This is a genomic window from Chryseobacterium binzhouense, assembly GCF_007474545.1.
In the GTDB taxonomy this organism is placed as follows: Bacteria; Bacteroidota; Bacteroidia; order Flavobacteriales; family Weeksellaceae; genus Chryseobacterium; species Chryseobacterium binzhouense.
Genome location: NZ_VKOG01000005.1, coordinates 57672 through 173014 on the forward strand (window position 1 = coordinate 57672; position 115343 = coordinate 173014).

108 protein-coding genes and 1 tRNA gene (2 of these 109 cut by a window edge) are annotated in these 115343 nt (G+C 33.8%); 59 read left to right on the plus strand and 50 right to left on the minus strand.

Features of this window, described 5'->3' with window-relative positions; translation table 11 throughout:
• The 6 genes from FNE73_RS13030 to FNE73_RS13055 form a co-directional block, all read left to right on the plus strand.
• Positions 1-1335, plus strand: the end of a protein-coding gene (locus FNE73_RS13030) for a glycosyltransferase family 117 protein (RefSeq protein WP_143885018.1). The gene continues 2151 nt to the left of window position 1, outside the view; 1335 of the gene's 3486 nt are visible here — the last part of the coding sequence; the start codon falls outside the window, past its left edge; the stop codon is at positions 1333-1335.
• Positions 1336-1424: 89 nt separating this feature from the next.
• On the plus strand, positions 1425-2915 hold the full coding sequence (locus FNE73_RS13035) for a hypothetical protein (RefSeq protein WP_143885019.1): 1491 nt from the start codon (positions 1425-1427) through the stop codon (positions 2913-2915).
• 123 nt (positions 2916-3038) lie between these two features.
• Positions 3039-3563, plus strand: coding sequence for a DUF1697 domain-containing protein (locus FNE73_RS13040; RefSeq protein ID WP_143885020.1), 525 nt, complete (start codon positions 3039-3041; stop codon positions 3561-3563).
• A gap of 10 nt (positions 3564-3573) precedes the next feature.
• Entirely contained in the window at positions 3574-4446 is an 873-nt protein-coding gene (locus tag FNE73_RS13045; RefSeq protein WP_143885021.1) for a tetratricopeptide repeat protein, read from the plus strand.
• A complete protein-coding gene (gene kdsA / locus FNE73_RS13050) occupies positions 4443-5252 on the plus strand; it encodes a 3-deoxy-8-phosphooctulonate synthase (RefSeq protein ID WP_143885022.1) in 810 nt (269 codons plus the stop codon). Before FNE73_RS13045 ends, kdsA begins: the two co-directional genes overlap by 4 nt.
• Positions 5253-5295: 43 nt before the next feature.
• Positions 5296-7521 (plus strand): TonB-dependent receptor plug domain-containing protein, encoded by a 2226-nt coding sequence (locus FNE73_RS13055; protein WP_143885023.1) that lies wholly within the window; start codon positions 5296-5298, stop codon positions 7519-7521.
• Positions 7522-7721: 200 nt separating this feature from the next.
• Here FNE73_RS13055 and FNE73_RS13060 read toward each other — a convergent pair whose 3' ends face one another.
• The gene (locus FNE73_RS13060; protein ID WP_027385416.1) at positions 7722-8588 is read right to left on the minus strand and encodes a sigma-70 family RNA polymerase sigma factor; all 867 of its coding nucleotides are present in this window, start codon (positions 8586-8588) and stop codon (positions 7722-7724) included.
• A gap of 560 nt (positions 8589-9148) precedes the next feature.
• The gene (locus tag FNE73_RS13065; protein WP_143885024.1) at positions 9149-9940 is read right to left on the minus strand and encodes a S1/P1 nuclease; all 792 of its coding nucleotides are present in this window, start codon (positions 9938-9940) and stop codon (positions 9149-9151) included.
• Between the two features lie 178 nt (positions 9941-10118).
• On the opposite strand from FNE73_RS13065, the gene FNE73_RS13070 reads away from it, so the two are divergent.
• The 3 genes from FNE73_RS13070 (at position 10119) to FNE73_RS13080 (ending at position 15813) form a co-directional block, all read left to right on the plus strand.
• A complete protein-coding gene (locus tag FNE73_RS13070; protein ID WP_143885025.1) occupies positions 10119-12521 on the plus strand; it encodes an alpha/beta hydrolase family protein in 2403 nt (800 codons plus the stop codon).
• A gap of 151 nt (positions 12522-12672) precedes the next feature.
• A complete protein-coding gene (locus FNE73_RS13075; RefSeq protein WP_143885026.1) occupies positions 12673-14322 on the plus strand; it encodes an ABC1 kinase family protein in 1650 nt (549 codons plus the stop codon).
• 138 nt (positions 14323-14460) lie between these two features.
• Complete coding sequence (locus FNE73_RS13080) at positions 14461-15813, plus strand: DEAD/DEAH box helicase (RefSeq protein WP_143885027.1); 1353 nt, start codon at positions 14461-14463, stop codon at positions 15811-15813.
• An 80-nt stretch (positions 15814-15893) separates the two neighbouring features.
• Here the strand turns inward: FNE73_RS13080 and FNE73_RS13085 are convergent, their stop codons facing one another.
• The 5 genes from FNE73_RS13085 to FNE73_RS13105 all read right to left on the minus strand — a co-directional run bounded on the left by FNE73_RS13085 (position 15894) and on the right by FNE73_RS13105 (position 19491).
• Entirely contained in the window at positions 15894-16550 is a 657-nt protein-coding gene (locus FNE73_RS13085; RefSeq protein WP_143885028.1) for a GDSL-type esterase/lipase family protein, read from the minus strand.
• A gap of 58 nt (positions 16551-16608) precedes the next feature.
• Positions 16609-17064 carry a lipocalin-like domain-containing protein gene (locus FNE73_RS13090; RefSeq protein ID WP_143885029.1) on the minus strand — a complete coding sequence of 152 codons (456 nt, stop codon included), beginning with the start codon at positions 17062-17064 and terminating at the stop codon, positions 16609-16611.
• A 189-nt stretch (positions 17065-17253) separates the two neighbouring features.
• Positions 17254-18417 carry an iron-containing alcohol dehydrogenase gene (locus FNE73_RS13095; protein WP_143885030.1) on the minus strand — a complete coding sequence of 388 codons (1164 nt, stop codon included), beginning with the start codon at positions 18415-18417 and terminating at the stop codon, positions 17254-17256.
• A gap of 141 nt (positions 18418-18558) precedes the next feature.
• Positions 18559-19002, minus strand: a complete 444-nt coding sequence (locus tag FNE73_RS13100; RefSeq protein ID WP_143885031.1) for a WG repeat-containing protein — start codon at positions 19000-19002, stop codon at positions 18559-18561.
• Positions 19003-19086: 84 nt separating this feature from the next.
• Positions 19087-19491, minus strand: coding sequence for a hypothetical protein (locus FNE73_RS13105; RefSeq protein ID WP_143885032.1), 405 nt, complete (start codon positions 19489-19491; stop codon positions 19087-19089).
• Between the two features lie 176 nt (positions 19492-19667).
• Here FNE73_RS13105 and FNE73_RS13110 point away from each other — a divergent pair, with 176 nt between their 5' ends.
• Positions 19668-22202 carry a phosphoenolpyruvate carboxylase gene (locus FNE73_RS13110; RefSeq protein ID WP_143885033.1) on the plus strand — a complete coding sequence of 845 codons (2535 nt, stop codon included), beginning with the start codon at positions 19668-19670 and terminating at the stop codon, positions 22200-22202.
• 85 nt (positions 22203-22287) lie between these two features.
• On the opposite strand, the gene FNE73_RS13115 is transcribed toward FNE73_RS13110, so the two are convergent.
• The 3 genes from FNE73_RS13115 to aroB all read right to left on the minus strand — a co-directional run bounded on the left by FNE73_RS13115 (position 22288) and on the right by aroB (position 24938).
• Positions 22288-22866, minus strand: a complete 579-nt coding sequence (locus tag FNE73_RS13115; protein ID WP_143885034.1) for a porin family protein — start codon at positions 22864-22866, stop codon at positions 22288-22290.
• A gap of 126 nt (positions 22867-22992) precedes the next feature.
• Positions 22993-23646 carry a porin family protein gene (locus tag FNE73_RS13120; RefSeq protein WP_143885035.1) on the minus strand — a complete coding sequence of 218 codons (654 nt, stop codon included), beginning with the start codon at positions 23644-23646 and terminating at the stop codon, positions 22993-22995.
• 245 nt (positions 23647-23891) lie between these two features.
• A complete protein-coding gene (gene aroB, locus FNE73_RS13125) occupies positions 23892-24938 on the minus strand; it encodes a 3-dehydroquinate synthase (RefSeq protein ID WP_143885036.1) in 1047 nt (348 codons plus the stop codon).
• Between the two features lie 100 nt (positions 24939-25038).
• Here aroB and FNE73_RS13130 point away from each other — a divergent pair, with 100 nt between their 5' ends.
• Positions 25039-26172, plus strand: a complete 1134-nt coding sequence (locus FNE73_RS13130) for a pseudouridine synthase (protein ID WP_228430093.1) — start codon at positions 25039-25041, stop codon at positions 26170-26172.
• A gap of 28 nt (positions 26173-26200) precedes the next feature.
• On the opposite strand, the gene FNE73_RS13135 is transcribed toward FNE73_RS13130, so the two are convergent.
• Both FNE73_RS13135 and pncA read right to left on the minus strand, forming a co-directional pair.
• The gene (locus tag FNE73_RS13135; protein WP_143885037.1) at positions 26201-26881 is read right to left on the minus strand and encodes a hypothetical protein; all 681 of its coding nucleotides are present in this window, start codon (positions 26879-26881) and stop codon (positions 26201-26203) included.
• Between the two features lie 8 nt (positions 26882-26889).
• Positions 26890-27495: a bifunctional nicotinamidase/pyrazinamidase gene (gene pncA, locus FNE73_RS13140; RefSeq protein WP_143885038.1), complete on the minus strand. Its 606-nt coding sequence runs from the start codon at positions 27493-27495 to the stop codon at positions 26890-26892.
• Between the two features lie 256 nt (positions 27496-27751).
• Here pncA and FNE73_RS13145 point away from each other — a divergent pair, with 256 nt between their 5' ends.
• From FNE73_RS13145 to FNE73_RS13155, 3 genes are read left to right on the plus strand one after another with little or no spacing between them, the layout of a single operon-like run.
• On the plus strand, positions 27752-28213 hold the full coding sequence (locus FNE73_RS13145) for a DUF1569 domain-containing protein (protein ID WP_143885039.1): 462 nt from the start codon (positions 27752-27754) through the stop codon (positions 28211-28213).
• Positions 28210-28599 carry a bacillithiol system redox-active protein YtxJ gene (gene ytxJ / locus FNE73_RS13150; protein WP_143885040.1) on the plus strand — a complete coding sequence of 130 codons (390 nt, stop codon included), beginning with the start codon at positions 28210-28212 and terminating at the stop codon, positions 28597-28599. The genes FNE73_RS13145 and ytxJ overlap by 4 nt, the downstream gene beginning before the upstream one ends.
• Positions 28596-29186, plus strand: a complete 591-nt coding sequence (locus FNE73_RS13155; RefSeq protein ID WP_143885041.1) for a Crp/Fnr family transcriptional regulator — start codon at positions 28596-28598, stop codon at positions 29184-29186. The genes ytxJ and FNE73_RS13155 overlap by 4 nt, the downstream gene beginning before the upstream one ends.
• A gap of 26 nt (positions 29187-29212) precedes the next feature.
• On the opposite strand, the gene FNE73_RS13160 is transcribed toward FNE73_RS13155, so the two are convergent.
• Positions 29213-29566 carry a hypothetical protein gene (locus tag FNE73_RS13160; protein ID WP_143885042.1) on the minus strand — a complete coding sequence of 118 codons (354 nt, stop codon included), beginning with the start codon at positions 29564-29566 and terminating at the stop codon, positions 29213-29215.
• A gap of 41 nt (positions 29567-29607) precedes the next feature.
• Positions 29608-30114 carry a pyridoxamine 5'-phosphate oxidase family protein gene (locus tag FNE73_RS13165; RefSeq protein WP_143885043.1) on the minus strand — a complete coding sequence of 169 codons (507 nt, stop codon included), beginning with the start codon at positions 30112-30114 and terminating at the stop codon, positions 29608-29610.
• A gap of 264 nt (positions 30115-30378) precedes the next feature.
• Between FNE73_RS13165 and FNE73_RS13170 the strand changes: the two genes are divergently transcribed.
• The 4 genes from FNE73_RS13170 to FNE73_RS13185 all read left to right on the plus strand — a co-directional run bounded on the left by FNE73_RS13170 (position 30379) and on the right by FNE73_RS13185 (position 32536).
• Positions 30379-30582 carry a hypothetical protein gene (locus tag FNE73_RS13170; RefSeq protein WP_143885044.1) on the plus strand — a complete coding sequence of 68 codons (204 nt, stop codon included), beginning with the start codon at positions 30379-30381 and terminating at the stop codon, positions 30580-30582.
• Positions 30583-30672: 90 nt separating this feature from the next.
• Complete coding sequence (locus tag FNE73_RS13175; RefSeq protein ID WP_228430096.1) at positions 30673-31362, plus strand: Crp/Fnr family transcriptional regulator; 690 nt, start codon at positions 30673-30675, stop codon at positions 31360-31362.
• 13 nt (positions 31363-31375) lie between these two features.
• Positions 31376-31990 (plus strand): Crp/Fnr family transcriptional regulator, encoded by a 615-nt coding sequence (locus FNE73_RS13180; RefSeq protein ID WP_185147345.1) that lies wholly within the window; start codon positions 31376-31378, stop codon positions 31988-31990.
• Between the two features lie 45 nt (positions 31991-32035).
• Complete coding sequence (locus FNE73_RS13185; RefSeq protein ID WP_143885045.1) at positions 32036-32536, plus strand: CinA family protein; 501 nt, start codon at positions 32036-32038, stop codon at positions 32534-32536.
• A gap of 156 nt (positions 32537-32692) precedes the next feature.
• On the opposite strand, the gene FNE73_RS13190 is transcribed toward FNE73_RS13185, so the two are convergent.
• Positions 32693-33286 carry a Crp/Fnr family transcriptional regulator gene (locus tag FNE73_RS13190; RefSeq protein ID WP_143885046.1) on the minus strand — a complete coding sequence of 198 codons (594 nt, stop codon included), beginning with the start codon at positions 33284-33286 and terminating at the stop codon, positions 32693-32695.
• A 390-nt stretch (positions 33287-33676) separates the two neighbouring features.
• Here FNE73_RS13190 and FNE73_RS13195 point away from each other — a divergent pair, with 390 nt between their 5' ends.
• Entirely contained in the window at positions 33677-34030 is a 354-nt protein-coding gene (locus FNE73_RS13195) for a helix-turn-helix domain-containing protein (RefSeq protein WP_143885047.1), read from the plus strand.
• Between the two features lie 4 nt (positions 34031-34034).
• Here FNE73_RS13195 and pdeM read toward each other — a convergent pair whose 3' ends face one another.
• The 4 genes from pdeM to FNE73_RS13215 form a co-directional block, all read right to left on the minus strand.
• Entirely contained in the window at positions 34035-34679 is a 645-nt protein-coding gene (gene pdeM, locus FNE73_RS13200; RefSeq protein WP_143885048.1) for a ligase-associated DNA damage response endonuclease PdeM, read from the minus strand.
• A gap of 135 nt (positions 34680-34814) precedes the next feature.
• The gene (locus FNE73_RS13205) at positions 34815-37262 is read right to left on the minus strand and encodes a ligase-associated DNA damage response DEXH box helicase (protein WP_143885049.1); all 2448 of its coding nucleotides are present in this window, start codon (positions 37260-37262) and stop codon (positions 34815-34817) included.
• A gap of 191 nt (positions 37263-37453) precedes the next feature.
• Positions 37454-39034 (minus strand): ATP-dependent DNA ligase, encoded by a 1581-nt coding sequence (locus tag FNE73_RS13210; RefSeq protein WP_143885050.1) that lies wholly within the window; start codon positions 39032-39034, stop codon positions 37454-37456.
• A 262-nt stretch (positions 39035-39296) separates the two neighbouring features.
• Positions 39297-40319, minus strand: coding sequence for a ligase-associated DNA damage response exonuclease (locus FNE73_RS13215; protein WP_143885051.1), 1023 nt, complete (start codon positions 40317-40319; stop codon positions 39297-39299).
• A 160-nt stretch (positions 40320-40479) separates the two neighbouring features.
• Here FNE73_RS13215 and FNE73_RS13220 point away from each other — a divergent pair, with 160 nt between their 5' ends.
• The 5 genes from FNE73_RS13220 to FNE73_RS13240 all read left to right on the plus strand — a co-directional run bounded on the left by FNE73_RS13220 (position 40480) and on the right by FNE73_RS13240 (position 45526).
• Positions 40480-41106: a chloramphenicol acetyltransferase gene (locus FNE73_RS13220; RefSeq protein WP_143885052.1), complete on the plus strand. Its 627-nt coding sequence runs from the start codon at positions 40480-40482 to the stop codon at positions 41104-41106.
• A gap of 93 nt (positions 41107-41199) precedes the next feature.
• A complete protein-coding gene (gene rsmG, locus FNE73_RS13225; RefSeq protein WP_143885053.1) occupies positions 41200-41835 on the plus strand; it encodes a 16S rRNA (guanine(527)-N(7))-methyltransferase RsmG in 636 nt (211 codons plus the stop codon).
• Positions 41836-41895: 60 nt separating this feature from the next.
• On the plus strand, positions 41896-42303 hold the full coding sequence (locus tag FNE73_RS13230) for a hypothetical protein (protein WP_143885054.1): 408 nt from the start codon (positions 41896-41898) through the stop codon (positions 42301-42303).
• Complete coding sequence (locus FNE73_RS13235) at positions 42303-42839, plus strand: DUF922 domain-containing protein (RefSeq protein WP_143885055.1); 537 nt, start codon at positions 42303-42305, stop codon at positions 42837-42839. Before FNE73_RS13230 ends, FNE73_RS13235 begins: the two co-directional genes overlap by 1 nt.
• On the plus strand, positions 42836-45526 hold the full coding sequence (locus FNE73_RS13240; RefSeq protein WP_143885056.1) for a PD-(D/E)XK nuclease family protein: 2691 nt from the start codon (positions 42836-42838) through the stop codon (positions 45524-45526). Before FNE73_RS13235 ends, FNE73_RS13240 begins: the two co-directional genes overlap by 4 nt.
• Before the next feature lie 65 nt (positions 45527-45591).
• Here the strand turns inward: FNE73_RS13240 and FNE73_RS13245 are convergent, their stop codons facing one another.
• From FNE73_RS13245 to FNE73_RS13255, 3 genes are read right to left on the minus strand one after another with little or no spacing between them, the layout of a single operon-like run.
• Positions 45592-46770, minus strand: a complete 1179-nt coding sequence (locus FNE73_RS13245; RefSeq protein ID WP_143885057.1) for an acyl-CoA dehydrogenase family protein — start codon at positions 46768-46770, stop codon at positions 45592-45594.
• Positions 46771-46827: 57 nt separating this feature from the next.
• Positions 46828-47568: an NUDIX hydrolase gene (locus FNE73_RS13250; protein WP_143885058.1), complete on the minus strand. Its 741-nt coding sequence runs from the start codon at positions 47566-47568 to the stop codon at positions 46828-46830.
• A gap of 22 nt (positions 47569-47590) precedes the next feature.
• Entirely contained in the window at positions 47591-48775 is a 1185-nt protein-coding gene (locus tag FNE73_RS13255) for an MFS transporter (RefSeq protein ID WP_228430098.1), read from the minus strand.
• A 177-nt stretch (positions 48776-48952) separates the two neighbouring features.
• Here FNE73_RS13255 and FNE73_RS16925 point away from each other — a divergent pair, with 177 nt between their 5' ends.
• The 10 genes from FNE73_RS16925 (at position 48953) to FNE73_RS13300 (ending at position 60335) form a co-directional block, all read left to right on the plus strand.
• A complete protein-coding gene (locus tag FNE73_RS16925) occupies positions 48953-49729 on the plus strand; it encodes a TonB-dependent receptor plug domain-containing protein (RefSeq protein ID WP_228430101.1) in 777 nt (258 codons plus the stop codon).
• A gap of 9 nt (positions 49730-49738) precedes the next feature.
• On the plus strand, positions 49739-51853 hold the full coding sequence (locus tag FNE73_RS13260; RefSeq protein WP_228430104.1) for a SusC/RagA family TonB-linked outer membrane protein: 2115 nt from the start codon (positions 49739-49741) through the stop codon (positions 51851-51853).
• 10 nt (positions 51854-51863) lie between these two features.
• Positions 51864-53378, plus strand: coding sequence for a RagB/SusD family nutrient uptake outer membrane protein (locus tag FNE73_RS13265; protein WP_143885059.1), 1515 nt, complete (start codon positions 51864-51866; stop codon positions 53376-53378).
• A 17-nt stretch (positions 53379-53395) separates the two neighbouring features.
• On the plus strand, positions 53396-54244 hold the full coding sequence (locus tag FNE73_RS13270; RefSeq protein ID WP_143885060.1) for a hypothetical protein: 849 nt from the start codon (positions 53396-53398) through the stop codon (positions 54242-54244).
• Positions 54245-54269: 25 nt separating this feature from the next.
• On the plus strand, positions 54270-55733 hold the full coding sequence (locus FNE73_RS13275; RefSeq protein ID WP_143885061.1) for a glycoside hydrolase family 30 protein: 1464 nt from the start codon (positions 54270-54272) through the stop codon (positions 55731-55733).
• A gap of 136 nt (positions 55734-55869) precedes the next feature.
• Positions 55870-58092, plus strand: coding sequence for a beta-glucosidase BglX (gene bglX, locus FNE73_RS13280; protein ID WP_143885062.1), 2223 nt, complete (start codon positions 55870-55872; stop codon positions 58090-58092).
• Between the two features lie 628 nt (positions 58093-58720).
• On the plus strand, positions 58721-59125 hold the full coding sequence (locus FNE73_RS13285) for a hypothetical protein (protein WP_143885063.1): 405 nt from the start codon (positions 58721-58723) through the stop codon (positions 59123-59125).
• A 133-nt stretch (positions 59126-59258) separates the two neighbouring features.
• The gene (locus FNE73_RS13290) at positions 59259-59756 is read left to right on the plus strand and encodes a GNAT family N-acetyltransferase (RefSeq protein WP_143885064.1); all 498 of its coding nucleotides are present in this window, start codon (positions 59259-59261) and stop codon (positions 59754-59756) included.
• 96 nt (positions 59757-59852) lie between these two features.
• Positions 59853-60044, plus strand: coding sequence for a hypothetical protein (locus FNE73_RS13295; protein ID WP_143885065.1), 192 nt, complete (start codon positions 59853-59855; stop codon positions 60042-60044).
• A gap of 108 nt (positions 60045-60152) precedes the next feature.
• Positions 60153-60335 carry a hypothetical protein gene (locus FNE73_RS13300; RefSeq protein ID WP_143885066.1) on the plus strand — a complete coding sequence of 61 codons (183 nt, stop codon included), beginning with the start codon at positions 60153-60155 and terminating at the stop codon, positions 60333-60335.
• A gap of 34 nt (positions 60336-60369) precedes the next feature.
• On the opposite strand, the gene FNE73_RS13305 is transcribed toward FNE73_RS13300, so the two are convergent.
• Complete coding sequence (locus FNE73_RS13305) at positions 60370-60684, minus strand: DUF4286 family protein (RefSeq protein ID WP_143885067.1); 315 nt, start codon at positions 60682-60684, stop codon at positions 60370-60372.
• Positions 60685-60832: 148 nt separating this feature from the next.
• Here FNE73_RS13305 and gyrA point away from each other — a divergent pair, with 148 nt between their 5' ends.
• Together gyrA and FNE73_RS13315 are read left to right on the plus strand one after the other, a co-directional pair.
• Positions 60833-63415: a DNA gyrase subunit A gene (gene gyrA / locus FNE73_RS13310; RefSeq protein WP_143885068.1), complete on the plus strand. Its 2583-nt coding sequence runs from the start codon at positions 60833-60835 to the stop codon at positions 63413-63415.
• 26 nt (positions 63416-63441) lie between these two features.
• A complete protein-coding gene (locus tag FNE73_RS13315; RefSeq protein ID WP_143885069.1) occupies positions 63442-64476 on the plus strand; it encodes a tetratricopeptide repeat protein in 1035 nt (344 codons plus the stop codon).
• Positions 64477-64546: 70 nt separating this feature from the next.
• Here the strand turns inward: FNE73_RS13315 and FNE73_RS13320 are convergent, their stop codons facing one another.
• Positions 64547-65200 carry an NAD(P)H-binding protein gene (locus FNE73_RS13320; RefSeq protein ID WP_143885070.1) on the minus strand — a complete coding sequence of 218 codons (654 nt, stop codon included), beginning with the start codon at positions 65198-65200 and terminating at the stop codon, positions 64547-64549.
• A 187-nt stretch (positions 65201-65387) separates the two neighbouring features.
• Between FNE73_RS13320 and FNE73_RS13325 the strand changes: the two genes are divergently transcribed.
• Entirely contained in the window at positions 65388-65747 is a 360-nt protein-coding gene (locus FNE73_RS13325; protein ID WP_143885071.1) for an MmcQ/YjbR family DNA-binding protein, read from the plus strand.
• On the opposite strand, the gene FNE73_RS13330 is transcribed toward FNE73_RS13325, so the two are convergent.
• A complete protein-coding gene (locus FNE73_RS13330) occupies positions 65737-66657 on the minus strand; it encodes a bifunctional riboflavin kinase/FAD synthetase (RefSeq protein ID WP_143885072.1) in 921 nt (306 codons plus the stop codon). The genes FNE73_RS13325 and FNE73_RS13330 overlap by 11 nt on opposite strands.
• Positions 66658-66862: 205 nt before the next feature.
• Between FNE73_RS13330 and atpD the strand changes: the two genes are divergently transcribed.
• From atpD to FNE73_RS13345, 3 genes are all read left to right on the plus strand, one after another.
• Positions 66863-68371, plus strand: coding sequence for a F0F1 ATP synthase subunit beta (gene atpD, locus FNE73_RS13335; protein ID WP_089743899.1), 1509 nt, complete (start codon positions 66863-66865; stop codon positions 68369-68371).
• An 89-nt stretch (positions 68372-68460) separates the two neighbouring features.
• Positions 68461-68742, plus strand: coding sequence for a FoF1 ATP synthase subunit delta/epsilon (locus FNE73_RS13340; protein WP_089743901.1), 282 nt, complete (start codon positions 68461-68463; stop codon positions 68740-68742).
• A gap of 76 nt (positions 68743-68818) precedes the next feature.
• Positions 68819-69640 carry a hypothetical protein gene (locus FNE73_RS13345; RefSeq protein ID WP_143885073.1) on the plus strand — a complete coding sequence of 274 codons (822 nt, stop codon included), beginning with the start codon at positions 68819-68821 and terminating at the stop codon, positions 69638-69640.
• A 133-nt stretch (positions 69641-69773) separates the two neighbouring features.
• On the opposite strand, the gene FNE73_RS13350 is transcribed toward FNE73_RS13345, so the two are convergent.
• Entirely contained in the window at positions 69774-70745 is a 972-nt protein-coding gene (locus FNE73_RS13350) for an iron ABC transporter permease (RefSeq protein ID WP_143885074.1), read from the minus strand.
• A 19-nt stretch (positions 70746-70764) separates the two neighbouring features.
• Positions 70765-71328 carry a TlpA family protein disulfide reductase gene (locus FNE73_RS13355; protein WP_143885075.1) on the minus strand — a complete coding sequence of 188 codons (564 nt, stop codon included), beginning with the start codon at positions 71326-71328 and terminating at the stop codon, positions 70765-70767.
• 173 nt (positions 71329-71501) lie between these two features.
• On the opposite strand from FNE73_RS13355, the gene FNE73_RS13360 reads away from it, so the two are divergent.
• Complete coding sequence (locus FNE73_RS13360) at positions 71502-72626, plus strand: ferredoxin--NADP reductase (RefSeq protein WP_143885076.1); 1125 nt, start codon at positions 71502-71504, stop codon at positions 72624-72626.
• A 23-nt stretch (positions 72627-72649) separates the two neighbouring features.
• Entirely contained in the window at positions 72650-73240 is a 591-nt protein-coding gene (locus FNE73_RS13365; RefSeq protein ID WP_376747121.1) for a SanA/YdcF family protein, read from the plus strand.
• Here FNE73_RS13365 and tamL read toward each other — a convergent pair.
• Positions 73237-75834, minus strand: coding sequence for a translocation and assembly module lipoprotein TamL (gene tamL, locus FNE73_RS13370; protein ID WP_143885078.1), 2598 nt, complete (start codon positions 75832-75834; stop codon positions 73237-73239). The genes FNE73_RS13365 and tamL overlap by 4 nt on opposite strands.
• Between tamL and FNE73_RS13375 the strand changes: the two genes are divergently transcribed.
• Complete coding sequence (locus FNE73_RS13375) at positions 75820-76545, plus strand: TrmH family RNA methyltransferase (protein WP_143885079.1); 726 nt, start codon at positions 75820-75822, stop codon at positions 76543-76545. The genes tamL and FNE73_RS13375 overlap by 15 nt on opposite strands.
• Before the next feature lie 61 nt (positions 76546-76606).
• Here the strand turns inward: FNE73_RS13375 and FNE73_RS13380 are convergent, their stop codons facing one another.
• The 5 genes from FNE73_RS13380 to porQ form a co-directional block, all read right to left on the minus strand.
• Positions 76607-77104: a phosphoribosyl-ATP pyrophosphatase gene (locus FNE73_RS13380; RefSeq protein ID WP_143885080.1), complete on the minus strand. Its 498-nt coding sequence runs from the start codon at positions 77102-77104 to the stop codon at positions 76607-76609.
• Between the two features lie 4 nt (positions 77105-77108).
• A complete protein-coding gene (locus FNE73_RS13385; protein ID WP_143885081.1) occupies positions 77109-77417 on the minus strand; it encodes a phage holin family protein in 309 nt (102 codons plus the stop codon).
• A 78-nt stretch (positions 77418-77495) separates the two neighbouring features.
• The gene (locus FNE73_RS13390; protein ID WP_143885082.1) at positions 77496-77843 is read right to left on the minus strand and encodes a YtxH domain-containing protein; all 348 of its coding nucleotides are present in this window, start codon (positions 77841-77843) and stop codon (positions 77496-77498) included.
• Positions 77844-77919: 76 nt separating this feature from the next.
• Positions 77920-78606 (minus strand): (d)CMP kinase, encoded by a 687-nt coding sequence (cmk, locus tag FNE73_RS13395; protein WP_143885083.1) that lies wholly within the window; start codon positions 78604-78606, stop codon positions 77920-77922.
• A 57-nt stretch (positions 78607-78663) separates the two neighbouring features.
• The gene (gene porQ, locus FNE73_RS13400) at positions 78664-79656 is read right to left on the minus strand and encodes a type IX secretion system protein PorQ (protein ID WP_143885084.1); all 993 of its coding nucleotides are present in this window, start codon (positions 79654-79656) and stop codon (positions 78664-78666) included.
• Between the two features lie 166 nt (positions 79657-79822).
• Between porQ and pyrH the strand changes: the two genes are divergently transcribed.
• Positions 79823-80530, plus strand: a complete 708-nt coding sequence (pyrH, locus tag FNE73_RS13405; protein ID WP_143885085.1) for a UMP kinase — start codon at positions 79823-79825, stop codon at positions 80528-80530.
• A gap of 134 nt (positions 80531-80664) precedes the next feature.
• Positions 80665-81219, plus strand: a complete 555-nt coding sequence (gene frr, locus FNE73_RS13410; RefSeq protein ID WP_143885086.1) for a ribosome recycling factor — start codon at positions 80665-80667, stop codon at positions 81217-81219.
• 59 nt (positions 81220-81278) lie between these two features.
• Here the strand turns inward: frr and FNE73_RS13415 are convergent, their stop codons facing one another.
• The 5 genes from FNE73_RS13415 to FNE73_RS13435 form a co-directional block, all read right to left on the minus strand.
• Positions 81279-82028: an NUDIX hydrolase gene (locus FNE73_RS13415; RefSeq protein ID WP_143885087.1), complete on the minus strand. Its 750-nt coding sequence runs from the start codon at positions 82026-82028 to the stop codon at positions 81279-81281.
• Positions 82029-82184: 156 nt separating this feature from the next.
• Positions 82185-83183 (minus strand): SDR family NAD(P)-dependent oxidoreductase, encoded by a 999-nt coding sequence (locus tag FNE73_RS13420; protein WP_143885088.1) that lies wholly within the window; start codon positions 83181-83183, stop codon positions 82185-82187.
• 122 nt (positions 83184-83305) lie between these two features.
• Positions 83306-84169: a GLPGLI family protein gene (locus tag FNE73_RS13425; protein ID WP_185147346.1), complete on the minus strand. Its 864-nt coding sequence runs from the start codon at positions 84167-84169 to the stop codon at positions 83306-83308.
• Positions 84170-84269: 100 nt separating this feature from the next.
• On the minus strand, positions 84270-84770 hold the full coding sequence (locus FNE73_RS13430; protein ID WP_143885090.1) for a M23 family metallopeptidase: 501 nt from the start codon (positions 84768-84770) through the stop codon (positions 84270-84272).
• A 334-nt stretch (positions 84771-85104) separates the two neighbouring features.
• A complete protein-coding gene (locus FNE73_RS13435) occupies positions 85105-86037 on the minus strand; it encodes a serine hydrolase domain-containing protein (protein WP_228430108.1) in 933 nt (310 codons plus the stop codon).
• Between the two features lie 279 nt (positions 86038-86316).
• Here FNE73_RS13435 and FNE73_RS13440 point away from each other — a divergent pair, with 279 nt between their 5' ends.
• The 4 genes from FNE73_RS13440 (at position 86317) to FNE73_RS13455 (ending at position 89661) form a co-directional block, all read left to right on the plus strand.
• Positions 86317-87513 carry an MFS transporter gene (locus FNE73_RS13440; protein ID WP_143885092.1) on the plus strand — a complete coding sequence of 399 codons (1197 nt, stop codon included), beginning with the start codon at positions 86317-86319 and terminating at the stop codon, positions 87511-87513.
• A gap of 3 nt (positions 87514-87516) precedes the next feature.
• Positions 87517-88212 carry a DsbA family oxidoreductase gene (locus tag FNE73_RS13445; RefSeq protein ID WP_143885093.1) on the plus strand — a complete coding sequence of 232 codons (696 nt, stop codon included), beginning with the start codon at positions 87517-87519 and terminating at the stop codon, positions 88210-88212.
• Positions 88213-88223: 11 nt separating this feature from the next.
• On the plus strand, positions 88224-88802 hold the full coding sequence (locus FNE73_RS13450; RefSeq protein WP_143885094.1) for a 5'-methylthioadenosine/S-adenosylhomocysteine nucleosidase family protein: 579 nt from the start codon (positions 88224-88226) through the stop codon (positions 88800-88802).
• A 343-nt stretch (positions 88803-89145) separates the two neighbouring features.
• Positions 89146-89661, plus strand: coding sequence for a hypothetical protein (locus tag FNE73_RS13455; protein ID WP_143885095.1), 516 nt, complete (start codon positions 89146-89148; stop codon positions 89659-89661).
• Between the two features lie 66 nt (positions 89662-89727).
• Here the strand turns inward: FNE73_RS13455 and FNE73_RS13460 are convergent, their stop codons facing one another.
• The 3 genes from FNE73_RS13460 to FNE73_RS13470 are packed head-to-tail and all read right to left on the minus strand — an operon-like array spanning position 89728 to position 91928.
• The gene (locus FNE73_RS13460) at positions 89728-90417 is read right to left on the minus strand and encodes a Bax inhibitor-1/YccA family protein (protein WP_143885096.1); all 690 of its coding nucleotides are present in this window, start codon (positions 90415-90417) and stop codon (positions 89728-89730) included.
• Between the two features lie 17 nt (positions 90418-90434).
• Complete coding sequence (locus tag FNE73_RS13465) at positions 90435-90851, minus strand: hypothetical protein (protein ID WP_143885097.1); 417 nt, start codon at positions 90849-90851, stop codon at positions 90435-90437.
• Between the two features lie 42 nt (positions 90852-90893).
• On the minus strand, positions 90894-91928 hold the full coding sequence (locus FNE73_RS13470) for an acyl-CoA reductase (protein WP_143885098.1): 1035 nt from the start codon (positions 91926-91928) through the stop codon (positions 90894-90896).
• Between the two features lie 59 nt (positions 91929-91987).
• Here FNE73_RS13470 and FNE73_RS13475 point away from each other — a divergent pair, with 59 nt between their 5' ends.
• The 8 genes from FNE73_RS13475 (at position 91988) to FNE73_RS13505 (ending at position 98946) form a co-directional block, all read left to right on the plus strand.
• On the plus strand, positions 91988-92338 hold the full coding sequence (locus FNE73_RS13475) for a 4Fe-4S binding protein (RefSeq protein WP_089743945.1): 351 nt from the start codon (positions 91988-91990) through the stop codon (positions 92336-92338).
• Between the two features lie 118 nt (positions 92339-92456).
• Complete coding sequence (gene serC, locus FNE73_RS13480; protein WP_143885099.1) at positions 92457-93521, plus strand: 3-phosphoserine/phosphohydroxythreonine transaminase; 1065 nt, start codon at positions 92457-92459, stop codon at positions 93519-93521.
• A gap of 115 nt (positions 93522-93636) precedes the next feature.
• Positions 93637-94596 (plus strand): D-2-hydroxyacid dehydrogenase, encoded by a 960-nt coding sequence (locus tag FNE73_RS13485; protein WP_143885100.1) that lies wholly within the window; start codon positions 93637-93639, stop codon positions 94594-94596.
• Positions 94597-94603: 7 nt separating this feature from the next.
• Positions 94604-95848, plus strand: coding sequence for a DUF1015 domain-containing protein (locus tag FNE73_RS13490; protein ID WP_143885101.1), 1245 nt, complete (start codon positions 94604-94606; stop codon positions 95846-95848).
• Between the two features lie 53 nt (positions 95849-95901).
• Positions 95902-97302 (plus strand): M28 family peptidase, encoded by a 1401-nt coding sequence (locus FNE73_RS13495; RefSeq protein ID WP_143885102.1) that lies wholly within the window; start codon positions 95902-95904, stop codon positions 97300-97302.
• A gap of 87 nt (positions 97303-97389) precedes the next feature.
• Positions 97390-97477 (plus strand) — tRNA-Ser (locus tag FNE73_RS13500).
• A 252-nt stretch (positions 97478-97729) separates the two neighbouring features.
• Positions 97730-97975, plus strand: coding sequence for an Arm DNA-binding domain-containing protein (locus tag FNE73_RS16990; RefSeq protein ID WP_317129887.1), 246 nt, complete (start codon positions 97730-97732; stop codon positions 97973-97975).
• Positions 97942-98946 (plus strand): site-specific integrase, encoded by a 1005-nt coding sequence (locus FNE73_RS13505; protein ID WP_317129888.1) that lies wholly within the window; start codon positions 97942-97944, stop codon positions 98944-98946. The genes FNE73_RS16990 and FNE73_RS13505 overlap by 34 nt, the downstream gene beginning before the upstream one ends.
• Positions 98947-99017: 71 nt before the next feature.
• On the opposite strand, the gene FNE73_RS13510 is transcribed toward FNE73_RS13505, so the two are convergent.
• From FNE73_RS13510 to FNE73_RS13525, 4 genes are all read right to left on the minus strand, one after another.
• Positions 99018-101120, minus strand: coding sequence for a DUF262 domain-containing protein (locus tag FNE73_RS13510; protein WP_143885103.1), 2103 nt, complete (start codon positions 101118-101120; stop codon positions 99018-99020).
• 8 nt (positions 101121-101128) lie between these two features.
• Positions 101129-102937: a DUF262 domain-containing protein gene (locus FNE73_RS13515; RefSeq protein WP_143885104.1), complete on the minus strand. Its 1809-nt coding sequence runs from the start codon at positions 102935-102937 to the stop codon at positions 101129-101131.
• Between the two features lie 114 nt (positions 102938-103051).
• The gene (locus tag FNE73_RS13520; protein ID WP_143885105.1) at positions 103052-103690 is read right to left on the minus strand and encodes an SLATT domain-containing protein; all 639 of its coding nucleotides are present in this window, start codon (positions 103688-103690) and stop codon (positions 103052-103054) included.
• Positions 103691-104234: 544 nt separating this feature from the next.
• Positions 104235-106295 carry a hypothetical protein gene (locus tag FNE73_RS13525; protein ID WP_143885106.1) on the minus strand — a complete coding sequence of 687 codons (2061 nt, stop codon included), beginning with the start codon at positions 106293-106295 and terminating at the stop codon, positions 104235-104237.
• Between the two features lie 378 nt (positions 106296-106673).
• On the opposite strand from FNE73_RS13525, the gene FNE73_RS13530 reads away from it, so the two are divergent.
• Both FNE73_RS13530 and FNE73_RS13535 read left to right on the plus strand, forming a co-directional pair.
• Complete coding sequence (locus FNE73_RS13530; protein WP_143885107.1) at positions 106674-106895, plus strand: DUF2188 domain-containing protein; 222 nt, start codon at positions 106674-106676, stop codon at positions 106893-106895.
• 157 nt (positions 106896-107052) lie between these two features.
• Entirely contained in the window at positions 107053-107958 is a 906-nt protein-coding gene (locus tag FNE73_RS13535; RefSeq protein ID WP_143885108.1) for a hypothetical protein, read from the plus strand.
• Positions 107959-108028: 70 nt separating this feature from the next.
• Here the strand turns inward: FNE73_RS13535 and FNE73_RS13540 are convergent, their stop codons facing one another.
• The 5 genes from FNE73_RS13540 to FNE73_RS13560 form a co-directional block, all read right to left on the minus strand.
• Positions 108029-109576 carry a hypothetical protein gene (locus FNE73_RS13540; protein ID WP_143885109.1) on the minus strand — a complete coding sequence of 516 codons (1548 nt, stop codon included), beginning with the start codon at positions 109574-109576 and terminating at the stop codon, positions 108029-108031.
• 14 nt (positions 109577-109590) lie between these two features.
• Positions 109591-110580 carry a kinase gene (locus FNE73_RS13545; RefSeq protein ID WP_143885110.1) on the minus strand — a complete coding sequence of 330 codons (990 nt, stop codon included), beginning with the start codon at positions 110578-110580 and terminating at the stop codon, positions 109591-109593.
• Positions 110581-110944: 364 nt separating this feature from the next.
• Entirely contained in the window at positions 110945-111847 is a 903-nt protein-coding gene (locus FNE73_RS13550; protein ID WP_143885111.1) for a hypothetical protein, read from the minus strand.
• 179 nt (positions 111848-112026) lie between these two features.
• Positions 112027-114384, minus strand: a complete 2358-nt coding sequence (locus FNE73_RS13555) for a hypothetical protein (RefSeq protein ID WP_143885112.1) — start codon at positions 114382-114384, stop codon at positions 112027-112029.
• On the minus strand, positions 114377-115343 hold the 3' portion of the coding sequence (locus FNE73_RS13560; RefSeq protein WP_143885113.1) for a cysteine desulfurase family protein. Its footprint extends 191 nt past the window's final position; only the last 967 of its 1158 coding nucleotides appear in the window; its start codon lies off the right edge, out of view; its stop codon occupies positions 114377-114379. The genes FNE73_RS13555 and FNE73_RS13560 overlap by 8 nt, the downstream gene beginning before the upstream one ends.

Sequence of the window (115343 nt, forward strand, 5' to 3'; positions counted from 1 at the left end):
CTTCTTTCCACTCCCTGGAATATTGATCAGGTGAAAAGAAAAACTTACAATGCAGAAGGAATACCGAGCCAGCTTACCCATGAAGATTACAGAGACGGAGTAAATGACCAGATTTATCTGATGAAAAAGAATGATTGGAAAAATATTCTTGAAAACCTTCAACAGTCTGGTGCTCCTGAAGAAATCATCAAACCATTCCAGAAATATCTTGTACAGGATTCTATGACGGTAAAGGAAGCGGTAGATTTTATTAAAATGAAATCGCCTGAAAAGGATGAAGTCCTGAAAATGATTTATGGTGAAGAACGTTACGAAAAATATAATTTTCTTCCGGTTAATAAATTTGTAATTCCTGTTAACAAAGCAAATGCTGTAAAAGCAGGGATCATCAGTGCTTCGGAAGCAAACAAGGCTGCAGACCAGATCATTGTTGACTACAAAGCCGGCACATTGTATAAAAACAATCTGATGATGTTTGATCTTTTAGCCAACTTCGACTGGAAAAGACCTATCAATTTCTCTTCAGGTGGAGTTTATGACAGTGAAAATATTTTCTATCTGGATGACTATCTTCAGTTTGATGGCTTCAGCTATCGTTTTATTCCGATCTATACACCAAGAAGCAGCGATGGCGAAATGGGAAGGGTAGATGTCAACTCACTTTATAATGTTGTGAAAAATTTCAGATGGGGTAATTTCAAAAATCTGAATGTACATTTTGACGAGACTGCAACATCTAATATTATGAGCTACAGAAGTTCTGCAAGCAGAGCCGCCGCAGCCTTGGCTTTAGCCGGACAAAAAGCAAAAGCAGTAGAAATTTTAGATTTGGCTTCAAGGGAAATTCCTGCCGAAAAATATAATGATCCTAGATCTTTAAGCTCTATGGTGTATGGATATATTGTTTCCGGACAGGAAGAAAAAGGATTAAAACTAGCTGAAATACTTAAAAAAGGTATCTTTTCTGAATATGATTATTATCTTTCGTTAAGCCCAAGCGAACAAAGATATATGGGAAGAGCCATGAAATCGAAGCCTATGGAATATTCTTTAGTCGTTACTTCTGTTACGGATGCTTATCAGAAAATAGGTAAAAAAGATAAAGCTTACGCTTACTTGGTGAAGTCTATTGAGCCTATTGATCAGAAATTTAATGTATTCATTAAAGATCTGCAGCAAATGGGTAAAGAAAAAGCGATAAAAGAATCTGAAAATGTACAGAAAATTACACCTTATTATCAATACTTATTTGATGTTATGGAACCGTATGATTCTACTTATGCCAAAGAAAAAGAAGATCAGATTACCACAGCAATCATTAAGGCAACACAATAAACATATTAGAAAAACGGAACTTCGGTTCCGTTTTTTTATGTTGATATTCATAAAATTTAAAATTATCTTTGTGCATCTAAAAAAGCGCAATGTCTGAAACACAATACACAAAACTCCCGATTTATGCTGTCATTTTTGCCATACTGATCAAATTTGTTTTTTTTCTTACCCACCATATTCAGGAAGATGCCTTCATCACCTGGAGAGTTGCTCAAAATTTGCTGGATTATGGCGTAATTGGTTTTAACGGTGAGACTAAAATTTCGGCATCTACAACGCATCTGTATGTTTTTGTTTCCTACATATTCAATGTGATTTTTGGCAAAGAAAACTTCATTATTCCTCTTTTGGCTTTCAACAGTATTTTGTTTTCCATAGGAAGCGTGCTGCTTTCGCATCTTTTATTCAAAAACAATTGGCATAAAGCGGTTTTCATTATTTTGTTTGGTATTTTACCACCTTCTATTAAGATTTCTATTCTTGGAATGGAGTATGGAATCCTGTTTTTTCTTGAAATGGCTTTATTATATTACGGCTTTAAAAAAGAAAAAAAGTGGGCTTTACTTGTATTTCCAAGCCTGATATTATTTACCAGAATAGATACCGTGATTTTTCTTGGAATTATTTTTTTAACAGATATTTTCTGGAACAAAAAAATAAGATGGAATTATATTCTAGGAGGAATTGTTGGCGTTGCCGTATGTATCTGTTTCAATTGGTTTTATTTTGGAGAATGGGTTAATAATACGATTGTCGCCAAAAAACTGGCATATGACCGAACGTTTACTTTTCAGCAGAATTTAGAATATTTCAGACTTAATTACGGGAATTTCTGGGGAATGCTAAAGATGCCTTCAGATTTCAATCCGGTAACCATTATTATTGCTGTTTTTGAGATTTTATGCTTTATTTATCTTATCCGTCAACAAGATAAAAGAAACTATTTTCTATGGATCATTTTCCTTTTTGCATGGACAAAACAAATCATCTTTCTTTCTCAGAAGAGCCTTTTTGACTGGTATTATTGGGTTCCGCAGCTATTACTTTTCGTTCCTGTTTTTGTTTTTGTTTTAGAACAGAAAACTAAAAAAAATCTTTGGCTTGCATCGCTTTTGATCTTTTATATTCTGCCAATGACAGCGTTTCAGAGTATACATTCTATAGCAACAGGAAATGGTGAATGGAACTACAGAAGATCTATCGGATTGTTTCTGAATCAATATGAAAAAGACAAAAACCAATGGATTTTGCTTGAACCTGCCGGCTATGTTCCATATTTTTCAGGTCTAAAAACCATTGACGAAGTAGGATTGGTGGACAAACAAATTCAGGAAGAAATCAAAAAAGACAAACCTAATTATTGGCTTAATAGCGTTAAAAACAGAAAGCCGAAATATCTTCTTTCTAATAAAGATCTTTTCGAAGGGAAAAATGCCGATTATTACAAATCAGAATATAAATTACTCAAAGAATTCAGAATTAAAAATCACATGGAAAGTGAAAATCGTGTTTTAGAAAAAATTTATAAACTAAAACCTTCGGGCACAGATTATAATTTATATGAAAGAATTAAGAAGTAATTTTGTTAGATGTTAGATGTTAGATGTTAGATGTTAGATGATTGATGATGGAAGTTTACAACTTTATATATATTTTTAACCAACACTAAAACACTAAAACCTTAAAATTCTCAAATCAACCTCATGAAATACTGTGCTTTTCTCCGCGGCGTCAATGTAAAAGGAACCAATATGAAAATGGCAGATGTCTGCAAAGTTTTTCAAGATGCCGGAACGGAAAATGTGATCTCGGTTTTGGCTTCAGGAAACATTATTTTCAGTTCTGATGAAAAAATGGAAGAACTAAAAAGGATCCTTGAAAAATCAATGTCTGAATATTTTAATTATGAAGCTTTCTTATTTCTTAAAACTGAAAAAGAAACAGAGAATATTTGGAAAGCAAATCCGTTTAGTGATAAAGTTGGTTTTCATAAATATGCATTTGTAGGAAATAAGAATATAGAAAATATTTTAATGAAAGAATTTCAGGAAGCTGTAAAAGCTGAGGGTGAAGAAGGTGAAATTGTCAACAATATATTTTACTGGCAGGTTCCAAAAGGAAATACAGTGGATTCAGGCTTTGGAAAAATTTTAGGCAAAAAAAGTTTAAAAGATCAGTTTACGAGCAGAAATTTGAATACATTTGAAAAAATTATAAAAAAGTTTTAAAAATACAATTATGAAAAAAATAATAATCAGTTCACTTATACTGTCAAACTTGATTGTATATAGCCAAAAATTTTCAGACTTAAAATTTGAAACAATAGTTCCAGATACAGAGAATCATTACATCGTATTACCTGTAAAAGAAGGAGACAAAAGCTATAATCTGGGATTCATGTATTTTGATGAAACTGCAGGTTACACGTTAGATTATATAGGAGATCTTCATGAAGAGGAAGGGATATTAAAATTTAAAGAAAGAGAAGATGCTAAGAATTCTTCTATGAAAGTAAGAATTGAAAATTTAGGTTTTAAAAGTGCAATTATTTCAAATGAAATGTTGAAACAATTTAATTTACCCATCAAGCCAGAATGGTTAAAAAATTATTTAAGCACAAAACCGGAAAACGAGAAAATTTTGAAGAGAGCCAGTATAATGAATGGCGCTAATTTCCCACAAATAGCTTTACCAAAGCTTTTAGAATTGCATAAAAATAATTTTAAAACAGAATCATTGTATTTTGAACTCGCTTTTTCTTACAATGCAATGGGTAAATTTGCAAAAGCTGAAACGGTTTGTGACGAGGCAGTTAAAAATAAAAAAACCAATGATTTTATCTTTAAAGAATACATTTATAGTTTAGTACATCAAAATAAGCTTAAAGAAGCTGATACTTTCATTGCTAAAAATAGTTCTTCTTATAAAAATGAAGCGAACAAAATTGAATCAATGATTAATCTTGTAGCTCTAAGTGCTCACAATAACAATTTTATTATTGCTGAGAAATGGCTGAAGGAATTGAAGACTCAACCAAACATAAATCGTTATCAAAGAAATATAGATCAACTCGAAAGTATAATAAAAGAAAAAAAAAGTAAGATTCAATGATTCAACATTTAGAAAACATACACCACAAAGATTCAAAAAACTTTTTTCTCATTGCCGGTCCCTGCATTATTGAAGGTGAAAATATGGCATTAAGAATTGCTGAAAAAGTAATTGAGCTGACAAATAAATATAATATTCCTTATATTTTTAAAGGAAGTTTTAAAAAAGCCAATCGAAGCAGAGTTGACTCTTTTACTACAATCGGAGAAGAAAAGTCTCTGGAAATTCTTAAGAAAGTAGGAGAGACTTTCAACATTCCTACAACTACAGATATTCATGAAAATGAACATGCAGCTTTAGCAGCTCAATATGTTGATGTATTGCAAATACCTGCGTTTTTGGTTCGTCAGACAGATCTTTTGGTAGCTGCTGCAAAAACTGGAAAGTGTGTTACCTTGAAAAAAGGACAGTTTCTTTCTCCCGAATCCATGAAATTTGCAGTAGAAAAAGTAACCGATTCAGACAATGATAAGGTTGCCATTATTGAAAGAGGAAATTCTTTCGGGTATACCGATTTAATTGTTGATTACAGAGGAATACCTACCATGAGAAACTATGCTCCGGTTATTCTGGATGTCACCCATTCTCTACAACAGCCCAATCAAAGTTCAGGAGTAACAGGAGGAAGACCGGATTTGATTGAAACAGTCGCTAAAGCAGGAATTGTTGTGGGAGCAGACGGAATCTTCATTGAAACACATCCGACTCCCGAAACTGCTCTTTCTGACGGAGCCAATATGTTAAGATTAGATTTATTGGAAGATTTATTACAAAAACTGACAAGAGTAAGAGAATCTATATTATAATTGTTAAAAAATACTTAATTTTAGAAATTCTAAAAAATTCCGCTTGAAAAAACTAGTTTTACCACTGAGCTTAATGGTTCCGATGCTGTTTTTCTCACAAAACAGAAAAAGAGATACAACAACAAGAACTACGCAAATTGAGGAAGTTGTTTTCCAGAAAAGAGGTACAGGACGCACCAATGATATTACAGCCGTAAGTATTTCAGGAAAAGATGCCAAAAATGTTTCCAGCATTTCGGGCGGAGTGGAAAGTTTGCTTAAAACACTTCCTTCGGTAAACTCAAATACAGAGCTCTCTTCCCAGTATATGGTACGTGGAGGCAATTATGACGAAAACTTAATTTACATTAATGATATTGAAATTTACAGACCTTTCCTGATCAGAAATTCACAACAGGAGGGCTTAAGTATCATCAATCCAGATATGGTTTCCACGGTCAACTTTTCAGCCGGAGGTTTTGAACCAAGATATGGTGATAAAATGTCATCTGCCTTAAATGTTTATTATCGCGAGCCGAAAAAGTTTGAGCTTTCAGGAGAAGCAAGTTTAATAGGCGGAAGACTGACGACGGGTTTTGCTTCAGGAAAAGAAAACGGAAACGGAAATAAGAAATTTACCGCTTTATTTTCGGGAAGATACAGAAACACCAATCTCGTTCTGAATACTTTAAATGAAGATACAGATTTCAATCCCACTTATTATGATTTTCAGTCTTATCTGAATTTTCACGCAACCGAAAAGCTTAACTTCTCCTTCATAGGATATTATTCTAAGAATGATTATGAAATGATTCCTAAACAGAGAAGTGTAGATTTTGGTTCTATCAATCAGCCTCTTAATCTTACTGTATTTTATAACGGTAGAGAAAATGACCAGTATAAAAACATGATGGGAACTTTTTCTGCCAATTTCAAGGCATCGGATAAATGGAGATTTACGCTGGATAATTTTGCATATCAGAATCGTGAGAGAGAATATTATACAATTGCTTCCAGCTATGTTTTACAGACCTATGATCCGGTTACAGGAAACCCTATTACTTCTTATGATGTAGGCGGACAAATTGAGCATGCTAGAAACGATTTGTTTGTACGTACATACGGAACGCAGTTCAGGACACGATTTTCACCAAATGTAAATACAGATATAGAATTAGGTTTTAAATATGAGAAGGAAAATCTTCGTGATCTTACCAACGAATACAAATTGGTAGATTCATCAGGTTACAGTATTCCAAGACCACCCGATGACCCGAGATTTCCGGATGCTTCAGATTTGGATCTGTTTTACAGCATTGCAGGAAGCAATCATATCCAGCCTACAAGATTATCAGCTTACGGGCAGTACTCTCAGAAGTTTTTCTGGGGTTCTAACCGTGTTTTGATCAATGCCGGAGCAAGAGTTGCACACTGGAGTTTTAATAATGAAACTATTTTTTCACCAAGAGCTCAGTTTGCCATTAAACCCGACTGGGATACCGAAACGTGGTTCAGACTTTCGGGAGGAATTTACTATCAGGCTCCTTTTTACCGAGAAATTAAAGACTTAAACGGTGGTTTTAATCCCAATATAAAATCTCAGCGTTCCATTCAGGCAATTCTGGCAAATGAAGTTGAATTTGAGTTTGAAGACAGACCATTCAAACTTACTACGGAGTTGTATTACAAAAAAATGGACAATCTGATTCCTTATTTTATGGATAACGTAAGAATTCGGTATTCAGGGCAAAACAACGCTTCAGGTCATGCTTACGGAATTGATACAAGATTATTCGGAGAATTTGTTCCGGGGGTAGATTCTTGGCTGTCTGCGAGTTATGCAAGAGTTTTTGAAAACATCGACGGAAGAGGAGATATATCAAGACCTACTGATCAAAGATTCAGATTTGCAATGTTTTATCAGGATTATATGCCTAAATTCCCACAAATGCGTGTCAATCTTACTTTGACATATGCTATGGGATTACCCAACGGAGCCCCGGTTTTTACAGATCCTTATCAGTATCAGAAAACTTTGCCTTCTTACAAAAGGGTAGATTTAGGACTTTCGTATGTTTTTGTAGATTCTAAAGAAAAAAAGCAATCGTATGGGTTATTAAGCAAGTTTGAAGATCTCAGTTTAGGGGTTCAGGTTTTTAATGCCTTCAATATCAACAATACAATTGCTAATCAATGGATCACCGATGCCAATACAAGTATGATGTATCCGGTTCCGGTTCGTTTGACGGGTAGATTTTTTAATGTAACGCTTAACTTCAAGCTGAAGTAGAATAAAAATAGAAAATAAAAAAGACCGGCAGATATTTATTAGCTACCGGTTTTTGTTTTCCATCTATTTGTCAAAGTATTAACTTGGTTTACTTTGTTAATTAAAAATACATTTCGCTGGTCAATTAATTCCTGAAAAAGTCGTATAAAAAAACGGAACCTGAAAAAATCAAGTTCCGTTAATAATATTTAAAACTAAAATTATTTACCTAAATAAGACTTCAAAATCTTACTTCTGGTATTGTGCTTCAGTCTTTTAATAGCTTTTTCTTTGATCTGACGAACTCTTTCTCTTGTAAGGTCAAAAGTTTCACCAATTTCTTCCAAAGTCATTGGATGTTTTCCGTTCAGTCCGAAATACAATCTTACTAGATCTGCTTCTCTCGGCGTTAAAGTATTCAACGCTCTTTCAATTTCAATCTGAAGAGATTCCAGCATCAGATCTTTGTCTGGGCTTGGAGATTCTCCCGAACGAAGTACGTCATACAAGTTAGAATCTTCACCTTCTACAAGCGGTGCGTCCATCGAAAGGTGACGACCACTGTTTTTCATTGATTCTTTGATGTCTTCTTCGCTCATATCCAAAACTTCCGCCAATTCTTCAGGAGAAGGAGGTCTTTCGTTTTCCTGCTCAAGGTGTGCGTACGCTTTATTGATTTTATTGATAGACCCAATCTTGTTCAACGGTAATCTTACAATTCTCGACTGTTCTGCCAATGCCTGTAAAATCGACTGACGAATCCACCAAACTGCGTAAGAAATAAACTTAAAACCTCTGGTTTCGTCATATCTTTTAGCAGCTTTCATCAATCCCAGATTCCCTTCGTTGATCAGATCGGGAAGAGAAAGCCCCTGATTTTGGTATTGTTTGGATACCGAAACTACGAAACGAAGGTTGGCTTTAATCAATTTTTCCAATGCGGCTCTGTCACCTGCACGGATTCTCTGTGCCAAATCTACTTCTTCGTCTGCTGTAATCAGTTCCACTTTACCAATTTCCTGCAAGTACTTGTCTAATGAAGCGGTTTCCCTGTTGGTAACCTGCTTGGTTATTTTTAATTGTCTCATTTAATTTCCTCAAAAATAGAGTTACATTATATTATACGTTGGAAGAAACAAAAAGGTTACACAATTATAAAATATTTTTTATTTAATTAAAATAAACTTCAAAAATTAGTTGTAAATTATTCCGCTTTTATAATTTATGATTATATAATCTTCAAGGTTTATATTTTTTAGGAGCTATTTCCCGCTGTCCACTATATCTTTTGCTCTTCGTTTCTCATCACAAAAGGATGCCGTTTCCATCGGGGCTAGTGACAACTCAACGAAAAAATCTCATAGGTTCAGAATAATTCCTACAAAAAAAGCGAAACCGAAGTTCCGCTCTATATTTAAAGATTAAAAGTAATCTGATTGTCACAATTTGCCATAATTAAAAGCTATTTGTTGTAACGATGACTATTTTTACCACAACGGTCACCAATATTATATATAACAAAGTTCATAAGTATTGTGTACTTGGTGAAATCTTTAGTGTGCTTAGCAGTTAAATCCATAGTATGATCAATAAAAGAATTTTAATAAAAATAAAATTAACTTTTAAAATTCACCATTAACTATTCATTCTAAAACAAATCATTTAATAATTTCGCCAGTCTCAAACCTCCGTACAAAAGCTGTCTTTCCATGGTATCATTAAACTTGTACTGATAATCATAAGATAATTTTGATCCGTCCGGAGTCTGTGCATAGATTTTATTGGCAATTTGATGAGAATCATACAGCCAGGTTTCCAAAGTCCCTGCCTGAATCTGCTTTACTTCTTCTTTGGATTTAATATCCAGAAGTTTTGCATATTCCGTATAGCTGTACTTCTGTGAATCGACTAATTTTCCGTCCCAAACGGAATGCAAATTGGTTTTATCACCAAAATAAGTAACATTAATTTTGTTTCCTCCCAAATCTTCAGCTCTTCCTGTGTGCATTGGCTGCGCCAGATCTCCCATCATGTGAATAAGGAAGATCAAAGCGATCTTTCTGTCTTTCTCAGATGTTTTTTCATCTTTAATCTGGCTGGACAATACTTTAATCTGCGAATAAAGATTGGCTCCTGCCTGAGCTTTCAGATCTTTTTTGAAAGCCACAAAATCTGCCTTTGGATCAATATTTACATAATGCCATGCTGAAGCCTGCTTCCAGACTCCGGTAGTATCAGACTTGATGAAATCGGGCCAGTTTGCCCAATATGCCATTCTTTCCTGTCCCAGCATTTTCCTGATTTCTTTTCTTGCCTTTCCGGAAAGATGATTTTCTGCAATCTCTGCAATTACTCTATGCCCCGTTAACCCCCATGCATAAGTGTAAACAGAAAAGGCAAAAGATGCCAAAAGCAGAAATTTTGAATAAATACGTTTCATTGTTAAATCAATTTTGAAGCTGCAAAGATAGTTCACAATGGTGTATTTCTGCCATTAGAATATTCTTAATTCAAATCATGGATATTAAATTATTGTAATACAATAATTCTTTGATATGGTATTGTCATAAATTTTATTAGAACTTTTCATTAAATTCGTGCAAAATCAATATCTAAAAATGACAATAAAACTTACCATCTGTTTGCTGGCTTTTCTTAACTTTTACGAAGCACAGGAAAATATTTCTTACCAGAAACCTTCTGCCGAAATTCTGAAGCTGGCAGATTACGACAGACCGCCAAGTATTTTAATGAATTCTAAAAAAGACTGGGTTGTTTTTGTATATAGACCAACTTACAAAACTTTGGATGATCTTAATCAGCAGGAAATGAAACTAGGTGGCTTAAGAATCAATCCAATGACCAATATTTCAAGTACAATTACGTATTCAAATAACCTGAAAGTTCGTAAGATGAACGATAAAACGGAATCTCAGGTAAAAGGATTGCCGGATAATCCGAAAATAACGAATACTTCATTTTCACCGGATGAGAAGAAACTATCCTTTACCAATACTACTCAAAACGGAGTTGAACTTTGGGTTGTTGATCTGGAAACAGCCACTGCAAAAAAAATTACAAAAGATAATCTTAATGCAAATCTGGGGAACCCTTACAGCTGGATGAAAGATTCTCAGAGCTTTTTGATTAAAGTACTTCCTGAAGACAGACCTAAACTGATGGATTCTTCAAAAGATCTGCCTACAGGACCGATTGTTTCTACTTCAGACGGAAAAGTTTCGCAGAACAGAACCTATCAGGATCTTCTTAAAAATCCGCAGGATGAGAAGAATTTTGAAATACTCACAAGTTCTGAATTATATCATGCAGATCTGAATGGTAATCTTAAAAAGTTTAAGGAGAAAGATATGTATGCTGGGTTAAGCTATTCTCCCGATGGAAATTTTCTGATGACAACTACGATAAAAAAGCCTTTTTCCTACATTGTTCCGTTGAGCCGTTTTCCGATGACTTCTTCGGTGTATGATGCAAAAGGTAATCTGGTAAAAATTGTAAATGAAGTACCGATTAATGAAGTGATGCCTAAAGGTTTTTCATCCGTAAGAACAGGGAAAAGAGATATGACCTGGAGATCAGATCAGCCTGCAACGTTGGTTTTTGCCGAAGCTCTGGATGGTGGAGATCAGTCTAAATCTGCAGATTTCAGAGACGAAATTTTTATGTGGGAAGCTCCGTTTACTACTCAGCCAAAATCTTTCTTTAAAACTAAACAGAGATATGAAGGAGCAAGCTGGACAAATAATCATTATGCTATTGTTTCTGAAGGTTGGTATGATACCAGAAGTACAAAATCTTATCTGATTGATCTCAATAATGGTGAATCTAAAATTATTGATGACAGGAATTATCAGGACGTTTACAGCGATCCCGGAAATTTTAACACCACAAAAAACCAGTTCGGAAGATATGTAGTAGATATGAAAGGGGATAAAGCGTACCTGATTGGCGATGGTTTTACCAAAGAAGGACAGCATCCTTTCATTGATGAAATGGATGTAAAATCTCTAAAAAAGAAAAGATTATATACTTCCAACATAAAAAATGCAAAAGAAGAAATCATTGATGTCATTAATCCTTCTAAGGGAGAGGTATTAACGATTCAGCAGTCGGCAAGCCATTATCCGAATTATTTTAAGAAAAATATCAAATCGAATAAAGCTGAAGCGGTTACACAGTTTGCCAATCCTTTTGAAAGCATCAAAGATGTCTATAAAGAAGTGATTACTTATAAAAGAAACGATGGAGTTACTTTGACAGGAACCCTTTATCTGCCTGCAAACTACGACAGAAAGGCTAAAAAAGAAAAACTTCCTTTACTGATCTGGGCATACCCTACAGAATACAAGGATAAAAATACAGCAGGACAAAGCACGCAGAATCCGAATGATTTTACCTTTCCTTATTACGGCTCTTTTGTGTATTGGACTGCAAAAGGTTATGCAGTTCTTGATGATGCTGCATTCCCGATTATCGGAGAAGGAAAAACAGAACCGAACGATACTTTTATCCCGCAATTGGTTGCCAACGGAAAAGCAGCCATTGATGCAGTGGATCAGTTAGGTTACATCGACAGAAAGAAAGTGGCAGTAGGAGGACATTCTTACGGAGCATTTATGACCGCCAATCTTTTGACTCACTCTAAGGATTATGCGTGCGGAATTGCAAGAAGCGGAGCCTACAACAGAACTTTAACGCCTTTCGGATTTCAGAGCGAACAAAGAAATTATTGGGATGTTCCGGAAATTTACAATACGATGTCCCCATTTATGAATGCAGACAAGATGAAAACTCCATTACTTTTGGTACACGGTGATGCAGACAATAATCCGGGAACATTTACCCTGCAGACCGAAAGATATTTTCAGGCGCTGAAAAATCTTGGAGCTCCGGTAAAAATGGTGCTTCTACCCAAAGAATCTCACGGATATGCCGCCAAAGAAAACATTCTGCATCTTCTCTGGGAACAGGATCAGTTTCTGGAAAAATGCCTGAAAAAATAATTTTAATGAAAGCTCGTTGTTAACGGGCTTTTTTTAATTTATAAAAATTATTTTGTATGAAGAATTAAGTTGCTACTAAATTTATCTTTTTAAACCAAATCCTCCACAAGGAACAATTTTTGACTTAAATTGCAAGACTATTTTCAAAATTATGTTTGATAAGCAGCAGCGAAAACTCAAAAGATCCGCAAAACTGATTTCCGTTTTAAGCAAATACGGTTTTAAAGATTTGATTTCCAGAATGAATGGAAACAAAAAGTCTGAAGAAAAGCTTCATGATCCAGATGAAATCGTTTCTAAAGGAACCGTTTACGAACGGATTCGTCTTGCTTTGGAAGAATTGGGTCCTACTTTCGTCAAGCTTGGACAATCTTTCAGCAACCGGGAAGATTTGCTTCCGCCGGAAATGATTCAGGAGCTGCAAAAGCTTCAGGACAGGGTAGAAGTAATAGAAATGAATGTTGAGGAAATTCTTGAAAATGAATTTAATATTTCTGTAAAAGAATATTTTAAGGAAATTAATCCTAATCCGATTGCAACCGCTTCTATTGCGCAAGTCTACAAAGGATTTTTGCTGACTGGTGAAGAAGTGATTTTAAAAATTAAAAAACCTGATATTCTTCCTGTTATTGAAGATGATCTGCTTTTGATTAAAGATCTGATAAAGCTGATTTCTACCTATTCTGAAATTGATTCTAAATTAAATCTCAAACAGGCAGTTTCAACTTTTGAAAAATCTTTACTGGAAGAGATTTCCCTTGTAAATGAGCGTAATAACATCCATCAGTTTGCGCTTAATTTTAAAAACAATAAAGAAACCTACGTTCCGAAAATTTATGATGAGTTCTGTAATAACAACATCTTGTGTATGGAATTTATAGACGGAATAAAAGTTACAGATACCGCATCACTTCAAAAACACGGGATTGACCCTGTCACCGTTTCCGAAACCGGTTTGCAGTTGTTTGTCTCACAGATTTTAGATTATGGATTCTTTCATGTAGATCCTCATGCAGGAAATATTCTGGTTAAAAAGGACGGAAAAGTTGTTTTTATTGATTTTGGCGCAGTTGGAAAAATTCAGCCTAATGATAAAGAAATCCTTGAAAATCTGATTATCAGTTTTGTGGCTAAAAATCCGAAGAAAATAGTCCGTTATCTAAAGAAAATGGCTGTAAGCTATGAGATTCCCAACGATAGAAAATTTGAGAATGATGTGGAAGAAGTACTTAATTTTGTTCACAGTACTTCATTGAAAGACATCAATCCGCAGGTTATCATGAATAAAATGAAAGATGTGCTGAAGGAAAACCGACTGTATATGCCGGATTATTTTTATCTTCTTTTCAAAGGAATTGGTCTTATTGAAGGGGTAGGAAGAACCATCAATCCTGATTTGGACGTAGTCAAAAGCCTGAATCCTTATGCCAGAAAAATTTTCACTAAAAGAATAAGTCCTGAAAAGGTTTTGAAAAAAAGTCTTGAAAAAATTCAGAATTTCACCGATAATATAGATGATATTCCCAAAGAACTGAGATCTGTTTTACAAAAACTTGATGACGATCAGTTTACGATTTCCAGCGAAATAAAAAATATTGAAAAAACTAACCAGCTCATTAAGTCAAGTGTTATCAATTTAATATTTACAATGATCTTAGGGGCGAATATTATTGCGACTGCTATTGTTTTTGTATCTGAACAAGGACCGAGGATAGGAGAGATGTCTTTGGTGGCTGTTTTAGGTTTTTGCTTTTCAATTATACTCACGGTTATTTTGTTGCTGCGAATTTTAAGAAAGTAAATTTATTTAAACATCTGAAATTAAACTACCAGCAAATTTAGTTTTATACGTAATATTAAATTTTAGCTTTTAGGATATTTAAAAAGTTTCCATCTTTTAACATCTTACACCCATTATAAAATTGCCTATCTTTGCAAAATGGAAAAAATCACTTTTGCAGATTTCGACTTACCGGAAAAAATTCTTGATGTATTGGCAGATCTCAATCTTTTTGAACCCACGCCTATTCAGGAAAAAAGTCTGAAACCTATTCTTTCAGGAAGGGATATAATGGGAATTGCCCAAACGGGAACCGGAAAAACTTTAGCGTATCTTTTGCCGATTCTCAAAACATGGAAGTACAATAAAACTGGAAATCCTACGGTTCTGGTTTTAGTTCCTACCAGAGAATTGGTCGTTCAGGTTACAGAAATTCTGGAAAAACTCACCGAAAATATTACAGCAAGAGTGATTGGTATTTACGGAGGCAAAAACATCAATACACAGAAACTGCTGTTTGATAATGGCTGTGATATTCTTGTAGGAACGCCCGGAAGAGTGATGGATCTCGCAATAGACAATGCAATCTCTCTGCGTGAGGTAACAAAATTAGTCATTGATGAGTTTGACGAAATGCTGAATCTTGGTTTCAGACCACAGCTCACCCATATTTTTGAAATGATGAAAGAGAAAAGACAGAATATTCTTTTCTCGGCAACGATGACAGAAGCTGTTGATGATATGCTGGATGAATATTTTGCAAGTCCTGTAGAAATTTCGTTGGCAAAATCAGGAACGCCACTTGAAAAAATTGAGCAGACTGCCTATAAAGTTGAAAATTTCAACACAAAAATCAATTTACTTGAACATTTGCTGAAAGCGAACGAAGATATGTCTAAAGTATTGGTATTTGCCAATAATAAAAAGCATGCTGATCTTCTTTTTACTAAAATTGATGAGCTGTTTCCTGATCAGTTTGATGTCATTCACTCCAATAAATCTCAGAACTACCGTTTGAAAGCGATGAAACTTTTTGAAAATGAGGAAATAAGAGGTCTGATTACAACTGATGTAATGGCAAGAGGTCTGGATATTTCAGATATTACTCATGTTATCAACTTCGAAACTCCCGAAGTTCCAGAGCAGTATATTCACAGAATCGGTAGAACAGGTAGAGCTGATAAAGATGGTAAAGCGGTCATTTTTGTTACTAAAAAAGAAGAATCTCTAGCTTTAGACATTGAACTTTTGATGGATAAGGAACTCAAATATATTCCGTTCCCTGAAGAAGTGAAGATTAATCCTAAAAAGATCGCATCTGAAGAAGAAAACGTGATCATGAAAAATCCTAATCAGGTTAAATTATCTGAAGGTGGTGGAGCATTTCACGAGAAAAAAGACAAAAACAAGAAAGAAAACTGGGGCGGTCCTTCAAAAAGAAAAGCTCCTAAAAAATTCGGAGCTAACAGAGCACAGCAAAAGGCTATTTCAAAATCAAAGCGAAAGAAATAAAAAAATCCCGATTCATTCGGGATTTTGTATTCATGTGTTCATTATCTTCTTAACGAAGAAAATTCAATTTATGATCGTCATTATTTCATATACAGTTTCATTACAGAAGCCCAGAGTCGATAGCCTTCAGGAGTCATGTGCAATCTGTCTTCTACAAACAAATCTTCACGCACCTTCCCATTAGAGTCATTCATTACTTTGGTAATATCAATAAAATCAGCATTTTTTTCTTTCTTCATCAATCTGGCTATTTTCATATTAGCTTCTTTCATTTGCTTCCAAAGGTGCTCTCTGCTCGGAGAATATTTTATCGAAATATAATCTACCTGAATATTCGGAAACTTTTCTCTTATTTTAGCATATAGAGTTTTAAATCTTTCCACCACGACATCAGATTTTAGCTGAGCATCATCCGCAAAATCGTTTTCTCCGCAGTAGATAATGATCTGTTTTGGCTCATAAGGCTGTAGAAGATCTTCAGCATAATAATTAAGATCAGTCAGTCTGGAACCTCCAAAACCACGGTTGATAATAACTTTGCCGGGAAAATAATCCGAAACATCCTGCCATTTAGTAAAAGATGAACTTCCTAAAAGCAAAATAGAATTATTTGGCGGAACAATCTCCTGATCAAGCTTTTTAAAATTTTGAATTTCATCCCAGAAAATTGGTTTTTTCTCCTGAGAAAAATTTAAAATAAAAATCAATAAAAGTACAACAGAAAAAATCTTCTTCATTTTAGTAGTATAAGAGTATTAATGTAATAAAAACTCCCGATAATTTCGGGAGCATTGGTTATCTTTTGTAAGTTATATAAGTGTAATCTATCTTCGTGTCACCGTCCTGATCTATATTATCAGTCAAGGTCATGAGCTGTAGTTCCGAACTGCTTAGAATAATGACTTTAAATGGTCTTTCAGAATCATTCGCAAATTTGGTGACAAGAATTTTTTCCTCGTTACTGTATGAATAGGTTCCTTCTGTCTTTACATTACTGCAATTGGCACCTGATCCTGTAAAAGCATTATAAGATGTATAATAATCTGTTCTGAACTCTAACGTGTTTTTTGTCTCACAGCCTGTAGGAACAATTGTTGAAATTATCGTTTTATTATCTGCTCCGGAGACAACTTCAGTTTTTACAGTTTTCCATTCACCCTTCAGCATATCAAGTTCATAAGCTTGATAGTCATCTTCACATGAAGTCAACGCCAATGCGGAAAAGGCAAATAAAAGTAGGTGTTTTTTCATTTTCACAAATTTTATAATATGCTAAAATATAAATAAATTTGAAATATATATAATGAAATCAAGGATTTTTGAACGAATGATTGAAGAAAAATTATTTTTAAATAAAAATTTGAGGTCAATAAGTGAATTTATTAATAAAATTCAACCTTCTCTGACCTCAATCATTCAAATTTTATAGAAATTTTAAAATTAATAACTCATTTCTACAATTTTATAAACATCCTTTGGAGTAAGATTTTTATTTTCACCTAAGCCAACCCAGTTTCTTTCTGTAAATGCTTTTTCAATCTTTTCTGCTGTTCCTTCAAAATCTGTTGTATAATCTGAAAGTTTAGTCTGTATCTCAAGACTATGAAAAAACTCCTCAAGCTTAGCAATAGCTTTTTCTGCTTTTTCTTCAGTATTTCCTTCAGAAATTCCCCAGACTCTTTCTGCATACTGTGCCAGTTTACCTTTTTTAGTTTCGAAATTATAACGATAGTGTGAAGGGGCAATTACAGCAAGTGTTCGTGCATGATCAATTCCGTAATGTGCTGTAAGCTCGTGTCCCATTGCATGAACAGCCCAGTCTGTAACCACTCCTTTCTGAATTAATCCGTTGAGTGCCATTGTGCAGCACCACATAAAATTAGCAGCCGCATCATAGTCAAAATCATCAGCCATAACTTTAGGAGCTGCATTCTGTAAGCTGATTAAAATACTTTCGGCAATTCTTTCCTGTAAATCAGCAGAAGAAGGGCTGGTCATGTACTGTTCCAGAACATGAGTATAAGCATCTGCAATTCCGTTAGCAATCTGATTTTTAGGAATCGAACGAACTACTTCCGGATCCAGAACAGAAAACTGCGGAAACAGACCAGGACCTCCTGAAGAAAGTTTTTCGTTGGTTTCTCTTCTTGAAATCACATATCCGGAATTCATTTCAGATCCGGTTGCAGGTAATGTAAGAACGGTTCCGAAAGGCATTCCTTTACCCTCCATTGTTCGTACGGGTTTTGTAAGAATTTCCCATGGTTCACCATCATAATTAGCAGCAGCAGATAGAAATTTAACCCCGTCTATAACCGATCCACCTCCTACAGCAAGCAGATAGTTGATATTGTTTTCTTTAATATACCGTAAAGCCTTAACCAGGACTTCGTATTCCGGATTAGCCGGAACCCCTCCAAACTCATGCATATCATGGTCTTTCAAAGCATCTTTTACCTGGTCGTAAATACCATTGTTTTTAATACTTCCGCCTCCGTAAATCATTAAAATTCTGGCATCTTGTGGAATTTCTTTTGAAATTTTGGTCATTTCACCTTTCCCGAAAAGTATTTTTGTTGGATTTTTAAACTCGAAATTTAGCATTGTTCTTATTTATTTTACACCAAATTTACGAATACATATAAAATAACTACCTCTCTAAAGCTTTAAATTTTTAATGAATGAATTTGATTAAAACTATCAGGCATTTTGTGATTTATATGTTGTCATTTCAACCGATACATTTTAAAGATCGTTTAGTCTGCTCTTTAATTCTTCCATACTGTAATTTGCAGGAATTGCTTCTTTACCATTTTCATTGATGAGACCATAATAATTGTTGATAGATTCTACCAGAGCGTAACCTTTTTTAAGTTCGTCAAATTTTCGTATTCTTTTGTAAATGGCCGGTACAACCAATTTTCCTTGAATGTCAATCATGCCATACGTATCTGAAATTGATTTTACCAAAGCTAAATCTTTATGTAATTTTCCAAATTTGTCAATTTTAGAATAAACAGGAGCTACAACCTGCTTGTTATCCTTATCAATAAATCCGTAAGTTCCGGACATGGTTTTTACCATTGCCCAGTTAGTCTGATATTCATTATAAGGATAAACTTTTTTATATTGCGCAAAAGATTTTATGCTTGTGATGATCATTAAACCTGCAAAGAAAGTTTTTATCATACCTTAAAATATTTGGATTTCGAAAAAATAAAATAAACATTAAGTAAGCATTAGCAAAGTTAATTATCACTTATTATTGAAAAACTATTGTAATATAATTTTGTAGTATCCATTTTCGTCAGTAACATCTATTCCAATTCCCGTAAAAGATAATTTGTTGATCTGAAAACCATTACAACCGCCTTTAAACTCCGAAGACTCTATGGAAAAATTAAAAACTCTTACTGCTGAATAAAATGTATAATTTTTTGTTCCGTTATATGCGCCTACATTTTCAAGCACAATTTTATTGTCTGACGTTTTTGTCAATTCTATTTTACCTTTATTTTCTTCCTCAATATAAAAGTTGCCCAGATTACCATTGGAGATTAAATTCTCATTATTCGAGTTCACTACCTCAAATACGACAGGAAGAGGAGCATTATAACATTCTTCGCCACACGCTGTGAAAATAAAAACTGATATGAGAACAAGAAAAATATTTTTCATTTCAGGATATTTAAATTATGAAGTAGCAACTAATTAAATTCAAACAATTTTGCTGTCAGTTATACCAACGTAAAAATATCAATATTTCATTTAAGATTTTAAAATTTTGATGAAAAAATAATATTTAATGGTATGATTCACCCCCGAAAGTTCAAAAAATCCCTAAATTTGTTATTATGATACACGACCAACGAGAAGAAAAATTCAGGCAGATTGTGGAAAATAAATTCCAGATTTATAATTCATTATTTATGAGTCTGCCGTATGATAAAATGACCAATATCGGTATGCTTCTGCCTTTTCTTTGTGAAGAAAGCAGAGACGGCTATCAGAAAGGAAAAACTCCGGTAGAAATCGTAGAAGAGTTTTTCACAAGTCATACCGATTTACAGACTGAAGATCAGAAATTGGAACTTCTTTTTAAAATCATACAGTATATTGAAAGACAAGTAGTTTTATTTGACAGTATTGAAGATGCTGCATTTCCCGGATTGCACTCCGAAAGCGATAACGGAACCATAACCAATCTTTATGAAAGAGCTTATCACGATCATAAGCTTGAAAAGGTAAGAGAAAAACTAAAAGATTTTACTGTAAAAATTGTATTTACAGCCCATCCCACACAGTTTTATCCCAGTTCCGTGCAACGCATCATTCATGATTTGAGACACGCAATCAGTTCAGATTCAATCACCAATATAGATATGCTGTTGCAGCAACTTGGCAAAACTCCTTTTGTTAATAAAGAAAAACCTACTCCGATTGATGAAGCGTTAAGCATCATTCATTATTTAAGATATGTCTATTATGATTCTATCGGTGAGTTGTTTGATAAAATCAAAAAAACATTTGGCAACAGTCACGATCATCTCCACGAAGATATCATCCAGCTTGGCTTTTGGCCGGGAGGAGACCGGGACGGCAATCCTTTTGTGACAGCAGAAGTCACCAAAAGAGTTTCTGAAGAATTACGTTCAGCGATTTTAAAATCCTATTATGCTAATTTGAAAGACGTACGAAGAAGACTGAGTTTCAGAGGAGTTTCAGAAGTTTTGGGAAAACTGAGCGCCGAATTGTATTCCGCAATTTTCCGAAATGAAAAACTGAGCACTGAAAATATTCTTAAGCACCTGAATGAAGCCGAAGAAATTTTAGTGAAAGAACACAATTCGCTCTTTCTGAAAGTGCTTATCAATTTTAAAGACCGCGTGAAAATTTTCGGGACTCATTTTGCAACATTAGACATCCGGCAGGACAGCAGAATTCATCAGCAGGTAATTGATGAGGTATTTGCAAAACTGTTTGGAAATATTGATGCAGATTATTCTGAAAAATATTACAAACTAATAGAACATTCTGGAAAAGCTGCAGCCGATGATTTTGAAGATATTGTAAGAGATACATTGATCAATGTTCAGCAAATCAGACAAATTCAGGATTTCAACGGAATCAGAGGGATGAACCGCTATATTATTTCCAATTCTGATGCGGTGAAAGATGTAATGAATGTGTATGCTTTTTTCAAAATCTCAGGCTATCAGGATGACGAAATCAATATGGATATCGTTCCTCTTTTTGAAACGATGGAAGGTCTTGCGAATGCAGAAAATGTGATGCTGGATCTGTATCAAAATCCTGTCTATAAAAAACATCTCCACAGAAGAGGAAATCAGCAGACCATCATGCTCGGTTTTTCAGACGGTACAAAAGATGGAGGCTACCTCAAAGCCAACTGGGAAATTTATAAAGCTAAAGAAATCCTCACAAAAATATCTGAAGAAAACGGAATAAAAGTGGTGTTTTTTGACGGTAGAGGCGGTCCGCCGGCAAGAGGCGGAGGCAAAACGCACGATTTTTATGCATCACAGGGAAAAACGATAGCCAATAATAAAATTGAACTTACTATTCAGGGGCAGACCATCACAAGTATTTTTGGAAATAAAGAGCAGGCTAAGTATAATTTTGAACAGCTTCTGACTGCGGGAATAGAAAATGATGTGTTTAAAAATTCAAAAAAAGATTTAACCGAACACGAAAGAAAGCTGATTATTGAGCTTGCAGAAATCAGTTATAAGAAATATTCAGACTTAAAGGCACATCCGATGTTTGTTCCATATCTTCAGGAAATGAGTACGCTGGAATATTACGGAAAGACCAATATTGGCAGCCGTCCGTCAAAACGTGGCGACGGAAATGAGCTTAAATTTGAAGATTTAAGAGCAATTCCATTCGTGGGATCATGGTCTCAGCTTAAGCAGAATGTTCCCGGTTTTTTCGGTTTTGGATTTGCGATGCAGCAACTGAAAGAACAAGGAAGGTTTGATGAGATAAAGAATTTATACAGAGGATCAGATTTTTTCAAAACATTAGTTTTAAACTCAATGATGAGTATGAATAAGTCTTATTTTCCGCTGACGTATTATATTAAAGACAATCCTAAATTTGGCGACTTTTGGCAAATTTTATTTGAAGAATTTCAACTGTCAAAAGAGATTATGCTGGAGCTTACAGGTTTCAAAATCCTTCAGCAGGAAGATCCGCTTTCAAGAAAATCTGTAAAAATCCGCGAAAAAATTGTGCTTCCGCTTTTGAGCATTCAGCAATATGCATTAATAAAAATTCAAAAAGGCGAAGGAAATATTGAAGCGTACAAAAAACTGGTTACCCGTTCTTTGTTTGGTAACATTAATGCAAGCAGAAACTCTGCCTAAAGAAATTCTTTTAAAACATTTAATAAAATTAAAAGGTCAGGCTTCATTACGAAACCTGACCTTTTTCATTGAAAAAATTCTAAATTTAGAATTTACACGCAAGACCAACCTGAAAAACCTGACTTCTTATAAATTCATTTGGATTATTATGAGAGATATCTATAACTCCCGCAGTATATCTTGCAGTAATTCCTATGTTATTTGTAAAATAATATCCTGCACCAAGTCCAACACCAAAATCAAAATTTCTAAAAAGATCTTTAACATCTGCTGAACCAGCATCCGTTTTCACCTCTTTATTGATGGCAACACTAAACTGTGGTCCGGCTTCCAGATACAATTCCGGCATGATATTATACTGAATCATTATAGGAACAGAAATATAATCAAGATTTAATTTTACATCCGACATATCTTTTACCTTTGCTCCTGCATTATTATATAAAACTTCCGGTTGTACACTTACAGAAGATCCCACCGGAATATTAGCGAAAATACCACCATAGATTCCTGCTTTTCCTTTGAATCCATCAGCATTGATTGAAGATAAATTCAGTCCCGCTTTCAGTCCGAATCGTGTTGCTGAAGCTGAAGATTCAGTTTTATCCTGAGCGAATGACAGAGAAGATGTAACAATAGCAAGTCCCAACAAAATTTTTTTCATAGTTTATTATTTAATTTTTTAAATCGGCGCAATTTAGTAAAATTCCATAGAAACTCATTGAAAAATTAAAAGGTCAGGCTTCATTACGAAACCTGACCTTTCTACTGAAATAAGATTTATTATTGATTAAAATTTGTATGCTAAACCAACTTGAAATACATTGTTCCTGATGGCGTCAGAATTTGCCGGTCTGTCTTTAGCAATATCGGTAACACCAGCAACATATCTCGCAGTGATTCCAATATTATCTGTGAAATAATATCCGGCTCCTAAACCAATTCCTACGTTGAATCCGTTCAGACTGTCTTTGTAGTTTCCAGACTCAGTAATCACATTATTATCAGTTTCATTTTTAAATTTGTTTTTTGCGCTTACTAAGAATCCGAACTCAGGACCTGCTTCTAAGTAGAAGTTTGGCACCAGATTATACTGGAACATTACCGGAACTGCAATATAATCTAAATGTCTTGCTCTTGAATAACGGTTTCCTAATACAACCTGGTCATACTTATCACCATACTGGCTGTATAAAACCTCTGGCTGAATGCTGAAAGATTCTGCCACAGGAATGTTGGCAAATACACCAGCATTGAAACCTATTTTAGAACCCTGATCTTCCAAAGCACCGTCTTTAGACAATGAAGAAACGTTCATTCCACCTTTGATACCGAATCTAACGTCTGAAGACATCGTCCTTGTGGTAGTGGTAGTTGTCGTAGTCGTCTGAGCAAATGCTAAAGATGTTGACAACACTGCGATTCCTAAAATTAATTTTTTCATAACTTAAATTTTAATATTACTAATTCTAATTTTAAATTTTACCTGCCAACTTTCTTTGTTGGACGGGTGGTATCTTTCAAATTGTTTGCCAAAAAATCATTTAACATAATAAAACACAAAATTACCACCCTTAGAAAGAATGGTAATTTTTTATAATATTGATTTTCAGAAAAATAATTTCATTAAAATATTATGCTAAAAATAATAATTTCAATACTTTCCGAAATTAAATGAATCAGAAATGACTAAAAACCGCTTAATTGTCTGTAAAAATGAAGTGATTTTTTGATATTTTCATCGCTGCACTTGTAATCGTATACACTGAAGCCAATATCTGAAAGCAATGAAAAATTAATTACCAAGTCTGAATTTTTCTTATCATTCAAAAGCAAACCGAAAATCTGCATATCATCAAAACCGCTTATATCTATTGAGCAGAAGTAACGCTGGATATTTTCAATAACTAAATCTGCTGTTTCTTTATCCATTAAACCTTCCAGAAAAGAAAGATACGTCTCGCAAATCATTCCCAAAGCTACAGCTTCACCATGCAATATTGGTTTTTCATCTGCAAGACAGAGGCTTTCAATAGCATGACCAATAGTATGACCAAAGTTTAAAGTTTTTCTTATATTTTTTTCAAAACAGTCTGCATTCACAATTTCCTGTTTTATTTCCATTGATTGCGAAATAAAAACTTCAATAGATGCCGCATCCGGATGCTGAATCTTTATCAGATCTTCCCAATGCTTTTTGTCTGCGATAAGACCATGCTTCAGCATCTCGGCAAAACCGCTTATTAATTCTTTATGGGGAAGAGTTTCCAGAAATTTAGGATAAACATAAATTTTTTCGGGAAAAGCAAATGTTCCCACCATGTTTTTGTAATTCATCAGATCAATCCCAGTTTTTCCGCCAATTGATGCATCACACATCGAAAGCAGAGTAGTAGGAATGTTGATGAACTGAATGCCTCTTTTATAGGTAGAAGCCACAAAGCCGCCAAGATCGGTAATGACACCGCCACCAAGATTGATGAGCAAAGCTTTTCTGTCGGCGTGCATTTCGGTAAGAATTTCCCAGAGCTGATTAGCTGTCTGAATGTTTTTCATTTCTTCACCCGCTTCAATTTCAAGAATTTCAAAGCTGATTTCTGTTTCCAGATTTCCCAGAAAGAGAGGAAGGCAGTATTCATGGGTATTCTCATCAACCAGAATGAAAATTTTGCTGAAAGATTTTTCTGCAATAAACTGATTGATCTGAGAAAAACTGTTATCTAATAAGGTAATCATGATCTGATTATTTTTATGGGTATTATTAAAGCATTACAAAGTTATGATTCTTAATTTTTAACTCGTTATTAAATATACTATCTTTGCAGAAATATTTAGCATGAGCAGAGACAACAATTCAGGAAAACCAAAAAGACCAAGAAGTTCAACAAGAAATAATTCTGATGGTTCTCGCGCTTCCAAATCTGGAAATTCCGGATCAAAACCTTTTAAAAAAACTTTCCCTAAAGCCGGAGAGCGAAATTCTGATTCCAGAAGAAGCAGTGACACAAGTTACGAAGCCAGAATGGAAAAGAAATATTCTAAAATTGAAAAAGAGCCTTATATTACCAATTCCGGTGAGGAGAAAAAATCTTTCAGTCCTAAAAGAGGTGGCGGCAAAAACTTCGATACCAGAGACAAATACGAAAGAGGAAGCCTGAAATATGGCAGAAGACCAGGATCGTCTGACGAAAAAGACGGCGACAAAGCCAGATCTTTTGTGCAGAAAAGAAGATTTAAAAAAGTAGAAAAAGACGTTCATAAGGATACAATCCGTCTTAATAAATATATTGCCAATTCCGGAATATGCAGCAGGAGAGAAGCCGATGAGCTTATTACGCAGGGATTGGTGGAAGTAAACGGAAAGGTAGTAACAGAAATGGGATATCAGGTTCAAAAAACCGATAAAGTTGTTTTTGACGGGCAAAACATCACTCCCGAAAAACCTGTTTATGTACTTTTAAATAAACCAAAAGGATATATTTCTACCACCAAAGATGATAAAGCAAGAAAAACTGTAATGGATCTGGTTGCGAATGCATCACCTTACAGACTTTTTCCTGTCGGCAGACTGGATCGTTCTACAACGGGTGTGATTTTGCTTACCAACGACGGACACATGACAAAAAAGCTTACACATCCTTCGTTTGATGCTAAGAAAATCTATCATGTGACTTTGGATAAAAAACTGACTCATGAAGATATGAAGCTTATCGCTGAAGGGATTCGTCTGGATGAAGGGGTAGCTGTGGTAGATCAAATTTCTTTCATTGAAGGGAAGCCTAAAAATGAAGTAGGTATTGAAATTCATATCGGCTGGAACCGGGTGATCAGAAGAATTTTCCAGAGATTAGGATATGAAGTTGAGGCTCTGGACAGAGTAATGTTTGCAGGTCTTACCAAGAAAAATATCAAGAGAGGACACTGGAGAATTTTAACAGAACTGGAAGTGAATAACTTAAAAATGTTATAAAAAAAAGAGACTTTTTAAAGTCTCTTTTTTAATTTTTTATTACAAAGATTGTCATCCAGAAAATAGTAAATATAATACTTAGCCATAAAATTCTTTGACCATGTTTTCTGTCTTTTTCATTAAAATAATAAATTCGCTCTCCATTCGGAAGCTGCTTTTTTAGTTTGATAATAGCAATTGCAATCGCAAAGCTTACAAAAATCAACATTCCCCAAACCAACGAAAGAATACATCCTATTATTGCAAAAATATAACCCAAAGTGATATAGTTTTTAACTTCTTTGGGATTTTCATAATCATTCCTTAGAGAATTTAAACGTTTTTCATCAATCACATCTATTTCTTCATCGGAAATATTTTCGCCTCTTTGCTTTAAAATTCTTTTTGCTGCTTCATAATCAAACTCATTCCATTCATCTTTTTTAAAAATAATGTCTTTGAGTTCATCATCTGAATATTCAAAAAGGTAATAATCTTCAGGAATATCTATTTCATTAGCATAATAATCCGAAAGTGCCTTATTTGCGATCATAAAATCATCATCTGCAATCAAGATCTGATATACTACTCTTAATTGATTTGTTGAAAAACTTGGGTCAAAATCTTTTTCGTTATCAACTGTTCTATAAACTATAGAATGATGATCCAGCACAGAAGCTATTTCTTCAATGATATATTTATCGCTGCTTTTTCTGAAAACACTATCCATTGCTTCCACTATCCCAAAACAGTAACGCCCTTCTGAATCATCTCATAAACAGCATCTCTGCCATTTTCAGGCTTTACATTTACCGCTTTTGTTCCGTTAAAATGAAGACAGGTGATATATCCGTTAACTACAGCATCCAGTGCGGTAAACTTCACGCAATAATCCATTGCCAGACCTACAATTTCAACCAACTGAATTTCGTGATATTTTAAAAAATCATCCAGTCCGGTTTTCATAAAATGGTTGTTATCCTGAAAGCCGCTGTAACTGTCGATTTCGGGGTTTTTACCTTTTTGCACAATATGGGTTACTTTATCACGGTTCAGATCCTGATGAAATTCTGCTCCGAAAGTTCCTTCCACGCAATGATCCGGCCACATAAACTGTGGAATGCCATTCAGAATGATACTTTCGCCAACTTTCCTGTTGTTGTTGCTTGCAAAACTTTTGTGGTGAGCGGGATGCCAATCCTGAGTGAGAATAATCTGGTCATATTCATTTTCTTCCATTAGAAGATTAATATATGGAATAATGGTATTGGCTTCGGGTACGGCAAGTGCGCCTCCTTCACAGAAGTCATTTTGCACATCGACGATAATCAGGGCTTTTTTCATAAAGAAAAGATAGAAATTATAATTAAATTTACAAAAACTAATCTCAAAAATTTGTCCATATTTTTTTTTCGGACAAATCGGCATTTATGAAAACATTTATCATTGTAAGAAGTCTTTTTGAACAGCGAAAACGTCAGCTTTTAATTCATGAATAAAAGCTTCTAATTGTCTAAAAAAGACGATAACTCAGTTTTGGTATTGGCATTGCTTACTAAAATTATCCAAAATTCAAGTTAAATAAATGCTTTTTTGCAAAATGCGTTATAAAAGTTTACATAACGAAAAAGACTTCACAGAAATAATCGAAAGAATACAGCAGCTTTCTGAAAACTCTCATAAAAAATGGGGGAAAATGAATGTTTCTCAGATGCTTCTGCATTGTGATAAAATTCTTCAGATTGCCTTACATAAGATTGAACTTCCGTCTATTGGCTTACTTTTTCGCACCGCAGGAATTTTGACAAAATATGAAATCTCCCTTTTCAATAACGGAATTCCCAGAAATATGCCTACTTTTAAAAAAGTTATTGTTAATTTTGAATGTGATTTTTTACAAACCCAAAGAAATCTCCTGATAAGACTTGAGGAATACAATGATAGGTACAGAAATCATCAATTGCCGGATAAACATGAGTTATTCGGCAAAATGAAAGAAAAAGACTGGGGCTTTTTAGAATATAAACATCTTGATCATCATTTAAAACAATTTAATGTATGAGTTTTTTTGATAAAATATTTGGCGGAAATAATGATAATAATGAAGAAAAACTTCATTGGCATATTATAAAATCTGAAGAAGATCTGAAAACAGCAATACAAAATTCTCATGCTTCCAGAATAGGAATTTTTAAGCATTCTACCAGCTGTTTTATCAGCAAAACCGTATTGAGAAATTTTGAAAAAGAGATCAAAGAATCCGGAAATTCTGACATTATCAATAATTTATATTATCTTGATCTGTTATCCTTCCGATCAATTTCAAATCAAATCGCTGAAGATCTGGGAGTACGCCATGAAAGTCCGCAGTTTTTAGTGATTGAAAATGGGGTAGTGATCAATCATGCTTCACATAATAATATTTCCTTAAGCCAATTCACCGCATGAAAAATATCCAGAATTACTTGGCTACAGTTTTTGAAGTTCCTGCAGAAAAAATGAATCTGTGTACCCTGCAGTATGAAACGAGAAAAATCAGCAAAAATGAATTTCTGCTGCAACATGGAGAAGTATGCAGAAATACTTTTTTTGTTGAAAAAGGACTGTTGAGAATGTACTCCATCGACAAAAACGGAAAAGAGCACATTATACAGTTTGCTCCGGAAAACTGGCTTATCGGTGACAGAAGCAGTTTATATTTTAATGAAAAATCAAAATATTATATTGAAGCAGTAGAAGATTCTGAAGTCTTGTTTTTGCAGCATGATTTTTTCAACAAACTTCTGGAAGAGTTTCCCAACAGTATCGAAAGAAATGATCTCATTATTCAGAAACACGTAAAAAGCCTTCAGGACAGAATTAATTCTCTTCTTGGAGAAACAGCTGAAGAGCGCTATCTTAAATTTATCAAAATGTATCCTGATCTGATGATGCGGGTTCCGCAATGGATGATTGCATCTTATTTAGGAATAACTCCCGAGAGTCTCAGCAGAGTGAGAAAGGAGCTTGCAAAGAAGAATTTTATTGCAGATTAAAATATATAAATTCACTACACCAAAGCCTATTCAGGATTTAGTGTAGTGATTATTCTATGTAGATATTCCTGTTCTCTTAAAACCTTTTCATAAGATTTTTTTGCGTATGATGATGAAACCTTCTTGCTGTCTAAATTTACATTGTAACTGTCATTTTCGGTATAACCTGTAAAATTAACGGTATATTCAGTGATGAATGTTTCTATCAGCTTTCTTTTAATATCGCACAATGTATTGTTTTTTATTCTCTGCAAAGAACTGAGAATAAAAGATTTATCTCCATTAAAATTAATTACCTGAGTAATCATCGAAATATTACTGCCCGTAGTTATAGAATTGGTTTCCTGTATTATAGGAAGCGGCTCATTATCATACATCATGACTTTTGTTTTTAAGATTTAAAGCAAGGAATTCGTATCAATCATATCTCAGCCTTACCTTCAACACCGTCTGAGTTATCTGTCTCTTTTCCGGTGATGGCTGCTGCAGCAAAAGTAATTAAGCTTACCAGTTTTCCTGCTTTCGTATCCCAATAGTAAGTATCTTTTGGAGTTACTCTGATAACAGAAACATTAGGATCATCTTTGCCGTCAAACCATGCATTTGCCATTGATGACCATTTATCTTCAATGGTTGCTCTGTCTTTATAAATGGTAGCTTCACCAAAAACTGAAAGATACTCTGAATCAGAATTATTCATAAAAATAAGCTGAACTCTATTGTCATCTTTGATCTGAAAGTTTTTGTTGCTTGCATCACTGCTTATAAACCATAGATTTCCGTCGTCATCAGTTTCCTGCAAAGACATAGGTCTTGTATTGATAGGAAGTTTTTCCAGTTCTGTGCAGAACATGCAGAATTTTGCTTTTTCAGATAATTCTTTGATTTTTTTTACCGCATCGGTACGGCTTAAATTTTCTGTTGACATATAATAATAATTTGGTGTTAATAGAAAGTGTTACTTCTAGATAATTTTGACGCTTCAAAAACCTAACCAAAAATATTGATTTTATAAAAATATATTTATTTTGATGCTCAATCAGCGTGAAATAACAGTTACAAAACAACTTATTTTACTAAAATAAGTTTATGATCGAAATCATAAGATAATATTTCACTAAGCCATAACTTCGTGAAATATTATTCGATACAGTTCGAAAAATATCTAAAATCACCAACCAAAATAATTAGTATGAAAAATTTAACCTTAATTCTAGGATTATTTGTTATATCTGTGAGTTGCAAGTCTAAAGACACAGAAATTCCTGTTAGTTCTAACGACAGTATATCAGTAGACACTACATCACTACATCAATCAGCCGACACCTCTAAAATTACAACAATTCCCGACGATACTGTACAGATTAAATCTGATACCATGAAAGCATTAAGATAAACTGCTTTAATTGAAGATATATACTCTTTGAGTAATAGATTTTTTATTATATAAAATAATCAATACTGAGAATAAGTAAAATAATTACTGTTGTATCAGTTTATTCCTGATTATAAAATAACGATTTTACAACGTCTTTATGTTAAGATTATCAATACTTTATATTTTAAATTAAGAGAGATCATGCTTATCAATCAAAAATTTTTAGAATCTGCAGGAGCTGTAAGAAGGAATTACCAACCCTCAGAAATCATATTTACAGAAGGAGAAAAACCCAAGTATTTTTATCAGATCATTTATGGTTCAGTAAAAACAAACAACTATGATGAATCTGGAAAAGAGAGCATACAAAACCTTTTGGAAGAAGGAGATTGTTTCGGTGAAACATTGTTATTCATGAATCGCTGTTATCCTATGAACGCTGTTGCACTCACAGATTGTGAGATTTTAAGCTTAAAAAAAGAAAAATTTATAGAACTGGTAAAAAACCATCCTAAACTTTCTTTCGAAATTAACAAATCTTTATCACAAAAGCTTTATTTTAAACTGATTATGGCACAAAATATGTGTGTACAAAATCCGAAAACCAAACTCATTACTTTGATGAATTATCTGAAAAGTTTTGAAAATGAGGACACCAAGTTTTCGTTTCAAATACCATTAACGAGACAGCAGATGGCAAATCTTACAGGAATGTGTGTGGAAACTGTTATCCGTACGGTAAAAAAACTAGAACGCAGCGGTGAGCTTATCATCGAAAATGGTAAAATATTGTATTAATAAACTATAAGCCATGAAAACAATCAGTTGCATGAAAATTGACGAACAGCTTCTGGGAGCCTACAGTGCAGAAGTAAGAAAGTATGAGGAAAAGGAAATCATATTTTCTGAAGGGGATTTTCCTTCATATTATTATCAGATTGCAGAAGGAGCGATCAAACTAAACAATTACAATGAAGACGGAAAAGAATTTATACATAATATTCTAGGAAAAGACCAAAGTTTTGGTGATCCGTTACTTTTTATGGATAAAACATATCCCATGAACGCTTCAGCATTAAAGCCATCAACAGTTATTCGTCTTCCTAGAAAAAATTTCATCAATCTGGTCAAAGAAAACCCTCAGATTTCACTGGATATGAATGCCTGTCTGTCCCATCGTTTATATTATAAAATGATAATGATGCAGAGTATGGCTTCTCAGAATCCTTATGCGAGAATCATTGGTCTGTTCGATTATCTGAAAAGTTATGCAGATTGTAACGATCATCATTCTTTCCAGATTCTTATGACCAGACAACAAATTGCCGACCTTACAGGATTGAGAGTAGAAACAATCATCCGAACTATTAAAAAAATGGAAAGTGAAGGATATATCAAAATAAAAGACAGAAAAATATATTACTGATTTTTATAACACCACCATAATACCAACCACCTTAAATATTACAATATGGAATTCCAACAAAAACTGCTCAATTACATCAGCGAATCACTGATTACCAACAACGAAACAATTTCTATTGCAGAAAGCGTTACATCGGGTCTTTTTCAGCTTGCATTTTCACAAATGCCTAATGCAAGTCTCTTTTATAAAGGAGGAATTACCACTTACACTCTTGATGAGAAAGTAAAACTGCTCAATGTAAACGAAAAAGAAGCAAACCTTTGTGACTGTGTTTCTGACACTATCGCAGATCAAATGGCACTAGGAGTCGCACAGTTATTTGATACGGATTGGTCTATTGCTGTTACAGGTTACGCAAATCCTATCAGAAACTCTGCTTTTAAGATTTTCTCACATTATTCTATTGCTTATAAAGGAGAAATTATTTTGTCCAGAAAGCTGGAACTCCATCCCAAAACCCAACCGCTGGAAGCACAGCAATATTTTACAGAATTCATTTTGGGATGCTTCAAATGTGAAATCAATAAATTACTGATTCTTAAGTAGAAAACATGAGAAAAACAATAGCCACAATCGGATTATGCATTTTTGTAATGACAAATATTTCCTGCAGATGCGATATTGAAGAAGATGAAGCAGAAAATAAAAGAACTGATAGTGTATACAAACCCAAAAAACAAATTTAAATTCAGTAGTGTCTTATCAGTAAAAAATTTTTCTGTTTTGAATTTTCACAACACCCTGTTTTTCAAGATTTTTAATAACTCTTATTACGGTTTCAACACTTAATCCTGTAAGAGAAGCCAGCTGTTGTCTTGTTAATGGAATCTGTAAAGAAAATGGCTCATGTTCGCTGCATTCATATTTCAGATAGTTCATCAGAGTAAGTAATTTCTGTGAAGGATTATGAAACGCCATACTCTGCATCATCATAAATTTGTAGTGAATATGCTCCGAAAGACAATGGATAATTTTAGAATAGTATTCAGGATGCTGTTCAAGTAAAGTTACAAAAGCAGTTTTCGACAGTCGAAGTATTTCGCATTTTTCGATGGCAACGGCATTTTTAGGATAAATCATATCGGTAAATAATGATGATAATCCGATGCTCTGTCCGGAAGTCACAATAGCCTGAATAAACTCTTTTCCGAGATCATTATAATTGTTTAACTTTACTTTTCCTTTGATAATCAGGTAAAAGAACATAGGCAGGTCTCCTTCCGAAAAAATAATATCATCCGCATCATAACACCTTTCTTCAGCTCCAAATAATAGCAGCAAATCTTCTTTTATCATTTTTAAGTGATTTATTAATAATATATAAATCCAAAATCATCAAGCAAAAACATGATAATGATTTTATTATTGGTAAAGAAAAGCTAATTATTTGCATAATTAAACTAAAATGATACCATTTAGATACCACACTTCTCAACATATTTTAAATTATTTAGCATAAAGAAAAACAAGTCTCTAAAAACCAATGGTGAATAATTTTCATAAAAAAATACTAAAAAACGCCCTTGCTGATTAGAATCATAAACCAGAGATTAAAAAAATAATAATTTTGAGATCGTTATAGTTTAAATACTAAAATAATTAAATCTATTTTAAGTGACTATTATTACATTAAGATTACATCAAAATTTAATAAAACTTAGCATTTAATAGAAAAAGGAACAACACATGACGAATAATAACCCAGACAAAGAAGCTGAATTAGATACATACTCAAAAAACGCTTTTAATATGCCAGACGAAGAGATTTTAAGATTAGCGAAGGAAAATTCACCAAGACTTCTCAGTAAATATAAATCGGTATATCCCGATTTTTTTTTAAAGCTTTCAGAGATCAATGCCAACCTGCAAAACTCTGAAATAATTTTTTGTATTTATCTGAAACTGAGATTAACGACCAAAGAAATAGCAATTTATACTTTTGTCACTCCAAAAGCTATACAGAATCGTAAAAACAGATTAAGAAAAAAGCTTGGAATATCATCAGACACAGACATTTATAAATGGTTTGACAATTTATAATATTCTATATCTCATAGATTTCAGCATCCGTAAAAACATAGAATCTTCCTTTTTCAGGGAGATTTTTTGTATCTAAACCTGTAAATTCACTGAAAGCGGGAAGTAATAATTGATTGTCTGTCACCACAAAACAAGGAAGTTTGATTTTTTTTACCACAGAATTAATGACAAATCCGGGATGAATATGTCCCGTAATCTGAAATTTTTCATTCTTTTTCTGAAAATCGTGAACAAATAAAAAATCATCAATATTTAGGGTTTCGGCCCTGAAATTAAGGCAGAGTTTGGCTTCGAGTTTCTTTGAAATTCTGTCGTGATTGCCTTCTACAAGATGAAATTCAAGATTCGGAAATTCATTTTTCCATTCGCAGAATTTATCTACTCCAGAATTGTCTCCTGCATGAAGCAGATCGCCGACAACAATAAATTTTTCCGGCTGAAAATATTCGATTAAAACGGATAAACGCTTCAGATCATTTTCAAAAATATGATCGGAAAGCGCAATTCCGTTTTTGCGGAAATGGGCGGTTTTTCCAATGTGAAGATCCGACAGAATCAAGGCTTTTTCTTTTTTCCAGAATAATGCTCTCTGATTGGTTAATGTAAAGACTTCGTCCTGAATATGGATATTTTTTGTTACTATTTTCATAATTGTTTTCTGATTTCCGCTAACTTTTGTTCTGATGACTAAATTCGCAGCCCGACCTGAGTGGAGCTCTTTTTGTGCAGCATCGCGGAACAAAAAAGCGGGAACGGAGGGCGGATTAAGCTGCTCAGATAAAAATTATTTCCCTTTTTTCGCCTGCTGAATCAGTTTCTGAATTCTCGCATCCAATCCTTCACTGGAAAGTGTCTGTCGCAAACTGTCCACTTTTATCGGGAAACTCAGCGGGGTAAAAGTATTGGCAAATTTCAGGATTATTTTTGATTTTTCAATCCGTTTAAAAGCTTCCACCAGTCGCTGTTCCTGCAATTGCGCATTAAAAACTTCTGTATACGCCTGTCTTACAAGGAAATGATTCGGATCGTAATCTTCGAGAACTTTGAAAATTAATCCTGCCGAACTTTGCAGAGATTTGTTGGAACGCTGTTTTCCTGCATAATTCTGGATCACCATTCCTGAAATAACCGCAATGTCACGGAATTTTCTTCTTGCCATTTCTGCTGAATTGATGCTGGAAATTACATCGTTCATCAGATTTTCCCTGCTCAGAATTTTATGGAGATTTTCATCATTAAGCGGAATTTCTTTGTCGCTGAACAGTTCAAAACCATAATCATTCATCGCCATTGAAAAGGAAATCGGAGCCAGTTTGGAGATTCTGTAGGCAATTAAAGCCGACATCACTTCGTGAACAAGCCGACCTTCAAACGGATACATAAACAGATGATATCCTTCGCGGTTTTTAATAAGTTCCACTAGAAATTCGTCATCTTTCGGGATGTGAGAACGTTCTTCCTGATTCATCAGCAAAGGATGCAGAAATTTCAGTTCTTTTTCTGAAGCTTTCGGATTAAGCGCTCCGGATAATTTTTCTCTTAAAAACTGTCCCAAATTTGAACTTAAAGGAAGTCTTCCTCCCAGATAACTCGGCGCAAAAGCTTTTCCTTTGGCAGCGCGGACAAAAACCGTCATATCTTTAATCATCGCGACTTCCAGAACTCTTCCAGCCAAAATAAATTTTTCGTCTTTTTTGAGTTTTGAAATAAAATATTCTTCCACCATTCCGATATAACCGCCGGAAATGAATTTAACTTTCAGCATCGCATCGCTTACAATAACGCCCATATTCATCCGGTGAAGCATGGCAATTTTTCGGGACGTCACTTTATATAAACCGTCTTCCTGAACCACAATTTTATGGAATTCTTCATAGCTTTTCAGTACACTTCCGCCAATGGTAAGAAAATCGAGAATGCTTTTCCATTCTTCATCCGTCATTTCCTGAAATGCATATACTTTTTTAATTCTTTCGTACAATTCCCGCGGATAAAATCCGTCACCAACCGCCAAAGTCATTAAAAACTGAACTAAAACATCAAAACATAAAACCTGCGGATCTCTCGGCTCAATCACTTTCTGTTTTACGGCTTCCTTTAGAGCGGCAACTTCAATCAGTTCCAGTGAATGAGTCGGAACACAGTAAATCTTTGAAGTTTCAAAAGGGGAGTGACCACTTCGTCCTGCACGCTGCAAAAATCTCGCAACGCCTTTTGCAGAACCAATCTGAATAACGGTATCAACCGGCTTAAAATCAATTCCCAAATCCAGAGAAGAGGTCGAAACGACCGCTTTTAACTTTCCGGAACTTAGATTTTCCTCGATCCAAATCCTCAAATGAGCATCAATCGAACTGTGATGAATGGCAATCTGCCCAGCAAAATCGGGATAGGCTTCAAGCAACAACTGATACCACATTTCGCTCTGGCTTCGGGTATTTGTAAAAACAATGGTAGATTTTGATTCTAAAATGATGGGAACAATTTTATCGGCTAATTTTGCGCCTAAATGTCCCGCCCAAGGAAGAATTTCGACTTCATCCGGAAAAACGGGAAGAATATCAATTTTCTTCTGTTCTTTGGCGGTAATTTTTGTTTTTTTAATGTCACAAGGAATTAAAACATCCATCGCTTCATCCAGATTTCCGATGGTTGCGGTAATTCCCCAGATTTTCATTTTGGGAGCATATTTTGTGAGCTGGGAAATGCCTAATTCCACCATAACCCCGCGTTTCGAACCGAGCAATTCGTGCCATTCATCGACAACGATGGTTTTCAGTTCCTTAAAAAAACGTTCGTGATTTTTCTGTCCGAGAAGAAGATGTAAACTTTCCGGTGTCACCACAAGAATTTCAGGCATATTTTTTACCTGCTGCTGCCGCACTTTCGGATCGGTATCGCCGTTTCTTACTCCAACTGCCCAATCCAGTCCGATTTCGTCAATGGCTTCCTGCATTGCTTTGGCGATGTCTTTTGACAATGATCGGAGCGGTGTGATCCAGATCATTTTTAAGCCCTTTCCATCTTTTTCAGGATGATTTAAAAAGTGGGTTAACAATGCTAAGAAAACAGAAAATGTTTTTCCGAAACCGGTTGGAGCAATGACCATTCCGCTGTAGCCGTTTTCAAATTTCTGCCACGTATCGACCTGAAATTTAAAAGGGGAATTGCCTTTGCCTGCCATCCACTGCTGAATGACTTTAAAGCCGTTGGTATTTTCGAAGTTGCTCAAATTTTAAATGATGTTTTTGTTTTAACGCAATGAGCGCAAAATATTTTAAATTCTAATTCTTTATATTTTCGTTCGCGAAGGCACTTCGTTCAGCAAGTGATAGCACAGTTCTTGGCTGAGTGAAACGCCCTTGCGAACGAAATATATTTTCAAAGTTTTAAATAAAAACCTTGCGAGCTTAGCGTTTATAATTACTGTATTAATTTTTTTATTTCTTCCAAATCATCAATTTCATCTACCGTTTTATCCTTTCGCCATCGTAAAATTCTTGGAAAACGCAATGCAACGCCGCTTTTATGACGGTTGCTGAAACCGATTCCTTCAAAAGCAATTTCAAAAACCAATTCAGCTTTTACAGTTCGAACGGGACCGAATTTTTCAATGGCATTCTTATTCACAAATTTACTGACTTCCATAATTTCTTTATCCGTTAATCCGGAATATGCTTTGGCGATGGTGACCAGTTTATCTTCGTTTTTCACGGCAAAAGTGTAATCAGTGTAGTATGCGCTTCGTCTTCCGCTTCCTTTTTGAGCATAAATCAGAACTGCATCAATGGTTAAAGGACTGATTTTCCATTTCCACCAATCGCCTTTTTTTCTTCCGGAATGATAAGGAGAGTTTTTCTGTTTCAGCATTAAACCTTCACTGTTGATGTCCCTGGAATTTTCTCTGATTTGATTCAATTCTTCCCAGTTTTCAAATTCTATTGATTCTGAAATTCTGATGTTTTCTGGATTTTCATTCAGTAATAATTCCTCCAGCATCGCACGTCTTCCGGAAATCGGTTTTTCACGCAAATCATTATTTTCCAGTTCCAATAAATCATAAGCAAAAACCTGAATCGGAATTTCGGAAAGCATTTTTTTCGTTAATGTTTTTCGGTTGAGACGCTTTTGTAATTCATTAAAATTTAAAACTTTATCATCTTTTACCGCAAGAATTTCTCCATCAATCACAAAGTTTCCTTTCATATTTTGAACAACTTCTGCGATTTCAGGAAACTGTTCAGTAACCAATTCTTCTCCTCTTGACCAGATAAAAACTTCATCATTTCGTCTGATAATTTGTCCGCGAATTCCGTCCCATTTGTATTCAATCAGCCATTCATCGGGTTTTCCAAGTTCATCTAAATCTTTTTCCAAAGCATAAGCCAAGCAAAAAGGATAAGGTTTTGAATTGTCAGGATTAATATTTTCTGCCGAAATCAATTCCTGAAAACTAACTTCTGAAGGTTGCCATTTTCCCATCAAACTGTGCATCAACGTACTCGATTCTTGTCCGGAAAATTTGGTTAATGCATTAATTAAAGTTTTATCTGAAACCCCAATTCTGAAACTTCCGCCCAATAATTTGTTGAAAATCAATCGTTCCGTGTAATCGAGACCGTTCCAAGAATTCAAAACAAATTCTTTTTTTTCAGCATCGGTTTTTGTTTTAAGATTGATGATATCATTCATCCATTCGGATAAAGTTTTCTCAATTTTTTCTGTTGGTGGCGGAAGAATTAATGAAATCGTCTCGCCCAAATCGCCGACTGAAGAATAACTTTCCTGAAACAGCCAAAACGGTAATTGCGTAATTTCCAAAGCCCATTCTTTCATATAATTGGTGTTGACATTTCGTTTCGGTCTTTTTCCGGTAAACAGAGCAATGAACCACAATTTATCATCATCCGGCGCACGTTCCAGATAATCGATAATCGCATCGATTTTTGCGTTGGTTTTGTTTGTGCTTTCGAGAGCGTTGATGAGTTCTGCGAAATGTTTCATAAATTTTAATTGACGTTTTCAAAACGTATGTTAACAATTTTTTGGGCAGCTTAATCCGTCTTCCACTCCCGCTTTTTTGCTCCGCTTTGCTCCACAAAAAGAGCTCCGTTCAAGCCGGGCTGCGTGCATTTCGGCGTTAATTATGATGGGCTATTAACAGGTCGCTCCTACGGAGCTCCGCTTTATTATGCCTTAATTTTTCTATTAACAGTAAGCTCCTACGGAGCTTTCTCACAAGTTAACATCTGAATTTAAAGTTTTTTTATACCTTATTTTCAATAAATTCTTTCTCTTTTTCTTCCTCATCATCATCGCCGTAAAGCGTTTCCACCACATCAGATTTAATTCCGATTTCATTTAAATATTTTGAAAAAACTTCGGTTTGTCCGTGTGTTGCGTGAACGATTTCGGCTTCGGTGGCTTTTATAGCCTGTAACAAACCCTTCCAATCGGCGTGGTCGCTCATCGGGAAACCTGCATCGGCACTCCGCCATCGTCTTGCACCGCGAACCTGCATCCATCCGGAACAAATTGCCGTTGCAGAATCAGGAATTTTTTTGATGACATTGGAATCCAGCAAAGCAGGCGGAACAATCACGATATCTCCAGCAACGTGCTTGATGCTTTCCCTGAAATCTGGAATTTCATAATCAGGGAGTACGATTCCGACTTCTTCAAAGGCTTTATTCAGTTTTCCGATCGAATAGTGGACGTGGATTTTTCCCATTCCTTCAACGGCCTTCATTACGCGTTGTGCTTTTCCCAAAGAATAACCGATGAAAACAGAGGTTTTTTGATTTTCCTGATTTTTGAGAACCCAGTTCTGGAGTTTTTTATTCAGATCCGGAACTTCCAGCCAGTTGTAAATAGGCAGTCCGAAAGTACTTTCGGTGACAAATTCATTGCATTTTACCAGTTCGAAAGGGGTGCTTAATCCATCATCCTGAACTTTATAATCTCCTGAAACAACGCTTACATAACCTTTGTATTCCAGCCGGATCTGCGCGGAGCCGATGATGTGACCGGCAGGATGAAGTGAAACTTTCACGCCGTTAATATTGATGACTTCGCCATATTCCACACTCTGAACTTCAAGATCTTCGCTGATCCTTTTGTGCAGAATAGGTTTGGTAAAATGATGACACAAGTATTTTTTCATTCCCCAACGTGCGTGATCGGCGTGCCCATGGGTAATGACCGCCAAATCAACCGGTCGCCACGGATCAATGTAGAATTTTCCTTGTGGACAGTAGATGCCTTTGTTTGTGAATGTGATGAGTTTCAAGACTATGAATTTATTATTTTTTTCATTCAAAAAGCTGACCAATTTATTAAAATAACATTTTAGTATAAAAAGCCCCCACATGAGATCAGTTTCATCAAATTGTCCGCTGTTTCTGATATTTATAATAAAAACTTTCAGAGATTTGCAAAAAATTAAATTAATGAAGGTAATAAATATTGAAAACTGGAACAGAAAAGAACATTTTAAATTTTTCTCTGCCATGAAAAGTCCGTATTTCGGATTTACAACAGAAGTAGATTGTACCAAAGCTTATGAAACGGCAAAAGAAAACGGATATTCTTTCTTTTCTTATTATCTGTATAAATCAATGGTTGCTATTAATGCTGTAGATGAATTAAAACTGAGAATAATTGATGACCAAGTTATTTTATTTGATGAAGTTCATGTCGGAAGCACCATTGGACGACCAGACGGAACATTCGGGTTCTCTTTTTTTCATTATTCTGAAGATTTTACAATTTTTAATGAAAGACTTCAAGATCAGATAAGTACAGTTCAAAATTCTACCGGTCTGGGAATCAGAAATGAGATTTTACCCGTTAATCATATTCGGCACACAACAATTCCGTGGAATTCATTTTCTGCAATTGTGCATCCTACCAATTTTGATCCTGAAGAGTGCATTCCTAAAATTGCTTTTGGTAAATTTAATATTCGGGAAGGCAAAAAAATGATGCCTGTATCTATCGAAGCTCATCACGGTCTTGCAGACGGTATTCATCTGGCAAAATACTTTGAAGAATTTCAGAGACAGTTAGATTTGTAACACTCAAAATTTGAACCTAATCATTTAATCTCAAAGCAATAAATTCCTCATAAAATAATAAAAACCCTTATTTTTGCTTTTCATAATTACTATATGTCATTAAAAATTATTCTTAAATATTTTCCCAATTTATCAGAAAAACAAATTGAACAGTTTGCAAAACTGGAAGATCTGTATAAGGACTGGAATGAAAAAATAAATGTTATTTCCAGAAAAGATACAGATTCACTTTACGAAAAGCACGTGCTTCATTCTTTAGGAATAGCAAAAGTAATGGAATTTGCTCCTAGAACAAAAGTTCTGGATATAGGAACAGGTGGTGGTTTTCCTGGAATTCCTTTAGCCATTCTTTTTCCTGAAACACAATTTACCCTGATTGATTCTATAGGAAAAAAAATTACAGTTGTAAACGGAGTAGCAGAAGGCATTGGTCTGGAAAACCTTACTGCAATTCACGGAAGGGCAGAAAAAGTGAAAGATAAATTTCATTTTATCGTAAGCAGAGCAGTGACGCAGATGCCAGAATTTTTGCGCTGGCTGAAAGGGAAATTTGAAAAAGACCAGTTTAATACTAAACATAATGGCGTTCTGTATTTAAAAGGCGGAGATTTGGCAGAAGAACTTGCCGGATTAAAATGTGAACTCTTTAGTCTGAAAAATTATTTTGAAGAAGATTTTTTTGAAACAAAAAAAGTGGTTTATTTATCAAAAGGTAATTTTAATTCGTAATTCAGCAATTATTAGGAATAATTTTTGCTAACTTTAATTTTCAAAACAAAATACACCATCATGAAATCTCTGCTAAAAATCTGTTTGATAACATCTTTTTTGGGACTATCTGTAATTTCCTGTAAAGAAGACGAAGATTATGAAACGATAGAATCTGTAGAAAAGATAAAAATAGACAGTGTAAAAATAGTGAGCGATACGATGTCTGTATTTTCAGTTCAAAGTATCAGAACCTATTCAAAATACCAATCAAAATGTCAGGGATTTTATGGATATGATTATATTCATTCCGAAGAAACAGAACGGGATATAACTGCATATCAATATTTTACCAACGGCACTTGTCCGCAGGTGGAATATTCAGCAGCAAATCAAATCAATTTTCGCCCTCAGAAAAAGGGAGTTTATACTTTTAGATTCTGGACTGGTGACAATACCTGGATTACAAAAAACATCGTTGTTAATTAATGAAATATTTATTTGTTCTCTTTATAATATCTTTTAATTTTTTTTCTGGTCAGAAAATTGAATGGAAAGATGACCAGAAATTGGTCTGGGAAAACTTCAGAAGCAAAAAAAACAATCTTGGAGGAACAGACGTCGTGGCTTATACCCATTGTGGATGGGAATATTCGGTAATCACATCAAGCGATCCTAAGGTTCCTGTAAAAATTGATATTCAAACTATTTTTAATGAAGATAAGTCCTGGAAAGATGACAAAAGAATCAATGAATATGTTCTGGTTCATGAACAAAAGCATTTTGATATAGCTGAAATTCACGCTAGAAAACTGAGAAAAGAAGTTGCTGCAAGAATTAAAAACACAAGCGATTTTAATAAATATTTCAAATCTATATACGCTAAAATATCTTCCGAATATAAAAATTATCAGGCTGCGTATGACAGAGATACCAGTCATGGTATGAATAAAGAAAAACAATCTGAATATAACAGCAGGATTGCCGATGATCTGGAACAATTAAAAAATTACCAAAAACTGTGAAATTTTTAAACAAAATAATTGACGAATTATTAGCTCAAAACAATGATCTGTCACAGTTTAATATCATTTTACCCGGAAAAAGACCCATAGTTTTCATACGGCAGATTCTTGAAGAACGCCAATATTCGGGATTTCTTCCTGATTTTTTTACGATTGAAGAGTTAATTGTCAAAATTGTAGACAAACAAACCATAGACGGAATATCACTGTGGCTTTTTGCATTTGAAGTGTATAAAAATTTGCATCTGATCCCCAATGATGATTTTTCAGAATTCTTAAAATGGTTTCCCACGCTACAAAAAGACTGGGATGATATTTTAAAGTTTTCCGAAAGTGATGAAGCCGTACTGCAATATATGTTTGATGAAGAGCGCATCAAAGAATGGGCGCAAGATCTGGGAGATGATGAGGTTCCCCGTAAAAAATTCCTCAATTTCTGGCGGAATATGAATATATTTTTACCTGAATTAAAAAAGAAACTACAGGAAAAAAACTGGGCTACTCCGGGAATGACTCATGAGCTGGCAAAACTTAAAATTCAGGATTTTGCCCAAAAGAATAATGATAATTTTGTTTTTTGCGGTTTTAATGCCTTTACACCTGTAGAAGAAAAACTGGTAAGAAATCTCTTGCAGTGGGATAAAGCACAATGCTTCTTTCAGGCAGACCGGTATTATTTTGATGATGAAAGACAAGAGGCAGGAAAATTCCTCAGAAATCATAAAATGTGGAAGGAATTCAATGACAGCCGTGCATTTCACTGGATAGAAGACGATTTTAATCAGCCTAAAAACATCAATGTATACGAAGTTTCGGGAAATGTCACCCAGACTAAAATCTTACCTGAAATTTTTAAAGATATTAATAATAAGACTTTCACGAATACAGCTGTGGTGTTGCTGGATGAAAACCTTCTTCCTGCAACTCTGGATGTAATGCATGAAGTGGAAAATCTCAATATTACAATGGGTTTTCCGCTTAAAAATCTTTCATTTTCCAATGCGGTGAAGCAATTATTTTATTTGCAGAAGCAGCTTGAAAAAAATAAAACCTCATACTATTACAGAGATCTATTTCCAATATTGGAAGAACTTCCGAAATCTGATGAAGATGATCAGATCATTATTCATTTTAAATCTAAAATAGAAGAAAGGAATATTGTTTACATTTCTCAGAAATTACTGAAAGAGCTGTTGGGAGACCTTTCTTACTTCAAACTTTTGCAGAAAGCCGAGTCTGAATATCAGTTTTTAGATGATCTCATCAGTTTCTGCCGACAGATTAAATGGCTTCAGCTGGACGATATACAATACGAAAACATATCGCATTTTGAAAATGCTTTCCGCCTTATTAAAAACCAGATTACTCCGTATGGTTTTGAGATAAAGATGGAAACGCTGGAGATTCTGATCAATCAGCACATCAATTCTGAAAGCATAGATTTTATCGGAGAGCCCCTAAAAGGATTACAGGTAATGGGACTTTTGGAAACAAGACTCCTTAATTTCGAAAATGTGATTCTTCTTTCTGTAAATGAAGGCAAACTACCGCTTGGAAACTCGCAAAACACCTACATTCCTTTTGATATAAGAAGACATTTTGATCTGCATACCTTTCTGGAAAATGACAGCATTTATGCCTACCATTTTTACCGCCTTCTTCAGGATGCGAAGAATATACACTTACTTTTTAATGCTTTAAGTTCGGGAGTTAATACCGGGGAAAAGAGTCGTTTTATAACCCAGATTGAGATGGAAAGCCAGCATCAGATCAACCATATTATTGTTGAAAATTCCTCTGATCCCATTATCAGCAAACCAATTGAAATTGTGAAAACTCCTATCGTGATTCAGCAGCTTTCAAAATGGAAAGAAAAAGTTTCAGCTTCACATCTTACGAGTTATCTGTACAATCCTATAGATTTTTATCTCTCAAAGGTTTTAAATACATCGGAAACTGATGAAATCGAAGAAGAATTATCCATCAGAAATTATGGTAATTTAGTACATTATACACTTCAAGAGATATATGAAAACATTAAAAGTAAAACATTAAAAAATATTGATTTACAAACATCTATTCAACGAATAGATGAATTTATAGACATTGCTATTGAAAAGTTGAAACATCAACCTGAATTTTATAACAAAGGGATGAATTTCATTCATAAAGCAATTGCCAGAAAAGTAATTTTAAATATCCTTAATCATGATCTCGAACTGATAAAATCTGGAAACACACTGGAAATTGTAGACATTGAAAAAAGATTTGAAAATATTGATTTCTATCTGGATAAAGAAAAAACTGATAAAGTTTCATTTTTTGGTTTTATTGACCGAATTGATAAGCTTAACGGAAATATTAGAATTATAGATTATAAAACAGCAAAAACAAAAAATCTCACGGTAAAGATTGATGAACTAAATCAGTCAGATTATTTTCAGAACAGTGAGAGAAAACAGGCAATGCAGCTCTGCCTTTATCAGTATGTCATTCAGAATCTGCCGGAATTTTGGGGTTATCCCGTAGAAACAGGAATATGGAGTTTTGCAGATGCCAAAAAAGGAGTGGTATCACTGGAATTTGCTCAGGGAAGCCTTGATGATGCAATGATTTCTATTCAGAATTTAATTTTAGAAATTCTGAATCCTGACATTAATTTCATTGAAAAGTCAAAATCTTTTTAAAGTGAATATCGCAAATAATTTATTAAAAAAAACCTTCAAGATTTTACTTGAAGGTTTAATTATATTTAAAAAGCATTAAAGCCTGTAATATCAAGACCTGTGATCAGCAAATGGACATCGTGAGTTCCTTCATAGGTAATGACAGATTCAAGATTGGCAGCGTGACGCATCATCGGAAATTCACCCATAATTCCCATTCCGCCTAAAATCTGACGGGATTCTCTGGCTATATCAATTGCCATTTTCACATTATTTCTTTTTGCCATTGAAATCTGAGCGGGTGAAGCTTTGTGATCATTTTTCAGATTCCCCAATTGCAGACAAAGCAACTGTGCTTTAGTAATTTCCGTTAAAAACTCAGCAAGTTTTTTCTGTTGCAACTGAAAAGAGCCAATAGGTTTTCCAAATTGTTTTCTTTCTTTAGAATATTGCACAGCAGTACAATAACAGTCGATTGCTGCACCTATAACTCCCCAGGAAATTCCGTATCGGGCAGAATTTAAACAAGACAAAGGTCCTTTCAATCCTGTAACACCGGGAAGAAGATTTTCCTTAGGAACTTTCACATCATTAAATACCAGTTCACCTGTTTTAGAAGCTCTGAGACTCCATTTATGATGAGTTTCAGGGGTCGTAAAGCCTTTCATTCCTCTTTCAACAATTAAGCCCTGTACTTTTCCTTCTTCATTTTTAGCCCAAATTACGGCAATATCACAAAGTGGAGCATTGGTAATCCACATTTTCGCTCCATTTAAAAGATAATGATCTCCCATATCTTTAAAATAGGTTTCCATAGAACCGGGATCTGAACCGTGATTAGGTTCAGTCAGACCAAATGATCCGATCATTTCTCCAGAAGCTAATTGAGGCAGATATTTTCTTTTTTGCTCTTCAGAACCGAATTCATTGATTGGAAACATTACCAGCGAACTCTGTACTGAGGCAGCAGAACGCACTGCAGAATCGCCTCTTTCCAGTTCCTGCATTATTAAACCATAAGAAATCTGATCAAGACCCGATCCTCCGTATTCTTCAGGAATATAAGGTCCCAAAGCACCTATTTTCCCTAATTCTTTCATCAGATTGGGCAAATCTGTATGATTTTGAGCAGCTTCATCAATATTAGGCATTACAAAACTTTCTACCCAGTCTCTTACAGATTGGCGTATAAGTTTGTGTTCTTCGGTAAGTAAGGCATCTATTCCGAAATAATCCGGGATGCTTGTAAGCGGATAATATGACATGCGATTAATTTTGCTAAAAATAAACTTTTTTTGTAAGGCTTGAAAAAAAAATTCCGGTTATTTTTTTATAAATCTGTACAGATACGGAGCTTTATTGGCAGATCCGTCATATAATTTTTCCATTCTTTCTAAAGAATTAGTACTTAATATCTTACGCTGAAAATTATTTCTCCTAAGTTTTTCACCCAAAATAGTTTCGTATAAACACTGGAGATCCTTCATGGTAAATTTTTCCGGCAAAAGATTACTGGCAGCAATTTGCGTATCAATATTCTTACGGAGATGATTCAGACCTTCTGCAATAATTCTGTCATGATCAAACGCCATTTGTGGCAGTTTACCAACTTCAAACCATGCACAGGATTCATTGAACGCATCAGGAAAAGTATTGGCAAGTGAAAAGTCTATCAGACTACAGTAACCAACGGTAATAAATCTCTGTAAGATCCAGTGATCCATTGGTACATCCAGACCTTTATTATTGATTAAAGTTTTGTGTACATTATTTTCCGTACGGTTAACTCTTCCGAAAGTATGAAATTGCTCCAGAAAAAGACCCTTTAGATGAGTTCTTTCATATAATACTCGTTCTGCAGCAGCCCGGAGATCCTCATCAATAAATACGAAACCGCCGGGAAGAGAATAGAGGTTCAGATCGTGATATTTAAGCAATAAAACTTTCAGAATATTATCATGGAAACCAAAAATAGTACAGTCTACAGAGACATTAGGAATTAAATTCTTACTGTCAATAAGTTCTTTTAGGCTTTCAATACTTTTATTGTGGTCAGTTTTCATTTCGTAAAAATAAAATTATTTTTTAAATTTTTGTCCTGAGAAGCTTAAAATAGAAAAAAGAAAGCAATAAAATAATTGTAACGGCTGATAATACATATATTGAATAGTAATTAAGAAGCTGATTTTCAAATAATATTGAGATTATCATTGAACTTACAGAACTTCCCAAAGAAGAGAATATTACAATGAGTGAGGTGAAAGTATTAATTTTATCTTTATCAATGGTGGCAATCATTTTTGCATTAATTACAGGATAAAGAGGTGCAAGAAACAGTCCTATGAATGGGAACACATATACTAAAAATGCTGAATTATCGGGAAAGAAAAAAAGCAATACAGAGATGAGAATCAAAACAAAAATGATCAGTAGAACACAGGTAATAAAATAACGGTGTAAAGGAAAACGCTGAATAATTTTTGAAGTTAAAACCCGACCTATATAGGAAAACACTGCTAAAAAAGACGTTGCCTGAAGCGCAAAGAATGAATTGACTTTAAAATGATCTTTATAAAATGCAGGCAGCCAAGAGTTGAAACTCTGTTCCGTAAAAACAATAAAAAATATAACGGCTAAAAAAAATACAACGGGAAGATTTCCGAAGCCTGAAAGATCGGGAAGGAGAGTGGCTTTTATCTTTGAAGGCTCACTTATTTTGATCACCGAAAACAGATAGACTGTAACAAATGATATAAGAGAGATAAACAAAAAACCAAACTTCCAGAACTCACCAAATTTACTTGAAATCAGCAGTCCAAATCCCATATTTACAACAAAAATTCCCACCATATAAGCTGCTTCTACACTATTCATGGTTTTTGCGAGTGATCTTTCTTCTATCATATTGTTGCGGATAATTCCGTACACACAGATTTTTCCGAGGGCAAAACAGGTTCCGATAATGGCAAACCATAATTTATAAAACCAAAATACCTCAACGAAAGGCAAGATAAGTGAGCATACACCTACCAAAAGAAGTGAAAATATCAAAGATTTTTTAGTTCCGAAACGACTGATAAAACCCACAGCAAAAAGTGAAATAATTGCAATAGGAATATCTTTAAAAGATTCTAAAAATCCCAGCTTATTATAATTGATTTTTTCGTCCGAAAGTTGAAGAATAATAATGCCCATACAGTTGAGCACCATTGAAAAAATAAGAAAAGTAAGCTTAAGGGGAAGCGAAATATTGAGCTGCTTGGTAATCATTTTAGAGAAATATTTTAACTTTTTAACGACAGTTTTTAACATTTTTTTGCCTTTCAGACCTGCCTTCAGTTCCCAAAAATACTGGAAAAATTAAAATAATTATTAAATAAATGTTAATAATTAAAAAAAATATATATTTTTATTGTCTCAATTTGAGAATTAAAAAACTAACTGTATATGAATGTAAAAATATCAAGAAGTTTGGGCATGGTTGCAGTACTCTATTTTACTGCAAATTTTAATGCTCAGAACACGCCGAATGACACGCTTTCTAACGAACAAAAGATTGAGGAAGTCGTGATGATTGGTTATGGTACTCAAAAAAAATCTAACGTGACCGGAGCAATTGCAAGTATCAAAGAAGAAGATATTGCAAAAATTCCGGCAGGAAAACCGGAACAGGTTTTACAGGGTAGAGCTGCTGGTGTAAATGTGGTCACAAACTCCGGACAGCCGGGAGCCTCTGCAACGATTAGGGTAAGAGGTATTACCAGTTATTCATCAAATAATGATCCTCTTTGGGTGGTAGACGGTATTGTAGTTGATGGTATCGGATGGCTTACACAAAGCGATATAGAAAGTATTGAAGTGTTGAAAGATGGTGCCTCATCTGCAATTTACGGAGTTTCTGCAGCAAGAGGGGTAATTTTGGTTACTACTAAAAAAGGCAAGAAAGGGAGATTAAACTTAAATTATAACGGCTTTTTTGGGGTGAGCAACGCTGCAAGAAAAATTGATTTGCTAAATGCTACTCAATATGCTACAATTATTAATGAAGGTTTTGTAAATGATGGCGGAACTGCGAGATTTCAGAATCCTTCTGCTTTTGGTGCAGGAACAGATTGGCAGGATGCTATTTTCAGTTCAGCAGACAGACAAAACCACGAAGTAAGCGTACAGGGTGGTAATGAGAAATCTACTTTCTACGGCTCTTTTGGATACTATGATCAGTAGGGAATTGTAATGCGGGATATTTCTTATTATAAAAGACTTACCGCAAGAATAAACTCAACTCATAAAGTTACAGACTGGTTGACATTGGGGCAGACATTTGCTTATACCAATCAGAAAAATCAGGGAATTAATGCTAACGGAGAATTTGGCGGACCTTTAAGTTCGGCGGTAAACTTAGATCCTATAACTCCATTGGTTGAAACTGATCCTAATGTAATAAGCACACCTGCTTATTCTAACCCTTACATTATACGAAATGAAAACGGAAATCCATACGGTATATCACCTTATGTAAACCAGGAAATGTCAAACCCGCTTGCTTTCAAGTATACACAACTCGGAAACCGCAACTGGTCTGATGATTTCATTGGAAATGTTTTTGCAGAAGTAAAATTCTTAAATAATTTTACCCTCAGATCTTCATTAAATGGTAAAAAAGCATATTGGGGAAGTCAAAATTTCACACCTTTATTTTATCTGAATCCAAATAATACCAATACAGGAAACAACAGCCTCAGCAGAACCACCCAAACAAAATTTGAATGGAGCATGGAAAATACGCTTACATTTCAGAAAAAATTTGGGGATCACAACGTGAATATAATGGCAGGAACAGGATATTATGATTATAATATAGGATACGGGCAAACTGTAACTTATACTAATCTTCCTGTTTCAAGTTATGAGCTGGCTTCATTCAATTTTTACACCCCATCAGATAACCGTGCAGTAAATGCATGGGATAATGTGGAATGGAACAAAGCATCCTACTTTGGTAGAGCCATATATGACTACAAAAATAAATATTTATTTACAGGAACGTTAAGATATGATGGCTCCTCAATATTTGGTGCAAATAAACACTGGGGAATATTCCCATCATTCTCTTTAGGATGGAATATTGATAAAGAAAATTTCTGGCCAGAAAATAATGTTTTAAATACATTCAAATTAAGAGGAGGATACGGGACTTTAGGAAATGATGGTATGCCTACTTTTCAATTTGCCAGCTTTTATGTAGCGGGAGCAAATTATACAGATGGAAATGGGACTGTGATGCCGGGTTATTTACCTAGCGGACTTGCTAATGAAAATCTAAAATGGGAAACAACAACCCAAACCAATGTCGCTGCAGATATGAAACTTTTCAATGCATTTACTTTAACTGTAGATGTATATAAGAAAACGACTTATGATATTCTTCGCGCAGTACAAATACCTGGCTATGTAGGAGTTACCGGTTTAGCGTTTCAGAATGCCGGTGATATGGAGAACAGAGGTATTGAGTTGGAATTGGGGTATAAAAAAACCTGGAATGACTTTTCATTGTCTGTAAATGGTAATGTAGCCTACAACGAAAACAAGGTTCTTTCATTGGTAAGAGGACAGGCGTATGAAGACAGAGCGGGCTTTCAGTCTATGGGTCCTATACAAAGAATTGTACCGGGACAGGCCTATAACAGCTTCTATGGATTCCAGACTTTGGGAGTATTCCAAAATCAGGCACAGATTGATTCTTATGTAAACGCAAACGGACAGATGTATCAATCTAATGCAAAACCAGGAGATTTTATCTGGGCAGATGCTAATGGTGACGGAGTTATTAATGATTCGGATAAAGTAAACTTAGGAAGCTCAATTCCTAAATACAACTTTGGAGCAACGGTCAATGTAAACTACAAAAACTGGGATTTAAGTGTTTTCGGTCAGGGTGCTGCAGGTCATAAAGTTTTCCAGGGATTAAGAAGATTGGATATACTTGATGCAAACTACCAGACAAGAATTTTAGATAGATGGACTGGTGAAGGCTCAACCAACGAAAATCCAAGAATTACAAGAAACGATCCAAACAAAAACTACTCAAGACTTTCAAACTGGTATTTACAAAAGGGTGACTATTTCAGAATTAAACTTGTAACTCTGGGATATACGCTTCCGGAAAATATTTCTCAAAATATTGGCGCAAGTAAAGTTCGCTTTTATGTAACAGGTGAAAACTTATTCACATTTACAAAATATACAGGCTACGATCCTGAAATCGCTGCGGGAGATTCTTACGGTATCGACAGAGCATTTTATCCTCAAGCCAGAACTTTTATGTTTGGCGCTAACATAACATTTTAATTAAATCATTATGAAAAATAAATTTTTAAAAATAAGTTTAGCTTCGTTATTCATTTTAACCGTTCCTACCGTTGTAACGTCTTGTAATGATTCTAATCTGGAAGAGAAAGACAATAAAGGGGCTTTCGCAAACTTCTTCAGAAATGAGCAGGAATGTTTCTTTGCATTAGTCGGTACTTACGATGTCCTCAGAAAAAATGCGGGAGGTTTTGAAAATATGGTAACTTTCTTTAATGCAGCTTCAGACGATTTTTATGCCGGTGGTGGTAGTGCTACCGATGGAGCGGGCATTCAGGGAGTTTCCAATTGGCAAATTAATCAGACCACTATGCCTGCAAGCTATTGGAGAGATTACTGGCAGGGCGTTGCGCGTGCCAATGAATTGATTGCAAGAGCTCCTGAAGCTCAAATGAACGATAATACCCGAAACAGATTTATTGCTGAAGCCAAAACATTGCGCGCAATCTACTACTTTGATTTGTTAAGAATGTTTAAAAATATTCCGCTGATACTTAAAACGTATACGGTGAATGACGATTTTTATAATGTTCCGCAAGTTGCACCTGCCGAAATTTATGCCCAGATCGAAAAAGATCTCAACGAAGCAATTCCTAATCTTCCGATGATGGTAAACGGGGAGCAGAGAGGACGTCTTACACAAGGGGCAGCCAGAGCTATGTTAGGGAAAGTTTTGCTTTATCAGAACAAAAAAGCAGAAGCTGCGGCACAACTGGCACAAGTAAACGGAACTCCTGGAAGCACAAGTCAATATGGTTACCGTCTTGTTTCTGACTATAACAGTTTATGGGTTACTGATAACAAATTTACTACAGAAGCTATCTTTGAAATTACCCATACCAATAAAGCCAACTCAGACTGGAGTTTTTGGGGACAGGGTCAGGATGAAGGAAACTCAATCTGTATTATGACTGCACCGAGATCTTATGTAAGAAAAACACAGGATGCTCCGGATGTTGTTGGAGGGTGGGCTTTCAATGCTGTAACGACAGATTTAGCAAACTTTATGCAGAATGATCCAAGATTTAATGCAACAATCCTGAATATGGGATTACTAAAGCAACAAAATAAAGCAGATTATTCTCCGGCATATATGGATACAGGATACTTCTTCAATAAATTTATGCCTACTCAGGACGAAAAAACAACGCTTCCTGGTGCTTCAGAATTAAACTACCGCCAAAATTACATTCTGATCAGATTGGCAGACACGTATCTAATGGAGGCTGAAGCACTAAACGGAACCGGAGCAAGAGCTCAGGCTCTTTTAGATGCGGTAAGAGCAAGAGTAGGATTGTCTTCAGTACCGGTTTCAATGCAGGCTGTAAAAGATGAAAGAAGAAGAGAACTTGCTGGTGAAGGTCACAGATTTTTTGATTTGGTCAGATGGGGTGAAGCTGCAACAAAATTAGCTTCAAAAGGATTTGTTGCTAATAAAAATGAAATTATGCCAATTCCTCTTACTGAACTTACCGGAACTATTTTAAAACAAAATCCTGGATATTAATCTTATAAACTAAAAACATGATAGCTAAATATTTTAATAAAAGCCTGATGCTTCTTTCAACGGCAGCCGTTTTGTCTAGCTGTGTACCAGAATCTGTGGAAGGAAACGGAATTAATCAAGATCCTGTTGATGCATCTTTTACAGTTTCAAAAACAGCTGAAAACAGATATACTTTAAAAAGAAATCATAATAATTATCTTAATTCTCAGTGGAACATTGATGACGATGGTTTCAACAATGGTAAAGGTGAAGAAAAAATCTTCCTTCCTGATGCAGGTACTTATGTCATTCAGCATCAGGCTGTAGGAATAGGAGGAATGATGGCAGGAAAATCGGACCAGACCGTTGTTGTGCCTACTTCGGATCCTGTATCTGGTAACATGATTCAGGGCGGAAGATTTGATACTCCGGACGAAATTTCAAAATGGTCTATTCACAAAATTAGTGCTTCCGGAGCGCAATGGGTATTTGCTAACGGAAAAGCTACAATTGTAGCATCAGGAAGCAATCAGCAGGCAATTTATCAGGCTGTCAATGTTGAAGCAGGGAAATCATATTCTATTGATATGGTAGCGTCTTCTGATACTCCATTGGTAAATACCTGGTTTGAGGTATATGTTGTAAACAGTATTCCCGCTTCGGGACAAGACATTAGCGGATCAGTCCTAAGAAACATCAATACATGGGATGGTTGCGGTACAGGGAAATTTAAAGGAAAAGTATCCTCTGTTGGCTGCAATAGCAGCAAAAACGGCGGTGTTTTTACCGCTACTGCTACCGGAACGGTATATCTTGTTATCAAATGCGGCGGACAAACGGTAAACAGTCTAAGCATTGACAAGGTGGAGTTCCGAAGAATGCAATAATTTTTTTAATCCATAAAGATTTAAAATGAAATTACAAAATTCATATAGTTTCTTTAGAGGTGCTGCACTTTGCGGTGTAGCACTTCTTTCTTTTTTTAATTGCAGTAATACAACAGCAGATTTATCAGGTAATGAAAATCCGGTAAACGGAGGAGGCGGAAACACATCCGGCGATCCCGTTCAGATCTGGCTTACAAAAGGCGATCAGTCTGTAAAGTTACAGCAGCAGAATACCGCTTATTTTAGTTCGTCACCAAATAATTACGGAAACATTGATATAGATCCTGCACAGGTTTTCCAGACCATTGATGGCTTTGGATATACTCTAACCGGAGGAAGTGTTGAAGTGATCAATCAGCTAAGCGCATCAAAAAAACAGGAACTACTAAATGACCTTTTCAGCAGCAATGGTATCGGAGTAAGTTATTTAAGAATAAGTATCGGCGCATCAGATCTAAACAGTGAAGTTTTTTCTTATGATGATATGCCTGCAGGACAGACTGATGTTTCTTTGTCAAATTTCAGTCTTACTAAAGATCAGGCACTAGTTCAAATGCTGAAAGATATTTTATTGATTAATCCTAACATAAAAATTCTGGCAACACCATGGTCATCTCCTGTATGGATGAAGGACAACGGAAGCAGCATAGGTGGAAGCCTAAAACCTGAATATTACAATGTCTATGCACAGTACTTTGTAAAATATATTCAGGCTATGAAATCTCAGGGAATCAATATTGATGCGATCACCCCTCAAAACGAGCCGCTGCATCCGGGTAATAATCCAAGCATGTATATGAGTGCTACAGATCAGACAAATTTTATCAAAACTCATTTGGGACCAGCATTTCAGACAGCAAATATTAATACTAAAATTATTACTTACGATCACAATTGTGATAACCCGGCTTATCCTTTAGCTATTCTGAATGATTCTGTGGCTTACCCTTTTGTTGATGGCTCTGCATTTCATTTATATGCAGGTGATATTTCTGCATTAAGTGCCGTTCATAATTTATTTCCAAATAAAAATGTTTACTTTACAGAACAATGGACGAGTTCAGCTGGGAATTTTGGCGGAGATCTGGATTGGCACATCAAAAATGTGATCATTGGTTCGATGAGAAACTGGAGTAGAAATGCACTGGAATGGAATGTTGCCAATAATGCTTCTTTTGGTCCGCATACACAGGGCGGATGCACACAATGTAAAGGTGCAGTTACTATTAATAGTGCAAATAGTTATGAAAAAAACGTAGCATATTACATTATTGCGCATGCTTCCAAATTTGTTCCGGCAAACTCTGTAAGAATTGCTTCTACTCAACTGGATAATCTTGCGACCGCAGCATTCAAAACACCTGCCGGAAAAACGGTTCTTATTGTACAAAACAGCAGTTCTTCTGAAAGAAACTTCAATATTAAAATGAATCAAAAGACCGCTCCTGTAACGATTGCAGGAAATGCCACGGCAACATATGTCTTTTAAAAAGAATTAATCACAAACAATTTATTGATTGTAACTTTGTTAGCTTTAAAAAAACAATGATGAAGTTTGTAAAAATCTTTGTTTATTTTGTGTTTTAAATTAAAGTTAGCAAGTCACAATCAAAATTCAATCAGAAATGAAAAGACTTTATTTCATATTAGCATTTACAGTATTTGGAGTTAATGCATTCGGGCAAAAAACAATTGATCAGAAGGTTTCTGAACTTTTATCAAAAATGACGTTAGAGGAAAAAGTGGGGCAGCTTGTTCAGTATTCAGGGTTTGAATATGCTACAGGTCCTCAAAATTCCAACTCAGCAAATGTTTTAAGTGAAATAAAACAGGGAAAAGTAGGTTCTATGCTGAATGTTGCAGGAGCGCAGGAAACCAGAAAATTTCAGGAATTAGCTTTAAAATCAAGACTTAAAATTCCTTTGCTGTTCGGACAGGATGTGATTCATGGTTACAGAACAACTTTTCCGGTGAACTTGGGTCAGGCAGCAAGTTGGGATTTAAAATTAATTGAAAAATCCGAAAGAATTGCAGCAACCGAAGCTTCCGCTTACGGAATTCACTGGACTTTTGCCCCGATGGTCGACATTGCAAGAGATCCGAGATGGGGAAGAGTAATGGAAGGATCAGGTGAAGATACTTATCTGGGAACACAGATTGGTTTGGCAAGAATCAAAGGTTTTCAGGGAAAAGGTTTGGGAAATCTGGATGCGATCATGGCTTGCGCAAAGCATTTTGCAGCGTACGGAGCGGCAGTTGGCGGAAGAGATTACAATTCTGTTGATATGAGTTTAAGACAACTGCATGAAACGTATTTGCCGCCTTTCAAAGCAGCTGCAGAAGCGGGTGTTGCCACTTTTATGAATTCTTTTAATGACATCAACGGAATTCCGGCAACAGCCAATCAATATATTTTGAGAGATTTATTAAAAGGTAAATGGAACTACAATGGTTTTGTGGTTTCAGACTGGGGAAGTATCGGCGAAATGGTTCCTCATGGTTATGCAAAAGACAATAAAGAAGCTGCTGAAAAAGCAATCATTGCGGGAAGCGATATGGATATGGAAAGCCGTGCTTATATGGCTGAACTTCCTAATTTGGTTAAAGAAGGGAAAGTTGATCCAAAGCTGATTGATGATGCAGCAAGAAGAATTTTGGTTAAAAAATTTGAAATGGGATTGTTTGATGATCCTTACAGATTTAGTGACGAAAAAAGACAGAAAGAACAATTAAATAATCTTGAAAACAGAAGATTCGGGAGAGAATTTGGTTCAAAAAGTATTGTTTTACTTAAAAATGAAAAGAATATTTTGCCTCTTTCAAAATCGGTAAAAACGGTTGCTTTAATTGGTCCTTTTGGAAAAGAAACTTCTGCCAATCACGGATTCTGGTCAGTTGCATTTAAAGATGATAACCAGAGAATTGTAACACAGTTTGACGGAATTAAAAATCAATTAGACAAAAACTCAACTTTACTGTACGCGAAAGGTGCAAATGTAGATGATCAGGACAGATCGATGTTTGCAGAGGCAGTAGAAACGGCTAAAAAAGCAGATGTAGTGATTATGACTATAGGAGAGGGTCATGCAATGAGCGGGGAAGCAAAGAGTAGAAGCAATATTCATTTTTCTGGAGTTCAGGAAGATCTTCTGAAAGAAATTGCCAAAACAGGAAAGCCGATTGTTTTAATGATCAATGCAGGAAGACCTTTGGTTTTTGACTGGGCAGCAGACAATATTCCAACAATTATTTACACTTGGTGGTTAGGAACAGAAGCCGGAAATTCTATTGCAGACGTACTTTTCGGAACGGTAAATCCGGGTGGAAAATTACCAATGACTTTTCCCAGAACTGAAGGACAGATTCCTGTTTATTACAATCATTATAATACAGGAAGACCGGCAAAAAACAATACAGACAGAAACTATGTTTCAGCTTATATTGATTTGGATAATGATCCAAAATTTCCATTTGGCTATGGTTTAAGTTATACTAAGTTTAAATATTCTGATATGAATTTAAGTTCAGCAAGTCTTAAAGGAAATCAGACCTTAAACATCAATGTAAATGTTACCAACAGTGGAAATTACGATGGGGAAGAAGTGGTACAGTTATACATCAGAGATCTTGTCGGAAAAGTGGTAAGACCTGTGAAGGAATTGAAAGGCTTCCAAAAAGTATTCATTAAAAAAGGAGAAACAAAAAGGATCAGTTTTACTTTAACACCTGAAAATCTTAAATTTTATGATGATCAGCTGAATTACGATTGGGAAGGCGGAGAATTTGACATTATGATCGGAACGGATTCTCAGAATGTTCAGACCAAAAGAATTAATTGGGAAAAGTGATATTTATACTTAAATCATATAGATACATTAAATTAACATCTTATTATTATTTTTAGTCGGTGAAGCAGTGTTGTTTCACCGATTTTTATTAATCCAAGTCAGAAAATATTATATCTCATCACTATATAAAAACAGACGTAATTAATACCTTTATTAAACTAAAATAACCTGAGTTATGAATAAGGTTTTCTAATTGAAATGTTAAACAAAGAGATTCAATATCAGAAATTCAGTTTAAGATACAAAAAGGCACTTCGACTACACTCAGTATAAACTTTAACCTAAAGTAATGCCATTTTTGTCTTTTTTCAATAAACGAAGTGGCTGTTAGCTTAAAAACCATCAAGAAATAAAAAATCTTCTGTTTTCGTTGCGATACATTAATATAATGCGATAAATCAATTATTTAAATTTATTTTTTATCCCGAACTAAGGTTAAAATATGAAAATCAAATAAGAAAAGAGTATTTCAATATTAAATTTTTAATTTTTTTTCATATATAAACACCTCATTTACAACATTTTAATTTTTAATGTTAACTGAATGTTAACTGAATATGAAATTAATATGAATATTTTTATATATCTTTGATATAAGAAAGTTTAACTAATCAAAAATCAAAGACTTATGAAAAATAAAATTCAAATACTATTAGGAACATTCATCATATTCGGATTTGCATCTATAATCAATACAGCAAATGCCCAGACAAAAGAAAGCAATACCATTGAGGAGGTATTAATCAATAAAAATGATGCTTTCGCTGAGATTAAGAAATTACTTATCCAAAACTTTGATTTTACAAATTCCGACTACAAAGAAGGAATTGTAAATTCTGAAGTGAAATTTGACATTGCGGAAAATGGTAAGATCATCAATGTACGCTCAAAGGGAGATTGTAAAAACGTAAGTAAAGAGATTGAAAATGTTTTATCCCATCTTCAGTATAAGATTGATTCTAACAAACTGAATGCAAATATGCTGGCTTCATCATTCGTAATGCCTGTAAGACTGGATATCTCCAACAGATAATTTATGTAAAATAACTGTATATGAAACTGCTTGAAAAAGCAGTTTTTTTGTTGCCTTTTATTATCTAAATTTGGCGGTGAAACTGTAAAGTTTCAGACACAGCAAATTATGTATTAAAGTAAAAGCATTAGTAATGAACTATGAAATAAGAGAAATGCTTCCGCAGGATGAAAGGAGAGTATTGGAAATTTTCCAGCAGGGAATTGACAGCAGAATCGCTACATTCGATACCGAATTACCAAGCGCTGAAGAATGGAATACAAGCTTTTTCAGCGAATGCAGATGGGTTTTGGAAAATGACAGCAATCTTATTATAGGATGGTGTGCGCTAAAGCCAGTAAGCAAAAGAGCATGTTTTAAAGGTGTTGCAGAGGTAAGTATTTATTTCGATCAGCAATATTTAGGCAAAGGTTTAGGGACTTTACTTTTGAAAAAACTGATTACAGACAGCGAACATCATGGGTTTTGGACTTTACAGTCTAATATTTTTCCGGAAAATGAGGTTTCAATAAAATTTCATCAGAAAAATGGTTTTCGAATGGTGGGAACGAGAAAAAAAGTAGGTATGCTACATGGTGTATGGAAAGACCTCGTTATGCTTGAAAAACGCAGCGAAAGTGTGGGATTATGAATAAAGCAGTTAATCTTATAACATCTCTGACTCACATTGAAACATCATTTGGCATCATGATTGTACCAATCCAAATCAGTTTTTAAAATGACAGATATGAAACGATTAATGAAACTGATGGGAGTTACAGTTATTTTCGCTATGCTGACTTCCTGTATCGTACACAGCCATCCTGTTAGAAGGGGAGCAGCTCCTCCGGGACAGGTAAAGAAAGTATACATGCAAAAAAAAGGTCATGGCCATGGACATTACAAACACAAACCGCATCACAACAAACATAGAAGATAAAAAATAAGCATCCGACAGGGATGCTTTTTACATTTTAAGAGAAAAAACTAAGAAGAAAAACTTTTGGCACTTAGCTTGATTCATTACTACCAATCAAACAGAAGAAATATGAAAAATTTACTCAAGTTTTTGGTTGTTTTTAGCATCACATTTGCTTTGGCAGCGTGTCATCCACCTCCAAGACCTCCAAAACCACCTCACCCAAGACACGGAAGTCTGGAAAACAAAAAAGATACTTCGAAAGACAATCTTCAGAAAAAATTTTATTATTCAAAAGATTATTTTGTTTAAAAGTAAACCCCTTTTGTAAAGGGGTTTTATTATTCTAAATTCTTTTTTTAATAGGATTCAGAGAAGTATTAAAAATCATAATCTGATCCCCAAATTTGATTTCAATTCTTTCTGTTATATTCAATAATTCGCTTTTGGTAAACTCTTCCCTTTTTTCGTCATCTGAAAAAATCAGCAGCAGATTATAGTTTTTACCTTCTTCTATATAGTCGCTATCTACTTCAGAAAGAATATACTGATCTACATCCATCAGATTTTCAGTCATTAGAATCAAAGTTTCATCTACATATTTTTCCCACTCTGTTATATTGCTTTTCATACAATGAAAAGTTAGGCTCAGTACACTCATAATTTAATATTTTTTAAGATATTTTGATATAATTCTCAGGCAAAAATCGTCAAAAATTTTGTAACTTAGCCCGTTATTAAAATTTGAAAATAAATTGTTTTCAGGCGTATTTTTAATAGTCTGATTATCATTGTAATAAAACTTATATATGCAAAAAGAAGGAGAAAGATTAATTCCTATCAACATTGTTGATGAAATGAAATCATCTTACATTGATTATTCAATGTCGGTTATTGTTTCGAGAGCATTACCAGATGTGAGAGATGGTCTTAAACCCGTACATAGAAGAGTACTTTACGGTATGTATGGTTTGGGAGTTTTTTCAAACAGAAAATATTTGAAATCAGCCAGAATCGTTGGTGATGTTTTGGGTAAATATCACCCGCACGGAGATTCTTCCGTTTATGATGCGATGGTAAGAATGGCACAGCCGTGGAGTTTGCGTTATCCTCAGGTTGACGGGCAGGGTAACTTCGGTTCTATGGATGGTGACCCACCTGCAGCAATGCGTTATACAGAAGCAAGACTTAAAAAAATATCTGACGAAATTTTAGCAGATTTAGATAAAGAAACGGTAGATTTTCAAAATAACTTTGATGACAGTTTACAGGAGCCTACCGTAATGCCTACAAAAATCCCTAATCTCCTGGTTAATGGTACTTCCGGTATCGCAGTAGGTATGGCAACGAATATGGCGCCTCACAACTTATCAGAATCTATAGATGCAATCACCGCATATATAGACAATAGAGAGATTACAATTGATGAACTGATGCAGCATATTGTTGCTCCGGATTTTCCTACAGGAGGTATCATCTACGGTTATGATGGTGTAAGAGATGCTTTCCACACCGGGAGAGGCAGAGTAGTCCTTAGAGCAAAAGTAAGCTTTGAAGAAGTACACAACAGAAATGCAATTATTGTAACCGAAATACCTTATCAGATAAACAAGGCTGAAATGATTGCGAGAACAGCTGAGCTGGTAAAAGATGAAAAAATCCCGGGAATCTTTGAAATAAGAGATGAATCTGACAGAAACGGGATGCGTATTGTTTATGAATTGAAAAATGATGCAATTCCTAATGTTGTTTTAAACTTATTATATAAATATACTTCACTTCAAACTTCTTTCAGTGTTAACAACATTGCATTGGTAAACGGAAGACCGGAGCAGTTGAATTTAAAAGACATTATCCATCACTTTGTTGAGCACAGACACGTGATCATCGTAAGAAGAACCGAGTACGAGCTTAAAAAAGCAAAAGAAAGAGCGCACATTCTTGAAGGTTTCATGAAAGTGATCGGTACTCAGGATTCTTTGGATAAAGCAATTTCAATTATCCGTCACAGTGCCACTCCACAGGCAGCAAAAGAAGGAATTATTCAGGAATTTGATCTGTCTGAAATTCAGGCTCAGGCAATTCTTGATCTTCGTTTGGCTCGTCTTACAGGAATGGAGCTTGATAAGATCCGTGACGAATACGAATCAATTATGAAAGAAATTAATAATTTAGAAGATATCTTGGCAAACGAACCGAGGAGATTCCAGATTATTAAGGATGAATTAATTGAAATTAAAGAAAAATACGGCGACGAAAGAAGAACTGAAATTGATTACTCAGGTGGAGAAATGTCAATTGAAGATATTATTCCGAACGAAGCGGTAGTTCTTACGATTTCACACGCCGGTTATGTAAAGAGAACATTACTTTCAGAATATAAAATCCAAAGCAGAGGAGGAGTCGGGAATAAAGCAGCAACTACGAGAGATTCAGATTTCTTAGAATACATTGTTTCTGCGACCAACCACCAATATATGCTGTTTTTCACCGAAAAAGGTAAATGCTATTGGCTGAGAGTATTTGAAATTCCTGAGGGTTCTAAAACTGCAAAAGGAAGAGCCGTACAAAACCTGATCAACATTGAACCCGATGATAAAATAAAAGCATACATCAGAACCAATGATCTGAAAGATGTAGATTATATCAATCAGATGAGTGTTGTAATGATCACTAAAAACGGAACTATTAAAAAAACTTCACTTGAAGCTTATTCCAGACCGAGAGTAAATGGTATTAATGCTATTGAAATCAGAGAAAACGACCAATTGCTGAGTGCTTATCTTACCAACGGAGAATCTCAGATTATGATTGCTACCAAAAACGGAAAATGTATCAGATTCCCGGAAGAAAAAGTAAGAGAGGTAGGAAGAGGGTCTATCGGAGTGCGTGGTATTTCTATGGAGGAAGATGATGAAGTAATTGGAATGATTGTTGTAAATGATGTAGAGCGCGAGACGGTACTTGTGGTATCTGAAAAAGGTTACGGAAAACGTACCGCTGTAGAAGATTACAGAATTACCAACAGAGGCGGAAAAGGGGTTATTACTCTGAATATTACCGAGAAAACAGGTAATTTGATTGCTATTCAGAACGTGACGGACGACGATGGATTGATGATCATCAATAAATCCGGTGTTGCTATCAGAATGAATATGGATGAGATGAGAGTAATGGGCAGAAATACTCAGGGAGTAAGAATGATCAACCTTAAAAAGAATGATGAGATTGCAGCCATTGCAAAAGTAGAAATGGATAAAGATGTTGCAGAAGAGGAATTGGAAAATGAAGTGGCACAAGAGAATGTTGTTCCTAACCAAGATGAATCTCAATCAGAGAAAAATTTAGAAAATAATAATTCAGAAAATGACGTAGAGTCTGACTCTGAATAATCATTAATATAGTTAAAAATTCACCTATGAAAAAGTTAATTTTAAGTGTAGCAATAACGCTGTCGTCTTTAGCTTTTGCTCAAAAACAAGATGCAAAAGATATCAACGCACAAGTACAGGAATCAAGCAAAGTAGCTTTTGATGCTTACAATGCAAAAGATTACACTGTTGCAGCTCCAAAGTTTATAGAACTGTATAATTTGTTGAAGGCTAATGGTAATGATGATAAGATTTATATGTATTATGCAGGAATCAGTCACGCTTTGGCAAATAATGTAGATGAAGCTATCAAAATTTATACAGATTTGGTAAACTCAGGCTTTACTGGTGTACAGACACAATACACAGCAAAAGAAGCAAAAACCGGACAAGTTGTTTCTCTGAACAAAGATATTTGGGAAACTTTGAAGAAAACCGGTTCAAAAGATTATACAGAATATAAAACTGAGCAGACTAAAAGCGTAGAGCCGGATATGTATGAAACATTATCTACTTTACTTTTAAATGCTAAGAAAAATGATGAAGCTTTAGCAGTGATAGAAAAAGGTTTGGCAAAGTATCCAAATAACGCTAAATTAAAAGAATATCAGGGAACTGCACTCTATGCATCAGGTAAAACTGATCAATTTATGACAAATCTTAAAGAGCAGATAGCAAAAAATCCTAATGATGCAACCAACTGGTATAATCTAGGAGTAATGCAGTCAAAAAATGAAGCAACTCAGGCTGACGCAATTACTTCTTTCACAAAGGCTTTAGAGCTAAAACCTACAATGGCAGAAGCCCATCAGAATTTAGTGTATACTGTAATTGGTGATGATGCAAAAGCCGTTGATGCAATCAATGCCGTTAGAAAAACAGATTCTGACAAAGCTACAGAACTCATCGAGGCAAGAAAAGAAAGATTTGCTAAAGCTCTTCCATATGCAGAAAAATGGTATCAGGCACAGCCAAACAGTCTTGATGCAGTTACTGTTCTGAAAGAAATTTACGCAATCATGAAAAACCAGCCTAAAGTGGCAGAGATGAGAGCTAAAGAAGCTCAATTACAGGCTAAGTAATTCAATTTAAATTCACCTATAAAGAAGCTTAACGGAAAAATCTGTTAAGCTTTTTTTATTTAGGAAGTATTTAATGATTTTTTTCTGCGAAACAAAAGATATTACCAAGTTTAATACTGGAATATCCGTTGCTCTTGATTTTAGAAGCATTAATCATGGCTTTTGCCAAAACTGCAGTAGGCAATGGCTTTTGACTTTCAAATAATCCCAGCTTATTTGCAAACTTAATAATTCTGCTTCCTAAAACCTCTCCGGTTCTTTCAGAATCTTTTCTTTCCAGCATTCCCGGTTTGAAGATGGTGATTTTGTTGAAATGTAAATTTCTTACCGCTTGCTCCAGTTCTCCTTTCATTCTTGAATAAAATATTTTTGATTTCGGATCAGCACCGTAAGAAGAAACTAATATATAATCTTCCACATTATTTTCTTTGGCAGCTTTGGCAAACTCATATTGGTAATCAACATCAACTTTCCTCTGTGCTTCCTTGCTTCCGGCATCTTTTAAAGTGGTTCCCAAACATGAAAAAGCTACGTCGCCATCAACAAGATTCTTCCACTCTTCAGGCTTTTCAAAATCAATGACATGAGTTTTCAGCTTGTCGTTATAAATATTAAGAGGTTTTCTTACAAAAACATTTACTTCATTAAAATCATTATCCAACAAAAGTTGCTGTACCAAATCTTTCCCCGTAGCACCTGTAGCGCCTATTACCAAAGCTTTCATATATAGATTTTTTATTTAATTATATTAGTCTCTTAATTTATAAATTTTTATATTTACATTAATTGATTAATACAATTATAGTTTATTGTGGCATTTTCATTCTTAAAATTAATAAATTTGAAGCAAATATTATAAATTACATCATAATTATTATCCTACTAATTATTAACTTAACTTAATATACGAAATGGATGCCAACGACATTTTAGACTATTGTCTTTCCAAAAAAGGAGTTACGGAAAGCTTTCCTTTTGACGAAGAAACTCTTGTGATGAAAGTAGGTACAAAAATGTTTTTGCTGATGCCCTTAGAAAAGCAGCCTCTAAATATCAATGTAAAAACAGATCCTGAATGGAGTCTGGAACTTCGGGAAAGATATCCTCAGATTACAGGCGCGTATCATATGAATAAAACACATTGGAATTCTGTTTCCGTTGTCGGGCTTAAGAAAGATTTGATTTTAAAGATGATTGATCACTCGTATGATTTGGTTTTCAAATCATTGACGAAGAAAATAAGAGAAGAAATCAGCCAGCTTAAAAGTTAAACTCTTTCGTCAACCTTTTATCATCATCCAATCTTTCAACCAATTTTTCTATGCCTTCGAATTTAATTTCGTCATGAAGAAAATCCCTAAACTTCACCGTTATATTTTCGTCGTAAATATCTTCTTCAAAATCAAGAATATACACTTCAACAGTTAATTTTTCTCCATTCACAGTAGGATTTGTTCCGATGCTTAACATCCCTTTGTAAGACTGATTTTTGACAAAAACTTCTACAATGTAAGCTCCTTTCTTGGGAAGTAGTTTGATATTTTCGGTTTCGATATTGGCTGTTGGATAACCAATCGTTCTTCCTATTTTTTTGCCATGAACTACAGTTCCTGAAAGTGAATAATGGTAACCTAGCATTGCATTTGCTTTTATAATATCACCTTCCAGTAATGCTTTTCTGATTTTAGTCGAGCTGATGTTATTTTCGTGAATATTGATAGCTTCCATTTGCTCAACCTCAAAATCCAGCTCTTTTGAAAGTTTTTTGAGCAATTCAAAATTTCCGCTTTTATTTTTGCCGAAAGAATGATCGTAGCCTATAATTAAATATTTTACATTTAACCGGTCAATCAAAATCTGTCTTACAAATTCTTCTCCTGTTAAATTTCGAAATTCTTCATCAAATTCTTTAAGAAACAGACTCCCGATACCATATTTTTCCATCAGTAAAGTCTTTTCCTCTAAAGTATTAAGAAGCTTCAGATCCTCATTAGGATTAAAAACAAACCTTGGATGCGGCCAGAAAGTAAGAACGGCTGTTTCGAGATTGTTTTCAGAACCTGCTTTTTTCAATTCATCCATAATGTATTTGTGACCAAGATGAACGCCGTCAAACATTCCTAAAGATAAGGCTAATGGTTTTTTGGAAAAATAATCGCTGAAATTTCTGAAAACTTTCAATAGTAAAATTTTGACTGCAAATATAAGTATAATGTAACAATGTATTGATATAACAATGTACCAATGTTTTTATCCGCAAAAATGATTGATAAACCGGTAAACTGCTACATTGGCAAATTATTGAAAAAGCATGACAAAAATCTTTTTTTTAGCAATTGTGAGTTTCCCAAGATTGATTATATTTGCACCAAGAAAAAATTTAGCAATGGCAAACCAAATTAAAGGAAAGATTTCTCAAATTATTGGTCCTGTAATCGACGTAGTATTTTCGAATGTGGAAGCAATTCCCAGCATTTATGATGCTTTGGAGATTACAAAAGGAAACGGTGAAAAAGTAGTATTAGAAGTAGAACAGCATATTGGTGAAGACACAGTAAGATGTATTGCAATGGATGCAACAGATGGTCTTACAAGAGGTCAGGAAGTAATTGGTTATGGTAAACCTATTACGATGCCTATTGGTGAAGCTGTAAACGGAAGACTTTTCAACGTTGTTGGTGATGCTATCGACGGAATTCAGGAGATTTCTAAAGAAGGAGGTTTACCAATCCACAGAGAAGCTCCAAAATTTGATCAGCTTTCAACTTCTGCAGAAGTTTTATTTACAGGTATCAAAGTAATCGACTTGGTTGAGCCTTACGCAAAAGGAGGTAAAATTGGTTTGTTCGGTGGTGCAGGTGTAGGTAAAACAGTATTGATTCAGGAGTTGATTAACAATATTGCAAAAGGACACGGTGGTCTTTCTGTTTTTGCCGGAGTAGGTGAAAGAACGAGAGAAGGAAATGACCTTTTGAGAGAGATGCTTGAATCTGGAATCATTAAATATGGTGACGATTTTATGCACTCAATGGAAAACGGAGGCTGGGATCTTTCTAAAGTAGATTTAGAAGCAATGAAAGATTCTAAAGCTGCATTCGTTTTCGGACAGATGAATGAGCCACCTGGAGCAAGAGCAAGAGTAGCACTTTCTGGTCTTACTTTAGCTGAATACTATAGAGATGGTGGCGAGACAGGACAAGGTAGAGACGTATTGTTCTTCGTAGATAATATTTTCCGTTTTACACAAGCTGGTTCTGAGGTGTCTGCACTTTTAGGTCGTATGCCATCTGCGGTGGGTTACCAGCCAACATTGGCATCTGAAATGGGTGCGATGCAGGAAAGAATTACTTCAACTAAAAACGGTTCAATTACATCAGTACAGGCGGTTTATGTACCTGCGGATGACTTAACTGACCCGGCTCCTGCAACTACGTTTGCTCACTTGGATGCTACAACAGTATTAGACAGAAAAATTGCTTCATTAGGTATTTATCCTGCGGTTGATCCTTTGGCTTCTACGTCAAGAATCTTAGCTCCGGAAGTTATCGGTGAGGAACATTATAATTGTGCTCAGAGAGTAAAAGAAATTCTTCAGAGATATAAAGCATTACAGGATATTATCGCAATTCTTGGTATGGAAGAACTTTCAGAAGAAGACAAACTGGTTGTTTACCGTGCAAGAAAAGTACAGAGATTCTTATCTCAGCCTTTCCACGTAGCAGAACAGTTTACAGGTATTCCTGGATCTTTGGTAGATATTAAAGACACCATCAAAGGATTCAACATGATTATGGATGGTGAACTAGATCACCTGCCTGAAGCTGCTTTCAACTTGAAAGGAACCATCGAAGAAGCGATCGAAGCCGGACAAAAAATGTTAGCGGATAACGCTTAATAAATTAGACATAAAGATTTAAGATACTAGACATGAGACTTTAATGTTGTCTGAAATCTGAAATCTGAAATCTTCAAATCTAAATTAAAATGAACATAAAAATATTAACACCAGAATATGTAGTTTTTGAAGGAGAGGTAAACTCTGTTTTGCTTCCGGGAAAAAACGGTGAGTTTCATATTATGAAAAATCACGCAGGAATCGTATCTTCTTTGGTTGGTGGCAAAGTAAAACTTTATACAAATAGTATAGACAATACTTATGCTAAACATTTCACTAAAGAAAATGAGAAAGATTCTGTTTTTTCTTATCCTATCAAAAGCGGTGTGATAGAATTTAATCATGATAAAGGAATTATCCTTTGCGAATAATTAAATATAAAGCTAAATATATTTTCAGGAAAGTGTAACTTTGTTACACTTTTTTTATGTTTATAAAACTTGTTATATGCAGAAAGGTTTAATGATTTTTTTAATGGTTTTTTATGCTTTAATTCATGCTCAAAACATAAAAACCAAAAGAGGAATTGTAAGTTTGGAAGGAATTCACGTCGCAAAAATTTCAAGTAAATCCGGAGAGTATACCTTTATGGATTTAAAAGAAACACCGATTTTCACAGTTAAATTTGTAGACAGAAGTATCGTAGATTCAGTAAGAGACAGTTATATCAGACTTAATAGAATTTACAATCAGGAAAAAATAGTTGATCTGGATTATATATCACCATCAGCATTTTCAGGTGATGAAAAATCGGCAGTTTATACCTGCATCAAGAGTTTAAAAATTATTGATGAAAGAGGAATAAACATTAAGAATCTTGATGAGCTGTTCAAAAATTCTCCTAAACGAAAGCTGGATAATAAAACTAAAGAAGCATATACTACTCGCTCTAAAATCGACAAACTTAATATTACAGTCAATAATGTTGGAGAAATTCTCAGCAATGGCATTCCGGTAGGGTATTTTACCAATCTTCCCGTAAGTTTCGGTTCAGAAGACACAATAACCGATAAATCTTTTATTGATATTGAAATTTATGATGCTAAAAGCAAGTTTATCGGGAAATATATTACCACAACAAAGCAACTCAAAACAGCAGGCGGAAAAACATTTACCTTATACCGCGAAATGTCTGGCAGAGCTTCGATTCTGAAGTTTCCGACTTATAAAGCTATTGCGGAAAGAATGGCAATTTTAGATCCTAATTTCATTAAAATTAAAGAAAAAGTAGAGGTAGGAGAAATAGTAAAAGATGGCATTGAAAAATAGAAACTAAATTTTTACGCATTTTAAATTTAATTGAAAGCAGTTATCATTCATTTCTTATTTTGTAGAAAACCTCCTTCATAGTTTAGTTAAAGAAGAAGTTAGCTTTACAAGTAATTTAATTAAAATTTTCAACCTAAACTTTGCTTTGTCTTAAAAGCATCATCAAAATGACCGGAATTCCGAAAACTGAACTGATTACATTAATTGGAATCTGACTTTTTTCAGCAATGATTGAAAAGAAAAGCATCATAAGCATTCCTAAAAACATATTAAGAATCCATTGCTGCCAAAGTTTTGAAGGATTATAAATGAGCCTGCAGAAATGAGGTACTACAATTCCTATGAACAGGATAGGACCTAAAAAAGCTGTAACAGATGCAGAAAGAAGCGAAGAAGATACAATGATCAGCATCTTGAGTGTATTCATGTTAACTCCCAGACTTTGTGCGTAGGAAGTTCCCAACGAATTTCCAATCAACGGTTTTATTGTTTTAAAACAAAAGAAAAGCCCTGCAGATATTAATATTGATAGAACATAAATCTGATTTCTCGTTACCATATTATTCGCTCCGAAAGACCAAAGAATATAATTTTTAAGACTTTGATTTTCTGCATAAAACTGCAGCAGAGATACAATTGCTCCTGCAAAAGCCGACACCAGAAAACCAAAAATAATCAGATAAGATTTATCCTGAAATTTATTGGAAGCCGATAAAAGTATAAGCATTAATATAAGACTTCCGGCAATGGCAGAAAGACTCAAAAAACTGTTCTGAAGAAACTCAGGCAAAAGTATACTTTGTGAAAAGAAAATATAAAAAGCTACGGTAAGACTTGAGATGGAAGTAATTCCTAGAACATCCGGTCCCGCCAAAGGATTCTGGAAATATTCCTGCATGAGAAATCCAGAAGTAGGAATTGATATTCCTGCCAATAGCATAACCAACACACGATTTATGCGGATTTCAGCAATCTGACTGTTGGCAGATTCAAAGAAAAAATCATGAAAACTTAAACTTAAAAATCCTGTATTCAGATTAATCGCTGATGCAAAAATAATTGCAAAGACAAATATTAAACACAGGATTCCAAATTTATTTAACATGACAAAATCTAATTCTTATTTATTTCAAAAAAGAGTTGATTTTATCAGTCAGCTGCTGTTCACTGATCATTCCTAAAGTTTCATCAGTTTTATCACCTTTTCGCATGTAGGTAAAAGGAATGGCAGAACCCGTCCATTGTTTAAAATTGGATGTGAAAAAATTTTCATCAAGAAGCTGACCGTCCAACAAAACAGTAGTGTTTCTTATTCCCAGTTCATCCGTAAACTGAGGCACTTTGGTAGTCCAGTCACTTTTGCTGTCTAAACTTACAAAAGTAATTTTTACAGGCTTCCCGTTCAATTCCTGTATTTTATTTTTAAAATGAGGAATTTCCCTTACACAAGGACCGCACCAGGTTGCAAAAAAGTTGGTTACATAAAGTGTGTCGTTTTTCTTCTGAAGAAATTCATTCATTTCCTGTATCGAAAAAGCTTTAATCGGTTCTTTTGGATTTTCAGTTTCTGGTATAGTTGAGATTGCTGCGGAATCTTCTGTTGTATCAGCTTCCTGCAGTTTCTCATTTTCTTTTTTACAGCTCATCAATGCTGTGGCTAAAAAAACTGAAACTATTATTTTTTTCATTTCTAAAATTTTAAATTATATCAACAGTTTATCTCTATAAAATATTCGTTGATATTCAATTTTTTGTTTATAAATTGTCTTTGGAAACATAGCCGTTACTAAAATTTTCTTCGCAGAGAAAAATAGAGTAATGCTGGCTTCATGATTATTTTTTATTATTTTTGAATTGAAGTATGGAACAACAAATCTACAAAGGGAAACTTATCAGGTTTCATTGGCTAAAAATAAAGAAAAAGGAACAACTTACCAAAAATACTTTTTCTATGGAATTTGACATTCCAGAGGAATTGCAAAATCAGTTTTCATTTAAAGCCGGTCAGTTTGTAAGTGTAAAAATAGATTTTCAGGGTAAAACAGTCATTAATGATTATTCTATGACATCCGCACCTTTTGAAAATACAATTGCTTTAGGCATCAAAATAAATTCCGAGAACGGCGCAACCTCACATCTTTTCAAAGATTATCATGAAGGAGATGAAATTTTGGTAAGCGAACCGGCAGGAAGATTTACTTTAGTTTCAAAACCAAGCGAATTCAGAACGATTGTTGGATTTGCGGCGGGAATCGGGATTACTCCAATTTTAAGCCATTTCAAGAATATTCTTCATGAAGAACCCAGAACAAGACTGTTTCTTTTTTTTGGTAATAAAAGTGCTGAAGATACTGCCTATAAAAAGATTCTTGATCAATTAGCCGAAACTTACGGTGAGCGGTTTCAGATTTTCTATTTTTATTCTCATGAGAAGCCGGATAATCATTTTTTCTTCGGAAGATTAGACGAAAAAAAATTGGGTTTAATTATCAACCAGATTTTACATCTTGACGACACGGATGAAGAATCTACTATCTGGGATGCTGTAGATGAAGTTTTAATCTGCGGGAAGGGAGAGATGATCAAATCTCTGGCAAATGCCTGTTACCACCACGGAATTCCAAAAAAAAATATTCATTTTGAATTATTTGAAGAATTTAATGATGATATTTATCCTGTTGAAAAAGAATTTCCACTTATTGAAGATATCAAAGTAGAGTTCAAGCTCTTTGGTAAGCATTACGAGGCTAATCTTGAAAACAACCGAAATAAAATTCTGCAACAGCTTATTACAAAAAATTTTCCGCTGCCGTATTCCTGTAAATCAGGCATTTGCGGGAGCTGCGAATGTACTTTGCTTGAAGGTGAAGTTGAGCTGCTGGAAAATGAATATTTAACGGAAAGAGAAGAAGCTCAGGGAAAAATTTTAGCTTGCATGGCAATTGCCAAAAGTCAGAAAATAAAGCTTAATTTTGATTTTAATTGAGAATCATCAGAAACATATACCGTTTGATCATTTCATCCATAGAAATTGTTTTTCTTTTGGTATGTCTTTCTAATGCATGGGTTTTTGGCTTGACGGGAGGAAGAACGTACACTAAAATATCAAAAATTCCTCCTCGCGAAGTGGCTTTGGTTTTGGGAACTTCTCCCAGAATGCGTTCAGGATTATCAAATCCTTATTTTACAAAAAGAATGGATGCAACCGCTCTTCTCTATCATCACGGAAAAATTAAAAAAATAATTGTAAGCGGTGAAAAAAGTAAGGGATATAATGAGCCTGCTGCAATGAAAAATTATCTTATTTATCAGGAAGGTGTTCCTGAAGATATTATCATTGAAGATCCTGAAGGATTCAACACCTACAAAAGTATTTTGCGTTGTAAAAACACCTACAATAAGGAAAACGTAATCATTGTTTCCCAAGGTTTTCACAATCTGAGAGCGCTCTTTTTCGCCAGAAACAATAATATGAATGCATTGGGTTTTGATGCGCAGGATGTATCAAAACCCGAAAGCTACTACCGAAACCAGTCCCGTGAAATTCTGGCGAGGGTAGTGGCAGTGGTCTATTTTGTCTTAGGAATTTCTCCAGATTAAAAAGGATATCCAAAAGCAATGTTCAATGTTGGTTTTAATGGCTGAAATTTATTAAATCTCCATCTCTCTCCGTCTGGTTTGTTAGGATCATATATTTTATACGCCAAATCTACTCTTAAAGTAATATAAGCGATATTCAGCCTTAATCCAAGTCCGCTTCCGACACCCATTTCGCGAATAAAACGATTGAATTTAAACTGATCATCAAAACCGTTATTTTCTGTATTCCATACGTTTCCGATGTCGGTAAAAATTGCACCTTCATACATTTCCGTAAATGGGATTCTGTACTCAATATTAGTAGTAAGTTTTATATTTCCCATGAGATAAGTACGAACTTTATCATCAATCTGAGATCCTCCCGGACCAAGACCTCCAAAAGCGATCCATGCACGGATGTCATTTGCTCCACCGTTGAAATATGATCTCACAAAAGGCATTGTGGAAGAGTTGCCATAAGGAATACCCAAACCAATAAACTGACGAAGTGCCAAAGTCTGATTTCCGTTGAATTTAAAATATTTTCTGACATCAAAATCAAATTTTACAAACTGTGCATAAGGAATTCCGAAAATCGTTCTTTCAGGACTTCGCAGCACACCACCACCGTCATTTCTGCTTTGATTAAAAATACTCGGAATATTTCCCGCCAATTCAACTTTACCGTTGAAATAAAATGCATTAGGGTAATCTTTTTTACCAATTTCGTTATAAATAAAATTATAAATCATTGATGAAATCAAAACATCCTGTGTTTGTCTGTCTTTATTAACAAGAGTTCCCAAAAAAGATAATAAATCTTCAGCCCTTTTTTTGTCTAAAGTATTTACATATCCTTCATCTGCTAAAATCTGTTCAGAAACCTGATCTCTCGTCAAAGCTCCGGAATTGAACTGCTGTTTTGCCTGAGGATTATAAGTAAAATAATCATCAAAAACTGTTTGCCTGATAATATTGTCGTTAACGAAAAAATCGTAGTAACTGTCTTTATTTTTTGTTAAACTGAATAAAGTATTAAATAAAGTCAGTCTGTGAGACGACTGATCATTTACATTCGCAAAGTAATTTAATCCTGTATTGAAGTTAGTTCTGCCCAGTCCGATGTTATTTTGTACTGATGCTCCCAAAACTATAGATGTAGTAGGAGAGTATCGTTTAGGAATCAGTTTATAATAGCTGAAAGGGAGCAATAATCTTGGAAAACTCAATGATGCCTGTGCAGAATATTCATAGGCTAAAATTCTTTTATCCAGATTTTTAGGGTTTCTGATAGATCCGAAAGTTCCCGCAACACTTGTGGTAAGGTTTTCTGCACCTCCAAAAACATTTCTTGTGGTAAGATCAACAGATGGCGAAATACCAAAATTTAAAAGCTGAGAATAATTCAGGTCTGTTCCTACTTTCAGTTCGTATTTATCCAGCGGTTTTAATACATAAAGAACATCAACAATACTGTCATTAGGAGCATTCACACCACCTTGTCGCAAAGAATCTCTTGCTTTCAGAATACTGAAATTGTTCATCGCTAAAAGATTTCTTTTGGTAAGATCTAGCTTTTTCTGATCATATTGGGACTCACTGTCAACAATAATTGCTCTCCATAAAGACGGAGTTTTATACTGATCGTTTATTTTGTGAAATCTTATTCTTCTAAGACTGTCTTTTACCGTACGTTTCGGAAAATCTGAAGGACGATTGACTATTGCAACATCAATATTTCCAAAAGTGGCTCTTTTGTAAGGTCTATCTAAAGAATCTTTATGTATTTCCAGAACGAGCGGAATCTCTTTTGTACTTTTGAGAGAATCTGCCACGAAACCAACTTCGTCATTAGCTGCGTTAAATCTGTAATAGCCATTATCACGCATGAGCTCATTGATTCTGGAAATTTCTTTTTCTAAAACGGTCTGATCTAATATCTGTCCTTTTCTTACCAGGCTTTCATGAAGTCTCTGCCTGAAAACTCCTTTGATTCCCGCATCAGGAATATTGTAATAATATTCTTTGATATAGGTAGGAGCATTATGTTTAATTGAATAATTTACATTGGCTTTTTTAGCATCCGAATCCAGCTTGTGACTATACTTTACTTCAGCATCCCAAAAGCCTCTGTATGTCATTCTGTTTTGTATCTGTTCTGCACTTTTCTCCGTTCTTGTCTGATCAAGAATTACAGGCGGAGTTCCCCAGCTGTGATAAAGCCTGTCCATAAAAAGACTTTTCCCTACACTGCTTTGCATATTGTATTTAATGAAAAGAGAATCACGAAGTTTTTGATTTCTCATTTCGCTAGGATAGGTCATATATTCACTAAGGAGTGTATCATACTTAGGATTGGCAGCATTATAAAAAAGTAAGCCAAGCGGTAAAAAAAGAAGCTGCTTTTTGTTGGGCTTCTGCTGTACGTAATCTTTTAATTCTTCATCGAAAAACTGTTTTTTGTCTTCAAACTCAAAATTGTTTTGTGTAAGCAGATATTCTCCGTCCGGAACTTTCTTTGTGGTACTACAGGCATAAAGTAATCCGACAAATGTTGCAAATGATATTATTTTATAATACTTTTGAGGAGAATTCTTATAATGCTTACCGCTCATATAATTAAAATTTTACAATCTTTAGATAAAAAGAAGTTCAGGCAAAAATACAACTTGTTTTTGGTTGAAGGTAATAAAACTATAATGGAACTTCCTAATTCTAACTTTAAAATTAGGGAAATATTTTCTACACAGGTAAACAATTTTCTTTCGGAAGAGGTGAAGTTTACTCAGGTATCTGAAAATGAACTAAAAAAAATAAGTTTCCTTAAAAATCCTAAAGATTCAGTTGCTGTTTGTGTGCTTCCGGAAAGTAATAAATTTGAAGAAAAAAATTTCCAGTTGGTATTAGACGGAATACAGGATCCAGGAAATTTAGGAACAATTATCAGGCTTGCTGATTGGTTTGGCATAGAACAGATTGTCTGTAGCGAGGATACTGTAGATTTTTACAACCCAAAAGTCATTCAGGCTACAATGGGATCTTTCACACGGGTGAATATTGCGTACTGTGATTTAACAGAATATCTTTCCTCAACTCAGAATTCCAATATCGGAACAGATATGGAAGGGGAGAATATTTATCATTTTGAAAAACCTCAAAAAATAAATTTAATTTTAGGAAACGAAGGTAACGGAATCAGAAGCGAAACTGAAAATTTACTTCATAAGAAAATCAGTATTCCGAGATTCGGGAAATCGCAATCTACAGAAAGCCTCAATGTTTCTATGGCAGCAGGAATAATTCTTGGTCAGCTTTTTAGAGTTTAAATTAAAGTTAAAGAGCAGGAGAACAATTACGTAAAACGTCAGGATTCTCCAACTCCCAAACTTATATCAATTGTTCCATGCTGGATACACTTTTGCTTTTTTGATATGCTTCTAATTTTGTACGAACAAATTTCAGAACTACCGGCGCAACATAGATTAGGGCTGCACCCAGAATCTTCTTCTTCCAGTTAGAACTTTTCATATTTTTCTTTGCATAATTAGCAACAAATGCCGTTACTGCCAGTTTCAAAACAGTATCCATAGCATCCCCTTTCATTGCGCTTCCAGCAATACCCATTGCAGTATTTTTGCTTAAAATAAGATCTTTTACTTCGGAAGTAATCTGTTTCGCAATTACATCTTTTCGGATAACGGTTTTTTCTTCGCCATTTTCATCTATTTTTTCTTTCAGATACTGGTCAGTAAGCCCGTTGGTAAATGCACTAAGACTCTCTTTTGTATTTTTGAAAGTTAAAAGTCCTTCAAGATCGTTGACTTCTTCTTTCAGAAGTTTCTTTTTTCTCCTGAGTTCTTCTAAGCTGTTGTAATTTCTTCCCATAATTTTAATGATTTAAAAATTGGATTACTTTATCTGCGACCATATTTACAATTTTTTTCTTAAAAACCACCACCAAAATCATGATGAGCAGATAAAAGCCTGCAATAATAAGAAAACCCAGCGAATAGTCATTGAGTGCTTTACCGATAAGAAATGCCAAACCAAAATTGAAAAGAATGATAAAAAAGCCAAAAGCTACCAGCAAAATAACGAGATAGGCAATTACACCTGCTGAAATTGAAGATTTTTCTGTCGCTTCAATTTTTAACAGATCTATTCTTTTAGATGCGTATTCTTTTATAGTTTCGATCATCCTTTTATTTTTTAAAGTTATAAAAAAAGGAACTCATTTACAAAGTTCCTTTTCTATGTATTTAATATAAATTAAATATTAATTTTTAAGATCGTTCAATCCAGATTCAACATCTTTTACCATGTCGGTAGTTTTTGATACGATCTGATCTTTATATTTGTCATATCCGTCTTTTACGGTATGAGCAACATTGTTTGCTGTTTCTTTGAAAGTAGATGAAATGCTTTCATATTGTCCTTTCATTTTTTCAGATACTTCGCCGTATTTATTCTTGGCCTGATCTTTAAGATCTTCAGCTTTATTTTTGATCTTTTTTCTAGTTTCTTTTCCTTCTTCAGGAGCGTAAAGCATTCCTAATACGACACCTGCTGCAGCACCTGCTAAAAGTCCTGCCAAAATACCTGCTGTATTATTTTTTTTAGACATTTTTTGTTTTTTAATAGTTAGTATAATAGTATTTGATAAATAAGGTTACAATTTATATACCAATCAGTTTTAATAATTAATAAAAATCGTTAATTTTTTTTAAATGGTAAAGAATGCTTTCAATCGTCTGAGATTTTGAAAGATTGGTATTATCTATCTCAATTGCATCATCGGCTTTTTTTAACGGAGAAATTTCTCTTTCGCTGTCTATACGGTCTCTTTCAATTAAATTTTTCCGTACCTGATCAATATCGGCTTCCAATCCTAAAGAGAGAAGTTCTTCATATCTTCTTCTGGTACGCTCTTCAATACTCGCAGTAAGAAAAAACTTAAAATCCGCACTTGGCAAAACAACAGTTCCAATATCTCTTCCATCCATAATAACGCCTTCATTTCTTGCAATTGATCTTTGAGTTTCAAGCAGAAAATCTCTTACTTCTTTTTGTTTCGCAATAAAACTTACATGATTGGAAACTTCTGCCGTCCTTATTTCTTTTGAAACATTGATCTGGTTGACATATAAAACCAGCTCATCTTCATCTCTTTTAAATTCAAGACTGATGATCGGAAAAGAATCATAAAGCTTCTGCAAACTGATATTGCCATCTTTATCTGTGCAGTTCTGAAGAGCAAACCATGTAATACCACGGTACAAAGCACCGGTATCTAAATGTACGATTCCAAGTTTTTCGGCAATGATTTTTGATATTGAACTTTTTCCTGTAGATGAGTAGCCGTCAATAGCAATTACTGGTTTTTTCATAATACAAATTTCAAGAAATTTTATGAAAAAATCAAGAATACAGACATGAATCTATTTTTATTCTCCGTGACGGGTATTCAAATCCACAGAAATACCAACCTGATTAACATTAGAAGCATTATGATAGCGTACATGTGCATAATCTATACGGAATCTTGATATCTTCAGACCAAATCCTCCGGAAATACCTGAGAAATTTCGCTGATCCAATACGGCAAGTTCGCTTCCTCTTCTTACGTTGTAGCCAAGTCTGATATTGAATCCTTTCTCAGGAAAAAGCTCTGCTCCTACAGAGAAGTGATCTGCTATTTTTCTTCCAATGCCAACTTCCTGCTCATTGATATTGTAATCTGAAGAAATATCAAACTGCTGCAAATCATGAGCGGTAATTGTTACGGCAAGAGGAAAATTCTTTAAAATTTTTGTGTACCCTAAATCTATTCTGAAAGGAAGTTTTTCTCTTACTCCATTGAAAGAGCTTAGCTGATACCCGAAGTTTCTGAAAACAACTGATGCTACCTCTTTGTTGATTTTATTATGATAAGTAATTCCGGCAGTTCCTGCAATAGCAGAAGATGTATAAGTGTCTATTTTTGATGTGATAAAATTAAGACCTCCTCCGATCGTCCAGTCTTCCTCAAACTGATAGGCGTATCCTGCACCTACGGAAACATCTGAAGCAGTGAAATCGCCCATTTCAAAACCGCTTTCATCAGTTCGGGGAATATTTCCGTAATTCATGTATCTTCCATTGATCGTCACCATGTGACCATTATCCAGATCTCTTGCGTATGCAATAGTTCCGTATTTTGTGTCGGCAAGATATGCTGCAGCATTTACTGAAAGCTGATTATGCGATTCCTTATTCAGTAACGCAGGATTGGCAATAGCAAAGGTGACATCTTTATCTCTTATGCTGATCACATCACCGCCAAGAGCTGCCTGTCTTGCAGAAACAGGAATATTCAGAAAAGGATAAACGTTTGTCCCGTTCTGAGCAAACGAAACAATTCCTGAAAGAAATAGTGGAAATAATAATAATTTCTTCAAATCAGTATATAATTAATGCAAAAATAATTCTTTTTGCTACTTATCAAAATATTTCTGTCAATATTTATCTACAAATATTTTTCTTTTTTCAATATTTATAATGATTATATTTGCAGAGTTAATTTTTCAGACCAATTATTCTGAAATAAATTTATTAAAATTTAAAATGAAATATAAAAGAATCCTTCTTAAACTGAGCGGTGAAGCTTTAATGGGCAGCAGACAATATGGTATTGATAACGACCGACTAATGGAGTATGCACAGGAAATAAAAAAAGTTGCTGATAAAGGTTGTGAAATTGCCATTGTAATCGGAGGCGGAAATATTTTCCGTGGTGTAGCCGGAGCAGCAAAAGGGATGGACAGGGTTCAGGGAGATTATATGGGAATGCTTGCAACTGTAATCAATGGAATGGCATTGCAGGGAGCTTTGGAAGATGCAGGCATTAAAACAAGGCTTCAGTCTGCTATAGAAATGGATAAGGTTGCAGAGCCTTTTATCAAAAGAAGAGCTGTAAGACACCTTGAAAAGGGCAGGGTAGTTATTTTTGGTGCGGGTACGGGAAATCCTTATTTCACAACAGATACGGCAGCAACTTTAAGAGCTATAGAAATTGATGCAGATGTAATTTTGAAAGGAACAAGAGTTGACGGTATATACGACAGTGATCCTGAGAAAAATGTAAATGCGGTAAAATACAACTCGTTAACTTTTGATGAAGTGTATGAAAAAAATCTTAAGGTGATGGATATGACTGCCTTTACATTGAGTCACGAAAACAAACTTCCAATTATTGTTTTTGATATGAACAAAGAAGGAAACCTTCTTAAAATTGTTGAAGGCGAAAATATTGGAACATTAGTTGATTTGTAGATCAAAGTAAAAAGAAAGGAGCAAAGTAAAAATAGGGATGTCTGACCTTTAATTAATCAGCTTTCACTTATATCTTTATATCTTTTAACTTGAATCTTTAATAAATGTGTAATTTATCAAATTTTTATTATATAATGGAAGAATTAGATCTTATCGTAGAATCTGTAAAGCAGGATATGGATTCTGCCATCAAACATTTGGATCATGCATTTCAAAAAATCAGAGCCGGCAGAGCATCTACAACAATGGTGCAGGATGTAATGGTAGAATATTACGGAGCGCCTACACCTATCAATCAGGTTGCCAACGTATCTGTACCGGATGCCATGACAATTTCTATTCAGCCTTGGGACAGAACTGCGATCGGAGCAATTGAAAAAGCAATTATTAATTCAAATTTAGGATTTGCCCCTTCAAATAATGGTGAAAACATCATTCTTAATGTTCCTCCTTTGACTGAAGAAAGAAGAAAAGACCTGGCAAAACAGGCTAAAGCAGAAACAGAGGACACCAAAATTGTTGTAAGAAATGCGAGACAAAATGGCTTGAAAGAGCTTAAAAAATTAGATGGAGTTTCTGAAGATCTTATCAAAAACATCGAAGCAGACATTCAGGTACTTACAGATAAATATGTAAAACTTTGTGATGACCACCTGAAAGTGAAGGAAGCTGAGATTATGAAAGTTTAATGACAATCTCAGACAAAAAAAATACAAAAAAGCCGTCCTGTAACTACAAGACGGTTTTTTTACCAGCTATTGAGCCCGTTTTTCAGGGCAGCAGTATATTTTTCTTCATCAAAAGAATAGAGATCCGGAGCTTTATGAGCACCACCTCTTCTCTGCTCGTCAAGTTTATTAAGAATTCCCAGATTTTTAATTTTTCTGTAAAAATTTCCTCTGTTAAGTTCTTTTCCCAAAATTGCTTCATAAAGTTTCTGTAGCTCCGTTAAAGTAAACTTTTCCGGCAAAAGATTATATCCGATAGGTTTAATTGAAATTTTTTCACGCAATGTAAGCAAAGCTTTTTCAATAATTTCCCTATGATCCATTCCCAGATCTATTTCGTTGAGCTGGCTTAGATAAAACCATTCACAGGCTTCAGTAAACTCATCAGGAATAGGATGTATTTTTTCAGGATTGTATAATGCATAATATCCAATCGTTATAAAACGCTGCTTCTGGAAAAGTGTTTCGTCAAAATCTTCAAAATAAGATTCGCTTCTGTTGATTTTACCAAAAACACCGAATTCTTCGACAAAAATATCCGTAAGACCGGCTCTTTCCTCAAGAATTTTTTTAATCGCATCGTCAAGATCCAGATTTTTATCAATAAATCCGCCCGGTAAAAACCATTTTTTTCGGTAATTCATTTTAATAAGAAGCACTTTTAGCTCATTTTGATCAAATCCGAAAATAACCGGATCGGCTGAAAGGTGAGGAAGGTAAACTTCTTTTGCTTCTATTGATTTACTGATAAACTGTTCCTTTGAATTCATTTCTGATAAAACCTAAAGCTACAAATTTAAGATTTATATTGTAACACCAAAAATAAGTCATCAATAAAGAGAAACATTTAGCTATGATAATATACAATAAAAAAATCAGAACATTTTAAAAATCTGATTTTAAATTAATTATCCATTTGGAAAACTTCAGCCTTTTTTGGAAGATTTTGCTTTAATTACCATAAAAGCCAATCCTAAACCTAATCCTGTAAGCATGGCAATCTTAGTTTTTTTACCCGGAACAGGCAATGAAGTCTCTCCATAAATTCTGTGAGGCAATGAAGATTCCTCCAATACATTACCTGGATCATTAGGTGCGTTTTTAAGTTTCATCATTATGCGCATTCCTGCGGAAGCTGTATTTATAATTGTTTTTGGAAATAATTTATAGACACTGGTCAGAAGCCACGAAGTAAAATCCGGAAAGAAATCTTTTTTGGGATCTTTTGCAAGCTGTACTATTTTTTCTGCCGTATCTCTGGGATCAGCTGCGAATGGTGGAATTTTGAAATCTAATCCTGAATATTTTGCCGAATGCATATTTCCGGTAGATCTCTGAATCTGCGGATAAAGATTGGAAATATGAATATTTTTAAATTCTGAAACCTCACCGTGCAGACATTCCATCATCCCGCGAATTCCGAATTTTGTTGAAGAATATACTGCACTATACGGAGCCGGCATAAATCCGCCAATTGATATATTGTTGATTAAAATTCCTTCTGTCTGTTCTTTAAACAATTTTAAAACATGATAAGCCCCATTCATATATCCGAAAAGATTGGTTTTTATGACCTGCTCATGAATTTCCATGGGGATCTCATCAAATTTTCCGCTTGCCATTACTCCTGCATTATTTACCCAGATATCTATTCTTCCGAATTGGTTTACAGCTTCTTTCACAAGATTTTCTACTTCCGATGAAACCGATACATCGGTAGAAACTGCTATAGCATTTACTTCAAGATCTTTACACAGTTGTAAAGTTTCGTCCAAGGCTTTTTGTCCTCTTGCTGCAATGACAACATTACAGCCTTCAAGAGCAAAGGCTTCTACGGTTGCTCTTCCAACACCGCTGCTTCCTCCTGTAACTACAACTGTTTTGCCTCTGAGACTTCTTTTTTCTAAATTATTTTTTTGATCCATATCAGAATGATTTAGGTTGATTTTTTTTAAATCTTATCTATTTTTACACCAAACCCTGTTAATGAATCATTTTTAATCAGAAAAATAAAAAACACAGACGGTATATCTGTGTTTATAATTATCTATCTATAAAGATCAAGCCCTATAAAATTATTATTTTTTTCTATTTCTTCTCTGGCTTTTTTTTCGGAAGCTTTCAGTATTTCATCATTTGAGTAGGTTTTACCATCAAAAGTTATTGTGGCAACAATATTTCCTGTTGGGGAGTTTATTGTTTGTCTCATATCTTTCACAGGATCTCTTTTATAATCAGTCCAAAGTTTTCTGAATTTCTCTTCTGTCACTTCTATTTCTTTTTCATTTATTAAAAGATCAGATTTATTTTCACCGGAGTTTGTCCTGCTTGCAATAAGTGTGAAAGAATGATCTGTTTTAGAATCTTCAATTTTTAATATTAAGCCCGGAAGTCCTGAAAATTCATAAGGTCCGTCCTGTAATGGTATTTCTTGCGTAAACCATGCAGTCCAGTTTCTTCCTCTCCAAAATGCAGTTGCTTTCTGAACTTTGTAACCAAGAATCTCATCTTTCTCACTACTGATTTTCCAGCTTAATATCTCTTCGTTATGGAGAGCAAGCCTTGTATTACCGATATTGGTTTTAAGAACTGACTTATAACTTGGATATTTTTTAACAACTTCCCATTTTACTTTTGCTGATTTTAATTTTGTGAAATCGTAATGACTCTGCTGAGAAAAAACAGCTTTCTTAAAGGTAGCATTCATTACAGAATCATAAACTGCTTTTACCTGACTGTAACATATTGAACCGTGAGGTGAAATTTGCAACACCATGTTTTCTTTATCAGATTGATCCCGATGTAAAGAATCACTCTTGAAGCGGTATTCATAAATGAACTGATTAGATTGACTGAAACCATAATTCGCTGCAGTGAACAGCAAAAGGAAAAAATAGATTGTCTTTATCATTTTTTTCATCAATTATTTTTTTTCGAAGATATATATAAATTTAAAATCTGTGTAAAAATTAATGTTTTTTATGACTGATTGTTAAATTTTAAGATACAGATCATCTTTTATGTTTAATTTTCTGATTTCTTAAGAGAGCTTCAGAATAAATTTTGCCTTCAAAATCAAACGGAATAGAAATTAGTGTTCCATTTTTATAAGGAACTAAGACATTAAAGTGCAGATGTTCTCCGTCTAAATAACCTGTTGCACCACTCAACCCGATTGGCTGACCTCGTTTTACATAATCCCCGACTTTTAACAAACTTCCGTGTTTCTTTAAGTGAACATATTGTGTGAAAAAACCGTTTTGAGGATGATAAATAGTAATAAAATTGGCAAAATCTTGCCATTTTTTATCATTTTTTCCAAATTCATAGTCTTTAACAACACCTACAACAAAACCATCATTTGCACTTGTAATTGTATCGCCAACTTTCAAATCAATATCTACTGCGTATTTTGAATAATTTGTATTGTGACTAAAACTTCCTTTATTACCCTGAATTATTTTATATGTTTTGCCTTTAGGAAAGGGAAGTGCAAGCAGTATTTTCGTTATTTTTTTATTCTCATCACCTAAAGTTTAAAAGTAGGTATAACCAAATTTTTTTGTATCTAAATTCTGTATAAAAAATTTAATTTCATATTCTGATTTATCATGAATAAAAATTCTCAAAGTATCGTTTATTGTATTTCGATTTTCAGATATTCAGAAAAAAATTTAACCCTTATAGGACAATGGAGAGGGTTTTGGATTTTGATATAAAGCGTATCATTATCATAACTTGCATTATGAAATATTTCAGCCTGATTATACTTTATTGAAGGCATTTCCTGTGCTTGATAATGTGAACAGAGTATGATAAAAAAGGAGCAAAAATATATGTGAAATTTCATCTTTGTGATATAATATTTTTTAGAACAATATTTTTGATTTTCTTTTCAAAATAATAATAAAATTCACTTTCTTCATTCATTTGATTTTCCAGCACTATAAGACTTATATCGTATTGAGGAATATAAATATTCAGAGAAGAAAATCCGTCGCCGAGACCAGTATGTCCGAAATATTTTATACCTTCTGAATCAACCGTTCTGATGTTGTAGCCGTAACCGTTTTTATTTTGACCAAAAACATCATGCTGAGACATCACAGAAGGATAAATCATTTGTTTATAAGTATTATTACTCAATAGTTTGCCTTTATGAAGATGATCATTCCAAATAACCAGATCTTGTGCTGTGGTAACAACTCCGTCAGCTGCAAGGTTTTCTTCATTGATCATTGAATTTCCCACTTTTGTTATTAGATCTTTTCTAATAATGAAGCCTGATAAAGAGTTTTTATATTTTTCAGAATATAAATAAGTATCATTCATTCTGAGCTTTTTAAATAATTTTTCTGCCAACTGTCTGTAGGTCTTACCTGTTACGTTGTATAAAATTTTGCCTAAAAGAATATTGGAGATATTTCCGTATTTAAAATCACTCCCAGATTTGAAAATCAGAGGTTTATCTAAATCAACAATTCCATGAGTATGATTGAGAAGTTGATGAACTGTGACAGAATCTGCCCATTTTTGTTTCAAATCAGGCAAATATTCATGTATTGGAGACTGTAATTTTATTTTGCCTTTCTCTACTTGCTGTAAAATAAGAACTGAAGTTATTTGTTTAGTATTTGACATAATTTCAAACCGATCATTCAGTTTAAGAGGGGTTTTACTTTCAGGATCAGAATAACCTGAAACTTTAGTATAAACAGATTTTCCTTTTTGAGATATAACAATAACACCATTGAAGTTTACGGGAGATTGTATTGTCATTAAACTATCTATCTTATACCAATTTTCTTTAAATTGTGAATAAAAAATGTTTATGCTTAAAGCAAGCAGTAGTAGAGTAATTTTTTTTAACATCATTAACAGTATATTTGATATATATTTCTTGAAATTAGTAGAAAGATAAAATATTCAATTATCAAAGATAACAAACTTTCCAATTGAAAATAGTGATTAGTTCTATTCACGTTTACATATTGAATTATTTTTTGATCTTTGCCTTAATCATTATCTTTACTCGGTTTAAACAGCAAAGCAGATTTCATGCAAAATCCGTCTCTAAAAGGAATTTCAAAGACTATTATCTGGCTTATGTCAATCATTTCCGGACTTGTCGTAGCCAATAATTATTACAATCAGCCTTTATTAGGGCTTATTTCAAAAGATCTGAACGTCACAGAAAGTGCAGCAGGAAAAATTTCCGTACTTACTCAGCTGGGTTATGCTTTTGGATTGCTTATGATAGTTCCTTTAGGAGATAAATTTTTACGAAAGAAACTTATTCTTATAGATTTAATCCTGGTGATTTTATCTCTTCTGTGGATGACTTTTGCAACGGATTTATGGATGTTATATGTAGCAAGTCTTCTTATAGGAACTACCTCTGTTATTCCTCAGCTATTTGTTCCTATTACAGCAGAATTATCATCCGAAACACAAAAATCTGCTAACATAGGATTGGTCGTTTCAGGTTTGCTGATGGGAATTTTGCTTTCCAGATTTGTGGGAGGTATAGTGGGAGAGATGTGGGGATGGAGATCAATGTACGGAATTGCTGCGGCACTTATGCTTTTGGTATGGTTTGTTGTGTATAAAATGCTTCCTGAAATACAGCCTAATTTCAAGGGAACCTATTTTGAACTTATGAATTCGGTTATAAAACTTGCTAAAACCCAGCCGGTTCTTCAATTATCATCATTTCGCGGAGCTATGGGATTTGGTTCTTTGTGCGCACTTTTCACCACCCTTGTTTTTCACATAGAAAGACCACCTTTCGAAGCAGGAGCCTCCGTGGCAGGAAGTTTTGGTCTCGCAGGAGCGGTGGGAGCTTTGGCTGCCGCAAAAGTGGGAGGCTTGCAAAAGAAAATGAGCATCAACCGGATTATTCTATATTCTATCTTGATTTTAACCGCAAGTTGGGGGTTCAGTTATTTTGCAGGCGATACTTATTGGGGACTTATTGTTGGAGTGATTCTCATTGATTTAGGAGTACAGTCTAATCATATAATGAATCAGACCAATTATTTCTTACTTAAAACCAATGCCGTAAACCGCCTGAATACAGTATACATGGTATCTTATTTCATCGGCGGATCACTCGGAACTTATCTTGCTTCTGTTGGATGGAAATATGCAGAATGGAAAGGAGTCTGTGTTGTCGGGGTAAGTATGGGATTAGCAGCATTATTGGCTCATGTATTATTTGCTGATAAAATTTATAAAAAACAATTAAATCAATAAAAAATGAAAGTAGAGATTTGGTCAGACATTATGTGTCCGTTCTGTTACATAGGAAAGAAAAATTTTGAAAAGGCAGTACAGGAAATACCTTTTAAAGATCAGATAGAAATAGAATGGAAAAGCTTTCAGCTTGATCCTACATTAGATTCTTCTGAAACAATGACAACAAATGAATATTTTAGAAATAAAAAAGGAGTTTCTGTTGAGCAGGCTAAACAAATGACAGCGCAGGTTGCTGTGATGGGAAAAGCTTCTGGAATTGATTTTAATTTTGAAAATGCATTGATTACCAATACTTACAAAGCACATCAGCTTCTCCATTTAGCTAAAAAATACAGCAAAACTAATGAGGTTAAAGAGGAGTTATTTAAAGCACACTTCATTGATGGAAAAAATGTGGGCAATTTTAATATCTTAACAGAAATTGCACAATCTGTCGGAATCAGCGATACAGACATTCAGAACTGTCTGCAAAACAATGAGTTTGAAAACGATATTCAGTTGGACATTAAACAAGCAAAAGATAACAGAATTTCAGGGGTTCCGTTCTTTATTCTTGATGGGAAATACGGAATTTCGGGAGCTCAGCCCGCAGATTTTTTTGTAAATGCTCTTACACAGACATATAAAGAATCTGAAATATATGAAGAAAACACAGGTACATTAACTTGCGGTGAAGATGAATCCTGTTCTATTTAACATAATATAAAATGATACACATTAACGATATTCCTTATAGTTTAGAAGATATTCTGTTCATATTTGCCTTAGAATCAGAAGCAGCAAAAGAATTTGATCATACCCAAAAGCTGTTAACAGGCATCGGAAAGGTAAATGCTGCTATTGAACTTACAAAAGAATTGCAGAAAAACAGACCTAAACTGATTATAAATCTGGGTTCGGCAGGAGGAATTGGCTTTGAAAAAGGTGATGTAGTATGTTGTACCCAGTTTATTCAGAGAGATATGGATGCACAGGCTTTGGGTTTTAAAAAATTTGAAACTCCGCTTTCAGGGATTCCTGTAATTTTGGACAACGGATTAAAAATGAATCATCTTCCAGAAGGAATTTGCGGAAGCGGCGACAATTTTGAAATGAATCACATCAACACCGAATACAATATTGTAGATATGGAAGCTTATTCATTAGCTTTAATTTGTTTGAAAGAAAATATTCCTTTCTTATGTCTGAAATACATTTCGGATGATGCCGGAAGTGACGCTGCTGATGATTGGGCAGTACAGGTTCACCTTGCTGCAAAGGCTTTTAGAAAGATTTTATTTGGGTAAGAATATGTAGTTATGAAAAAGAAAATAAAAATCTGAAAATTACTCTATTTAACATAATATAAATTATAGGACTTTTTATAACGTATATAATTAATTATCAATTGTGTCAAATTTTACAATTGTATTATTATGTTAAACTGAATTATCAATTAATAAATGATATGAACTTGATTTTAATATTAAATAATTAAAAGTATCTCCGGGAAAAAATTATAAGAGATTCTCAGCGATTAGATTTTCAATTAATTGTTTCGATTTGTATGCATTTTACTATTTTAGCTAACAGAATTTTATTTAACATAACATTTCAAACTCAAATTTTTTAAACATTAATATTCTATCTATGAAAAAAATTGCAGCAATCACTATCTTATCTGTTCTTTTAATTAACTGTAATAAAAAAACCGATACAGCAAATACTACAACCAACAGCGATTCCTTATCAAACAATACAGAAATCGAATCTGAAAAGCAAATTGACACCTTGGGCGCCAAAACTTATTGCTATATGGGTGTTACGGGTAAAGACAGCGTTTTTGTAAGCATAGATGATAATCTGGGAACTTTATCGGGTAAAATGAGTTACAAGAATTTTGAAAAAGACAGTTCTAAGGGTGAATTATCCGGCTTCAAATCTGGTGATACTCTGAAAGTTACCTATGAATTTGCTTCTGAAGGAATGACCAGTAAAAGAGATATTTTCTTTATACAGAAAGACAATATTCTCATTGAAGGTATTGGAAATCAGAAAGATGAAAATGGAATTATGCGCTACGCCGATGAAAAGAAAATTGATTACAAAAGCGGACAAAATTTGAAATCTGCAGACTGCAAAATGGTGGCAAAAGCACTAAAATAATTCAAAAAAGATCCTGATATTTATACTTTATATCAGGATTTTTTATGTAAAAAGTTATTGATTATTCTAGCTTCTTCTGCTCATCAGAATTCTTAGGATATACCAGAACAAAAGCATAATTGAAGCAAAAAGCTGTAAAGAAGCACCTACATACTGGTCTGTCGAATAGGCATCCTTCAGTTTGCTGGTCTGATACAAAATAGTTGCAGAAGCAAGAATTACCATTCCCACAGAAAACCAAAGCCCAAGGTTGAAACCGAAAATCATTCCGGCAACGATCAATCCCAAAGCAATAAATCCTCCAATAGCAATAATGTTTCTTAGGAAGGAAAAATCTTTTTTGGATGTAAACGCTATAAAAGATATTCCCGAAAACATGGCTACAGTAAGTGTTGCTGCCTGAAAAATAACCTCTCCGCCTCCTGTATACGCCATCGCCATATACATCATCGGCAGAAAAATAATAGCCTGAAGCAGCACATAAACTCCCAATCCGAAATATTGTGTAGATCTGCTTTGTGCAAGAGACCATTTTGTAGCTAAAAATGAAGCCAGCCAGAAAACTCCCAAAACCAAAAGCCAGCTGTATCTCTGCCCTACCATCATATAAATCATTTCGGCAGGAACTACGTTTAGCAATATAGTTTCTACTGCAATAAATGCAACAATTGCCAAAGCAACGTGCAGGTAAGTTTTTTTGTAAAATTCAGCTTTTTCAACATCTGTAGAATAAGTTACCAAAGAATCATTCATCATATCTATATATTATATTTTTATTTGCTGTAATACGGTATTATTTTTTTGATTTTTCCGTCATTCTGAAATACAACAGTAATTATATCTGTTGGTGAAACCGATAAGTCGGATTCATATTTGTATTGAACAGCAGGATACATTGCACCATCAATTTCAATATTTCCGGTTTGATATATTTTCATTTTTCTTTCAAAACTGATTCCTCCTGAAAGATTTTGAACCAAAAGATCAGAGTTATCTGCCTTTAGCTGATCAGAAATTAGGCGGCTTGCCTGATTTTTATCCGATTTTTTCAATGCAGTAACCAAATCAAAAAACGATTGATTGTACGCTTCTACTCTATCTTTTGGCAAATCTGCCTTTTGAATTTTTATATTCTGTGCAGAAAAAAAAGAAACTGTCAGTAAAAAAACAATAATGCCTGATATTTTCATTCTAAATCATGTTTAAAACCGACTAAATTTAATGAAAATAAATCAGATAACCTCCAGAAATTTCATAGTATCCACATTATCAGCATAAGTATCTAATCCTGGATTCTGCGCTTCACCAAAAGAAACTGAATTGAATCCGAGCTCATCTTTTGCTACCACACACTGAATATTTTCTTCGTTTTCAGCGATAAAACTTTTCACTTCATCCAGAGAATCGTATCTGCTGAAATTAATAACAGAAAGCGGACTGAATAATTTATCGTCCTCCTTCAGCATTACAAAATTATTATCCCAGAATTTATCCTGATTCAAAAGGTAAATCGCTCTGTTGTAATCGTAATTATTAGCGTATTTATTGTGGTTAATCACGTCCTGAAATTCAATAAAGCTTTCAAATAATCTGTCAATCAAAAAATCTTTGGGAATAAAAATTCTTGTTACATTTCTGCATCCCAAACCAAAGTACTGGAAAATATCTTTAGCTAAAAGCTTTAGTTCAGTTTCGGTTTCGTCTCCTTTCAGAACAGATACAGAAGTTCTGTTTTTCCTGATAATATTGAGATGATTTTTAAAGTAAAATTCAAGATATCTTGCCGTGTTGTTACTTCCTGTAGCTATTACTGCATCAAAACTTTCGAGTCTCTCCACCAGCTCAAAAATAATGGGTTCTTCAGAAAACTCATTCCATTTCTTTAATAAAAAAGGAATCATCAGTTTGTCTTTTGATGAAAGTTTTATCAGAGGAATATGGTTGCTGAGTATAACCGAAATTACATCATGCCACCCAACCAGCGGAATATTTCCTGCTAAAATAAGTCCGACTTTTTTGGAAGTTTTGGTAAGAGAATAATTACCAAGCCATTTGTTCAAATTTTCCACCGTCATCAATTCTGCCCACTGCTTCAATGCATACTTTTGATTTTCAATGGTAAACCAAGGGTTTTCAATTTCAGATCTTTTTAAAACACCCTCAAATTCGGCATCATTATCGTTAAAAAGCTCTGATTCTTTTGCTAAAAAGTCTGTGATATACCGGCTTAGCCTGCTGAGTCCTAAAACTCTTTTTTCGTTGTTCATAATTACTGCAAAATTGGGGAATATTTTGTAATTTTGTGCAAATTTAAAAAAAATTAGCGATGGCTATTAAAATAACTGATGAGTGCATTAACTGCGGAGCCTGCGAACCGGAATGTCCCAATAATGCAATTTATGAAGGAGCAGTAGACTGGAAAGCTTCAGACGGTACCGAACTTTCAGGAATTGTTACTCTGCCTTCAGGTCTTACGGTAGATGCCAACTCACCGCAGGAACCTGTAAGTGACGATGTTTACTTTATCGTTACAGACAAATGTACTGAGTGCAAAGGATTTCACGAAGAGCCACAGTGTGCCGCAGTCTGCCCTGTAGATTGCTGTGTTCCGGATGAAGATCATGTAGAATCTGAGGAAGCCTTACTGAATAAAAAAGCATTTTTACACGGTGAATAAATACTGCCGTCTCATCCAACATGAGACGGTTTTTTGATTTTTACGGATAAATCACAATCAAAATATATTATAAATAAATGCTGATCTTAAGGTGAGAAGCAATTTAAAAACAGCAAAAATGAGCAAAAAACATAATTTCAGTGCAGGACCATGCATTTTACCACAGGAAGTATTTGAAAAATCGGCAGCAGCTATTTTAGATTTTAACGGAATTGGCTTATCTATTCTGGAAATATCTCACAGAAGCAAAGATTTTGTAGCGGTAATGGATGAAGCTCGTGCCATTGTGAAAAGACTGATGAATCTGGGCGACGAATATGAAGTTTTGTATCTGGGCGGCGGAGCAAGTCTTCAGTTTGCCATGGTTCCGTACAATCTGATGAAAGTAGGCGGAAAAGCAGCTTATCTTGATACCGGAACATGGGCTGCAGGAGCCATTAAAGAAGCTAAGAAAGTAGGAAATGTGGACATTGTAGGTTCTTCTAAGGAAGAAAATTACTCATTTATACCAAAAGATTATAAAGTAGGTGCTGAATACGATTATTTTCACTGCACTTCCAACAATACAATTTACGGAACCCAGATGAAAACCTTTCCGGAAACGGACACATTGATGGTTTGTGATATGAGTTCTGATATTTTTTCAAGACAGCTTGATTTTTCAAAATTTGATTTGATATATGCCGGAGCTCAGAAAAACATGGGTCCTGCAGGAGTAACTTTAGTCGTAATTAAAAAAGAGATTCTCGAAAAAACAGGAAGAGAAAATATTCCTTCTTACTTTGATTATGCGCAGCATATCAGTAAAGAATCTATGTTGAATACCCCTCCTGTATTCCCGGTATATGCATCTCTATTAACTTTACAATATCTTGAGAACAACGGCGGAATTGCAGCAGCAGAAGCTAGAAATGAAGCTAAAGCTAAATTGCTTTACGACGAAATTGATTCCAATCCTCTGTTTGAGACTTTTTGTGTGAAAGAAGACCGTTCTCTCATGAATATATCTTTTAAGCTGCTTGATGAAACTAAGAAAGAAGAATTTGATGCAGCATGGAAAGCAGCCTCAATCAACGGACTGAATGGTCACAGAAGTTTGGGAGGTTACCGTGCAAGTATCTACAATGCTATGCCTATTGAAAGTGTACAGGTTCTTGTAGATGTGATGAGATCAATAAAATAGGATTATCAATCTTAAATCTGATAAATAATTAACATTATTTTAAAAATTCTTAATTTGCGCTTCAATTAAATATTTTTTAAATATTCAGTTTTATATATCAAAATTAAAATAAAAAATGAGAGTTTTAGCTAACGATGGAATTTCAAAAGCCGGAGAAATTGCTTTAAAAGATGCAGGAATTGAATTGCTCGAAAACAGAGTTGCTCAGGATCATGTCATCAATTTCATCAACGAAAATAATGTAGATGTGCTTTTGGTAAGAAGCGCAACCAAAGTTAGACAAGACTTGATAGACGCTTGTCCCAATCTTAAAATCGTAGGAAGAGGCGGTATCGGAATGGATAATATTGATGTAGAGTATGCCATTGAGAAAGGACTGTATGTCATTAATACGCCTACTGCTTCATCAAAATCTGTTGCGGAGCTGGTTTTTGCTCACTTTTTTTCATTAGCCCGATTTTTACATGAGTCGAACAGACTGATGCCTTTAGAAGGAGAAACTCATTTTAATGCAATGAAAAAGTCTTTCAGCAACGCTTATGAACTGGCTGGTAAAACTTTAGGAGTGATTGGATTCGGAAGTATTGGGCAGGAAGTGGTAAAAATGGGGATTTCTTTAGGAATGAAAGTAAAAGTCCTTACCAGAAAACCAAGAACAGAGGTTTTAACCTTAGAGTTTTTTGACGGACAAAAAGTTAATTTTGAAATTACCTCTACCAATAACACCGATGAGTTTTTAAAAGATGCAGATTTTATAAGCATCAATACTCCGCAAACTACAGAATATATTATTGATACTCCTCAGTTTGAAAAAATGAAACACGGAGTTTATATCGTTAACACAGCAAGAGGCGGAGTAATCAATGAAGTAACTTTGCTTGATTTTATAGAATCCGGTAAAGTAGCAGGAGCAGCATTGGATGTTTTTGAAAACGAACCGGCTCCGGAATTGATACTATTAATGAATCCCAACCTTTCTCTCTCCCCTCACCTCGGCGGAAATACTGTTGACGCACAAGAGAAAATAGGTACTGAGCTAGCTAAACAAATAATCGAAATTAAAAAGAAACTATAACACATATATGCCTGTTTTTAAACCTTTCCGTGGAATAAGACCTCATAAGGATCATGAGGCTACATTTCCCACACATCCTTTAGATAACTATTCACAGAGCGAAATTTCAGAAAAAGCGCAAGTAGAAAAAACGTATATCAACATGATTAAACCTTATGTTGTAAGCAAATCTAAGGATGTAGACCGGAATCTGAGGAAAATACGTTCTACTTTCGAAGAATTATTGGAGGAAAATGTTCTGGTTCAGGACAATTCTGCCTATTATCTTTACGAACAGATTTATCCCAACAAACAGGTTTTCAGAGGACTCCTGGGTTTATCAAGCATTGAAGATTTCTGGGCAGGGAAAATAAAAAGGCATGAAAGTACCATTCCGCAGAAAAAAGAAAAACTTGCACACTATCTTGAGAAGGTGAATCTTCAGGCAGAGCCGGTGCTCCTTACCTACCCTTCCAATTCTAAGATAGAATTGCTGATGAATCATGAAGAAAAAAATGTTCCGATTTTTAACCATACAGACAGCGTAGGAATCAGACATAAAATCTGGAGAATTGATAACCGCCTGAAGCTACAGCAGTTTAAGGAAGTAATTGATCAGATTGATTCTTTTTATATTGCAGACGGTCACCACAGAATCGGATCTACCGCACTTTATGCCAAACGGCTGAAAGAAAAAAATAAAAGACATAACGGTACAGAAGCTTACAATTTTGTATACAGTTTCATTGTATCCAATCAGTCGATTAAAATTCATGATTATAACAGAATTGTCAGAAGTTTGGGAGATCTTTCAGGTGATGAATTTTTAAAGAGACTTGAAAAATATTTTCTTATTCACGAAAAAGGTGAAACACCGTACTACCCTTCCCAGAAATTTCACATTTCTATGTATATGGAAGGTAAATTTTATTCATTACACGTAAAACATGACCTGAGATCTCAGGAAATGTCATTGGATAATCTGGATCATCATATTTTAGACAAATATATCATTAATGATATTTTAAATATTGAAGATTCTGACAGTTCAGACGAAATATCTTATGTAAAAGGAACATCAGACATTGCAGGAATCAATCTTCTAAAAGAAAAGGTAGATAATGGCGAAGGTAAAGTAGGGTTTGGTATATATCCGGTAAGCTTTAATGATATGATTAAAATTTCAGATCTGAAGCTGAGAATGCCTCCGAAGTGTACATTTATAGAACCAAAACTGATCACAGCTTTATTAATGTACGATATGAAGCAATAATTATCTGTTTTTTTGTTTATTTTTATACTCCGAAAAGAAAACGGTCAGTAAAAATGAAAAAAATCTTACTCATCATACTTCCACTCTTTTTGAGTGGATTTTTATTTTCACAAAAAAAATATCCTGCCAAAAAGCAAAAACAGATACCTAAATTTAATTATCAGGAAGAATTTAAGAAAATTTCAGATGAAGTTTTCCTTCATGGTACGGCGTACGATAATCTGGGCGAACTTACCAAAGGAATTGGAGCAAGATTCAGTGCTACTCCGGGATATGCAAAAGCTACCGAATGGGCAGAAAAAAAACTAAAAGAAGCAGGAGCAGAAAATGTGTGGAAACAGGAGGTAAAAGTTCCGATCTGGGTTCGGGGAAAAGAATCTTTACAGATCAAAACCTCATCCGGTGACTGGAAAAATGTGAGGATGTTGTCTTTCGGAAATTCAGAAGGGACAAAAGGTAAAGATCTGATTGCCGATATTCTTTTGGTAAATACTGCACAGGAACTGGTAAATCTCACTACTGCACAGGTAAAGGATAAAATCATATTTGTAAACTATATGATAGATCCTACCATCATCAATACTACAGATTCTTATCTGATTGCTGCTAAATCTAAACTATTATCGGCATCGGTAATCGGTAAAAAAGGTGCAAAAGCATTAATCATCCGTTCATTAACGACCGCTTCAGATGATATTCCGCATGCAAAAATGATTTATTACGAACCAGATGATAAAGCAAGAATTCCGGCTTTAACAATAGGTGTAAAATCTGCTGACGAACTGGAAAAACTCCTGAAAACCCAAACGGTGAAAGCTAAAATCAATATGACGGCAGAATTAAAGGGTGAAACCATCAATCATAATATTATCGGTGAGATTCCGGGTAAAAAAGACAGCAAAATAATACTTATTGGCGCACAGCTGGATTCCTGGGATTTTGCCGAAGGAGCTCATGATGACGGAGCCGGAGTAGCACAGTCTATTGAGGTTCTTCGCACATTTAAAGCATTGGGATATGATAACAACCATACTCTGAGAATAGTATTGTATGCCAACAGCGAAAATGGCGGTCAAGGACGGGATATGTATGAAGCTCAGGCAAAAAAGAAAGATGAAAAACACATTTTTGCTTTGGGGACAGATGCAGGAGGTTACTCTCCACGAGGTTTTTCTCTTGATATGTCACCCCAGAGAAGAAAGCTTATATTTGAATGGAAAAATTATTTTCTGCCTTATGGAGTATATGATTTTGGACAGACAGATGCCATTCAGGATATTGCGCCCTTAAAAAAGCTGAGTATTCCTCTTGCGGAGCTTGTTGTAGATACTCAGAGATATTTTGATTATCACCATTCAGAAAAAGATACTTTTGACAAAGTCAGCAAAAGAGAGCTGCTTTTAGGAGCCGTAGTGATGACACAAATGATTTTTATGATTGATAAAAACTGGTAATGAAAAATATTACAAAATTTTCTTGGTCAAAATAAAAAAACATTTTATATTTGCACCACTGAAAACAACGATATAATCGGAGTTTAGGGAGAGTTGGCAGAGTGGTCGATTGCGGCAGTCTTGAAAACTGTTGACTGTAACAGGTCCGGGGGTTCGAATCCCTCACTCTCCGCCAGGTTAGAAACCAAAATAAGCTAAAACGCTGTAAACATCAATGTTTACAGCGTTTTTTGTTTCAGCGCAGTATCAAAAAAAAAACAAAATAGGTCACGATTTATATGTCCTATTTCGTGTCCCATTCAAAAAATCACAAAAATGGGTCACGAAAAATCAAGGAAAGCCTGACCAATAGGCAGTCTAGCGATTGTACATCTTGCAAAAAGTGGTAACAAAAAGTAAATTATTAATCAATTAAAGTTATCACACAATGAACAAAACATTCAACCTGTTATTCTTCATCAAAAAGAATAAGATCAGAACAAACGGAACCGCTCCCATCTACTTACGAATTACGATAGACGGCAAGGCAGCAGATATTGCTGCTAAAAGATATATCGATCCGAAGAAATGGGATGTTAAAGCACACAAGGCATTAGGAAATACTCAAGAAACCAAAACGCTGAATCTTTATCTAAAACTTTGGAACAGAAAGTTTACGATTTCCACTACCTGATGCTAAAAGAAGAAAACTTTGTAACTGCAGAGAGTTTAAAATCTAAACTGCTTGGAACGGATATTGAGCAAAGAATGCTTATTCCGATATTCCAGGAGCATAATGATAAAGTGGAAGCCCTAGTCGGTCAGGATTTCGCCCCGGGAACATTGGAGCGTTACAAAACGTCATTAAAGCATACACAGGAATTCATTAACTGGAAGTACAAAACTTCTGATATTGACATTACGGAAATCGATCACGGTTTTATTAGCGATTATGATTTCTGGCTGCGAAGTGTAAGAAAATGCGGAAATAATACGGCTGTGAAATACCTCAAGAATTTCAAAAAGATCATCCGATTATGTATGGCGCACGGCTGGATCACGAAAGATCCTTTTCTGGGCTATAAAGCAAAAGTAAAAGCTGTAGAACGTCCTTATCTTACCAAAGAAGAAATTCAGATGATCTACGAAAAGGAATTTGCATCTGACCGATTGAGCCAGGTTCGCGATATTTTTCTTTTCAGCTGTTATACCGGCCTGGCTTATGTGGATGTCAAGCAATTGTCAAAATCTAACATCAATGTCGGGATTGATGGTGACCAATGGATTTTTACCCATCGTCAAAAGACCGATACCTCAACCAGAGTTCCACTATTGCCTTTAGCTCAGGAAATGGTTTTAAAATATGAGAATCATCCGCAGTGCGTCAATTCAGACATTCTGTTTCCTGTTCTCAGCAATCAGAAAATGAATTCTTATCTGAAAGAAATTGCGAGTATCTGCGGTATCAATAAAGATTTGACTTTCCATATCGCAAGGCATACGTTTGCTACTACCATCACTTTGTCCAATGGTGTTCCTATTGAAAGTGTAAGTAAAATGCTTGGTCATACGAATATAAAAACTACTCAGCATTATGCGAAGATCCTGGATAAGAAAGTGAGTGATGATATGGCGGTTTTAAGGGATCGGCTTAAAACTAAATAATGGATAAGGATAGTTGAATTTAGTCAATACTAATTTGAATATAACTGTCATTAAGTATTGACTAATTCATCTTATTTAGAAGCCCATTCAATAATTAATTTGAAAGGCTCTCTTTTTTTATTTCCTCCAATAATTTCAATATCTAAAGTATTGTTTGGATTAATTCCTAAGTTATATCTAAACTGTTGATTATAAAACTGAAAGACAGGATTGGTATTTGGAAAATATTGACAACCTTCTATTCCTCTAGTAAAATATGATTTGTAACCTGTAACTTTTTCCAACCAGCCAATATTGAAATTATAATTTTTGAAAAAGCTTGTATGTGAATGATTATAGATACGCTCACCAATAATGTAATAAATATATAATTGTTCTTTGGCATTCCTTATTAAAGATAAGTCTTCGTATTTATTAATCATTTTTAATATGAACTGTTTTTGAATTTCTACTAAAAATTCGTACAAACTTAATTTGTCAGAAAGGGTTGCAAACTGTTTGGCAAATAGTATTATTGAAGGATGTCTTCTGAAACTTCCATGTACTATTCTTGAATCACCTGTTTGTTTATACAAACCTGTTATTAATAAATTGCCCCAAATTCGATTAAAATTATCTCGGGCTATTTCTTCATAAGCATTGAAAATTGAAAGTAATTTTTTTACTTCTTTGTCTGTGTAAAATATATTTTGTAGTTCAACTGTTTTGAAATCTTCTTCTGTTTTAGTAAAAGGAGATAAAAGTAAGTTGGTGATACGTCCAGTTAAATATTTATGGTCTTCTATTTTGAAAAGTTCATTTTTGAATGACGCAAAGTTTAGATAAAGTTTCGCCTTAAATATTTCTTCTTTCCTTTGATCAACATTAAAACCTATCAATTTATTGTCATCTGATAATTCAGATAATACCTGATAAACATTGTCATCTGAAATAAGGTTATGTAATGAAGAAATTAGTCTTGACCATTCTCGTCTAGAATTATCATCCGTATTTACAATAAGATTCCTTACAACTCGTATACAATCATTAAGATTCTCCTTATTTTTTTTGTAATAGGAATAACGTAGAGCCAAGAACAGAATAAATAATTGAGTTGTATCTCGTTTCCCATCTATAACATCTTTTAAAATATGACTTAGAGATTCACCATCCCATAAAACAGGCTCTTTTTTTTCTTTGATTTCTTTTATAAAATCAAATGAAAAAATAAGAAACCGAAGATTATCTTCTATTGAGTAAATAGTTTTTAAAAGTCTAAAATCAAGAAAGTTTGTTTCATAAGTTTTACTAGATCGATATTCCGCATCTTTAAAGTATAGCATTTCTGTTATAAAACTCAAAAAAGACATAAATGGAGTATCAATGATATAAGAATTTTCTTCTTTATAATCCCATAGATTTTCAACCCATAAATATTCAATTTTATCTTTTACCTGCTCCAATAAAGTATGATTATATTGGATGATTTTAGAAAATTCTGATTTAAAATTTTCAAAATCTGTAAGCATTTTGCCTCTTGCATTCATTCTGATATAGAGGTTTTCAGTTAGACCAAATTCATCTAAATCTGTAAAATAAAATGAAATTAGCTGCTTATCGTCATCAATGATTTTATCTAATAATTTTAAGTCTGAACTTATTAAACTTGGATTTTTAGAAAAAGTATCCAGCATATTCAACATACCAAAAACCGTAGAGTCATTTTTCCATTCATCATTAAACCACACAGAATCTTCTATTTGATTCTTAATCTCAGCAATGCTATCTACTTGGTCAAAATCCAAAAGTTTCTTACAAAAATCGTGTGCTGATGGTCTTGTTTCGTATGTGAACTTTGATAGTATTTCCTTTACATCATTTAACCTGTTCTCTTTAACCGCAATAAAATAATACAATAAAAATAGCGTAGTAAGTCTTTGCTGACCATCTAAAGGAATAAAGACTTTTTGCCTAATATCATCTTTTACCTCGGTTAAAATAGAACCGTAAACAAAATCTAATTCTATTGGTTGTTCTTTGATAATTGAATTTATTAGAAAATCATTGATAAACCTCTCTCTTAGTATATTAACTTCAGCTGTTTGACGTCCTTGTGCGTAATCTCTTTGTATAATTGGTACTTCAATTTTATTATAAGATTTACAAAGTGACCAAAAGGTGTATTTGTTATTCATAGTTAATTTTAATTTGTTAGATAAGGCTTTAGCTTAGAACTTAAATCTTGAAAATAACTTTGTTTATCGTCATTTCCCCAGTAATAAGATTGAAGATTAGTATTGCTATAGTACTTTAAGAATATATTTTTTGTTGCAATAGGGATATATTTTCCTTCTTTTTCCATTTGAATTATTCTATTTCTTTTTACTGGAAAAATAGCATTGTTTAGAGAAGAATTATCCTTCTTAGAAAGCAAAGCTAAATTATCTAATATGTGAATGGAATCAGAATCGAATAATTGAATTAGTTCAGATTTTAATAAATTAAAGTCATCAATATCAATTTTTTCGCTGTTCAACATTTGTTGAACTTTGTTTTTTAGAGTAGTCAAATCTGAGGTGTTTTTTTCATTCTCAACTTCATTCATACCTTTTGATACTTTCTCAATATCATTAATATCTTCTATTGCAATGTAAGTTTCTTCAAGCCATTTTTTTATAGCTTTTTCATCCTTCATTTCTTTTGATTGTTGAGCATGAATATGTTCAATACTCCAGCCACCATCATTTTCTATCTTTTTGTATAAATTAAAAGGAAATCTGTTTTTTTGAGCAGATTTTACTAAGTTAGATGTAACAATATTATGTAATAAGAAGACTTTCTTTAAATCGTTTTTATTGATTTCATAAGACATGTTATTTAAGTCTATGTCTGATACTTCTGATATAACTTCATTTAGAGCCCAATTTTTAAATTTAGATTTTTCGCAGTTAGACATATCAATGATGTGTCTAACATTTGAAATTGAATTGTCTTTTAAGGCCAATAAAAAACCTATGTGATGATATAAATAATCGTTTTCAAACCAGTGTTTTAACTTACTGAAATATTCTTTTGTTTTATTCCATAACTCAATAGCATTCTCTTTTTCTTTCTCTGGATTATCTGATTTGATTTCTTTTTCAAACCACATATAAGTCGAATATCTTTTTATATTATTTTTTGAAATAAGCTTAAAAATAAATTCAATAGTAGAAGAAGTTTCTTCTAATGTTTTATTGTTTAAAAAGTACCAAAATTCTTCATTTCTTAATTCCATTTCTATACGGTGCCATTCACTCGAAATTTCAGCTTGTCTCAAAATAGATTCCCTCTCAGTTAATCCATATTTTATTTTAGATAACAATAAAGCTCTGATTAATTCTGCATCTGTCAAGGGTATTTTTCCAATATTCAATCTATTGAATATATCTATCTTCTTTTTTTCGACTTCATCTGAACCATCAATGTTTTTAAGCTCTTCTATTTGGTACCATATTATCTCTACTTTCTTAGTCAGTGTTGAATTAAACTCATCAATGTAACCAACATCATTTTTAGTTTTACTTTCAAACCAATTTTTAATGATATCATACGCTTGACTCATATAATGAAAGTCCGGATTCTCGTCACTATATGTGTTGGGAGATAAACTCTCTAAAAAATTTGTGCTTTTTCCTCTCTTTTCAAATATGATAGAATATTTCGGTCGATTTAAATAGTTGAATATTATATTCATTGTAATAAGGCGTTGTTGTCCATCTATTACTTCCCAAATATTCAAACCCAGCTCATCAATTGATGGCACAACAACTATTGGTTGTAAGCAATACTTCTTTTCATCAGAATTCATAAAATTATGAATATCATCTAGCAAAGCTGTCACGTGTTCTACATCCCACCTATACCCCCTTTGATAATAGGGAATCAAATAATGTTCAAATCTAGCATCTCTATCAGCAGTTTTATCATTGAGTATAATTTTTCCGATTGGAACTAATTCAATTTTATTCATATGGTTTTTATGCTTGTGTTTAATTGGAAAACGGCTGAATGTTTAGATTTATCTTATTGCAGGGTCTATAAATACAATCAAGAATACCTGATATTAGCTTTTTCTTAAGTATTATTAGTTTACATTCAATAGTAGTATAATGATAATTATTGGCGGAAATACTATTAAAAAGTGATATACAAATTTTGTCCTAAAATAATATTCAATCTTTATTTTGAAGACATCGTAATTTGATAATAAATGATATTTAGCAGTTTTAGTTTTAAATAGCTCATTATCTATCTTTAAATGATTTTCATATCTCTCCAAAATGTTTTGGTATTGATCAGAAATTTTTTTAGCAAATATCTCCTTATCTTTTATAGTTTGATTCTCAGTTAGTGTTTTATATATTCTTAATTCGTTATAAACTTCAGAAAGTTCCAAACCGCAATCATGAAATTCCTTAGACTTAACTGAAAAATCTTTAGCATTCTCAATTTGTCCAAATACCAATGCTAGAATAGATAAACTTGTGATGGAATATGCAATTAAATCCTCATTTAGTTGATTGAAGTGGAGATTATAAACTCCCAAAAGTCCAACAGCAGTAAGATAAACTGACAATAAATTAATAGACAAATTAGATAAATTTGCGGTTTGAGTTAACCTAGTGCTTGCTCCAAACCTAATTCCCTTTGTTGACCACAATTTATAATTTAATTCTTCAAGAAATGTTTTATCTAAATAATCCTTATATGTTTTGCCTTCCATAAATTTTTTATACTAATGTAAAATTGTAGTTATTTTGTTCGTAAAATGTTGTGAGCTTTCCAAATATATCTACTTATGTCTTATTTGAATTACGGTTATCCGTAAACGACAAAAATAAAAACCATTATAAAATCCACTATCAGTATTTTTACTGAATTTAATTCATATTTTTGAATGATATAAAACGTTGAAAATCATTAATATGAAATTGATTCAATTAGAATCCTTTAATATTTGAAGATAATTAGGAACATATTATAAGTAGTTTAAAATTGCATAAAAAAGAAGCAAAGTAAAACTCTGCTTCTAATTTCTGTGTTGACCTGGTAAAGATCTGCAATGTTGGATTACATTTTCTAAACGGCCTAAGCGCATTCTAGTATAGGCTCTCACGAACACTGGTTTCCCACCAGCACATTGTACACATTGTGTCATAATAAACGGGTTTTAAGTTAATAATTATAACATCGACCCCCTTATGACTTGTCTACATTTACAAATGTATTTTTATTTTACCACTTATCAAATAGATTATAAAATATTTCTATTTCAAATTTTTGGTTTCTTGATATAAATTAAGTAAATGATAAACGGACATATCTATTAATGGTTCGTACATAAATGAATTTACATGTATATTTTCAGGTGTCATTAGGTTAACCTTGTCTATAATTCCTAAGTTAAAACTTGTAGGGTATTTTTTCTTGTACATATTAGACAGTACTCTTGTTTGAACATGATTTATTTTAGTAAGGTCTGCTTCTGGCAACTTAGATATCATATATTGTTCAGCTTTTAATCTACTAGCAATCGCCAAAGTAATTTTATTTTCCAACAAAATTTCATTGATGTTTTTTTCTTCAATTATTGAATCCGCAGTATCGAAAATAAAATTCTGAATTTTAATAGTTTTATCAAAATCAACTTCCTTGTCTTTCAGTTTGGTGATTCTATTCTTATAAATAGTAAAAACATCATCAATTGTAATATCTTTTGAATTCGTTTTTTCGTGAAGGCAGCTTGTAAGTTTTATGCAGTCATCTGTATCCGATGAATCTGAATAATCAATTATATTACGAATAAAAGAGATAAGACTTATGAAAACTTTGGGATCATGTGGACTTTTCAAAAACTCTTTAAAAAGATCTTTTTTATACAAACCTTCAACAATATTTATCGTTCGATTTTCATCTTTGGATGTCATATATGTTTGCTTATCCATGTTTAATCGTGATGCAATTGTTCTATAAAAATCGAAGTTATGTGTAAGAATGAGTGATTTAAATTTTTCTGATTGATGAAGTTCAATAATATATTCTATTATAGCATATTTATTTTTATAATCAAAAGAGTCCGCTATGTCATCAAAGATTAGCAATGTTTCTTGAGAAATATTTTTTCTTGATTCTATCTCAAATAAAAACTGCAAAATAAAATATGCCCGTTGTTCACCTTTACTTAGTATTTTTAATAAATTTTCTTTTGTCTGGGTTTTGGATTCTTCATTTTTATCTGTAAAAATAAATTCCAAATTAGCAGTTTCCCGTTTTAAAATTACGTCATGTAGGTTTCCCATTTTTACTTCAAATGGTACATAAAATCGATCATTAAATTTTTTGATTATGTCTTTCCATAGCTCTACCTCTTTTTTAGATTCTGAGATAATAATATCTAATTCTTTCTTTTTCTCTTTGTACATTTCAGATAATGCTTCAGCATCATTCTTAACCTCAGACACGAAGCTAGTCCAAACCTTCTTTTTGAACCCTTCATAATCTTTTAAATTTACCAGTAAGGAATTATCCTGCTCAATAACTTGTTTGAATGCCCTCAGATCTATATTTGCTCCAATAGCTTTGTCAACTTTGTTAAAAGATTCTTTTAACTTCTCATCAGCTAAAATTCTTTCAAGCTCAGCATTATATATTTCTTTTAATTGTGATGATTCAGTAATTTCTATTCCATCTTCCAAAACGAATTTATGACCGGCATCAAAGTAAGAGTTATCCTCTATAGATTTCATAATTTCATTTGCCTGATAGGTTCCGAAAGTATTATCACCAGATAATTTAAATAACTTGGAATTTGAAAGGATTTGATTGTAGTTTTCTACATAATCATCTAACAAGTTTTCATTTTTATCTAAGAATTTTTTTACAATTCCTTTAGTGTCAAATACTGTATTATACTTAAACGTAATTTTATCTGAGTCCTCAGTAAGCTGATCCACATTTGAGGATAATACGTCAAAGAAGTTTTTCTCAGAATCGTTGCCAAAAGTTCCCATGTATTCAACTTCACAATCAGTACTCTTTGATATTGCTTTAAGCTTTTTTAAAAGTTCAGCTTTAGCAGTATTCAGTTCAGAATAAATTTGATCATATTTTTCTTTAAGTTCCTTACGAGCTATAAATGATGTTATTTTATTTGTCGCATCATACGAGTTGTCTTCTGCGTTGATAACCAAAATTGACTCTGGATTTATTTCTAAGTCATCTGATAATATTTCAAATTTTGATTTCTTATTATATACAACATCTTTTGGAAGATTTTTCTTATCATTCTTCGAAATCAAATCAAATGTTTTAGCGAATGAAGTTTTCATTGTTCCGTTCGGCGCATAAATAAGGTACGAATTAACCTTACTGAAATCGAAGTCATGTTTAATTTTCCTATGCCGAAGCAATTTTCAAAATCTAATTTTAAAATTTTCATGGTTTTTTATTTAAAAAAATATCAGTTCCAATAATAAGATTTATTTCGATAACAAATATGCGTAAAACCGTAATATGGAATTTTTTATCAAAAAATCAATAAATTTTTTATATGCGCAAAAACATTGCGTAGTAGGATTCTAATTTCGTATGATGATAATTAGAAAGTGTAATAGATAACTCATTTTTTTTAAATATTCGAATTATCTGGTAATGTGCACTTACTTAATTACTGAAAGTAAAATTATAATAAATTAAAATTTTCTATCATGAAAAAAAATCAACACGTCGTGCCGCATCAAGGAAAGTGGGCAATAAAAGGAGCAGATAATCAAAAGAATACCGTAATTACAAATACACAGAAAGAAGCTATTGATAAAGCAAGGAATAATTGCTATCAATCAGAATCTGAGCTTTTTATTCATGGAAAGGGTGGCCAGATCAGAGATAAAAATAGTTATGGTAATGATCCAAGTCATGTAAGAGGCTAATTATCAAAAATTAATGAAAGCAAATTATCAGTGACGTTTTTCCACTGTTGGTGAAAAGCAAAATTTAAAATAATTAGGTATGAGTTAGATATATATATATTAAAAGTAGATGATGAACAAAAAATTAGAGAAAATTATAATTTAATAAAATAACAAAATGGAAACATTTAATACTTATTTTACAAAGTTAAGAAATAAAGATATAGACTTTGTAGACATTCCTTTAGGGGAAGATTTAGAGGCATTTATTTGCCCATTCTTAATTGAAAATAATAAACATAGTAATCCTGTAGCTCTCGAAGTCTATGAAAGAGTACATCAGTTTTTAATAAAACTTAACAGAGATTTTATTAAGCCAAACAAAAGAAATGAGGGGATAGAATTTCTTTCTCATCTGCACGAACCAAACGAATATCATTTAGGATATTCCGATAGAAACAAAGGTAAAGCAGTTTCAGATGTAAGAGCAGAAGTAATTTATGATGCTTTGAGAAACAACTCATTTGCAAAACAAAATATTGCAATTACAAACGAAGCGCATTTTGTCCTACTACTTGTAAAAGGCATTGGTCAAGATATTATGTCAGATATTATCGCAAATGTTTGTAGAGATATTTTTGCTGAATCAACTTTGAAAATATGTAAAAAGCATAAAGTTTCTACAATTTCAGCTAAGATTGAGTTTTATAATGCCATTACTAAAAAGTGGGAAACAAAATCTGCTGATTTACCAAATTTTGCAGGTAAATCAATCATATTATTACCAAAATTTATTATTAGCGGGGGAAGAGCCTACTCGAATTTATATAATTGGTTTATTGCAAGAAATTATCTTGCTTTTGAAATTCTTAATAGAAAAAAACCGCTTTCTTCAGATGGTAAGTTTATCTTCAAATTGAAAAACGGTACAAGAAAAGCAATTGTAAAGAAAATTTATCAAGCATACAGAAAACCAAAAGATGAATTAATTGAGTTTGTCAAAAAATTCAATGGCTCATTAGATGAATTTGTTTGGTATGCCAAAGAGCATTATCCTGAACTTAATTTAGATGATTTGAGATAGAATATTGATTAAATAATTGCGGTCAAAAGCCGCAATTATTATTTTTTATAGAATATCTTTTGTATCTATTTTACAACTTAGTATTTTTATTCCAAATAATTAAGCAATTTTTATTTTCTTCTTTGACTCCCCAGGCTGGTAGAACGTTATTAATTTTTTTTGTATTGTTAATATGTAGAGTTGCTACTAGATGATTATTTCGTCTTGCATCGCGAAATGACCTTTTTCTTAAATCATTATTATATATATGGATTTGTAGATACTTATCAGGAAAAATAAATTCTTTCAAATTAGTCGTATGCTTTTTTCTTTTTTCGGACTTTACCAATGAAATTATATCTTTTGATTTATTTCTAATATAATCTTCAATTTTTTCATCAGAAATGTCTAGAAATATGCCAGCATTTTCTATAACATTATAACTCTTCTTATTATGGTGCTTAATATATCGTACATTAACTATCTTGTTCTTATCAGTGTAGTTTTGAAAAAAAGAAGTTTTATAAATTTTTAATAAGTCTTTTTTCTCACCGAAATACTTTTCTTCAAAAAAAAATGTACCGTCGGTAATAATCACTTTTTCCCCGGTGTAGTGTTCTCTTAGCTTTTCAAGATCAATAATCTGCCAACATGATAGCTTATATTTTGTTTTAATTTGAATAAAAAAATTATCATACTTTTTAGGCAATAAATTTTCTAATGTTATTGCTGTGTAAACTGCAGAAAAATTCATGAATTTTCGACTGTTCAAATTTGATTCTACGAGTAAATTATATTGTTTCCCTTTTAGTATTTCGCTGTCATAACTATGAATAATTTTCCAGCCATAATGATTGGCCTTATATCGTAGTTCAATTTCCATTATTGACGATGGAACGGTGATACCATGATTTATTAAAACATCTAAGTATTGAAATATGACTTTTTTATATACTAAAATTATAGCATTTACAATGTCGGTTAGGTTGTCAAATTCTTTTATAAAATCCGAAGCATAAAATGCTTTAGTATCTTTCCTATCTTTAAATTTTATTACAGATGATTCAAATGTAACTCCTCCGTGTGCGATTGCATTACGAAGAGTATTGTTATATATATTTGTAAGGTCATCAAAAATTTGATATTTTTTTAGAGTATCAATACAATTATAGATGTCAAGATTATCTGTACCTTTTTTGTTTGTAACCCTTAGAAAATAGGCAATTGGTTTTATAAGTCCTAACAATACAACATCATTTATTTTTAGATATTCGTACACGATTTTCTCACTGAAAAAATACATTAATTCCGCTTCATTGCTAGGCAATAAATTTTCATGAATTGCTTTTAAATTCAATTCATTCATTGTCTTTATTGCATGATTAAATTCAAAAGAAAGGTTATTTAATATCTTAAAAAAGTCTAAAAGATCGTTTGGATTGTCAACTAAACTTTCAAAATACAAATTTACATCAGTATAAATATTTTTATTATAAAATTTACTTGGAGATTCATAGATGTACTCACCCAATGAATGAAAGTTATCATGTTTACAAGCATTCAATTCGGGGAATTTATCCAAAATTATTTTCTTTTTCCTTTCTAAAATTTTATAAGTGAAAAAGTTTTTATCGATCATTGTACAATTATTACCTATCTTAATTTCTTATCAACTAACGCAAGATACTTCATCCCAGTTTGATCAAAAACATTTTCTGCTTTTTCAATTTTCAATGCTGAGTATATCGCATTAGCAAATCCCGGTAGACCCCAAAGCATAGATTTTAAATTACCTGAAGCTGCGAAAGCCTGAGCGCCATTGATAAAACCACAGATAGAACCAAATATAATATTTCCTATTTGGCTCTCGTTCATTTTTGCGGTCAACTCACCTTTTCTAATCACCAGTTCTCTAATCTTTTCGTTAAATAAATCAGTTCCTTCTTTAACGTTGGGATCAAGCACAAGGAGCTCAACTCTATTAGTAAAAGCCTCTAACAAATCACCATGCTTCTCTTTGAATCGCAGCATTTTATCAAGTTTTATATCGTGTGGAAGTGGAATTAAACTTTCTAAAATAGTTTCCCTTTTTTTCTGGTTTTTAAGATTTTTGCTAGTGTAAAACCTTGGTCTTAACTCATCAGTTGTAGGAATTCTATTTGTTTTAGCACCAATCATAGTGGCCACAAATTTCATTAATTGGTCTGCTGTTTTAGTCTCTACCTCATACCAGTTCCCTTCTGAACGACTCGCAAGGCCTAAATTAGTAAGACTATAAAATACCTCATCGTCAAATTTATCACCATGTATGCGGGCAGAAGAAAACTTCTGTGAATGCACCAAATTTCTTTGCAATTTACTGAATCGTTCCTGCGCTTTTTCGAGTGAGCTTTTATGCTTCTCAATCTCATTTACGAAGGGTTTCGTAACCTCCCAAGGATTATCAAACACCTCGACAGGATTTACAGGTACAATTAATGACATCCTGACAAGTTCCATCATAAATGGATCATAATGTTGCTCGGGATTCCAGAAATATTCTTGCGGTACAATCGCTGCAATATCTTTGTAGTAAAGAAGAGTTCTTACTGTCCAATTGTTGTCAGGTACATTGATGTAAGGGTAATATAAAATATCACTCATAGTTTTTGGTTTTTAGTTTTTATAATTCGGTTACTTCTTATCCAATTCGTCTCTATTTTCATATAAAACATCATGATGTTCATTTATTATGGCGAATAAATCCTTCATATCTCACAGGTTACTTATTTCTTTCGTAAAATTTTAGAAAGTGTACCTAGATATATACAATCCTAAGATTATCTATTCATATTTAAGTACCTTCATATGTTTTCTCACACAGCTTTGTTAAATATCCGCTACTTTCTGATATATATCAAAAAAGGATAAAATTTCTAGATTCTACTGCGATGGCGGAGTTATAATTTGGGCTTCAGGTTTTATCCATTGTATTTCAACATCAAATTTTGGTGGTGGAAACTGTCTTCTAATTTCGTGTTCTAGTTTTGATTTTATGAGGATAATCAAGAATTTTTACTGCACTGTTTATATTTATGGATTTAGAAGTTTTATAATTTGGATCATAAAACAAATCGTCGCAAAATTTTATTGCATAAAACATTTGCCAAAAATAAGGCATAATACCTTTATGAACGCTGTCATTACAGAACTCAAAAATCTTTTGAACAATTTTCATTTCTATTTTAAAATCGAATAAAGACCTATTTTTTTTAATAAAACTAAAAATAAAATTATGCTTTGTAAAAATCTTCTCGCCGTTATTATCAAATATATCACCAAGCCCGACAATTCTATTCAATTTTAATTCAATAGTTTGTCTCAAAGCTACGGGAGATATAATAAATGCAAATTTATTATCCAATCTCTTATCATTAAAAATACTGTAATACATCAATTGAAATGTTCCTAAAAAATGCCATCTAGAATCATCTATATTGGCTTTGCCACTAACTATAAGGGTATAATTTGGATCGACTTTCCTTCCAATATGATTTGCAAAAATTACGATATCATACAGTAGTTCATTAATTAAGAATCCATATTTTTTTATTCCAATATGATTAAAATTTCCTTCTTTACTCATTTTCTCTTTAATATCTAAGAAACTATAAAATGCAGCAGCAAAATGATTCTTGGCGTATACATCTATTTCAGAATCTGTAATTTCTCCTCGTAATTTATCAAATATACTATTCCCGATAGTAGTATCCAAAACTTTGTTTTTATTTACAATAGAATTCAATCGTCGGAATTCCTTCTCTGTCTTAAGGAAAGCTTCTTTTGCAGACATTCTGGATTTGACTGTTTTATACTTATCACTTCTTGCTTTATCCTTTAGGACATAAATAAATTCGTGTTTAACTTTCATGGTTTTCGTATTAAATCAAATATACAAAAGGTTTGGGTTAAATTATTACGGAAAACCGTAAAAAGGAGGTCATAAGATTTCCAAGATATCTAAAGTTGTTATAAATTTACCAAAAGTACATCTATGGAAGCATTAAAAAATCTAAAGTTATTTCAACTATTGCGGTTCTTACCTTATCACTAAGTCTTTATAATACAACAAAGAACTACATCAAAACTCAAAACGAGTTTGAGTATAAGAAATAAGAATTTAAAGGGACTGAAGAAGTTCTCCAACAATGCTCTGATGGTTACTATATAAAGAAATAAAGTATGAAAATAAACGGATGAAATATATTTTCTCTCGGCGGTAAGAATTTGATCTTCTCCTTTTAATTTAGAACGGTGATTCAAGAATACGGAACTATCCAAATTAATGAATATTTCCTGCAATTGGTCACCTTCTGAAACCGGATACATTACGATATTGTGTCCCATTTCAATTCCATTTTCTTCTAGGGAACTCCAATTTTCTTCTTTCACTTTATGAAGTTTCGGTAATCCAATGTAATCTTCATCATCTTCCTCTTGAGGTACTTTTTGATTTGGAGCTTCTTTGTCAGTGATTTTCACAAGTATTATTTCCTGAAAAACTTGTCCTGGGGCAGTAAGAGAAGCTTGTATTTCAATTTCATCGCCAACATTTAATTCTTCTGTAGGCTCTAGTGTTAGTTTTATGGTTCCCTGATTAGGGCTGCTCTTAGCAATATTTAATACTCCTGAAACTTCCTTTTTTGTTCCAGGTTCCGTCCCTCCGGAAGTTTCATTTCTTTTTATCTGTAAAACGCTGATTTCTAAATCACCGGAATCCTCGGAACGATCAAAATAATCATTTGCTACATCTGTATCAAATTTAATCGTTCTTTCTCCATTTTTAGGCAATGAGATAATATTGATTCCTTCTTTTTTGTTATGTAATTGAAATAACGATGGAAATCGCTGTGGCAAAAATGGCTTTACCTCTGTTTTAGGTTTTTGAGAAGCAGGCTTTCTATCCTTTTTTTCTTCCTTTTTCTCCTCTAGTTTTAAAGTATTTTGCAGCAATTTAAATAGATCACTGTTTTTAGGTAAATTTTTCGCAAATGATTTTATAAGTTCAGTAGTATCTTCATTCTCTAATCCAATACTTTCCTTACGTTTCCGATTAATTTCGTCTAATTCACTCTTCCTTAATTTCTTGCCCAAATATTCTCTCAATGCATTTGCTTCAGGTCCATCTTTGAGACGATCTCTAGAAGCCATAAATAACTCTTCTCTAAAGTCAGGATCCATTTCAGTACAATCCACGTGAATCAGAAGATAATCTTTAAGAAGATTGAGTTTAAGAGTTCTGGATATAAATTCAGTTGTATAACTGCCGTGTACCTGTCCGTTAATGGAAAACATAACAGACATATTATTTTTAAAAAACCTGCTTCTTATAATTTCTCTGCTCTTTTTAACATCGTGTTTTTCTGTTTTAGGCTTAAAGACATAGCAGGTTACTTTAGCCCTACCGAATAATTCATCGACATATTCTTCAGAAAAATAGGTATCTATATAATCACTTTGTGCCTCTTCTAATCTTCTTTTTAAACCAAACAGATCTAATTCTAAAACCTTATTATTAGGGTATCTTTCTTTTCTATCAACGGTTAAAAGAGGGAGTACAGGTTCAAATAAAAATTCATTCAGACTTTGATTTAAATCTTGAGCAAAGCCTGAATAACCTATCGGAAATTGATAGGAGTACATTTTTATGATACTTCCTGTTATAAAACTTCTTCCTTGAAGTCTTAAATCTAAATCTGTTATAGGAAAATTAGGAATTTGATTATTTATTTTTAAATATTCAAAATGACTTGATCTTCTGTTGGTTCCAGATTCACTAATTTTTCTTTGACGAATTAAAGTAAAGCCAAAATTGCCTGTATTATCATATCTTTTGGATGCAATCAATTGAAATCTTCTTTTTCCACAAAATACCAAAGCACCGCTTCCTCCCATATTATACTTACCCTGAACAAACTGAATATTAATTTTATTTCCTCTTACTAAAGAGAGAAATGTATCTTCAAATTTCTCAGGATGCTGTCCTTCACCATTGTCATATATAATCACAGAAGTATTACGAGGAGGGCCATCTGCTAAAATCTGTATTTCTTCAGATTGTTTACGCCTATTCTGTTTTAAATCCCAGTTTTTATAATCCGGATAAAATAGATTGATAGCCTCTTCCATTGACTTAGGAGCTTCATCAGAATCAGGAGCAACTCCTTTCTCTAAGCATTTTTTGGTCAGAATCGCATCAATAGAGTTGGTTACCTTTTCTACCAATGCGGCAATAGGACTTGATTGTTGATTTCGGACGATACCAAACATATTTTCGTTTCCGCCTAAAGGAAACCAGTTTTCATCTTTGAATACATTAGGATTTTGTTTAATTACCTCTTCAACTTCCTCTTCAGTAGGACTAAAATATAAAAGTTTAAAAAGGTCTTCTGTAGAAATATCAGGCATAGTTAGAAGTTTTTAGTTGAGAAATAATTTCTTTAACTTTTTTAATCGTGTAAAGAATTTCACTTTCGGTATTGTATTTACTTAGGCTGAATCTTATACTCGAAAAAGCATTTTTATTACTTAATCCCATTGCTGTAAGAACGTGTGAAGGCTCTATTAGTTCAGAATGACAGGCGGAGCCATTTGATACGCAAATGTTATCAAGCATTTTGATGAGTATGTCAGCTTCTATATTAGGAAAGCAAATATTCGAGATATTGTAGATTCTATTCTCTCGATCTCCATTCACGAATGCTCCTTCAATGGTCAATAGTTCATTTTCCAATAAATCTCGCAGCTCTTGTACCGAAGACTTATTCCTTTCTATTTCATTTATACATATTTCACAGCTTTTGCCTACTCCAATTACTCCAGGAATATTTAATGTACCGCTTCTTTTTCCTTTTTCCTGTCCTCCTCCGTGTACCAGTGGCTGAAAGTTTATTGTTTTGGAATTTTGATAATATCCACCTATTCCTTTTGGCGCATAAAACTTATGTCCTGAAAAAACGAAATAATCTATGTTTAAATCTTTCACATCAATTGGAATTTTACCAACTGCCTGTGTTGCATCCGTCATCATTAAAGCTCCAAACTGATGTGCTATTTTTGTAATTTCTTTTATAGGCTGTATTACACCAGTTTCATTATTTACTAACATAACAGAAACTAAAAGTGTTTTTTCTGAAATTACTTTTTTTAATTCATTTAAGTCTATTAATCCAGATTCGAGAACAGGTAAGTAAACAACATCAAAACCTATTTCTTCCAAATATTTACAGGTGTCAAGTATTGCAGAATGTTCAGTTTTAACTGTGATAACTTGTGATCGTTTTGTTCTATTTGAAGTAACTACACCTTTTAAAATAGTATTAATTGCTTCGGTCGCTCCGGATGTAAACGTAATTTCTTTTGGTTCT

Excerpts from the sequence above, each read along its gene's own strand:
- FNE73_RS13545 (WP_143885110.1), bottom strand. The coding sequence starts at position 110,580 with ATGAGTGATATTTTATATTACCCTTACATCAATGTACCTGACAACAAT.
- FNE73_RS13145 (WP_143885039.1), top strand. The coding sequence starts at position 27,752 with ATGCGTTATAAAAGTTTACATAACGAAAAAGACTTCACAGAAATAATC.
- FNE73_RS13180 (WP_185147345.1), top strand. The coding sequence starts at position 31,376 with ATGAAAACAATCAGTTGCATGAAAATTGACGAACAGCTTCTGGGAGCC.
- FNE73_RS13485 (WP_143885100.1), top strand. The coding sequence starts at position 93,637 with ATGAGAGTTTTAGCTAACGATGGAATTTCAAAAGCCGGAGAAATTGCT.
- FNE73_RS13345 (WP_143885073.1), top strand. The coding sequence starts at position 68,819 with ATGCAGAAAGGTTTAATGATTTTTTTAATGGTTTTTTATGCTTTAATT.
- FNE73_RS13155 (WP_143885041.1), top strand. The coding sequence starts at position 28,596 with ATGAAAAATATCCAGAATTACTTGGCTACAGTTTTTGAAGTTCCTGCA.
- FNE73_RS13300 (WP_143885066.1), top strand. The coding sequence starts at position 60,153 with ATGAAAAATTTACTCAAGTTTTTGGTTGTTTTTAGCATCACATTTGCT.
- FNE73_RS13135 (WP_143885037.1), bottom strand. The coding sequence starts at position 26,881 with ATGGATAGTGTTTTCAGAAAAAGCAGCGATAAATATATCATTGAAGAA.
- FNE73_RS13305 (WP_143885067.1), bottom strand. The coding sequence starts at position 60,684 with ATGAGTGTACTGAGCCTAACTTTTCATTGTATGAAAAGCAATATAACA.
- FNE73_RS13555 (WP_143885112.1), bottom strand. The coding sequence starts at position 114,384 with ATGCCTGATATTTCTACAGAAGACCTTTTTAAACTTTTATATTTTAGT.
- aroB (WP_143885036.1), bottom strand. The coding sequence starts at position 24,938 with ATGATTACCTTATTAGATAACAGTTTTTCTCAGATCAATCAGTTTATT.
- FNE73_RS13070 (WP_143885025.1), top strand. The coding sequence starts at position 10,119 with ATGACAATAAAACTTACCATCTGTTTGCTGGCTTTTCTTAACTTTTAC.
- FNE73_RS13375 (WP_143885079.1), top strand. The coding sequence starts at position 75,820 with ATGCTTACCGCTCATATAATTAAAATTTTACAATCTTTAGATAAAAAG.
- pdeM (WP_143885048.1), bottom strand. The coding sequence starts at position 34,679 with ATGAAAATAGTAACAAAAAATATCCATATTCAGGACGAAGTCTTTACA.
- FNE73_RS13110 (WP_143885033.1), top strand. The coding sequence starts at position 19,668 with ATGATACACGACCAACGAGAAGAAAAATTCAGGCAGATTGTGGAAAAT.
- pncA (WP_143885038.1), bottom strand. The coding sequence starts at position 27,495 with ATGAAAAAAGCCCTGATTATCGTCGATGTGCAAAATGACTTCTGTGAA.
- FNE73_RS13130 (WP_228430093.1), top strand. The coding sequence starts at position 25,039 with ATGAGCAGAGACAACAATTCAGGAAAACCAAAAAGACCAAGAAGTTCA.
- FNE73_RS13245 (WP_143885057.1), bottom strand. The coding sequence starts at position 46,770 with ATGTCATATTATCCGCTTACAAGCATCCCGGATTATTTCGGAATAGAT.
- FNE73_RS13260 (WP_228430104.1), top strand. The coding sequence starts at position 49,739 with ATGCGGGATATTTCTTATTATAAAAGACTTACCGCAAGAATAAACTCA.
- FNE73_RS16925 (WP_228430101.1), top strand. The coding sequence starts at position 48,953 with ATGAATGTAAAAATATCAAGAAGTTTGGGCATGGTTGCAGTACTCTAT.
- FNE73_RS13045 (WP_143885021.1), top strand. The coding sequence starts at position 3,574 with ATGAAAAAAATAATAATCAGTTCACTTATACTGTCAAACTTGATTGTA.
- FNE73_RS13250 (WP_143885058.1), bottom strand. The coding sequence starts at position 47,568 with ATGAAAACTGACCACAATAAAAGTATTGAAAGCCTAAAAGAACTTATT.
- FNE73_RS13435 (WP_228430108.1), bottom strand. The coding sequence starts at position 86,037 with ATGACAATACAATCTCCCGTAAACTTCAATGGTGTTATTGTTATATCT.
- FNE73_RS13210 (WP_143885050.1), bottom strand. The coding sequence starts at position 39,034 with ATGAAACATTTCGCAGAACTCATCAACGCTCTCGAAAGCACAAACAAA.
- tamL (WP_143885078.1), bottom strand. The coding sequence starts at position 75,834 with ATGAGCGGTAAGCATTATAAGAATTCTCCTCAAAAGTATTATAAAATA.
- FNE73_RS13540 (WP_143885109.1), bottom strand. The coding sequence starts at position 109,576 with ATGATCGATAAAAACTTTTTCACTTATAAAATTTTAGAAAGGAAAAAG.
- atpD (WP_089743899.1), top strand. The coding sequence starts at position 66,863 with ATGGCAAACCAAATTAAAGGAAAGATTTCTCAAATTATTGGTCCTGTA.
- FNE73_RS13255 (WP_228430098.1), bottom strand. The coding sequence starts at position 48,775 with ATGATTACCAAGCAGCTCAATATTTCGCTTCCCCTTAAGCTTACTTTT.
- FNE73_RS13475 (WP_089743945.1), top strand. The coding sequence starts at position 91,988 with ATGGCTATTAAAATAACTGATGAGTGCATTAACTGCGGAGCCTGCGAA.
- FNE73_RS13265 (WP_143885059.1), top strand. The coding sequence starts at position 51,864 with ATGAAAAATAAATTTTTAAAAATAAGTTTAGCTTCGTTATTCATTTTA.
- FNE73_RS13470 (WP_143885098.1), bottom strand. The coding sequence starts at position 91,928 with ATGAACAACGAAAAAAGAGTTTTAGGACTCAGCAGGCTAAGCCGGTAT.
- FNE73_RS13380 (WP_143885080.1), bottom strand. The coding sequence starts at position 77,104 with ATGGGAAGAAATTACAACAGCTTAGAAGAACTCAGGAGAAAAAAGAAA.
- ytxJ (WP_143885040.1), top strand. The coding sequence starts at position 28,210 with ATGAGTTTTTTTGATAAAATATTTGGCGGAAATAATGATAATAATGAA.
- rsmG (WP_143885053.1), top strand. The coding sequence starts at position 41,200 with ATGTCATTAAAAATTATTCTTAAATATTTTCCCAATTTATCAGAAAAA.
- FNE73_RS13185 (WP_143885045.1), top strand. The coding sequence starts at position 32,036 with ATGGAATTCCAACAAAAACTGCTCAATTACATCAGCGAATCACTGATT.
- FNE73_RS13465 (WP_143885097.1), bottom strand. The coding sequence starts at position 90,851 with ATGAAAATATCAGGCATTATTGTTTTTTTACTGACAGTTTCTTTTTTT.
- FNE73_RS13195 (WP_143885047.1), top strand. The coding sequence starts at position 33,677 with ATGACGAATAATAACCCAGACAAAGAAGCTGAATTAGATACATACTCA.
- pyrH (WP_143885085.1), top strand. The coding sequence starts at position 79,823 with ATGAAATATAAAAGAATCCTTCTTAAACTGAGCGGTGAAGCTTTAATG.
- FNE73_RS13325 (WP_143885071.1), top strand. The coding sequence starts at position 65,388 with ATGGATGCCAACGACATTTTAGACTATTGTCTTTCCAAAAAAGGAGTT.
- FNE73_RS13165 (WP_143885043.1), bottom strand. The coding sequence starts at position 30,114 with ATGTCAACAGAAAATTTAAGCCGTACCGATGCGGTAAAAAAAATCAAA.
- FNE73_RS13235 (WP_143885055.1), top strand. The coding sequence starts at position 42,303 with ATGAAATATTTATTTGTTCTCTTTATAATATCTTTTAATTTTTTTTCT.
- FNE73_RS13285 (WP_143885063.1), top strand. The coding sequence starts at position 58,721 with ATGAAAAATAAAATTCAAATACTATTAGGAACATTCATCATATTCGGA.
- frr (WP_143885086.1), top strand. The coding sequence starts at position 80,665 with ATGGAAGAATTAGATCTTATCGTAGAATCTGTAAAGCAGGATATGGAT.
- FNE73_RS13290 (WP_143885064.1), top strand. The coding sequence starts at position 59,259 with ATGAACTATGAAATAAGAGAAATGCTTCCGCAGGATGAAAGGAGAGTA.
- FNE73_RS13080 (WP_143885027.1), top strand. The coding sequence starts at position 14,461 with ATGGAAAAAATCACTTTTGCAGATTTCGACTTACCGGAAAAAATTCTT.
- bglX (WP_143885062.1), top strand. The coding sequence starts at position 55,870 with ATGAAAAGACTTTATTTCATATTAGCATTTACAGTATTTGGAGTTAAT.
- serC (WP_143885099.1), top strand. The coding sequence starts at position 92,457 with ATGAGCAAAAAACATAATTTCAGTGCAGGACCATGCATTTTACCACAG.
- FNE73_RS13160 (WP_143885042.1), bottom strand. The coding sequence starts at position 29,566 with ATGATGTATGATAATGAGCCGCTTCCTATAATACAGGAAACCAATTCT.
- kdsA (WP_143885022.1), top strand. The coding sequence starts at position 4,443 with ATGATTCAACATTTAGAAAACATACACCACAAAGATTCAAAAAACTTT.
- FNE73_RS13220 (WP_143885052.1), top strand. The coding sequence starts at position 40,480 with ATGAAGGTAATAAATATTGAAAACTGGAACAGAAAAGAACATTTTAAA.
- FNE73_RS13060 (WP_027385416.1), bottom strand. The coding sequence starts at position 8,588 with ATGAGACAATTAAAAATAACCAAGCAGGTTACCAACAGGGAAACCGCT.
- FNE73_RS13085 (WP_143885028.1), bottom strand. The coding sequence starts at position 16,550 with ATGAAGAAGATTTTTTCTGTTGTACTTTTATTGATTTTTATTTTAAAT.
- FNE73_RS13445 (WP_143885093.1), top strand. The coding sequence starts at position 87,517 with ATGAAAGTAGAGATTTGGTCAGACATTATGTGTCCGTTCTGTTACATA.
- FNE73_RS13460 (WP_143885096.1), bottom strand. The coding sequence starts at position 90,417 with ATGATGAATGATTCTTTGGTAACTTATTCTACAGATGTTGAAAAAGCT.
- FNE73_RS13035 (WP_143885019.1), top strand. The coding sequence starts at position 1,425 with ATGTCTGAAACACAATACACAAAACTCCCGATTTATGCTGTCATTTTT.
- FNE73_RS13360 (WP_143885076.1), top strand. The coding sequence starts at position 71,502 with ATGGAACAACAAATCTACAAAGGGAAACTTATCAGGTTTCATTGGCTA.
- FNE73_RS13515 (WP_143885104.1), bottom strand. The coding sequence starts at position 102,937 with ATGAATAAAATTGAATTAGTTCCAATCGGAAAAATTATACTCAATGAT.
- FNE73_RS13520 (WP_143885105.1), bottom strand. The coding sequence starts at position 103,690 with ATGGAAGGCAAAACATATAAGGATTATTTAGATAAAACATTTCTTGAA.
- FNE73_RS13550 (WP_143885111.1), bottom strand. The coding sequence starts at position 111,847 with ATGAAAGTTAAACACGAATTTATTTATGTCCTAAAGGATAAAGCAAGA.
- FNE73_RS13490 (WP_143885101.1), top strand. The coding sequence starts at position 94,604 with ATGCCTGTTTTTAAACCTTTCCGTGGAATAAGACCTCATAAGGATCAT.
- FNE73_RS13190 (WP_143885046.1), bottom strand. The coding sequence starts at position 33,286 with ATGATAAAAGAAGATTTGCTGCTATTATTTGGAGCTGAAGAAAGGTGT.
- FNE73_RS13075 (WP_143885026.1), top strand. The coding sequence starts at position 12,673 with ATGTTTGATAAGCAGCAGCGAAAACTCAAAAGATCCGCAAAACTGATT.
- FNE73_RS13090 (WP_143885029.1), bottom strand. The coding sequence starts at position 17,064 with ATGAAAAAACACCTACTTTTATTTGCCTTTTCCGCATTGGCGTTGACT.
- FNE73_RS13530 (WP_143885107.1), top strand. The coding sequence starts at position 106,674 with ATGAAAAAAAATCAACACGTCGTGCCGCATCAAGGAAAGTGGGCAATA.
- FNE73_RS13495 (WP_143885102.1), top strand. The coding sequence starts at position 95,902 with ATGAAAAAAATCTTACTCATCATACTTCCACTCTTTTTGAGTGGATTT.
- FNE73_RS16990 (WP_317129887.1), top strand. The coding sequence starts at position 97,730 with ATGAACAAAACATTCAACCTGTTATTCTTCATCAAAAAGAATAAGATC.
- FNE73_RS13350 (WP_143885074.1), bottom strand. The coding sequence starts at position 70,745 with ATGTTAAATAAATTTGGAATCCTGTGTTTAATATTTGTCTTTGCAATT.
- FNE73_RS13230 (WP_143885054.1), top strand. The coding sequence starts at position 41,896 with ATGAAATCTCTGCTAAAAATCTGTTTGATAACATCTTTTTTGGGACTA.
- FNE73_RS13065 (WP_143885024.1), bottom strand. The coding sequence starts at position 9,940 with ATGAAACGTATTTATTCAAAATTTCTGCTTTTGGCATCTTTTGCCTTT.
- FNE73_RS13385 (WP_143885081.1), bottom strand. The coding sequence starts at position 77,417 with ATGATCGAAACTATAAAAGAATACGCATCTAAAAGAATAGATCTGTTA.
- FNE73_RS13425 (WP_185147346.1), bottom strand. The coding sequence starts at position 84,169 with ATGATAAAGACAATCTATTTTTTCCTTTTGCTGTTCACTGCAGCGAAT.
- FNE73_RS13535 (WP_143885108.1), top strand. The coding sequence starts at position 107,053 with ATGGAAACATTTAATACTTATTTTACAAAGTTAAGAAATAAAGATATA.
- cmk (WP_143885083.1), bottom strand. The coding sequence starts at position 78,606 with ATGAAAAAACCAGTAATTGCTATTGACGGCTACTCATCTACAGGAAAA.
- FNE73_RS13100 (WP_143885031.1), bottom strand. The coding sequence starts at position 19,002 with ATGATAAAAACTTTCTTTGCAGGTTTAATGATCATCACAAGCATAAAA.
- FNE73_RS13295 (WP_143885065.1), top strand. The coding sequence starts at position 59,853 with ATGAAACGATTAATGAAACTGATGGGAGTTACAGTTATTTTCGCTATG.
- FNE73_RS13355 (WP_143885075.1), bottom strand. The coding sequence starts at position 71,328 with ATGAAAAAAATAATAGTTTCAGTTTTTTTAGCCACAGCATTGATGAGC.
- FNE73_RS13450 (WP_143885094.1), top strand. The coding sequence starts at position 88,224 with ATGATACACATTAACGATATTCCTTATAGTTTAGAAGATATTCTGTTC.
- gyrA (WP_143885068.1), top strand. The coding sequence starts at position 60,833 with ATGCAAAAAGAAGGAGAAAGATTAATTCCTATCAACATTGTTGATGAA.
- FNE73_RS13510 (WP_143885103.1), bottom strand. The coding sequence starts at position 101,120 with ATGAATAACAAATACACCTTTTGGTCACTTTGTAAATCTTATAATAAA.
- FNE73_RS13120 (WP_143885035.1), bottom strand. The coding sequence starts at position 23,646 with ATGAAAAAATTAATTTTAGGAATCGCAGTGTTGTCAACATCTTTAGCA.
- FNE73_RS13270 (WP_143885060.1), top strand. The coding sequence starts at position 53,396 with ATGATAGCTAAATATTTTAATAAAAGCCTGATGCTTCTTTCAACGGCA.
- FNE73_RS13170 (WP_143885044.1), top strand. The coding sequence starts at position 30,379 with ATGAAAAATTTAACCTTAATTCTAGGATTATTTGTTATATCTGTGAGT.
- FNE73_RS13115 (WP_143885034.1), bottom strand. The coding sequence starts at position 22,866 with ATGAAAAAAATTTTGTTGGGACTTGCTATTGTTACATCTTCTCTGTCA.
- FNE73_RS13040 (WP_143885020.1), top strand. The coding sequence starts at position 3,039 with ATGAAATACTGTGCTTTTCTCCGCGGCGTCAATGTAAAAGGAACCAAT.
- FNE73_RS13455 (WP_143885095.1), top strand. The coding sequence starts at position 89,146 with ATGAAAAAAATTGCAGCAATCACTATCTTATCTGTTCTTTTAATTAAC.
- FNE73_RS13320 (WP_143885070.1), bottom strand. The coding sequence starts at position 65,200 with ATGAAAGCTTTGGTAATAGGCGCTACAGGTGCTACGGGGAAAGATTTG.
- FNE73_RS13525 (WP_143885106.1), bottom strand. The coding sequence starts at position 106,295 with ATGAAAACTTCATTCGCTAAAACATTTGATTTGATTTCGAAGAATGAT.
- FNE73_RS13340 (WP_089743901.1), top strand. The coding sequence starts at position 68,461 with ATGAACATAAAAATATTAACACCAGAATATGTAGTTTTTGAAGGAGAG.
- FNE73_RS13095 (WP_143885030.1), bottom strand. The coding sequence starts at position 18,417 with ATGCTAAATTTCGAGTTTAAAAATCCAACAAAAATACTTTTCGGGAAA.
- FNE73_RS13105 (WP_143885032.1), bottom strand. The coding sequence starts at position 19,491 with ATGAAAAATATTTTTCTTGTTCTCATATCAGTTTTTATTTTCACAGCG.
- FNE73_RS13440 (WP_143885092.1), top strand. The coding sequence starts at position 86,317 with ATGCAAAATCCGTCTCTAAAAGGAATTTCAAAGACTATTATCTGGCTT.
- FNE73_RS13390 (WP_143885082.1), bottom strand. The coding sequence starts at position 77,843 with ATGTCTAAAAAAAATAATACAGCAGGTATTTTGGCAGGACTTTTAGCA.
- FNE73_RS13315 (WP_143885069.1), top strand. The coding sequence starts at position 63,442 with ATGAAAAAGTTAATTTTAAGTGTAGCAATAACGCTGTCGTCTTTAGCT.
- FNE73_RS13415 (WP_143885087.1), bottom strand. The coding sequence starts at position 82,028 with ATGAATTCAAAGGAACAGTTTATCAGTAAATCAATAGAAGCAAAAGAA.
- FNE73_RS13420 (WP_143885088.1), bottom strand. The coding sequence starts at position 83,183 with ATGGATCAAAAAAATAATTTAGAAAAAAGAAGTCTCAGAGGCAAAACA.
- FNE73_RS13275 (WP_143885061.1), top strand. The coding sequence starts at position 54,270 with ATGAAATTACAAAATTCATATAGTTTCTTTAGAGGTGCTGCACTTTGC.